The following is a 107020-nucleotide window of genomic DNA, read 5'->3' on the forward strand; positions in this document are numbered from 1 at the left end:
GTTTGACCGAAATGTTCCCGAGAGTCCAGATTTTGATGCGCAATTCTGGCCCACAGGTATTCGAGCGCGACATGCGGCTGTCCGGCGAGAGGGCGGCGTCACTCAGATGGCGGTGATGCGGCGGGTGGCGCGTTCGGCGGCGATCCGGCGTTCCATCGCGATCTGCTTGCCTGCCGGGTCTCCGCGCCCGCGACGCGAGCGACTCTTGATTGATCACAATGTGTAGCTATAGTACTACTGTCCGCATCGCATTCCTCATTGGAGGTCCCCCCGATGGATGCACGTCTGGATCGAATCAAGGCCGCGTTCGATGCTCTCGACACCAACTCCAACGGCTACCTGGAGGCGGACGACTTCGACAGGCTCGGGCACAGGATCATCGAGGCGCTGGACGTGGCGGAGAGCTCACCGAAGGCTCAGGCGCTCCACGCGAGCTGCCGGCGCTACTGGCAGGGCCTGGTCAGCGCCCTCGATCAGAACAATGACGGAAAGCTGAGCTGTGAGGAGTACGCCCGGTTCCACGAACCTGACGGGTACGAGGGGAACGTCCGGCCCTATGCGGAGGCGTTGACCGCGATATGCGATCGAGATGACGACGGCTTCGTCCAGCACGCCGACCTCGTGCGGGGGCTGGGGGCTGTGGGATTCCCCGTGGCGAACATCGAGGGTCTCTCCCGGGCGCTCGACCCACAAGGCACCGGCCAGGTCTCCAGGATCGAGTGGCGGACCGCCATCGAGGACTTCTTCCTCGCTAAGGGCAGCCACGCCGTCAGCGACACACTGGTCTGACACGCGTCCCCGGCGGCCGATGTCGAACCGGTGCCCGCACCGGCATCGGCTCGACGCATGTTCCCGTCTTACCTGACCGCCGCCTCACGGTTTGCGGATGAGTTCGCCGACCGCGAGGCGGGGCCCGGAGAGGAGAGCCCATGGCCGGCAACACCGGCGTGGAAGAAGGCGTCGGACGGACCGCCCTCATGGTCGCCGCAGCGCGGGCGATCGAGACCCACCGCCACGACGCCCTGGCGCGAGATGGCTACGCCGAGCACTTCGTGCGCGCGGCCCGGGCGTCCGCGGACTGGCCGGTGCGCCTCCAGCAGGTTCCGGACGGCGACGCCGATCCGTTTTGGGGCCGGTTCGCGCGCTACTTCGGCCTGCGGACGAGGGTCCTCGACGACTTCCTCCTGCGGCAGGTGCGCGCGGGGACCCGGCAGGTGGTACTCCTCGGGGCCGGCCTGGACACGCGTGCGTACCGGCTCGACTGGCCGCATGGCTGCACGGTCTTTGAAATCGACCAGGAGGACGTCCTCGCGTTCAAGGACCGCGTGCTCGACGGGCTGAGTGCCGTGCCGAAGGCGGAGCGCATCACGATCGGGGCCGATCTGCGCCTCGAATGGGCCAGGGAGCTGATCGACGCGGGCTTCGACCCGGCCGCACCGACCGCCTGGCTCGCCGAGGGGCTGCTGCTCTACCTTCCCCATGCCGCCGAACGCGCCCTCATCGAGGCGGTGGACGGGCTGAGCGCGGCGGGGAGCGCTCTGGCCTACGAGGTCAAACTCGGCACGGAGTCGGCGGCCGTCCGCGAAAGCCCGATCTACTCGGCGGCCAGGCGACGGATCGGTGTCGACCTTCTCGTCCTGTTCGGCGGCGAGCCGAGGCCCGACTCCGCCGGGGACCTGACCGCCCGGGGCTGGTCCACCTCGGTCCACACCGCGTTCGACTTCACCCGCCGCCACGGGCGCGGCCCGCACCCCGAGCCCGAGCGGCCCGACGCACTGGCCGCCAACCGGTGGGTGTTCGCAAGCAGACCCTAAAGCGTCCACTGATCCGGACACCGGGTGATGATCCTGATCCGCGTACACGCTGAGAGTCCTCTCAATCGGTCATGACATGTCCTCGAGAAGCTGGAAAACATGCTTGGCCACGTCGGTCTCCGTGTGCACGGGGTTCAGTCGTTCCCGTGGGATAGCGGTATAGTCGGTTCCCAGGTAACTGCCGGATCCGTGCAGCAAGATCTGTTCCTGAGATACGAGGCCGCGCTCGACGGCGTTGAGCACTCCAGTCAGACCCATGAGCAGAGACCATTCTCGTAATTGTGCCGGGTCGCTACCGAGGCCGGGATGACCAGACCGAACGAGAATGCAATCGATTTCTGCGTATCTTTCCAAGCATTCCTCTCGTGATACCACGATCCCGAATCCGCCCTGGTCACGGATGATGTCGGTCATGGCCTTCGCTGTCGCGGGCTGCCGGGTATAGAACGTACTGTCAATCCGCTGCTCCAGTGAATCCACTCGGAAGGGAAAGTACGGATCAGAATGCTGGATCCATGCGCGCAAGTCTTCACGCCACGTGTAGTTCGGAAAACTCGCTCGGGAAAAGCCCGCATCACGCGTGTGGAGGACCATTGCGGGCGTGCCGATGTGTTGGATCAAAAGGTAGGCGGCATGCGACCGTCCCAGATGAGCCTCGCCAAGGGCATGGCCGAGCAGGCCATACGCGCTGGACACCGCATGGGCGTGCAAGCGCCGCCCCTGAGAGTTCGCGCTTGTCTGTGGCCAGGCACGTTCGACGGCAAATGCGCGTGTCGCGTCGGCGAGCCGGTAATTGTCCAGGTCGAGCGTGAACCACACGCGGGTCCGCTGCCGTACCGTGGACGACTTCACGTGGGCCTTCTCTACGCTGCTCAGCGCAGCTGCCTTCACCGACTCAGCCGGTTCTCCGGAAGCCAGCGACAGAACCGGATTGGCAGAGCGCAGCTCCGGATCATCGTCCAATGCCGACGACCAAAGCTTCTCACGGGAGTCTTCCGGCACAACCGATACGAGACGCAGCGTGCGAGGGGTTGCCAGACCTAGAACGTAGGCTCTTAGAACGGCATCGCGCAGCGCCACCGCCTTGTTCGCGGAAGAGGGCGTCACCATGAGAACCGGGCCGCCGGTACGACGTGTGTGGTCGATTGCCCGCAACACGATGAGCAGGGATGCGAACGTCTTCGTCGTCCGAGTGGTTGGATTGCCGGTGAGATCCAGCATCCGCACGTCCTTACCGCCGACCTCGGCCAAAGGACGCAGGGCGATGGTCGGACTGGCGAGGAAGCGGCGCAGGCCATCGTCCAGCTCGGGGAGCACGAAAGACGGCCGGAACAGTGAGCTTCCGCCGGACCCGGACTCCATCGTTCGGGACAGCGCGGCCAGGCGGTCATAAAAGGTGACCAGGGGCGCGTCAACGACCACCGGGCGGTCAGCGGGTGAAGATCGCATTTGACTTTGTCCTCCGCTTCTTATGTGCTGCTGTTTCTCGTCGGTCGGCGGTAAGCAGAGCGCCATCGCCGTCCACCACCGTCGCGTGCTCACCTGTCGCGATCACCACACCTATCCTTTCTGATCGCCCTGCTCGGCATGCCGGCGTCGACCGGCCAGGGGTGGTCAAGCGCGACAAGGACGAAGGCCTTGAGCAAGGGCACGCAGGCGCTGCAGAAGGTGTCCCAGACGATCCCGAGAGGCCCGGTGTGGGCATCGGATGCGCGGCGCCGAGATACCAGATCCGGTCGCTGAACAGCCGGCCGCCCTCGGCGGTGACGGCACGGAGCAACACGGTCGTGTCGCCGATGATCGCCCGTCATGGGCCGTTCAGGCAGTCGAAAGGGCCCAGCGCTAGTAGTGGTCATGCCCCTTCGATCAGAGGAAGCGTGTGAACGATTACGTGGAAAGAAGACGACGCGCGAGGTGGCGGCGACCGCTCACGGCCGCCGTGCTGTCGCTGTCGGCATTGATCTCGACCGCCCAGATCGCCCATGCGGACGCCTCCGCCCCGGCGCTCTCCCTCGCCGAGGGCCAGGTCGTACGTGGACAGATCACGGTCTACGCCGGAGGCGCGCCCGAATCCCGGCTGAGCCTCGAACTGGACGGCACGGCCGTCACCGCGGAGCCGGCGTCGAGCCTGCCGGCCACGGTGCTGTTCGAGGCCGACGGCATCCAGAGCGGCTCGCAGCGGCTGCTGAACTCGGTCTGGGTCAACGGCGAGATGGTCACGCTCATAAACCGTGACTACTCCGGCTTCGCGACGGTCGCCGTACCGCTGCCGGCGGGCTCGCTGCACGATGGAGCCAACCGGGTGACGGTTCGCGCCGGCGACTCGGTCTCGCCGACCAGCCTGGCGAAGAACCATGACGACTTCACGATCCGCAACGTCCGGTTGCGCCTGCTCGACGGTACGGAGCTGAGGGACCCGGCCGTGCCCGCCGACCGGCACCTGTCGATCGGCGACGGTTACCCCGGCGGCAACGCCACCGAGGAGCAGGTCACAAGGAACTTCGGCATCGGCGTCCCAGCGGAGCGGCTGCGCGGCGTCTCCTATGACCTCGACACGCGCCCGCTCACGGACGGCCCGCACACCATGCGGGTCGTCGCGGGCGACGACGGCGGGCAGGCCCATCGCGACGTGACGTTCCGCGTCGACAACACCGCACCGCGGATCATCTCCACTTCGCCCGCGGCCGGCGAGCGCGTCAACGGCGGGGACGTCACCGTCCAGGTTAACGCAATCGACTCCGTGTCCGGCGTCGCGGGGGCGACCGCGGTGCTGGACGGCCGGGCCGTCCCGGTGCCCGACCGCTTCCCGGTGGAGAACATCCCGGCCGGGTCACACCAGCTCACGGTCACCGTCACCGACGCGGCCGGCAACGCCGACACCGAGACCATCCGGTTCAGTACCGTTGAGGTGCCCATCGCGCGCGGTGCCCGTGACAAGGGCCGCCAGGACCACGGCCCGGTCTCCGGCCCGGACGCGCCGGTGCTGGCCGCGGCGGGCGACGTCGCGTGTGCGGCCACCAGCCAGGTCACCCCCAAGACCTGCCACCAGGCCGGCACCGCCGCCCTGGTCCGGCAGCTCGAGCCGGACGCGGTCGCGATGCTCGCGGACGGGCAGTACGACGTCGGGACCCTGGAGGCGTTCAACTCCTCCTACGACAAGACGTGGGGGACGTTCAAGGACATCACGCACCCGGCCGTGGGCAACCACGAGTACGCGCAGGCGTACTACCCGGGGGCGAGGGCGGACGGCTACTTCGACTACTTCAACGGCGTGGGCGCGGCCGACGGCCCCGCCGGAGACCGGCAGCGCGGCTACTACTCCTACGATCTGGGCCGCTGGCACGTCGTCGCACTGAACGGCGAGTGCGGTGTCGTGTCGTGCGCGCCTGGCTCCGGGCAGTACCGCTGGCTGGAGCAGGACCTGCGGGCTCATCGCAACAAGTGCACGCTGGCGTACTGGCACAAGCCGCTGTTCTCCGCGCTCTATCCGAACCGGCCGGCCAACCCGGACACCAAGCCGCTCTGGCAAGTGGCCGAGCGCTACGGCGTCGACGTCGTGCTCAACGGCCACGACCACAGCTACCAGCGCTTCGACCCGCAGAACGCCGACGGCGCCGCCGACCCGGCCGGGCCGCGTCAGTTCACCGTCGGAACGGGCGGCGTCGGCTTCCACACCGACCTGTCCCCGACCGCGAACCTCGCCGTGGCGAACGCGGACACCTTCGGCGTGCTCAAGCTGACGCTGCGGCCCACGGGCTATGACTGGCGGTTCGTGCCCGAACCAGGCAACGGCAACGGCACATTCACCGACGCCGGCTCCGCCGCCTGCGGCCACCTCGCCCCTGGCCAGGCCCGGAAGTAGGCACCCGACCCCGCGGCAGATCGCGGCTTCGCGCCCGCGCGCCGTCGTGGTGCGCCGTACGGTCCCGCCCGGGCGGGAGCGGGACCGTACGACGTCATCACAAGTCCGGGCGGCTACCGCCGCCGCGCCTCCACGACCCGCTCACCAGGCTGCCAGCAGGAGATAGCTCGCCACTGCCGACCCGGCCAGCGCTGCGCCGTAGCAGAACAGGTTGATCGGCCTTCCGAGGTGCTTGAGCTGTAGCCCGTCGTACAGGGTGTAGCGGAACCGGTGAGCCCAGTGGAAGAGCGCCAGCACGCAGAGGCCGAGAAGAACGACGCGCGTGACGGGCTGGCCCAGTACGGCGGACAGGTGCGCATGGTCGGGCGGCGACACCCAGCCCAGCGGGAACGCGAGGCCGAAAAGGAGCAGCAGGGCCGGGATCAGCAGCGCCGACAGCACGCCGCCGGCGCTGAACAGTAGCCACAGGAACGGTTCCATCGGACGCCTGGCCATCGTTCACCCCAGGATCAGTGAAGCCACGAGCGCCGATGCGAGCACCCAGGCCACGAGATTGCCCGCGCCGACCACGGCTGCCGGCAGGCGCTTGCCGCGCAGCCGTACGACCATCGCGTGCGGCGCGAGCATGAACAACCAGGTGACGGCGTGGAGCACGATGAAGCACAGCGCGATCACGTTCAGCGAGAGCACCCCCGGTCCGGCGCTCCAGTCCAGGAACCGCCGGTAGTCGTCCGGCCCCTGAGCAACCGCATTCACCAGCAGCAGTAGGAAGACCACGAACCAGGCCACAAAAACGCTGCTCAGCTCGCGGAGTACGAACAGCAGATACGAGCGGCGTCGCAGCCACCAGAAGACGGGAATGTGAGGCCGGTACCACCTGGGATGGAACGGCGTGTACTCGATCTTCTCGCTCATCGTGCCCCCCGCGGCAGAAGGAGGGTCTTGAGGGACTCCATGGCGGCCGTGAACTTGTAGCGCTGGATGGCACCGGCGGGATCGACGTCCTTCGGGCAGACCGCGCTGCACTCGCCCACAAAGGTGCAGGCCCAGATGCCTTCGGCGGCCGAGAGGACATCCATCCGCTCCGAGGCGCCCTGGTCACGCGAGTCGAGGTTGTAGCGCTGGGCGAGAGCGATGGCCGCCGGGCCGAGGAACTCCTGGTCGAGCCCGTAAACGGGGCAGGCTGCGTAACAGAGCATGCAGTTGATGCACATGCTGAACCGCTCGTACTCCTCACGCTCCGCCGGCAACTGCGGATATTCATTTTCGGCCGGTGGTTCCTGCTCCGAGCGGATGAGCCAGGGCTTGATCTGCGGCAGCTTGCGCATGAAGTCGCCGATGTCCACAACGAGATCGCGCACAACCGGGAAGTTGGACAGCGGCTCGACGCGTATCGGGCCCGGCGCGTAGTCCTCCAGGAAGGTGGCACAGGTCAGCTTCGGCTCTCCGTTGACGGTCATGCCGCAGCTCCCGCAGACGCCCATCCGGCAGGACCAGCGGTATGAGAGCGTGCCGTCCAGGTGGTCCTTGATGTGGTTCAGGCCGTCGAGGATCGCCCACTCCTTGCGCAGCGGTATCTCGTACTCCTGCGCCGTCGGCTCGGTTTCGCTCTCCGGCCGGTAGCGGGTTACCCGCAGGGTGATGCGATCCGTCATGAGCGTTACCTCCCGTACACCCGCTCCCCCGGGGGCCACCGGGTGATCGTCACCGGCGGATACTCCACCCGCTGTGACCCGTCGGCGTCGCGGTGGACAAGCGAGTTGGCGAGGAACCTGTGGTCGTCGCGGGCCGGGAAGTCGACACGCTGGTGCGCTCCACGCGACTCCTCGCGCAGCAACGCACAGTGAACGATGATTTCGGCCACGTCCAGCATGAACGACAGCTCGAGAGCGGCGAGCAGCTCGGTGTTGAAGGTCCGGCTGCGGTCCTCGAGGCGGGCGGAGCGGAACCGCTCCTGAAGGACACTCAGCCTGTCGGCGGCCTTGGCCAGTGAGTCTCCCGAACGGTAGATCCCCGCGCCCTCCTCCATGGTCGCCCGCATCTCCTCGCGGATGGCCGAGATCGGTTCCTTCCCGTCGCGGTGGAACAGGTCGCGTTCCAGCCGCCGCCGCTCGTCCTCCACCTGCGCCTGTACGGCCGGCCGTACGGCGGTGCCGCCTTGCGCGCCCGAGGCGAACGAGGCGGCGGCTCGCCCGGCACGGGCACCGAACACGAGCAGTTCGGGCAGCGAGTTGGACCCGAGACGGTTCGCGCCGTTGATGCTGACACAGGCGGCCTCGCCGGCGGCGAACAAACCCTCCAGAGGAGTGGCACCGTGGATGTCGGTGTGGACCCCGCCCATCATGTAGTGAACGACCGGCCGCACCGGGATCAGCTCGTGGACCGGGTCGATGTTCTCGTAACTCCGGCAGAGCTCCCGTACGAAGGGAAGCCTGGCGTCGATGACCGTCTCTCCGAGGTGACGCAGGTCCAGGTGCACGACAGGCCCGTAGGGCGTGTCGAGGGTCCGGCCCTTCTCGATCTCCTTGACGAATGCCTGCGACAGGCGGTCACGCGGCCCCAGCTCCATGCTGCGCAGCACGGGTTTGGGTGAGGGCGTGCCGAGATCATAATCCTGCAGATACCGGTAGCCATCCTTGTTGATCAACCAGCCACCCTCGGCCCGAGCCGCCTCTGTGACAAGGATGCCCGTGAACGGCAGGCCGGTCGGATGGTACTGAACGAACTCCATGTCCTTGAGCGGAGCGCCCGCCCGGTAAGCCAGGCCCAAGCCGTCGCCGGTCTTAATGGCAGCATTGGTGGTGAAGGGGTAGATCTGGCCACACCCGCCCGTGCAGAGAATGACCGCCTTGGCGGTGATGGCCTCGATCCGGCCCGACATCAGCTCCACGGCGACGACGCCGACCACGCGGCCGTCGTCGACGAGCAACTTCATCACATACCACTCGTCGTAGCGGGCGATGCGCTCGTATTGCAGGGCGGTCTGGAACAGCGTGTGGAGCAGATGGAAGCCCGTCCTGTCCGCGGCGTACCACGTGCGCATCTTCTTCATTCCGCCGAACGGTCGTACGGCCACGCGTCCGTCCGGCTCGCGGCTCCACGGACAGCCCCAATGCTCCAGCCGGAGCAACTCCCCGGGTGCCTCCTTGACGAAGACCTCGACGGCGTCCTGAGCGCACAACCAATCCCCTCCTGAGATCGTGTCGTAGGCGTGCTCGTCGAGGCTGTCATCAGGCCGGATGACAGCCGCAGCCCCGCCCTCGGCCGAGACCGTGTGGCTACGCATCGGATACACCTTGGAGACGATCGCCACGCTCAGCCGCGCATCATCCTCCGCGACGGCGATCGCCGCGCGTAATCCCGCGCCACCGCCGCCCACGATCAGAACGTCATGCGAAAGCGTCATGGTCACGCAATCAACTCATGGGCGATATCGCCTTCGGCTCCGTGCGCCCGCTGTGGGCACACCCGTCAAGAGCCATGGTCCGCACCGAGCTCATCTCGGGCGACCTTTCCATCGTGCCGAACGGCTGTCACCTCGATGCTGCCGTCGTGATATTCATGACGGCTCCTGCGGCAGCCGCAGGAAAAGTACTCATCCCTGATGAGTAGGCCCTGCTCGTCATCGTCCACGTAGCGCTCGCCGTCCACGGTCTTCCCGCACGGCGCCTTCTCACCTATGAAACGGGTCCTCGTGCCAACCATCGTCCGCTCCCCCTGCAGACATCTGGGCACCATGAACAGCCGGGAACTCCCGGCTCCATACGTCGGGTGAACCGGAGCAACGACCCCGACCCGCACCACGAACGCATCTACACCCTCCAGCCTCTCACCCGACAGAGGCTGGGAAAAGACCCGCAATCAAGATCCCAACACTGGCCCGCGGCACACCCCAGAACACCTGATCGTGGTCGTGGCTGTCGATCACCTCACCGCGTTGAGAATCATTGGCGTGCGAGCAAGCGCAGCAGGGTCCGCGTACCGAAGCCGGTCGCCCCGTCACAGGACGCGTCCCCGGCCCAAGCCGGACCGGCGAAGTCGCAGTGCACCCAGGGGATATCGCGGGGGACGAACTCCCCCAGGAACAAGGCAGCGGTCAGCGCTCGGCCCGAGGACCGCAGCGGATGGTTGCGGACACCGGAGGCAGTACGCACCTGGTCGAGGTAACGCGGTGCCCACGGCAGCCGCCACATCGGCTCACCCGCCGCCGCCGACGCGGAGAGCAGCGCCTCGGCGGCCGAGTCGTCCGGGCTGATCACCGCGCCTATCTCAGGTCCGAGCGCGGTGACCGCCTGGTACGTCAAGGTAGCCATGTCGATCACAAGATCCGGCCGCTCCTCCACCGCCAGCGCCAACGCGTCGGCGAGCACCACTCGGCCCTCGAAGTCGGTGTCGAGAATCTGAATCTGCGTGCCGTCATAACTTGAAACGACATCGCCTGGACGGGCGGAGCCCGGCCCCGGCAGGTTCTCGGCGAAGGGCAGGATCGCGCGCACGGTGGCTCGCACGCCGAGGCGCCCGAGCACGGCCATGACGGCCAGCACGACGGCCGCGCCCGCGACGTCCGAGCGCATCGACTGCATGGCATCCGGCGACTTCAGCGACAACCCGCCGCTGTCGAATGTGATGCCTTTGCCCGCCAGGGTTATCGACGGTCCGTCGCCGGTGCCGTCGTAGCGCAGCTGCACCAGCCGCGGACCGTTCACCGAGCCGCAACCGATCGCGGTCAACCCGCCGAAACCTCGGTCGCGTAGCTCGATGTCGTCGAGAATCGAACACTGCAGCTCTGCGCGTACCGCGATGTCCCGGGCCCACAGCGCGGCTTGTCCGGGCGTGACCACATTGGCCGGAGCGCTGGTGAGCAGGCTCGCCAACCGAGACGCCTGCGCCGCGATGAGTCCTTCACGGGCGGCATCCGGCACGCTCCCGCCGAGGGTATCGAGTGTCAGGCGAACATTCCGGTCGGGCCGGATGCCGCTGACCAGGCCGTCGATCCAGGCGCGGACGTTGTCGGCGTCGCACTCGGGCAGCTCGATCAGCACGTCGCCGTCAGCGATGACCGCCCCGGCCGCCGTGCCCGCGACCCGCAGCGTCTCCGGAGTGGAATCAGCCGCGCACCCCAGCCCGACGAGCAGCGTGTCCCCGGCCACGGACAGTTCTCCGGGGGCCCCCGCGAAGGGCAGCCAACCCTGGGAGAACCCGGAGGCGTTCTCCGCGGTGACGCCACGCACCGTTCGCGTGGCCCTGCCCGACCCCAGCAACTGCACACTGCCGGTGCCAGAAGCAGCGGCCGCCACCGCGGCCTCGATCTCCGTGCGATGGTCGCGACCGCGTGCGGTTCCGGGCCCGGTCGGGGAGCCGGACGCAAACGGTTGTTCGCTCAGCGAGGCCATGGTCCTCCTTGCCGGAATTCGTGGGCGAAGTCTCCACCGCGGCGGTCGGTGACCCGCCGTGCGCCCCGCACGCGAGAGGGCACGGCGGCTATGCGCCGTGCACAGCGAGGGCTGCGACCCGACACCTAACTTTCGGGTACGTCTGCTGGATCGGAGATTGTCATGGCGAAGTACCGAGTGTCGATGGACATCGGGGGAACCTTCACCGACGTCGTCACCTACGACGACGATGCCGGCGTGTTCGCCGCGAGTAAGGCATCGACCACGCCGGATGACCTGAGCGAAGGCGTTATGGCGGGTCTGGATTCGGTCGTCGAATCACCCGGTGACATCAGCTTCCTGGTGCATGGCACCACCCAGGGTCTCAACGCCTTTCTCGAGCGGCGCGGCGTTCCCGTGCTGTTGCTGGGTACCGCCGGCGCCGAAGACACCTACCACATCGCGCGTGGGCCCCGAAAGCGCCTGTACGACCTGCACTACCGCAAGCCGACACCGCTGGTGCCGCGCCGCGACGTCGTCGGTATCGGCGGTCGGATCGCCGCCGACGGGACCGAACTGGTGCCCTTGGACGAACGGGCGGTGCGGAACGCGGCGATCACCGTCCGCGAGCGCGGCCTGGGCGCGATCGCGATCTCATTCCTGTTCAGCTTCAAGAATCCCGCTCATGAGCTGCGGGCTCGCGAGATCGTACTCGAAGAGCTCGGCGAGGACTTCACGGTCTCCCTGTCACATGAGGCGGCGAAGGAATGGCGCGAGTACGAGCGCACCTCCTCCGCGGTCGTCGAGAGCTACACCGGTCCGATTGTGCGCCGCTACCTGAACGATCTGGAGATCCGGCTACGTCACGGGGGGATGACCGTTCCGTTGCACGTCATGCAGTCCTCGGGAGGGATTCTCACCGCCGACTCGGCCCGGCGACGTCCGCTGCAGACGCTGCTTTCGGGACCGGTGGGCGGTGCGATGGCATGTGCCGAACTCTCGCAGGTCGTCAACCGTCCCAATCTGATCGGTGTCGACATGGGTGGGACGTCGTTCGACGTGTCCCTCATCGTCGACGGCGAGCCGGATGTGTCGGCCGAGGCGCAACTCGAGGGATTGCCGATGCTGATGAGTGTCGTCAACATCCACACGGTGGGCGCGGGCGGTGGCTCGGTCGCGTGGATGGAGGCCGGTGGCCTGCGAGTGGGGCCGCGCTCGGCCGGCGCACGACCTGGACCGGCCGCCTACGGCCGAGGCGGCATCGAGCCGACGGTCACGGACGCGAACCTGGTACTCGGGCGCATCGACCCCAACGGCTTCGCGGGAGGTCAAATGACTCTCGACACCGGCGCGGCGGCGGCCGCCGTGGCTGAACTCGCCGGCGAGTTCGGTCTCGATGTCATCGCCATGGCCGAGGGGATCTGCGATGTCGCGAACTCCAAGATGGCCCAGGCAATCCGAACGATCACGGTCTCGCGTGGCATCGAGCCGCGCGAGTCGAGCCTGGTCGCGTTCGGTGGCGCAGGTCCGATGCACGCTGTGTTCCTGGCCCAGGAACTCGGCATCGCGGAAACGATCGTGCCGCGCTTTCCCGGCGCTTTCTCCGCGTGGGGAATGCTCCAGACCCAGATCCGCAAGGACTTCACCGAACCGTACTTCTATCTGGACGCGGACCTCGACGGCCGGGACATGTCGGCGATGCTCCGCGGTTTGGAGAAGCACGGCCTGGCGACGCTGGCCGATGAGGGTGTGCAATCTCAGCACCGGACCGCCGCGCATGCGGTCGACATCCGATATGCCGCGCAGGAGTACACCCTGACGGTCCCGCTGACAGACGCGAAAGAGCCGTCGACGCCGGATTTCCTGGCCGTGATCGCCGAGCGATTCGCGGAGATGCACAAGAGTCGGTATGGGCATGCCAACCTCGGTGCCCCGATCGAGTTCGTCACGCTGCGCAGCACCGCGTTCGGCCATCTCGGCCGACCGGAGCCGCAGAGATGGCCGCGCGCCGAATCCCCGGAATTCCCGCACGACGTGCGGCAGGTCGTGTTCGGTGGCGCGGAACGCGACGCGGTGGTCGTGCGGCGCGACGACCTGTTCTCCGGACACCGTTTCGATGGTCCCGCCGTCATCGTCGAGGACACCGCCACCACCGTGGTACCGCCTGGGTATGAGCTGTCGGTCGACGAAATCGGATCTTTGATCATCCGAGTGAAGGAGCAGTCATGACAACCGCCGTCGGAATGGATCCGGTCACCGTCGAGATCATCCGTAATGCACTGAACGCGGCCGCCGACGACATGAACGCCACCCTCATCCGGTCGGCGTACACCCCGATCATCTATGAGTGCGGCGACTGCGTCGTCGCGTTGCTCGACGCCGAACACCAGGTGCTTGGTCAGTCCGCCGGTCTGCCGATCTTCCTGGGAAACCTCGAGACCTGCACCAAGGCGACCGAGGAGATGTTCGGTCGCGAGGTGTGGCAACCCGGGGATGTCTGGATTCTGAATGACAGTTACCTCGGCGGTACGCACCTGAACGACGTGACGATCTTCGGCCCGGTCTTCGTGGGCGACACGCTCGTCGGCTTCACCGCATCTCGCGCGCACTGGATCGATGTCGGTTCGAAGGACCCGGGCGGATCCATGGACTCGGTGACGATCTTCCAGGAGGGTCTGCGACTCGGCCCGCAGAAGCTCGTGGCGGGCGGTGCCGACCAGCGGTCGATCATGGACACCATCACCACCAACGTGCGGTTCCCGTATCCGACGACCGGCGACATGCACGCGATGATCGCCTGCATCACGATGGGTGAGAAGCGCCTGCAAGAGCTCGTCGAGCGGTTCGGACTGGAGACGCTCGAACGGGCGCGTGACGAGATATTCCGCCAGACCGAGATATTGGAGAGGCGGACGATCGGTGCGATACCCGACGGCGTCTATGTGGCCGAGGGCATGCTGGACAACGACGGCATCGACCTCGACACCCCCGTGCCCATCCGACTGAAGATCATCGTCGACGGCGAAGCCATCGACTTCGACGTGACAGAGTCGGCCGATCAAACGGTCGGCCCGGTGAACTGCGGTGTCTCACAGGCCGTGTCGGCGCTGCGGGTGGGCTACAAACTGCTGGTGAGCCCCGATCTGCCGGGCAACGGCGGGTCGTTCCGCACGATGACCACTCAGGTCCGCGAGGGTTCGGTGCTCGGTGCACGCTCACCGGCGGCATGCCAGTGGTATTTCTCGCACCTGGGCCTGCTCATCGACATGGTGGCGCGCGCCCTGGCTCCCGCGATGCCCGACCGGGTGGCCGGCGCCAGCCACGGTGACTCGATGATCGTGCTCACCTCGGGCACCGATCCGCGCTTCGACCGCGAATTCGTGAGCCTCGAGGCCACGGTCGGCGGCTGGGGGGCGTGGCATGGATCCGACGGTGAGAGCGCGTTGATCAACAATGTCAACGGCTCGCTGAAGGACATCCCGATCGAGGTGTTCGAGACCCGCTACCCGTGGCGTATCAACGAGTACCGCATCCGGCCCGACTCCGGAGGCTCGGGCAAGTGGCGCGGCGGCAACGGCGTCATCCGTGAGTACGAGGCACAGTGCGACTGTTCCCTGTCGCTGTGGTTCGAGCGCTCGCGGCAGCCTGCCTGGGGCCTGTTCGGAGGGGAGGACGCCACCGGACCTGAGGTGATCATCAACCCCGGGCGACCGGACGAACGGCGGATGTTGAAGGTCAACGGCACCAGGCTGAAGAAGGGTGACGTGGTGCGGTGCGCCACCGGCGGTGGCGGCGGATACGGCGACCCGATCGAACGCGTCGTGGCGGACGTGCGTGCCGATGTACTGGACCGCGACATCACGAAGGAGGCGGCACTGACCCGCTACGGCATCGGCGACGAGTAGTCACTGCGAGCGCTCGGCGCCAGGCGTCCGCCACAGCGCGCCGAGCGCGTAGCAGACCACATGCAGGGCGAGGCGCCGGCTTGGATCGTCGAAGACCAGGCCCAGCTCCTTCGCCCGGGCCACTCGCGAAAGCACCGTGTTCCGGTGCACACCGAGCCGCGCCGAGGCCTGGCTCAGCGAGCCGCCACAGTCGAGAACGGTCAGGACCGTCTCGACCAGTGACGAGCGGTCGCGTGCCGCCATCAGGTCGGCGAGACAGAAGTCCGCCACTTGCGCGATCTTGCCGACCGGCAACCAGGCGAGCGCCGCCTGGGCACCCACCTGATCGAACCAGGTCACCGATCCGGCGCCGCCTTCGCGGGCGACGTACGCGGCCAGGCGTGCCTCGACGACCGATCGCATCAGACCAGGGATACCGGCATGCGCACCCCCTACTCCCAGTACGAGAGCATGCGTTCGCGCGGTCGGGGTCATCGTGGTGATGCCGCGCCGCATCGCCGTGCCGCTGTCGGCATCGGCTGAGTTCTGCCACGAGATCCAGCCGTCGTCGTCTGCGACGATGGGCCAGTCCGGAAGGTGCCGCTGCCAGGTCGCCCGCAGCAACTGGGTGAGCTCGGGCGGCGGCTCACTGCCCGGGTCCTGTATCGGCGCGATCCAGACCGCCCTGTTGACCCCCTCGACCCGCCAACCGAGCTCGCTGCTCCACGACGTGCTCTCGGCTCCGTCGTACTGAACCGGCACGGCCCGGTCGGTGGCCGGTTCGCTGCCGAGCCGCCGGAGCATCTCGAACGCCGCCCGCTCCTGCGCGACCTGAGTCGAGGTGTCCATGCGGGCCTGTGCCCAAGCGGCCAGCAACGGCAGCCGCGCCAGCCGCAGCAGCGTGCCGACGTGGCCGCCGAGGTCAGCGGCCGGCGTCGGCACCGAGGCGACCAACTCCGCCCACGGTCGCTCGCCCGCCCCGTGCACCTGGACACGTACCTGCTCGTGGTCCGCACGTTCCCGAACGGCCGCTGCCCGCCCGGCCACGACGGAGCCACCGATCGTCAGCGCCACCGGCACATGTCCGAGTTCGGTGTTCAGCACGCCGAGCACACCGCGGATGCTCGACTGTTCGGCCAGCCGTTCTGCGCACAGCGCGACCCGGACCGCCCTGGCGCATTGCGGTGCACTGATCTGACCCGCAAGAGTCAGCGCGACGTCGACCGGGTCGTCGTCGATCACCAGCAGGGCGATGCCGAGCCGCTCGGCCAGCACGGCGCTGGACGAGCTCATCGCCGCCCGGGGCACGACGACGACGGAAGCGTTGCGCTCCCAGGCCGCGTGCAATGCGGCGGCGAGCGACCAGCCGCCCGCGGCGGCCTCGGCGTGCAGCACGACCACCGAGTGCGGAACGATATGCCCAAGGCGCTCGAACGTCTCCGCCAGCACCACCTGGTGTACGCGCCGGGACGGATCGGCCAGATGCACCGCCTCGGCGCGAGCCAGCGGTTCAACACGCAAGAGCTCGGCGAGGTCCAACGAGGCGGTGGAGGGACGGTTCCTCATCGCCGCCTCGGGTGGTCCAGCGGGATGCCGTGGGACGTCGGTCCGACCATGGCCAGGCCTTCGGCGGAATACCAGATGGCGTCGGCCGGCATGACCAGAACGTCCACCACGTCACCCGGCTCGAGGCTGTCGAGCGTCGCCAGTTCGCCCCGCAGGATGTCCACGAGGCAGACCAGATCCGGTGCGGCGGCCGCCAGCGCGCCGTCGGCGAACACGGCAACGATCTCGCTGCGCAGCTCAAGGCGGAACAGTCGCCCTTGACCGCCGATCTCATCGATGACCACACTCGACGGATGCGCGGGGATGGTGACGTCGCTGGGACGGCTGAGGTGTTCCAGCTCGACGATGCGTCCTCTGCCTATTCGCTGGCAACCGGTGACGGCGGCCAGCCTGGTGACCAGAACATCGGCACCCACAGGTTCCAGCAGCAGCCGGCCGACGTTGATCAGGCGCGAGACGGTACTCGGCAGTGCCGCGCGGCGAAGGTCGCCGGCCGTGCAGGGGTAGGAGGCCAGGGCCGCCCACCCTCCGAGCGTGTCGACGTTCGAGCGCAGCAGCGTGTCGGCGCGCGCTGAAGCACGCACCTCGATCGTGACCGTCTCGCCGGTGGGGCCCCGCACGACCAGCGGGGCGGGCGACAGGCCGGCCAGCGACATGGACGTGTGATGGATGAGCGCGAACGTCCGGCCCATGCCGTCGGCGTCCAGCAGCGGCACGTCGAGCTGCGACGCCGCGGCCAACGGGACGAGCGCGCTGATCGTCGCCGCGGCGAGCGGATACACCGCGCCGAAGCGCCGGTGCATGACGTGTTCCAGCTCCCGTACGGCCAGCACGAACTCGTCACCGGACGGAGGAAGGTCGGCCAGCGCCGCACCGGATCCGATCACGCACAGCGAGACGCAATGGACCTGCGGAGGCAGCGCATCGGGACGGACGAGCACGACCGGCCCATTGCGCTCGAGCAGATCCATGAGCCAGGACACCAGCGAGGCCTTACTCGCGTCCCCGACGGCCGGCGAATAGAACTTGGCGCCCTCGTACAGGGCGGGAATGTCGGCAGCAGTGATCGATTTCCCCGAACCGACGTATCCGATGCTCATGAGCCCGGCCGTGACCGGATGTCGAGGGCACCCGCGACGCGCACGCGTACCCGCACCGTGCCCGACGGGCTGTAGGGCATCGCAACGGTGGACATCTCTACTATGTCGGCGGTTCCGGGATTGGCACCGTTGGCTGTGACGATCGCGGTGGCCCTGGCCTGGGCGTCCCGGCGGATGCCCTCGAGCTCGTCGGTCGACTCGATGAAGGCGATCTCGTCCAGCCAGGCGGTGGGCCGGCTGACCGCGGCACCGATACAGATCAGCTCGTCCGGATCACGGTCGGCTTCCACCAGCGGGACGTCGCCGGACCGCCACGCCATCGGATCCGACGCATTCTGCACGCCGTCGGCACCGGTCAGCGCCGCTGTCGGCACCACCAGCTCCGTCCCCAGCCCGTGGAGTGCGTAGGGACGGACCGCCACCAGCAGATGACGTACGTCACCCACGACCCGTCCGGACGGGCGGTCGAGCAGCACGCGACAGTCGTCCACACCGGTCAGCGCCGCGGCGCCGAGCAGCTCTAACGCGTCGGCGGCGCCCAAGCCGAGTACGGGCAGCGTGCGCATCCGTGACGCGGTGACCCACCCGCCGTCACCCCGCCCCACATGCAGCGGCATACCGGGCGTCCACCGACGCACGGCGCTCTCGCAGGCATCGAGGATGTCCTCTGCGATGTCGCTCAGCGCGGAGTTCAACGCCACGGTCGCCTCGCGTGGTGCCAGCCCCAGGCCGCCGAAGTCGTACGCCACCGATATCCGCGCGTCGGGCAGGACGGCCTGGAGCCTGTCCGCCACCTCACGCTCGTGCCGGGGTTGCGCCTGCGATCCCGCCGCCACGACGGCGATGCACCGCGTACCGTCCCGCTCGATCTCGCGGCAGACCGCCTGCAGAGCCTGCCGGTCGAGCGGCCCCAGCTCCCGTCCGAAGAGATCGTGTCCGCCGGGAATGGTGAATCGACGGGTCACCAGCCGTTCGATGACCTCGGCCGGATGGCGCCCGAGCGCAAGATCAGTGGCCGCGCGTGGCCGGACACGGATCATCGCGACGGGGGAAAGCCCACCGGACGCCTGCAACACCGCCGCCAGGAGCAGCCGGCTGATGTCGATGGTCACACTGCGCGCCTGCGCCCGGTCGGCCGGCCGGATGCCGGACAGCAGCTCGCTCGGGTCGGAACCGGGGACCGAGACCGACCCGAGCACCGTGCGATGCCGGACGACCACCGCCTGGGACCGGTCCGGTCCCAGACTCATACCGACGTGTACCGGCACGTCAGCCCGGTTGGCCACCACTGAACACTACCTCGCGCGTTTGCGCAGGTAGCGATCGACTGTGACGGCCAAAAGGATCAAGCAGCCCTGCACCACCTGCTGGTACGTGGTGTTCCAGCCGAGCAGGTTGAAGCCGTTACCGATCAGCGTCAGCAACAGCGCGCCGACGACCCCGCGCCAGATCGCGCCCTCGCCGCCCAGGATGCTGGTGCCGCCGATGACGGCGGCCGCGATGGCCGACAGCTCCATGCCAGTGGCCATGCTGGACTGGGCCGAACCGGCGCGCGAAGCGAGGATGAGTCCGGCGAGCGCCGAGCAGATGCCGCTGACGACATAGGCGGCGACGTGGATCTGGCCGACGCGGATGCCGGACAATCTGGCCGCCTCGGCGTTGCCGCCGACCGCGTAGACGCGTCGGCCGAAGGTCGTCGCCGCGATCAGAACCGCGATCGCCGCCACCACGACGATGAACACGACCGTCGCGGAGGTCAGGTTGAACACCGAGGGCCAGGTCAGCACGCCAAAGTCCTCGGCCTGCTCGGCCAGCGGGTACGCGATCACGCCGGAGGTGACGACCACGGCCAGGCCGCGGTAGATGATGCTGGTGGCGAGTGTGGCGATGAACGAGTTGACGCCGCTGCGCACGACGATCGTTCCCGTGATCAGGCCCAGGATCGCGCCGGTGAGCACGGCCGCGGCGAAGCCGATCGGGACACCGAAGTGTTGCACCACCTGGACGCCGATGATCGCGGACAACGCGAGCGTGGCACTCGCGGTGAGGTCGAAGACACCGCTGATGATGCAGACGGTCGCACCGGCGGCGAGCAGCCCGACCACCGAACACTGGTCGAGCACGTTGACCAGATTGGAGGTGCTGAGGAACGTGCTGGTGCTCAGCGACAGCGCGACGACGATGACCACGAGCGCGACGAGGATCCCGTAGTCACGCAGCCTGCTCGCGCGCCGCACGCTGCTGGTGTGGCTGGTCGAGGTCTCTGCGACGGCTTCGACGGTCATGTGGTCTCTCCTACGTCTCCGAACGCCGCGGCGATGACGGCTTCCCTCGGCGCTCCCCGCGGGAACTCTCCGACGACGTGCCCGTGCCGGAGCACCAGCGCACGGTGGGAGAGTTCGAGCAGTTCTTCGATCTCCGACGAGACGACCACGACGGCCATCCCCTCTCTGGCCAGCTCGACGATGAGTTTGTGGATCTGGGTCTTCGCGGCCACATCCACACCGCGGGTGGGCTCATCGATGAGCAGCACCCGGGGCTTGCGGAGCAGCCACTTGGCGAACAGCGCCTTCTGCTGGTTGCCACCTGAGAGTGTCTGGATGGCCGCGTCCGTCTTGGCCGCGCGGATGTCGACCGCGCGGGACGCCGCGTCGACGGCCGAGCGCTCCGCGGCCGGCCGGACGAAGGGCCCGTACCGCCTGCCGCCGAGCGATGCCAGCGCCACGTTCTCGCGTACGGAACGGGCCATCACGAGCCCCTGCTCCTTGCGCGACTCGGGCACCAGGGCCAGGCCCGCCGCCATCGCCTTGCGGGGCGTGAGCTTGATCAAGGCCGTACCGTCCAGCTCCACGACGCCGTCGGTCGCGCGGTCGGCGCCGAACAGCAGCCGCAGGGTCTCACTCCGGCCGCTTCCCACCAGGCCGGCGATGCCCAGGATCTCCCCGGCCCGCACGGTCAGGTCGACGCCGCCGACCAGTCCCCGCCCGAGGCCCCGTGCCGCCAGCCGTACCGGTGCGTCCGCCGGGACCGGATCAGGTTCGGGGTACAGCACGTCGATCTGGCGGCCGACCATGTGCCGGACCAGCGTGGCCGGTGTGTGCAGCGCGGCGTCCTCCGTGATCACCAGCTGACCGTCGCGCAGCACGGTCACCCGCTCGGCGACCTTGAGCACCTCGTCGAGGAAGTGCGACACCAGGATGACGGTGGTGCCCCCGGCCGCCAGCCGCCGGATCAGCCCGAGCAGATTCTCCTTCTCGTGCTCGGTGAGCACCGCGGTCGGCTCGTCCATCGCCAGCACCTGTGCGCCACGGGCCAGCGACCGCAGGATCTCGACCTGCTGCTGCGTCCCGGTGGGGAGCCGGTCGACCCTGCGGTCCGGATCGACGTCGAAACCGGTGAACTCCAGGAGCCGGTCGAACCGCTCGCGGTCCTCGCGTGCTCGCCGGAACCCCAGGCGCTGTGACCAGCGGCCGAGGAACACGTTCTCCAGCACCGTCAGGGCGGGCACCAGCGCGCCCTCCTGCGAGATGAGGCTGATGCCATGCCGGATCGCGTCCCGCGGGCCATGGATCGCGGTGCGCTCTCCGTCGAAGGTGAGGGTGCCGTGATCGGCGCGGATGGCGCCGCCGAGGATCTTCAGCAGCGTGCTCTTGCCCGCGCCGTTCTCACCCACGAGGCTGTGGACCTCGCCGGGAGCGATGTCCAGATCCACATTTTGCAGAACCGAGACGCCGCTGTAGCTCTTGCCGACTCCGCGCAGCGAGATGGCGGGAGCTTTCGTGCTGGATCGTTGCATCCATCCTCCGGGGGGTTACGGATCCCCGGGAGGCGGCGCGGCCGCCACCCGGGACAACGCGTCAGTCCGAGTAGTCCGCCGTCTTGCCCTGCAGCGTCTGCTTGGTGCCGAGCGAGTCGTAGTCCGTGAGCGTGCGCGCGTCGGTCGCGGTGGGAACGTTCTGCCCGCGGGCCTTGGCCAGCCCGAGCTCGGCCGCCTTGGCGCCTTCGGCCTTCTCGGGGATGACGTACACCCCGTACCAGTCGCCGGTCTGCACCGCCTTGAAGGCCTGTGTCGAGCCTCCGTTCCCCACGAACTTGATCTTTTTGCCGGCGGCCAGCGGTGCCGCACCCTGGATGGCCTGCGACGAGCCGATCACCACGTTGACGTCCGGGTTCGCCTGAAGCACGTTCTGGAACGCCGCGCGGCCGGAGTCCGCGGTGTACCCGCCCACGACGCTCGCGACCACATCGGCGCCGCCCTTCTTGAGGGCCGCCACGGCCGCGTTCGTCCGCGCGGTGTCCAGCGGGTAGTTCTCGAAGCCCTGCAGGAAGGCCACCTTGCACGGGGTGGCGCCGGCCTCCTTGCACGCCCCGAGGCCGAGCGTCGCCATGCCCTCCCCGTTGATCGTCGGTGCGTCGACGATGCTGATCGTGCCCGGGATCTGTGCCTCCGTCGTGTCGTAGCGACCGCCGACCGGCGTGAACTCGATGACGACGGTGATCCCGGCGGCGACGGCCTGCTTGACCGCCGGAGCGATCGCGGTGCCGTCATTGGCCTGCACGATCGCGATGTCGTAGCGCTTGGAGGTGACTGCGTCCTGCAACTGGTTGACCTGCGTCGGCCCGTCGAAGTTGGGGTCGAGGAACGTCGCGGTGGCATTGTGCGACGCCGCGTACTCCTGGATACCCGCCCAGGTCGCCTGGGCAAAGGAGTTCGCCTTGGAGAAACCGAAAAAGCCGATGTTGAGCTTTTTGTCCGCGGCGACGGACTTGCTCGCGCCGACAGCCGAGCTGTCCGGCTTGCTGCATGACGTCATGCTCAACGTCAGGGCCGTGAGGGCCGTGGCGGCCCCCAAGAGTCGTAGCGGACGTGTCACGAAAGCTCCTCGGTTGTGGGTTGATCCGTTCTGTCGGAGATCACGGGCTCGTAGAGGCCGCCGATGACGGGCTCGCCGGGCTCGATGTCGAGCAGGGCGGTGAGTTCGCCCGAGATGGTGGCGCGCCACGGGTCGGCCACCCAGCGCCGGTAGGCGTCGGCGTCGTCCCAGTCGGCGATGACCAGGTGGGTGCCGGGGCCGCCGTCGGTGCACCGTAGGAGGGTCGCCGCTCGGCAGCCGGGGAATTGCACGGAGCGCTCCAGAATCCCGCGCTCGCGGTACAGGTCCTCGATCTCCTGCGCCCGGCCGGCCTTCGCCCGGAGAACGAGTACGCTCTGGATCACGCTTCCTCCCAGTATCTGCATCGTCGGGGTTCCGGAATGCTGACTGTGGGCCGCGCGGCGACGATGTGCTACGAGCACACGCTCCGCCGGAGGGTCTGTGCATCGTCATCCGCCCGTCCCATTCCGGTAACAGAGCGCGGCCGGATCTACGGCTCGCCCGGGGACGGGAGCGACTTCAGCGCGTCGCTCATTCGCACGTTCTGGTGCCCCATGCCCGGCGTAGTGTGACATTGTACTGATCGGCTGCCTATCGTGACGTCGCCCCTCCCGGGCGAGCCGGAGCGGGTCGCCGTCCGGGGTGCCATCGCCGCCCCGCCGGGGCGGACGCCACCGCAGGAGAGGAACCATGCTCGAGTTGTCGTCGATCGTGCTGCCCGACCGTCAGCCGCCGGCCGAGTTCATCGCCGATGTCCGTTCCGCCGAGGACTTCGGGGTGCGCACGGTGTGGACGTACGACCACCTGACGTGGCCACCGCTGCGGGACGGTCCATGGCACGCCGCGGTGCCGCTGCTGGCGGCCGCGGCCATGGCCACAGACCGGGTACGGCTCGGCACACAGGTCGCGACGCCGAACTTCCGGCACCCCGTCCCGTTCGCCAAGGAGCTGATGACGCTCGACCAGCTGAGCGCAGGACGGCTGGAGCTCGGTGTCGGAGCCGGTTCAGAGAGCGCCGACGCGGCGGTGCTCGGCGACCGGCCGCGGACCCGCCGCGAACGCACTGACCGGTTCGCCGAGTGGGTGGGGCTCCTCGATCATCTGCTCACCCATCCGGTGAGCACGGTGCGCGGCGAGCGGTACACCGCGATCGAGGCGCGCCAGATGCCCGGATGCGTGCAGCGACCTCGGGTGCCGTTCACCGTGGCAGCCGCGGGACCACGGGCGTTGCGGTTGGCCGCGCGCCATGGTCAGGCCTGGGTGACCTATGGCCCGTACGGCGCGCAGCGTGAGCCCGAGACCTGGTTCGCCGCGTTGGAGGACCAGCAGGCCGCTCTGCGCGACGCGCTCGCCGAGGCGCATCGCCCCGCCGGCGCCGTACGCCGCGTCGTCCAGCTCGCGCTCGACCTGCGATGGCCGTTCGAGAGCGCGGCCCGTTACCAGGACACGGTAGGCCGGCTGGCCGCCATCGGTTTCGACGAGATCACCGTCCACTGGTGCCGCCCCGGCGACGCGGGCGGTGTCCCGGCCGCCGCACTGGGCTTTCTCGCCGAGGCGCACGGCCGCTGACCGACCGCGGCGGGACGGTCAGCACACTGACGGCGCCACTTCGGTGTACCGACAGCACACTGACGGCGTCTCGCGGCGTGACACCGTGCTGCCACTCGTTCGGAGGGCAGTTATCACATGACCAACACCAGCCGTCTCGCCATCGATGTCGGCGGCACCTTCACCGACGTCGTCGAACTGGTGCCGGAGACCGGCGAGCTGCGGTTCGACAAGGTCCCCACCACCCCACGGTCACCGACGACCGGCGTGATGGACGCGTTCGGCGCGGCGACGGTGGGCATCGGTGACATCGCGATGTTCACGCACGGTACGACCCTGGGCCTGAACGCGCTGCTCACCCGGACCGGCGCTCGCACCGCGGTCATCGGCACCAAGGGCTTCCGCGACGTGTACCTGCTGGGGCGCACCGACCGGCGTACGAACTACGACATCACCTATTCCAAGCCCGCGCCGCTGCTCGAGCGCTACGACACCTTCGAAGTGCTCGAGCGCAGCCTGTTCGACGGCTCGGTGCACCGGCCGCTGGACCTCGAGGACGCCCGCCGGGTAGCCGCGGTCGTCGCCGAGCGCGGCTACCGGTCCGTCGCCGTCGCGTTCCTCCACTCGTACGCCAACCCCGCCCACGAGCTGCGGATGCGGGAGGTGCTCGCCGAGGTCGCCCCCGACGTCGCCGTCACGCTCTCGCACGAGCTGTCGCGCGAGTACCGCGAGTACGAGCGCACCAGCACCGCCGTGCTGGACGCCTACGTCAAGCCCATCGTGCGCCGCTACCTGCGCGCGCTGGAGGACGAGCTGGCCGCCGGCGGTTTCTCCGGACGGTTCCTCATGACCCGCTCGGGCGGCGGTTCGATGACCGCCGCCACCGCGCGCGAACAGCCGGTGAGCCTGATCCTGTCCGGTCCGGCCGGCGGCGTCATCGGGGCCGCCGCGCTGTCCGAACTCATCGGAGCGCCGAACCTCATCACCATCGACATGGGCGGCACGAGCCTGGACGCCTCACTCGTCCTGGACCACGAAGCGGTGCTGTACCAGGGTGCGGAGTTCGAGCAACTGCCGATCAACACGCCATCGCTGTACATCCACACCATCGGAGCCGGCGGAGGCTCCGTCGTGCACCTGGACGGAGCGGGTGCCCTGCAGGTCGGCCCGCAGAGTGCCGGCGCCGCTCCGGGGCCGGCGTCCTACGGGCGTGGCGGCACGATCCCCACCTTCACCGACGCCGCCCTGGCGATCGGCTACCTCGGGACCGAGACACCGCTCGGCGGCAAGCTGAGGCTGGACGCGGAACTCGCCGCGAAGGCACTCGAGCCGATCGCGGCCGAGCTGGGGATGGCGGTGCCCGCGCTGGCGCGCGGCGTCGTCCGGATCTCGACGACCAAGATCATGGGTGCCGTACGCGCGATCACCGTCGAGGTGGGCCGCGATCCGAAGGACTTCTCCCTGCTCTCCTTCGGCGGCGGCGGGGGGCTCGTCGCCGTCGACGTCGCGAGCGAACTCGGCATTCCCATCGTGATCGTCCCACCGGGGCAGGGGGCGTTCTCCGCCTTCGGCATGCTCATGGCAGATGTGCAGCACGACTTCTCGCGTACGTCGGTGTCCGCGCTGGCCGGCCTGGACCCGGCGCGGGTCGAGGCCGCCTACGCCGGCATGGAGGAGGAGGCCGAGGCGATGCTCGCCTCGGAGGGCTTCGACGCCGGCCGCCGCACGATGACCCGCAGTCTCGACGTCCGCTACGCCGGGCAGGAACATTCGGTGACCGTCGCGTTCCCGCAGCCCGGGCAGGACATGGTCGCCACCGTCGAGAAGACCTTCGCGGAACTACACGAGCGCCAGTACGGGCACACGATGACCGACCCGGTCGAAGTCACCACGTTGCGGCTGCGCGCCACCGGCTCGGTCGACCGGCCGACGCTGCCGGTACTCGCCGAACGGGTGTCGGGCTCGGCGCGACCGGACGGGACGAGGCCGGTCTACGTGTCCGCCGACCAGCCCGCCGTTCCCTATTCGCTGTACACCCGTGAGGCGTTGCTCGCCGGTGACGAGATCACGGGCCCGGCCGTCATCGCCGAGCACACCGCCACGACGGTCATCCACGCGGGCGATCACCTGAGCGTGGGCCGGCACGGCGAGCTTGTGATCCGAGTTGGCCACGACATCGAAGGAGGTGCCCGATGAGCGACGCGATCACCACGGAGATCATCCGGCATGGCCTGCTGGCCTCTGCCGAGGAGATGGCACGCAACCTGTGCCGGACGGCGTACAACACCGTCGTCTACGAGATTCATGACTACGGCATCGGCATTCACGACGCGGGCGGTGACGTCGTGGCCGACGCGCCGGGTATCGCGATCTTCACGCGCGGGAACGACCACGGGATCAAGAAGGCGGTGGAGTTCCTCGGGGTCGACGCCATGCGGCCGGGCGACGTGTTCGTGCTGAACTATCCCTACTGGTCGTCGGCGCACACGCTGGACCCGCTGGTGTTCGCACCGATCCATGTCGACGGTGAGCTCATCGGCTTCGCCTCGTGCCGGATCCATGTACTCGACCTCAAGCAGAAGGATCCGGGGTACGTCCTGGACTCCACGGACATGTACCAGGAGGGGCTGTTCTTCCCGGCCACCAGGCTGTACAGCGAGGGAGTGCAGAACGACGATTTCTTTAACATCGTCCGGTTCAACAGCCGTATGCCGGAACGCACGATCGGCGATCTGCAGGCGCAGGTCTCGGCGTGCGTGACCGGTGTCCGCCGCACCCAGGAGATCGCGGCCAAGTACGGGACCGCCACGCTGCTGGAGGCCATGGACGCCATCCACGACCACGGCGAGCAGTTGGCCCGGCTGGCGCTGGCCAAGCTGCCGAAGGGCACCTGGACGGCACACGACTTCGTCGACTCCGACGGCGTCGACGTCGATCGGCTGATCAAACTGCGGGTCACCGTGACCGTGACCGACGACGAGATGGTGATCGACTGGACCGGCAGCGAGCGTGACGTGCGGGGCCCCATCAACCTGCCCGTCGGGCAGACCGAGGCGTTGTGCAGCCTGATCTTCAAGGCGCTGACGACCCCGGATACGTCGGTCGTGGCCGGCAACTTCCGGCCGATGCGGGTGATCACCGAGCCGGGATCGGTGATGCACGCCGTTCCGCCGATGCCGACCTTCACCCTCTGGACCGGTCTGCTGGCCGGCGAGGTGGTGCTGAAGGCGCTCGCACAAGGCATGCCGGAGTTGGTGCCGGCCTGTTCCGGAGGTGATGTCTGCTCGATGATGGGCCTGGGTGTCAACCCCAGGAACGGCGAATCATGGCTGGAGGCGACGAACGAGGCGGTCGGGTTCGGCGCCCACGCCGACGGCGATGGCGCGGATGGCATCATGCACCTGTCGGAGCCGGGCTGCCGGAACAACCCCGTCGAGGTGCTCGAGACCAAATCGCCCATGTTCATCGAGTCCTACGGCTACCGGCCCGACACCGGCGGCGCCGGCCGCAACCGGGGCGGGGTCGGTGTGAGCCGCTCGTACCGGTTCACGGCTCCGTCCACCGGCATCTGCCTGGTCTACAAGACCAAGACCAAGCCGTGGTCCATCGACGGCGGAGGCGTCGGCGACAACAACCACATCGTGCTCAACCCGGGCACCGAGCGTGAGATCGTGCAGGGCGGCAGCTACAACAAACTGGAAGCAGGCGATGTGCTGGTCAACAACACCGGTGGCGGCGGCGGTTACGGCGACCCGTTCGAGCGAGAGCCTGAACGAGTGGCCCACGACGTCCGCAACGGATTCGTATCCGTCGAAGCGGCCGCACGGGACTACGGCGTGGTCGTCGACGCGGTGACCTTCGGCTACGACGCCGCCGCGACCGAGCGGCTGAGGCGTGCGGAGCCGGTCGCATGACCGGCTCGACACGGCCGACGCTGTCGATCGTCAACGGCCTCGTGTTCGACGGCGTGTCCGAGGAGCTGATCGACGGCGCCGTGCACGTGGCCGACGGCCGGATCGTCGAGGTCGGTGGCGCCCCGTGCCCCGCCGACCGGGTGATCGACGCTCGTGGCGGAACGGTGCTCCCAGGGCTCATCGACGCGCACTTCCACGCCTACGGCATATCCCTGGATCTGCTCGCCATCGAGGCCAGGCCGCTCAGCTTCGTCGCGTTGTCCGGTGCGCGCCGGCTCGCCGCCGCACTGGCCCGCGGCTTCACCACCGTGCGGGACGTGGCCGGTGGCGATCCGGGGCTGGCGAGGGCGATCGGCGAGGGCCTCATCCCATCGCCGCGCTACCTCTACACCGGGCCCGCGCTCAGCCAGACCGGCGGGCACGGCGATCCGCGCGGGGCCGACAGCGATCTCTGCGGTTGCCACGAGTTCGTCAACGAGGTCGTCGACGGGGTGGACGACCTGCGTCGTGCCGTGCGCGACCGGTTCCGGCGAGGCGCGCACGCGATCAAGATCATGACATCGGGCGGCGTCGTTTCCCTGACCGACCCGATCCGCATTCCCCAGTACTCGGTCGAGGAGGTACGGGCCGTCACCGAGGAGGCGCGCCGTCGTGGCAGCTACGTGGCCGCGCACGCCTACTCCCCCGAGGCGATCCGGCACTCCGTCGAGAACGGCGTACGCAGCATCGAGCACGGCAACCTGCTCGATGCCGAGACCGCCGCGCTGATGGCCGAGCACGACGCCTTCCTGGTCCCCACGCTGGCCACGTATGACGCCATGGACCGCCGCGGCGCCGAACTCGGGATGGCTCCGGTGTCCCAGGCCAAGAACCGCGAGGTGCTGGACTCCGGACGCAAGGCGGTCGAACTCGCCCGTGCCGCGGGCGTCCGCGTCGGCTTCGGCACCGACCTGATGGGCGTCCTCGAGGACGAGCAGCTGAACGGCCTGCGAATCCAGGTCGAGGTCGAGGGACCGCTGCGTACCCTGCGTTCGGCCACGTCGGTGAACGCCGACCTGCTGAACCGCGACGACCTGGGCCGGGTCCAGGTCGGTTGTGCAGCCGATCTCCTCATCGTGCAGGGCGATCCGTTCACCGATCCGTCACTGCTGTGGGGCTCACCCGACCGGCGCACCGTGGTGCAGGCAGGCGAACCGCTCTGAACCATTCGTCGCCGTAGTGAGTGTCGCCCGCGCCGTGTTCACGTGCTGGGTGTCACGGCGTACGGTCCTTCGGTGAACCGTCGCAGCCCCGGGCCTCGGCACCCACAGGCCGAGCCGGCCTCCCCTGCTCCGACAGCGAATCCTGCTCATGACCACACACCGTCACCACCGAAATCGTGCCAGAGCCAAAATCCGGACAGTCCCAAGGCAGGTCATATCTGATCGAGCGGGATGGCCGGGTCCGCGAGCCTCGTGCGGTCGGCGGGAGCGGCCGCATGGATCAGTGCCTTGATCTGGTCGGTGACGTCCCAGATGTTGACGTTCATTCCGGCCGTGACCCTGCCGTCGTTGAGCCAGAAGGCGATGAACTCGCGGGTGGCGAGGTCGCCTCGGATGACGACGTCGTCGTTGTGACCGGGAGGGGTGTAGCCGGTGTACTCCATGCCCAGGTCGTACTGGTCGGTGTAGAAGAAGGGCAGCAGATCGTAGGCGGCATCCCGGCCCAGCATGGCGCGAGCGGCGACGGCGGGTTGGTTGAGGGCGTTGGCCCAGTGTTCGACCCGAATATGCGCGCCCAGCAGCGGGTGGTAGGCGTTGGCGATGTCGCCGGCGGCGAAGATGTCGGGGTCTGAGGTGCGCAGATCGGCGCCGACCTGAACACCATTGTCGACCGTCAGCCCGGCGGCGGCCGCAAGGTCGGTGTTGGGGGTCGCCCCGATGCCCACGAGGACGGCGTCGGCATCGACCGCTGAGCCGTCGGCCAGCCGCACGCCCGCGTCGGTGACTTCTCTGACCTGTACGCCCAGCCGCAGGTCGACACCGTGACTGCGGTGCAGGTCGGCGAAGACGGCAGAGACCTCGAAGCCGAGGACGCGCAGCAGCGGCTGCCGCTCGGCCTCCAGCACGCTCACCTCAACACCGGCGGCGCGGGCCGCGGCCGCGACCTCCAGACCGATCCAGCCGCCGCCGATGATCGCGATCCTGCGGGCGGTGGACAGGGTGGCCTTGATGCGCTCGCAGTCGTCCACGGTGCGCAGGTAGAGCACGCCGTCCCGGTCCGCGCCCGGAACGGTCAGCCGGCGCGGTGTGGCCCCGGTGGCCAGCAGGAGTTTGTCGTAGCCGAGCCGGTCACCATCGGACAGCGTGACCTGGTGGGCGGCACGGTCGATACCGGTGACGGAGATGCCCGAGCGCAGCTCGATGTCGTGCGCCCGATACCAGGAGGCGTCGTGGACGAAGATCTTCTCCCTGTCGGACCTGCCCTGCAGGTATTCCTTGGACAGTGGCGGCCGTTCGTAGGGCAGATGGGTCTCCTGGCCGACCAGGACGACGCGACCGTTGAAGCCCTCCGTGCGGAGGCCTTCAGCGGTCTTGGCCGCGGCAAGGCCGCCGCCGGCGATCACAAAGGTGGTTGGCGCGGGCATCAAATCAGGCTCCTGTCGGGTCGGTGGCCGCGGTGCCGAGTTCGACGCAGCATGCGCCGGGCCGCGGTGCCAGGGTGGCGTTGAGGGTGACGGCGCCGAGTCCGCCGAGGTATCCGGCGATGAAGGCGTGGTTGATCCCGCAGACCAGATCGGGGGCCTTGGCCGCCAGTGGGTGGAAAGGGCAGTTCCGCAACCGCATCAGGGTCGGGGTGGCGCGTGCCGGTTCGAAGCCGTGGCGTTCCAGCATCCGCCCCGCGCAGGTCAGAGCCCGCTCGGCGCCGAGCCGTCCTGGCCTGAGCTCGTTCCGGTCGGCCGTGCCAAGGCCGCGGCCGCGATCGGAGGCGACCCGGAGGGCGGCCTCCTCACCGCTCTCTCCCGGGCCCTGCCCACGGACGGCCTCCAGCAGGATGTCGGCGAGCAGGCCGTGCTCGCGCTGCGGAATGCTGACCTGGACGTTCAGCTCGGTGGGCGCGTACACCTTGGGTGCGCGTCCCACCCTGCGCAGGCCATCCGGCTGGGCGTATCCGGCGGACAGCAACCCCACCGCGACCAGCTTGTCCAGATGGAAGGCCGCGAGCTTACGGGAGATCCCCACACTCTGTGCCGCCTCGTCCCGCGTCACCGGACCGCCGGACCTCCGGATGAAGTCGTACATCCGGTGCCGCAGACCGTCGCTGAGCGCCGCGACGGCTTCAAGCGTGGAGGCATCCTGGGTCACACACTTGAGATTAACACCAATGCTCATGGGTGAAACAGTGGTGCCTGGCTCACGATCCTCGTTAATTGACGTTTATCTAAGATATAACTAACGTTTATTGGTGCAATAGGCGACGGTACGGTCGCAGTGTCGGGTCCGCTCCATCGGGCCGCAGAGCCGGTGGGAGTGCTCGCCCGGTCCGTACGGCCACCCGCCGCATCCGATCCTGGCAACAGTGGTGCGTCGCGCGCCACGGAAGAGGGAGATGATGGGCATCGCCACCCGCCTTACCCGGCTCCTCACCACGCCCGCAGGCGTGGTCATCGAGGCCGACCACACCTGTATGACCCTGCGCGGCGTGCAGGCTCCGGGATCCCGCACCGTCACCTCCACACTGCTGGGGATTCTCCGCGACGAATCCCTCCCACGCGGCGAGTTCTTCGCCCGCACCGGCTCCTGAGAGGACCAGGCATCACGATCATGGAAATCTGGATCAATCCCCGCTGCTCCAAATGCCGCTCCGCGCTCACGATCCTGGACGCCGAGAACGCCGAGTACACCGTGCGCCGCTACCTGGAGAACCCTCCGACGGAGGGCGAGATCCGGGACGTGCTGACCAGGCTCGGCCTCGAACCCTGGGATATCGCCCGGACCGGTGAGGCCACGGCCAAGGAGCTCGGCATGGCCGCCTGGCCCCGCGATCCCGGCGAGCGGGAACGCTGGATAAGGGCGCTGGCCGAGGAGCCGATCCTGATCCAGCGCCCCATCATCACGTCCGACGACGGGACCGCAGTGATCGGGCGCTCCGAACAGGCCGTACGGTCGGCGCTCCCCGGTGCCCCGGAGGGCAAGCGATGATCAGCCGGCTGAGACAACTCGTTGGGCGTATATCCCCTGGCGAGACTGCGGAGCCGGGCTACCCGCCTTCGGCGTGAAGGTTCCCCGTCGCCTGGACGACGGGGAACCTTCACGCCGAACACCATTCACGTGTGGAGCGCTACGAACGCTCCCCCGGCCGGTCGACGACGGCGGTTTCGAGGGCGTACTCGGCGTGGACGACCTCGCCGGCGCTGGCCTTGAAGCTGCTGTTCCACGTCATCTTCTCCTCGTGGTCACGGATGGCGACGTCGCGTATGCCGAGGTAGCGGTACGTGCCCGGCTCGAGAAGCAGTTCCGTGCGCAGCCAGCCCTCACCGCTGGTACGGGTGACGGCGATGGCGCTGCGGCCGATCGCATCGCGGCCCTGCTGATTGACCTGCACGCCTGGGATCGACGCCAGCACCCGGTACAGGGCGGCCTGGTGCTTGGACGGCACCGCCAGGGCGTCCCGGAAGATGCCGGACGCCTCGCCGAACGCGCGCTCGTCCGGTCCCTGACTGGCGGGCCGGGAGGAGGCATCACGGTAGATCCGTTCCCGCAGCGCCTGCGGGTCGGTGGGCAGCGAGTCGAGGTAGTCGTAGAACTGCTCGGGTGTCCGGTTATTGGCGTCGGCCGGCCCCGGAGTCAGCTTCCCGTCCTGGAGCAGATTCATCGCGCCACTGTCGAACCGCCACCACTCTTCCTGCTTTTCCAGGTGGGTGGGGCTGTCCTCCTCGTTTCCCTCGTCCACCGGGATCAGCAATGCCCGGTAGATCCACTGGCCCGGCCGGGGACGGCGAACCGGCCGTTCCTCGACCGTTCTGGCCGCCCGCTCGAGGAACGCCGCGGCATTCACATATCCATCCGCGGGCAGTACGACCTTCGGACCGCTGGGCTGCTGCGAGTCCACGCCGCCGTCTCTGGTCGCCAGGACTCCCGTGGCGACCACGGCGGCCAGCGCGCCCGCGAGGGCCATCCGGCCGGCGGTGCGCGGCAGGCTCGGCAGCCACGCCGGCCTGCGGCTCCGGGTCGTCAGGCGCTTGCGGAGTTCCCGCAGCGTCGCCTCCGACGGCGTCGGCGCCTCGGCGCGCAGCTCTCGCACGAACGTCATCTCATCCATTGCAGGACTCCTCGCTGATCTCGGTGGGGTCTACTCCGCCCAGCGCCTCTCGTACCTTTCTGCGGGCCCGATGCAGACGTGAGCGCACGGTTCCGACCGGGATGCCCAGCGCGTCGGCGACCCCCTCGTAGGTGAGGTCGGCCCACGCGACGAGCAGCAGCACGTCCCGGTCTCCGGCCGACAGGCCGGCCAGCGCGTCGGCTAGCTCGCGCTGCACGCCCTCCGCGGTCACCCGGGCGTCCACGCGGTCGGCGTACGACTCCGCCACCCGATCCACACCGGCGCGAGCGAGGGTGCGGTAAAGCCGTTTCTCCGCGCGCCGGTGCTTGCCGATCAGATTGCTGGCGATGCCGTACAGCCACGGTCGAGCGTCGGCCCGGGTGACGTCGTAGCGTTTCCGTCCCCGGAACGCGAGGAGAAACGTTTCCGCGACGACGTCGTCGGCGGTGGACACGCCCAGCCGACGGGTCACATACCGGTGCATCTCCGAGGCGTGCCGGTCGAACAGTGCCGCGAACCTCTCGTGCTCGTGCTCATGCCACGACTGCTCGATCAGAACTGCGTCGGCCACGATTTCCGGTGGGTCGGCGCGCAGTGGGGGGGCGGTCACATCCAGCTCCGTTCCAGTCGGCGTTCTCTGGTGTCAGCCAAGGCGCGTGACACGGTCACCCCTACTAACCCGAAGCCCCCCGAACAGTTCACGGGAATCCGAGCGACCGGAAGAATCCGTCCTTCGTTGAGTCGTGGCGTGTCGGGGCTCACGGGCAGCTGGAAACCCCGACACGCCACGAGTCGACGTCTTGGGCATGTCATGATCGGCGGCATGTTGACACGAATCAGGCTTGTGGTCGGGCTGGCACTTGCAGTCACGGGTGTGGCGCTGTGGGCGGTAGCGGTGACCGTCTTGGTGCCGGCCGCGCAGAAAGGCGACGCTGCGGCGATGGCCGGGCCCGACACCGTTTTGGACCCGGACACCATGGGTGTGCTGGCCGCGTGGGTGCACGATCTGCGATGGGCCGCCATCGTCGTGGTAGCCTGCGGGCTCGCACTGACCGCGCGCGGGTCCGCTGTCTGGAAGCCGGCCGTCCCTGCCGTGTGCGGGATGGCGCTGGTCATCGCCGATGGTGCGTTCGACGCGGCAGACGCGACGGGCTGGGGTGCTGCAGCCATCGCCTGCGGCGTGGCGCTCGCGATCGTCAGCACCGCGGTGGCCGTGCTACGTGCGCGCGAATCGATGGACCGCCCACGCTGGCCCCTGATCTATGGGATTGTCGCCGCCTGGTGTTCGCCGCTGCTGCTCACCAATCTCCACGACGAGGAGTCTCCCGTCGTGCCGGCGGGGCTGCCGGCCGGTGTAGGGGTGGCGCAGGCCCTGCTGGTGTTCGCGGCTTTCGCCTGCGCCGCCTTCTCCGTGTCACACATCCCACCCCGCGCTGTGCCCGCAGCGGCCGGGTTCGCCGCCGTTCTCGGCGCGGCGGGGATACTCTCCGGGGGAAACGCGGCTGTCCTGTCGGCGACACTGCTCGGCGGGCCGCTCATCGCCGTTGTTGTTCTCCTCACCGGCCCGCCCCGATCCGTGCGTCGGTACCTCACGTTCGTCGCCATTGCAACGGTCGCCTACCCCTTTCTGGTCTCCGCATCGTTGATCGTGGGTGTGGGCCCGGCGTGGGCCGCCCTGGCGCTCTCCGGCGACTCCTACTTGGCCGAGGGGGTAGGAGTGGCGATGCCAGGTGGAATTCTCGCTGGCGCGGTTGCCGGTGTCCTCACCGTGCGGGCGAGGGCTCGCCGACCTGTAGTTGCCGTGTCCACGGGAATGGACAGCCATCTCATCACCGACGGTGATGCCGCTCGCTGACCTCGTGGCGCGGCGCAGGCGCGGTTCGGTCCGCGTTCAGCGCCGCGGAAGCTCCAGTGGGGATCACAAAGCGCGCTGTGGGCACGGTCACAGCGGCACTAGGGGTCGCGTGCACCTGGCTGATCGGAGCGCTCACCCTTTCGGCACTGGCGGCTGTGGTGCTGCCGGCCACGTTCGTCTTCCACCTGAGCTCCAAGGAAGGCGCCGCGCTCCTGAGTGATGACTTCTGGACCGGGTCAAGGACGGAGCGGTCATCATCGGCGTGGTCCTCTCCGCCGTGGTGTGCCCGTGAACAGGGCAGGCGCAAGAGCCCGCCGAGGAGTCGTACGGGCTAACGGCGATGTGCACCGACGACCAGGGCACGCATTTCTACCTGGGCCGCCTCTGAGCCCCGATCCGCCGATCGGCTTCTGAGGTGATTTGGTGTGCGTCCTTCCGGTCGTTGAGCATTAGGGCTTCATGATCCGCTGGTGCTGACCCATTTCTCGGTCGGCTTCGTAGTTGTCCTTGCCGCCCAGCCAGTAGTTCCAGATCCGCGCCGAGTGCGGAATCTCTCGCCGGAGATTGACGGAAGGAGGATCAGCCGGCGTACCACCCGGCTCAAAGAGACCAGCGGTATCGTTGCTCATGAAGGCTTCCTGGTAGTAGGCCAATACCTCTTTGCCTGCGGAAATTTTAGATCATTACTGAACAGGACGCCTCTCGAAAGACCACAGCGACCCGGTCATCAGATCCGCACCGCCGCCGTACTCCCGCGAAACGCATACGGAAGGTCGCCCTAATCGGTGGGCCGGGAATCCACCTGTCGATAGGCGAACGAATGGACCGGCACATCCAGGCCGGAGCCGTTGCACGTGCTCGCGGAACAGATTTCCCGCGCTGATGACCTCCAAGCGGGCGGCACCTGACAATGCGCTGACACGCGGCTGGCGCCTCTCGGAACACGCCGAAAGGCACCAGCCACTCCGCACGGACTGCCGTCACATCCCGGAGACCAGGGCGCGATCGGCCGGCTGCGCTGTGGTTCAGGTCATCAGCCGCTCACGCCGTAGTCGGAGGCGATGCCCGTCAGTCCAGAGGCGTAGCCTTGGCCGACCGCACGGAACTTCCACTCCGCGCCATTGCGATACAGCTCGCCGAACACCATGGCGGTCTCGGTGGAGGCATCCTCGGTCAGGTCATAGCGGGCGATCTCGTTGCCGTCTGCCTGGTTGACCACTCGGATGAAGGCATTGCGGACCTGCCCGAAGTTCTGCCCGCGCTTGTCGCCCTCGTAGATGGACACCGGAAAAACGATCTTCACTCCCTCCGCCGGGACAGCGTCAAGATTGACCTTGATCTGCTCGTCGTCGCCCTCCCCCTCACCGGTGAGGTTGTCCCCGGTGTGCTCGACCGCCCCCTCCGGGCTCTTGAGGTTGTTGAAGTACACGAAGTGCTGGCCGGACAAGACCTTGCCCGCCTCGGAGACCAGCAGGGCGCTGGCGTCGAGATCGAAGTCGCTGCCGGTGGTGGTACGTACATCCCAGCCCAGGCCCACCACCAGGGCGCTCAGTCCGGGTGCTTCCTTGGTCAGTGAGACGTTGCCGCCCTTGGTAAGACTTACTCCCACGGAGGACCTCCAGTTGTCGAGAGTGCATTCCGTCACACCACGTTGGTGAACGTAGGCACCTTCACCGACCCAGCGGCATCTGAGTGGCGCCGGGCCGGTGAGGGACCAAACTATTACAACCGTAGTAGATGATCTTACGCGCGATGCAGTGTTTCCCCGGACCCGCAAGGGTCGCCCTTCGCTCCTGCCCGGGTTCTCGCGAGATCTCGCTACTACTGATGTAATAGCATTGGAAAATCACGGTAGGCGGGATGGCTAGGTGATCTTCAAACACATGGTGGGCTGTCGGGTACGGGGAGGTTCGGTTGGTTCAAGCCACGAAAAGGGATCGGATCCGGTACTGGTTCGACAACACGATGTCGCGAGGCACCTCAGCATTGATCGGCTGGCTCGGCTTGGCGTCAGGCGTACTGATCATGATCATCGCCACCGCAGCCGTGGCGATCGCACCGCAGGATTCCGCAGATAACGGGCACTGGGCGGGAGTGCTGTGGCGAAGCCTGCTGCGGACACTGGATCCGGGCACCATGGGCGGCGACGAGGGCACCGCCCCTTTCCTAGGGCTGATGCTGACCGCCACCATCGGTGGGATCTTCATCGTCAGCGCACTGATCGGCGTACTCACCACCGGCCTGGAAGGCAAGATCACCGAACTGAGGAAGGGGCGGTCGCGGATCGTCGAACGCGGCCACACCCTCGTGCTGGGCTGGTCCGATCAGGTCTTCACCGTCATCTCAGAGCTGGCCGAGGCCAATCAAAGCGAACGCCGCTCCTGCGTGGCGATCCTGGCCGACCGGGACAAAGTCGACATGGAAGACGCGATCCGGGCCAGCGTCGGCGACACGGGGCGCACCCGGGTGGTGTGCCGGCGTGGCAACCCTTTGAAGGTCGCCGATCTAGAACTGGTCAGCCCCGGCACCGCCCGGTCGATCATGGTGGTGTCGCCGGATGTCGATGATCCTGACACCCACGTCATCAAAGTCCTGCTCTCGCTGGGCGCTCGAACCTGGGACGACGAGCGTCCGCACGTTGTCGCGGCCGTTCAGAACTCAGGCAACCTCCCCGCCGCCCGCCTGGCCGGGGGGCCGGCCGCGCACGTCATCGACGCCGACGACATCGCCATCCGCCTCATCGTGCAGTCCCACCGCCAATCCGGCCTGTCCACCGTCTGCACCGACCTGCTGGACTACGAGGGCCACGAGATCTACATGCGCCCGGAGCCCACATTGGCAGGGGTCACCTTTGGCAGGGCACTCGACGCCTACGAACTCGGCATCCCCATCGGGCTCCGCCACCAGGACGGGTCCATAGCGATCAACCCCGCCATGGACACCATCATCAACGCCGACGACGAAATCATCATGCTGGCCGAGGACGACCTGCTCATCCGGCTCGCCGACACCCCACCGGCGATCATCGAATCCGCGATCGCCACCGCCGCTCCACACACCCCCAAACCCGAGCGCACCCTGCTCATCGGCTGGAACCACCGAGCACCAAAGATCATCAACCTGCTGGACGAGTTCGTCCAATCCGGGTCGACCCTGACCATCGCCACCCAACACGAAGATCCCCGCAACGCACTGAAACCACCGGTCAACCTGACAGTGCACGTCACCGGATGTGATCCAACCGACCGTGCCCAGCTCGAAGCACTCGACGTAGGGTCCTACCAGCACATCATCGTGCTCGCCGACAACGACCTCGACCCCTACCATGCCGACGCCCGAACCCTGGTCACCCTGCTGCACCTACGAGACATGGAGGAACGCCTCGGCGACCCCTATTCAATCGTGAGCGAGATCAACGACGACGCCAACCGAGAGGTCGCTCAGGTAACCAAGGCCGACGACTTCGTTGTCAGCAACAAACTGATCAGTCTGATGCTCACACAGCTCAGCGAGAACCGGCACCTGCACGAGGTGTTCGTCAATCTACTCGACCCCTCCGGCTCGGAGATCTATCTCAAACCCGCATCCGACTACCTGTGGCCCGACGCTGCCGCGAACTTCGCCACGGTGATCGAAGCCGCCCGGCGCCGCGGTGAGACGGCCATCGGATATCGGCTCCGCGACCAATTCCACCAACCCCCCGACTACGGCGTCGTCCTCAACCCCTGCAAAGCCGGGCTCCTCAGGCTGACCTCGCAGGACCGCGTCATCGTGCTCGCCGAGAGCTGACCTCATGTCATCTGGTCAGTCGGCGGTGGCCGGACGAGCCGAACTCATGCCCGGCACCGTAGCCGGACTCGTCCGTGTCCGCGACGCGCTCACCGCGACCCACACCGCCAACCCGCACTGACGCCGTCATGGATCAGCCGATCTTCACAGCGTCCCTGCTCGCCGCCGGGTCGGTGCTGGCCGTTGTCGCGCAGTGGCGCGGCTGGCGGCCGTCGCTGCGCACCGCACTCGCGGTCGGGATCGGGCTGCGCCTGGTGCTGCTGGTCACCGCCGCGAATGACTCCTGGCAGCCGGTCGACTTCGTCCTTAGCTTCAAGCCCGCGGGCGAGGCGGTCCTGGCAGGTCAGGACCCAGTGCTGGCCACGGAAGGCGCCTGGCATTTCCTGCCGATGATCCCCTACCTGTATGCCGCCGGACTGGCGGTGGGGCTGCCATGGGAGATCGCCGGACGGCTGGTCACGGTGGCCGCCGATGTGGTTTTGATCGTGTTGGTCGGGCGGCTCGCCGGCGCGTCCAGGGAACTGAGCCGGTTTCAGTACGCCTGCAACCCGATCGCTTTGATGGTGTCGGTGATCCACTCGCAGGTTGAGCCTGTGGCTCTGGTGTTCCTGGTGGCCGCCTATCTGTGCGCACGTTCGAGCCGAGGTATCGCCGCCGGTGCGCTGCTGGGATTGGCGTTGTCGGCAAAGAGCTGGCCGGTCATCGTGCTGCCGGTGGTCTTGGCCATGCTGCCCACGTGGCGGCACCGATGTCAGGGCCTGGTGGCAGCCGGAGCGGTGCCGCTGATGTTCCTGCTCACCCTGCCGCTGATCGTGAACGTCTCCTGGGCCCGCTTGATGGATATAGCCGGGTACCTGGGTGGAGTCCGTCCGATCGTCGGCGAATGGGGCTGGACCGCGTGGATGACCGGAGGCAACTGGGAACTGGCACCGGCCCCGGCCAAGATCGGCCAGATCGTCCTCTACATAACCCTGGCGGTAGTGGCCTGGGCGTGGCGGCGCGCCGACCCTGTGGACCAGACCGCGGCCATGCTCCTGGCGTTCATGATCGTCACGCCGCGGATGGCCGCGCAGTACCTGCTGTGGTTCGTCCCATTCCTCATCGCCCGGCCTACCCGATGGAGCGGGCCGGCCATGGCGGCGGCAGCGACATGGGCCGGGCTCGGTTACATCTTCCTGACCCAATTCGACTACATCGGCTGGGCGCGCCACCATTCGTGGTGGGCGATGAGTTCGGCCGCCGTCATCCCGCTCCTGGCCCTGGCCATGCCCTGGGCCCGACGCCGACCCTCACGGCCTACTGTGACGCAAAGCCCGCCGCAACCTGAACTCGCCGCTGTCACCTGACCCATGCCCGCCTGGTCGAGCCGGCCGTGCCCCACGGATCCGCACCATGAGGACAGAGCTCGGCTAGGTCAGGGCGCAAGATCGTCAGCCACCCGGGCGCGGGCGGCCATTTCATGTTCATAGCTGCCGCGCAGCGCCTGGATATCGGCGCGCAGGGCGGCGAGCTCGGCGAGCATGACCGCGTTGGTGTCCTGCCCGAGGTCGGCGTCCGACCTTTCCGTCCCCTCCCCCTGCTGGGCTTCGTCCTCCTCCATCGCACGCACGACCACGGCGATGAACAGGTTCAGCACAACGAAGGTACAGATCAAGATGAAGACCACGAAGAAGATCCACGATGAGGGGTGTTCCTCCATCACCGCGCGAGCGACCTCCGACCACGCCTCACCCGTCATGACCTGAAACAGGGTGAACAGTGAAGCTCCAAGGTCGCCGAAGTATTCGGGATGGGTCGCGCCGTACAGCTTGGTGGCCATCACCGCCGCCACGTACAGCACCAGTCCCAGCAGGGCGGCAATGGAGGCCATACCGGGCATCGCGCTCAGCAGCGCCGACACCACCCGGCGCAGGCTCGGTACCACCGAGATCAGCCGTAGGGCCCGCAGGATCCGCAAAGCCCGCAGCACGGACAAGGTTCCGGAGTGCGGGGCGAGGGAGATGCCGACGATGACGGCATCGAAGATGTTCCACGGGTCGCGGACGAACCTGAGCCGATGGACATACGCCTTGGCCAGCAGCTCGACCACGAAGACGTACAACGCCACTCGGTCAATGACATGCAGCACGCCGCCGTACCGCTCCATCATCGCCGGAGAGGTCTCCAAGCCCAACGTGACAGCGTTGACCACGATCACCATGGTGACCAGCTGCTGAGTGCGGCGCGATTCCACCACAGTGCGAATGCGCGCACGCCGGGTCATCCCGTGCTCCCGGCCGCGGCTCGACGTCCCGCCGCGCCGATGATCATCGTGATATCCGCACGGTGCAACGTGCGAGCCCTACGGTGACGACGACCACGACGCGCCTGCGCCGATCCCACTGAGGCACCTCCACGGCATGTGAGCAGCCGGCGAACCCGCCGCTGCTACTACTAGCGTAGTAGTATTGGGTGGAAAATCACGGCAGATGGAAGGATCTTGTAGCGTTCAAACGCGTGAGGGTGCGTTCGGAGTGGACGGCCCCATCGGCGGACACCGTCCTGACATCGGCACGCTGCCGACCGAGTGAGTACCTGTAGGCGACGTTCAGATCGCGGCGGCGGACTATGACGTCGAAGTTCAGCGCGTGACGCTGATCGCTGCGCAGGGTTGGCGCCACAACCTCATCGCTTGCCGCACCACACGACATGAAAGGGCATCGGAAACCTCCCTTCCATCGCAGCAAACTAAGCGACGACGGAACCATGAAATCGCACGCTCGGCCGTGGGCGTCGCGCGGACGGCATTCCCCTACAGCACACCGATGCGCTGACCCGACATTGCTATCGGAATGAGCCATTAGCGCAGAATTAACCCGGCGCTCAGCTGCTGCAGAGATCAACGACTACGACATCTGTAGCAGGTCGGTTAGACTTCTGATGCAACGTCAACGATGAGGAGGCCTCCCTGATGGCCCTATGGAACAAGCTTCGGGATTCCACCCAGAACATGCAGACCCAGCTGATGGCGAAGAAGAACGATCTGAAGAGCGGCGCGTTCCGCGACGCGAGCATGGCGATGTGCGCACTCGTCGCCGCGGCGGACGGATCGGTCGACCCGTCCGAACGGCAACGGACGGCATCCCTCATCGCCACCAACGAAGTACTGCAGAACTTCCCCGCCGACGACCTGCAACGCCGCTTCAACGACTACCTGGCCAAGCTCACCACCGACTTCGACTTCGGCAAGGTCAGCATCCTGCAGGACATCGGCAAAGCGAAGAAGAAGCCGGCCGAAGCCCGCGCCGTCATCCAGATCGGCATCATCATCGGCGGCGCCGACGGCAACTTCGACGACGCCGAGAAAGCCGTCGTACGGGAGGCCTGCCACGCCGTCGGCCTGTCCCCCACCGAATTCGACCTCTGAACCTCTCGCGCTTTACCGCCGGCGGGGGCTGCCGCCGGCGGTATAGCGCCGCAAGACCCGGCAGTCGCCGAACTCGCCAAAGAGCTCGCAATCCAGTTCCTGCGGACCGGATGAGGGTGCTGGCTGCCGTGCCACTGCCGACTGTCCGAGAAGAAGCGCGATAACCCAGTAACGCGCGAGCGGACCTATGTACACGCCGATCGCATACCCGCCAATGCCGATGTGGTGCCGGGCAAGACGCGGGCGGAGTACCAGAACATCCCCCTCCCCGCACGCCCGATCGTTTGTCCTCCCCTATTACGACCTCCTATCGCCGGCAGGCCGAGCACGCCCTGTCGTACTTGAGAGTGACGGACGAGGTGTGCTCTTGCGGGTGATGTGGCCGACCCCGGTGGATTCCTAGTGTCCTTGGCGACCGGCTTGGCCAGCGCTGGGGATGGGACGGCACATGATCGAGGCGATGGATCTCACGAAGAGTTATGGCGGCAGGCCGGCGGTGGACAGGCTGTCGTTCCGTGTACGGCCGGGAGCCGTGACGGGATTCCTCGGGCCCAATGGGGCCGGCAAGTCGACCACCATGCGATTGATCCTCGGTCTGGATGCGCCGACCGGCGGGCGGGTGATGATCAACGGCCGCCCCTACGGTGCGCTGCCGGCGCCGCTGCGAGAGGTCGGGGCCCTCTTGGACGCCAAGGCGGTGCACAGCGGGCGTTCGGCCTACCACCACCTGCTGTGGCTGGCGCGTAGCAATGGGCTGGCCCGCCGCCGGGTGGACGAGGTGCTGGAGCGGGTCGGCCTGGCCTCGGTCGCGCGCAAGCGAACCAGGGGGTTCTCGCTCGGGATGGGTCAACGCCTCGGCCTGGCCGCGGCATTGCTGGGTGACCCCGGAATCCTGATCCTGGACGAGCCGGTGAACGGGCTCGACACCGAGGGCATTCGGTGGATCCGCACCCTGCTGAAGGGCCTGGCCGCCGAGGGCCGGACGGTGCTGCTGTCCAGTCACCTGATGAGCGAGATGGAACTGACCGCTGACCACCTCATCGTGATCGGCCGGGGCAGGCTGCTGGCCGACACCACCATGCGGGACTTCATCGATCGCAACTCACGGGCGGTGACTCTCGTACGAACCCCGGACACCGCCCGGCTCCGGACGGCGTTGGAGGAGCGGGGCGCCCTGGTCCATCCGCATGAGGCGGGGGCGTGGCTGGTGAGCGGTCTCACCGCGGCCACGATCGGCAAGATCGCGACCGAGCAGCGGATCGAACTGCACGAACTGGCTCCGCGGACGTCCTCCCTCGAGGAGGTCTACACACAGATGACCGAAGCCGCGGTCGAATACCGGGCCTCAGGCGAGGGATCCGTACCGCGGATCCGGGCGGAGACGATGAGCTGATGACCACTGTCGCGACGAAGGACCGGGTGGGATTCGGGAACGTGCTGGCGGCGGAGTGGACCAAAGCCTGGACCGTCAGGTCAACGATGTGGACCCCGATGGTGATGATGGTGCTGATCACGGGTTTCGCCGTGTTCGTCGGGGCCACCAGGAGCCTCCAGCCTGACGACACCATCCTGGGCGGCAGCCTCACCGGCGCGGTGACGGCACAGATCGCCGCCAGTGTGTTCGGCGTGCTGGTGGTCTCGGGAGAGTTCGGCTCCGGAACGATCCGTGCCACCTTCGCCGCCACCCCGCGCAGGGGGGCCGTACTGGCAGCCAAGGCGGTGGTGGTCGCGGTGGTGATGTTCACAACCGCATTGATCGGCAGTGTCGTGGCATACCAGATCGGCACGGAGATGCTCACCGGTGAGGGGTACGCCTCCGGTGACGCGTTCCCCGCAGTGCTGGGCATTGCCGTGTGCTGTGCCGCGGTGGGCCTGCTCGGCCTGGCGCTCGGTGCCGTGCTGCGACACTCGGCCGCAGCCATCACCACCATGATCGGCGTCCTGCTGCTGCCGTCGCTGTTCGGGCCGCTGTTCGGGGACCTGCAGCGCTGGGTGGCGGGCGCCTCGCCGATGGCGGCGCTGGAAAAGCTGACGCAGACCTCGGACGCGAGCCCGGACACGGTCGGCAGTCTCGGTGCGTGGCCGTCGCTGTCGCTGGTCTGCGTCTACAGCGCGACTGCGCTGGTGCTGACCGCCTGGCTGGTGCGGCGCAGGGACACCTGACGGTTTGTACAACGGCGAATGGCCGGCGGCGTTTAGAGCAGATGGTTCATAGGAAGGTCAGCCCCAGGACGTGGTCGAGCTGCCAGGCGGCCGAGGCCAGGAGGCCGGTTCCCAGACCGGCGCCGGCGAGGATGACCGGCCCGGTGATGGTGTTCTTGTCGGGGGCCGTGGCCAGCAGCGCCTGCACGCGCTGGACGACGCCGGAGTCGGTGAAGGCCGGGAAGGGCAGCGCGGCCGGTTCGGGCGAGGAGCGGGCCAGGGCGACTTGGGCGATTGTGTGAGCGACCAGGGTGCGGTCGCCGACCGCTTCGGCGGCGTCTTCGTCGGCCCAGCGCTCTAGGGCAAAGCGCAGGCGCGTGTTCAAGCTCCGCAAAAGTGGGAGGGTGCCTGCGGCCAGCGCGCCGAGCGCGAGGTAGCGGTGGTGGCGATGACGCAGGTGAGATGCCTCGTGCTGGAACACCACCTGCAGTTGCGTCCCGTCCAGCATGCGCAGGAGGCCGCGGGAGACCAGGACCTCTCCACCGCGGCCCGGGACGGCGAGCGCCAGGGGGACGTCGGACTCCACGACCTCTTGGGAGGTACGCCGAGCATCTCGGACCTCAGCGGCCCAGCGGCTCGACAGCCTGGTGGCGGTGAGGACGCTCAGACATGTCAGCGCGATGGCCGGAATGCCCAGGCCGGCGGGCACGGGCTGGTCGTCGCCGAACAGCGCCCATTCGGGCAGCTGTCCGGCAGCCCGGGGGAACAGCGTCGCGGCATAGTTGACGGTGATGAAGACCAGCGTTCCGATGGTGGCGACGACCGTGGTGGCCGCGACGGTGGCCAGCAGGCGCGCCGACCAGGCCGGGTGCAGCGGCAGCTGCGCCACGCCCAAGACGACGCCGAGGGCGAGCGTTAGCCCCGCGGGCAGAAACGTCAGCCAGATCACGCGGTTTCTCCAGGCTGGGACTGGGGTTTGTCCAGGACGGCGCGCAGGGCGTCTTCCTCGTCGGTGGTGAGGTTCTGCACGAACCGGCTCAGCACGCTGGAGGGGTCGCTGGCATGGCGCAGGTGATCGCGCATGCGGTCGGCCACCAGCCGGGACTCATCCACAGCCAGCCGGTACAGGAAGTGGCGGCCGTGACGCTCCCGCGTGACCAGATGCTTGGCGTGCAGCCGGAACAAAATGGTGTTGATGGTGGTGTAGGCGGGATCGCCTGGGATGCGGTCTCGCAACCCGGCAGTGCTGATCGGGCCGTCGGCGGCGGCGAGCGCGGCCAATACCTCGGCCTCCAACTGCCCCAATGGTCGTCGTGACATCGGTTGCACCCACCCCCTCACCTCCAGGACACCGCGTGTCCTGCGGGCAGCCTAACGGCGCGCGGCTGCTGGTGGCCCACCGACGGCGGCGTCAATCCCCCTGAACAGCAACGGACCGCATCACTGATCGCCACCAACTACGCGGGCGGGACGCTCGCAGCGCAAGATGTCGGGCTCGATGTAGATCAGGCGAGCGATCGGCACTGCGGCGCGAATTCGCGCCTCAGCGCCGTTGATGGCATGAGCGACCTCAATCGCGCTGTCCTCCCGATCGATGGCGATCTTGGCAGCCACCAGCAGCTCATCCGGCCCCAGGTGCATGGTTCGCATATGGATCACGGCGTCGACGCCATCACCGGCTACGATCGCCCGCTCGATCGCGCGGACATGCTCCTCGCTGGCGGACTCGCCGATCAGCAGGCTCTTGACCTCGGTGGCCAGCACGATCGCGATTGTCACCAGCAGCACGCCGATCGCCGCGGTGCCGATACCGTCCCAGACCCCGTTGCCGGTCGCCAGCGCCAGCCCCACGCCGGCGAGCGCGAACACCAGACCGGCCAGCGCGCCGGTGTCCTCCAGCAAAATCACCGGCAGCTCGGGCGACTTGGAACGACGCACGAACTGCACCCAGCCCGCCGAGCCGCGCACCGCGTTGGACTCCTTCACCGCCGTGCGCAGCGCCACCGACTCCAGCGCGATCGCCACCAGCAGCACCACGATCGGCACCCAATGCCACTCAGTGATCGCGTGCGGATCGCTGATCTTGTGCCACGCCTCATACAGCGCGAACAGCCCTCCGACGCTGAACAGCACGATCGAGACGATGAAGGCGTAGATGTAGCGCTCCCGCCCGTACCCGAACGGATGCTCGGACGTCGCGCGCCGCTGCGCCCGCTTCCCGCCCACCAACAGCAACGCCTGGTTACTGGAATCGGCCACCGAATGGATCGCCTCGGCAAGCATCGACGAGGACCCCGTCAGAGCGAACGCCACGAACTTGGTGACCGCGATCCCCAGATTCGCCACCAACGCCGTGACGACCGCTTTCGTACTGCCCTCCGCAGCCATGCCTCTCCCCTCGTTCCTCTGCGCTCGCCACCACGACCGTACTACGACACTTGTAGCAGAATGCTGAAGTCGATGCGGAACCACCCCCGGGCAGCCGAAGTCGGGCGGACCACTCGGCTCAGCTCAACACCAAGAGCAAGACCAGGACCTCGCGGCATCGCCCCGGCCTGCCCGGTACGGACGATCGTCAGCCCAGTGCGTCTCCGTCGAGCACGGTGCGCAGGAGCTGTTCCTCATCAGGGTTGAGGGACCGGACGAACTGGTTCAGTGCGTGACAAGGATCGCTGGCATAGCGCAGGTGATCACACATCCGGTCAGCCACCAGGCGCGGCTCATCCACCACCGTCCGGTAGGCGAAGTGCCGTCCCCGGCGCGCTCGGGACACGAACTGCTTGCCGTGCAGCCGGGACAACACAGTGTTGACGGTGGTGTAGGCAGGATGGCCTGACAGCCGGGCCTGCACGTCAGCGGGCGACAACTCCCCTTGAGCACTGGCCAGCACCGCCAGCACCTCGGCTTCCAGTTGCCCGAGCGGTCGTCGAACCACAGATGAAGTCTTCATGAACCCAAAACATGCCGCCGCGGTCGGGCCCCAACCATAACCGCCGCATGCCCTACTCCGAAATGCTCGGCCGGCGCTCATGCGTCCGCACAGACGCACCCAGGTACGGATCGACTGCGCGGAGGGCTCGAACTCTGACGCGTTCGCGGTCCTCAGGTGCGATGCCGGGGCCGTGGCGAACACCACCAGACGATCAAGTTCGCCGGCCGCGGGCCTGCGCGGCGGCACGGCTCCCCGCGTTCGCGGGCCCCTTCTTAGAATGTAGATGGCGGCTCCACATCTATTAGGCTGACCGTCTCTTCCCGCTGGATTCCTGGAGGCCCGCACCATGGCCGCATCGTCAGAGGAGTCGCCGGCCGACGCCGTCGACGACAAGATCTCCGGCGTCCGCGAGGTGAAATCGGCCGCGCGTACGCTGGAGCTGCTCGAGCTCCTGGCCTCCCGGCAGAATCGTCCGGCGCGGTTGCGTGAGTTGACCGAGGCGCTCAACGTTCCGCGGAGCAGCCTGTACGCCCTGCTCCGCACGCTGACCAAGCACGGTTGGGTGCGCACCGACGCCTCGGGGACCATGTACGGGATCGGCATCCGGGCGCTGCTGGTCGGCACCAGTTACCTCGACACCGACCAGCATCTTCGGATCGTCAAACCGGTGCTCGACGAGCTCGGTGAGAAGCTGGATGAGACCTTCCACTTCGGCCGCCTGGACGGCTTCGACGTCGTCTATCTCGCGACCCGGGAGTCCAGCCAGTACCTGCGGCCGTACAGCAGGGTGGGGCGCCGGCTTCCGGCGTACAGCACCGCGCTCGGCAAGGCGCTGCTCGCCGAGCACGGCGGCGAGCAGCTCGACCACCACCTGCCGGCCGAGACGACCGCGTTCACGCCGCACACCATCACCGACCGTGCGGCGCTGGTGGCCGATCTGGACCAGACCCGCGCCCGTGGTTACTCCATCGACAGGCAGGAGAGCAGCCTCGGGCTGCACTGCTTTGGTCTCGCGCTGCGGTACGCGACTCCGGCCCGCGATGCGATCAGCTGTTCGGTGCCGCTGGCACGCCTCAACGCCGAACTCGAGGCCGAGATCCTGGCCACGATGCGCCAAGCACGTGAGCAGATCGAACGGTCCGCTCCGCCGATCGGTGACGACTCCTGGGTGTGAACGAGACGCTGTCTACACATGTGAACTACGTCTGCTAATGTAGCGGCACGTTCCTTGGTGATGTGAGGTGTGCCGTAATGCCCGAAGCAGTCGCCCTTCCCGTGACCGACTCCCAACGGCAACGCGTCACCGGTGTCACCGTCACGCCGGTCGCCTTCAAGGACCTTCCCCTGCTGAACACGGTGGGCGTGCACGAGCCGTACGCGCTGCGCGCCATCGTCGAGGTCCGCACCGAGGACGGGCTGATCGGCCTCGGCGAGACGTACGCCGACGCCGACCATCTCGCCCGCCTGCGCCTCGCCGCCGACGAGATCATCGGGACCGACGTCTGGGACGTCAACGAGCTCGCCCGCCGCATCCGCGTCGTCCTCGCCGGCGGGCCCGGCACCGGTGATCACGGGATGGCCGGGATGGTCACCGGCACCAGCACCGCGGACGCGATCCTGTCCCCCTTCGAGGTCGCCTTCCTGGACATCCAGGGACAGGCCACCGGCCTGCCGGTCAGCACGCTGCTCGGCGGTGCCGTCCGCGACACCGTCGACTACTCGGGCTATCTCTTCTACAAGTGGGCGGCCCACCCCGGCCACGAGCCGGACCGCTGGGGCGCCGCGCTCGACCCCGACGGCATCGTCGCCCAGGCCCGGCGGATGGTGACCGAGTACGGCTTCTCAGCGCTCAAGCTCAAAGGCGGGGTCTTTCCACCCGACGAGGAGATCGAGGCGATCCACGCGCTGCGTCGCGCCTTCCCCGAGCATCCGCTGCGGCTGGACCCGAACGGCGCCTGGACCGTCGAGACCTCGATCCGGGTCGGGCAGGAACTCGACGGCGTGGTGGAGTATCTCGAGGATCCGACCCCGGGCGTGGAGGGGATGGCCGAGGTCGCCCGCAAGGTTCCGATGCCGCTGGCCACCAACATGTGCGTGGTGAGCTTCGCCGGCATCGAACCGGCCGTACGGCGGGACGCCGTCGGCGTCGTGCTCTCGGACCACCACTTCTGGGGCGGTCTCGGCCGGTCCCGGTTGCTCGCCGGGATCTGCGACACGTTCGGGCTCGGGGTGTCGATGCACTCGAACTCCCACCTCGGCATCAGCCTCGCCGCCATGACCCATCTGGCCGCGGCGACGCCCAATCTCACCTACGCCTGCGACACGCACTGGCCGTGGAAGGACCCCGGTGAGGACGTCATCGCCCCGGGCGCGCTCACCTTCTCCGACGGTGCCGTCGCGGTGCCGACCACGCCCGGGCTCGGGGTCACGCTCGACCGGGACATGCTCGGCCGGCTGCACGAGCAGTACCTCGAATGCGGGCTACGCAGCCGCGACGACACCGGCTACATGCGCGGCATCGACCCCTCGTACGAGCTGCTGAGCCCACGCTGGTGACCGCAGGATGAAAATCGTGGTCACTGACCCCATCATCAGCCGCTTCGCGACGATCCTCCGCTCCGGCGGCCACGACCCGCTGATGGCCGCCGACCGGCCGGACGAGGAGGTCGTGACCACGCTGCGCGACGCCGACGTGATGGTGTGCTCGCGGATGACCGAGCCGATGGCGCGCGCCGGGACCGGGCTCAGGCTGGTGCAGGTGACCGGCGCCGGTTATGAGCGCATACCGCTCGACGCACTCGCACCGCGCACGGCCGTGGCCAACACCTCCCACCACGGGCGGGCCATCGCCGAGCACGTCATCATGACCGTCTTGATGCTGTCGCGGCGGGTGCTGCGGACCGACCGGCTGCTGCGGCAGGGCGTGTGGGAGTCCGTCGCCGTCGATCCGGACCTGACCCTCGGCGATTCCGTCGCGGGCCGCACCGTCGGGCTGCTCGGCCTCGGCGAGATCGGCGGGCAGGTGGCCCGGCTGGCGGCCGCGATGGGCATGCGGGTGCAGGCGGCACGGCGCGACCCCGGCTCACCGCTGGAGCCGGGCCTGGAACTCGACCGTGTCGTCTCCATGGGAGAGCTGCCCGCGCTGCTCGCCACGTCGGATGTGGTCGTCGTGACGGTGCCGCTGAACCCGCACACCCGCGGCCTGATCGGTGCCGCGGAGCTGCGTCGAATGCGGCGTTCGGCCTTGCTGGTCAACGTCTCACGTGGCCCGGTCGTCGACGAGCGAGCGCTGTACGACGCGCTCGCCGACGGACAGATCGCCGGAGCCGCGATCGACGTGTGGTGGCCGACCGACGGGGTGAACCGCAGTGGCGCCACCCTGCCGTTCGCCGAGCTGGACAACGTCGTGCTGACCCCGCACAACTCCGGGCACACGAGGGAGACGTTCGAGAGCCGCGCCCGCGACATCGCCGCCAACCTCACAGCACTGGAGACCGGCCGCCCACTTCGCAACGTCGTCCGCGCCGCCGCAGGCGCCTGAGCCGCCGGTGGTCTCCAGGCCGCCCGAACAACCCGGCGAGCCCAAGGCCGCATGACCGATCCGAGTTTTCGGGCCCGCGTACGCCATGTCCCTCGCCGAAGAGCACCTTCGGCGAGGGACGGGAAGAGCTCCCTCTGTCCCAATGTCACATTTCCGGCCTTCTGGGCGTCTTAGTGCTAAGGGCGCCTCGGTCAGAGGCGGTCAGGCAGGGGGAGAAACGACGATGGGGGCCCAGAGGTCACGGACGGCGGCAGCCGTGCCGAAGCGGTGGTCGCGGTCCGTACGCGCGGATCAGTGGTCGTTCCTGTTCGGGGAGATCGCACTGTACGCGTTCGGGGTGCTGGTCGCCACGGGTGCCTACCTGACCGTGTTCTTCGACCCGGACATGACGCTGGTCGCCTACGACGGCTCGTACGTTCCGCTGCGCGGTGTTCCGGTCAGCAGAGCGTACGAGTCGACGCTTGAGATCAGCTTCGACGTGCGCGGCGGGCTGCTGATGCGGCAGATCCACCACTGGGCGGCGCTGGTCTTCATCGCCGCGGTCTGCCTCCAGCTCGTCCGGATGTTCTTCACCGGCGCGTTCCGCCGGCCGAGGGGGCCGAACTGGCTGGTCTGGGTGATCCTGCTCGTACTGGGCATGGCGGCGGGCGTGACGGGCACGATCCTGCCGGACGACATGCTGTCGGGCGGAAGCCTCGGGCTGATCCAGGGGGTGGTCCAGTCGATCCCGGTGGTCGGTACCCGCCTGACGTTCTGGCTGTTCGGTGCAGACTTCCCCGGCGACGCGATCATTCCCCGGTTCTACTGGCTGCACGTGCTGCTCCTACCGGCGGGCATGGCCGGCCTGCTCGCCTTCCGCCGTCGACTGCTCCGGCGGCACGGTCACTCCCGCTTTCTCGGCCCGGCGGACTCGGCGCGCACCGTCCGGGCGCGCACTGTGCACCCCGGACGGGCGCTGTTCTTCGCCACCTGCGGAGTGCTCGCTCTTCTCGGCACGGTCGCGCAGATCAACCCGATCTGGCTGTACGGGCCGTACCGGCCGGGGGCGATCAGCGCGGGAGCGGTACCCGGCTGGTACATGGGCTTCCTGGACGGCGCGGTCCGGATCATGCCGAACTGGGAGTTCGACGTGGCCGGTCATCCGCTCACGCTGGCGGTGCTGGTGCCCGCGCTCCTCGTCCCCGGCGCCTTCTTCACCGTTCTGGCGGGCTACCCGGCGCTCGAACGCAGGTTCACCGGCGACCGGGATCTCCACCACGTCCTCGACCGCCCGCGCGACGCGGCGACCCGTACGGCGGTGGGCGCGGCCGGGATCACCTTCTACGGGCTGCTGTGGGCCGCGGCCTCGAACGACCAGATCGCCTACCACTTCCACCTGTCCCTCTACACCGTCACCTGGTTCTTCCGGGTGGCCGTCTTCGCCGGACCCGTGCTCGCGTACACCCTCACCCGACGGATCTGCCTCGGCCTCACGTACCGGGAACAGGAGGCGGCGGAGCACGGGCGCCAGACCGGGCGGATCGTGATGAGCCCGAACGGCGGCTTCACCGAGGTCACCGAGCCGGTGGCCGTCGCCTCGGCACCGGGCCCCCGTGTGGGGATCGGTTGGTCGCGTCTTACCCGGTGATGGGTTGGCGGTCGAGGGGCAGCCGGCGGCCCCCGGGATTCCGGAGGCCGCTTGGGCTGCCGACCCGTTCAGAAGACCGATACGCCGTCGCGGACCAGCTTCCAGTTCTCCACGTGGAAGGTGGAGGGGTCGATGGTCTTGGCCGCGGAGGCGTACGCGACGATCGCCTCCCGGATCGCCACCTGGGCGTTGTAGACGACCGGGGCGGTGGCGATGTGGGGGAAGCCGCCACCGCCGGACTGGCGGTAGTTGTTGACCGCGACCACGAACTGCTGGTCGTCGGTGACCGCCGCGCCGTCGTAGGCGAGGTTGCGGATCCGTGCGCCCTCGGCCTGGGCAAGGTCGATGTCGTAGGCGATGCCGGAGAACTGGTCGAAGTTGTAGTCGGGACGGTTCTTGGCGTTGGTCCACGATGCCGGATCGACCGGGGCGTCCGCGGCGACCTGCTTGAAGTACTGCGCCGAGTACTCCAGGTACGCCTTGATCTGCGAGCCGGTCAGGACGCTGGCCAGCAGCGTGTTGTCGTAGATGTAGAGCCCGGCGATGTCCCTGATCGTGACCTCACCGGCCGGAAAGGTCGCGGCGCGGTTGAACGGCGCGGCGATCGACAGGACCGGCAGGGACGCGTGGGCGGTCCCGGCGATGGCCTCCTTGACCTTCGCGATCTGCACCAGGTGGATGTAGTCGAGGATCGCGGTGTCCTTCCAGCATGACTCCGCCGCGGACATCGCCTCGGTGGAGGTGGCCACGTTCTGGTTGACGTACGCGACCACCGTGTCGTGCTGCTTCTTGACCACCGCGACGAGCTTCGGGTCGTCTTCCACCGTGTTCGTGTTCACCGTCGTGGCGGACTTGCCGGTGACCTTCCAGCGGCCGCGGTCCCGGGTCAGCGTGAGGTCGAAGACGGAGAGTCTCTGGCCCCAGCACTTGGGCTCGCTCATCACCACGGTGTCGCCGGTGATCTCGTTGGTGACGAACCGCTCGGCGACGTCCCTGTGCGCGTGGCCGAACAGGATGGCGTCGATCCCGGGGACCTGCTGGGCCACCATGGCCGATGCGTTCTCCACCGGGATGTCGCCGGTGTAGGAGGACAGGCCGCTGTCACCGGCGTGCGCACTGACGACCACGACATCGGCGCCTTCGGCACGGATGGCCGGAACCCACTTCTTGGCGGTCTCGACCAGGTCCAGGAAGTCCAGCTTGCCGGAGACATTGGCCTTGTCCCAGATGGCGGAACCCGGGTTGGTCAGGCCGAGCAGGCCGACCCTGATCGGCGGATGCCCCGGAACGTCCATCTTCTTGATGATGTACGGGCGGAACGCCGGCCGGTCGCTGCCCGCGTGCACGGCGTTGGCGGCCAGAACCGCGGCGTCCATCTGACGGATCCACGTGTTCAGGAACGGGATGCCGTAGTTGAACTCGTGGTTGCCCAATGCCACGGCGTCGTAGCCGATGGCGTTCATCTGCGCCGCTATCGGGTGGATCCGGCCGGACTTCGTGATCGGCTCCACCGTGGCGTAGTAGAACGCCAGCGGGGTGCCCTGGATGGTGTCGCCCGCGTCGAACAGCAGAGTGCGCTCCCGCCCGCGGTCGGCGCGGACCTGGTTCACCAGGCTGGACACCCGCGCCAGGCCGACCACGTTCCCGGCGCTGTCGCTGAACTCGGCGTCCTGGTAGTAGTCCCAGTTGACCGCATTGCTGTGGATGTCGGAGGTGCCCATGACGGTGATGGTCACCGAGTGGCCGGCACCGGCCGGGGCGGTCGCCGCCTCGGCCGAGCGGGGCCAGCCCGCGAGGGCGAGCGCGCTCGCGGCGGTCAACCCGCCCAGTGCCTGCCTGCGGCTGATGCCCGGACTCTCCGTGGCCTCATCCGGAACACGGCAGGAACACCACCGAGGCGCTGGACCGGACCGGTTCCCGTGATTGTGCATGACGAACGCTTTCCTTCCGGAGGTAACGAGATGCCAGGTTAGAGGCCTTATGCCGGATTCATACCGGTGAGATCTTGCCATCCCGGCACCCGATCGTTGGCACTCCGCGGTCTTGCGATCGCGTTAACAACGGATGGCCCCCGCGACGCCGACCAGTCGCGGCGACCACGACGACAAGCTGCGCGCGGCGTTCCGCGAGCGCGCGATCACCTGCCGAGCAGGTCGCGGATCGCCTGGAGTACGGCGTCGGGACGGCGGAAGGTGATGGTGACGTGTCCGGCGTCGTCGATGAGACGGTTCTCGCCGCGCGAAACCGATTCGGCCAGCGCCGTATAGAGCCGCCGCTTGCCTTCGATCTCCTCGTGCAGCAGCGACTCGGGCGTGCCGTGGGACACCGCCCTCTTGAATGAGTCGATCCCCACGGCGGTGAGGACGATCAGTGGCACGTCGGGCATCCCCGCCTGCCGGAGCTCGTCGTTGAGCCGATCGACGTTGCTCGCCTCTTGGGCGCCGGCCTTCAGCCCTTCAAGGCTCACGTGGTATTCGATGAGCGGCTCGCGGATCTCCGCCGGCCAGTCCGCCATCTCCTGCGCGAACATGCCGCGGTAGAGCTGGATGAGTTCGTCGGGCAACTCGTCGGGGAGCGCCTGGTCGGGGTCCCATGCGTTCCAGATCTCGACCAGTTGCTGAGGCATGTATGCGTTGTAGTCCTCGTGTGCGGGGTCAAGCAGGAGCAGACCCGCCACCTCGTCGGGGAAACGCTGTGCATAGTGGCGTGCATAGAAGCCACCGAGAGAATGACCGACCAGCAGGTAGGGAGCGGGCACACCGGCGGTGTGCAACAGCTCTCGCAGCTCGTCGGTCACCTCTGCGGAGCTGCGCGGCAACCGAGCACGGTCACTCCACCCCGTTCCGGCCCGGTCGTAGAGCACGCTCGTGGTGAACTCGGCGGCTCGCTCCTGGACGTTCAGGTAATCCAGACCGACCGTGCCACCCCCGGCCAGGAACACCACCGCCGGGCTCCCGCTGCCCGATCGGTGCAGCAGCAACCGCCGACCCCCCACGTCGTGGTATCGCCCCAGCGGCGGCGCGCCCTCGGTCGTCGTCTTCGATCGGGCCTCGGACGGTCGGCGTTGCATCGCTGGCTCCCTCGCTGTCGGCGCCGGCTCGGCGTGGACGAGCGCACACCCGTTCGGGCTGCCCCCATCACCACGCCACCAGCATGTCCTTTTCCAATTTTTGGAACGGTACCAGATGTGGGATCGTAGTCTGGTGGACACCCTTGATCTGCTCCTGCACCCCGTCCGGCTGCGCATCGTGCACGCCATGTCCGGCGGACGCACACGCACCACGTCCGACCTGTGCGCTGACCTGCCCGATGTCCCCAAGACCACCGTGTACCGGCACGTCGGTCTGCTGGCCGAGGCAGGAGCGCTGGAAGTCGTCGACGAACAGCGCGTGCACGGCGCCGTCGAACGCCACTACCGGCTACGCCGCGAGCAGGCGGGGATCGACGCTGACGCGGCAGCGTCGATGTCCCTGAACGACCACCGTCACGGGTTCGCCGCGGCCATGGCCGCCCTGCTCGCCGAGTTCAACGCCTACCTCGACCGAGAGCACGCCGACCCGACCGCCGACTCGGTGTCCTACCGGCAGTTCCCGCTCTGGCTCAACCAGGACGAACTCGCCGAACTGATCAGCGAGATAAGCAGCGCCGTCTTGTCCAGGATGGGCAACGAAGCCACACCGGACCGCACCGCTCATCTGCTCAGCACGATCCTGTTTCCGACCGAGGAACCAGCGCGGCACAGGACGGACGAGCAGGCCGACCACCACCAGTGAGCCCGAGCCCGTCAGACTCGGTCGAAGCCGCCGAGCCTGTTCGGCGGACGCCGCGGCTGCCGGCGCGACGACATGAACTCGTCGGCATGGCGAACGTCGAGCACCTCAAGATCGGGGCCAGATGCGCGGTCGGCGACATGAGCGGGCATTCGTGGATACCGTCGCCGTTGGCATGGCAGCGGTCGGCCGCCTTACCGGGCAGTGGTGAGGGTTGCTCTAGAGCATCGATCGCCTGTCCACGCCCAGATGGATCCGCACCTGCGCGTACGGGACCTTCCCGGCCGGTGGACCTCCTTCCGGCCGCAGGGGACTGACGGGAGTTCAGGAACCAGCTGACCATTCGATCAGCGGAGGCCGGACCGCCGCGCACAACGGATGGCCGCGCGCATCGGTCAACCCCAACCGGGCCACCAACAGCCCGCTGCTCACCGCGGCGTCCAGGACGTCCGGGCCGATGGCGTCGAACCACAGTTTCGCCCGCCGGAACATTTCGAACAGTCCGCCGTCGTCTACGGTCCCCCACGACAGGTAGACGAACCGGCTACCCGGACGGCCCTGTACGTGGTGGCCGCGAAGATCCCACCCCGTCTCGGTTGCGGTGGCGGTGACCTCCAGCTCCCATGTTGCGGAGGGGGCGTCGCCGGGGTGCAGGTCGAGAAGCTCGGTACGGCGGTCACGTCGCTGCACGCCGACGTGAATGTTGCGGTAGCCAGGAAAGCCGGGCGCTTGCCCGCACTCTCGTCCGGGCAGCTGCGACGCTTCGATACGAATCAGCACACCATCATCCTGCCGCGTGCGAGTCAGGTCCGATCCCGCGCGAGATCGAGGGAGTGCACAGATCGGGGAGCCGGCGTCGGTGTGATCCGGCCGCGGCTGCGCGTGACGCGGCTGAGGGGATCACAGTGATCCGCTCAGCATGGACGGGGTTTCGGCACTTGGATGGTCCCGGCTGCGTGCAATGCAAAGGACGGGATGATCGAATTCGTGTGGTCAGAGGGACCTGTGACGGCGGGCTTGGAGGTTCGGCAGGTTCACGGCTGGCCGGTGGATGAACAAGCACGGACCTTGATCCGAGATCGGTTCTACGAGCGGAAGTTCCTGCTCGCCGGGGCGGAGTTGAGGCGTCTGACGCCGATTGGAGCGCAGCGCTTGTCCGGGAGGCCGAGGACGAGAGCCAGGTCCGCCTCGACCCCGGTAGCGTGCGGTATCTCGGGCATCAGGTCGTCACCGGCGATCCGGCCGCGTCGGCACCCTCTGGTGGATGGTCGGCTGGGCGTACGGGACGACTGGCCAGGATCTACGGACGGGTGGGCGGGAGGCCGTACCTGGCCGGAGGGTCGGTGGGCAGGCCGATCGGGATGATGTGTATCTCGGGGCGGTACTGGTCCTCGTCGTCGGTGGTCAGCAGGTTGATCGCCAGCCAGCGGCTGTCGGGGGACCACTGGAGGTCCAGCGGCTCCGTGCGACCGGGTCTGGGGCCGATCCCCCGGCGAGTGACGACCTGATGGTCGCCGACCCGTCTGATGGACACCGCGCGCTCCCAGTGCTCACTCAAGATCGCCAGGTAGTCCCCGCAGGAGCTGACCCCCAGCGCCTCGACCTCCAGTCCGTCGTTGTCGATCGTCGCGACGGTGCGGCCGTCGGAGGGGTCCAACGCGAAGATGGTCGCGCCGCGGGCGGCGAACATCAGCCTCTCGTCGGCGGTGAAGGCCACCGACCGGCGGGTGTCCACACCGCCCTCCGATTCCGGATCACCGACCGGAAGCGTCCGCTCGGCGCCGACATCATCGTGGACCGTGATGAAGGTGCCATAGTCAAGGTCGACCCGGTGGCGGCCGGTGGCCGAACGAACCACGCCCACCTGGGTGGGCGCCTGAACCCGGGTCCCCGACACCACATCGTAGGAGAGTTGCGCAAGAGCGTCCTTCAAATAGTCGCGGAGGGTGATCACGTGCCGTCCGGGCACCCACATCAGCATCGGTGAGGAGTAGCCCTCCGGATGGACACGCAGGAGTTCGTGCCAATCGGTGGCGTCGACGACCACCAGCTCACCCTCCTCGCTGCAGGCGGCCAGGTAGCGGCCATCATCGGAGAACGCCAGCCGGTGGTCCTCTCCGTCCTCGAACAGGGCCAGGACGGCGGACGTGGTGCGCAGGCCGGGAACGTCCGCACCCTTGCCGGGACGGATCTGGTCGGCGCGGGTGGGGTAGCTGGCGGTGCTCCAGTAGGCACCGGGTTGGAGGTGCTCGATCCAGCGTGGATCGGTTACCACCACGTCATAGTCGGCGGACATGAAGCGGTCCTCACGGAGTAGGCGCCCCTTGCGGGTCCTGCCGGAGAACTCGGGCAACTGCTCGTAGTCGTCATCGGTGAAGGGGTGGTTGCGGGTCGCGACCCGCTCGACGCGCTCGACGAACCATCGGGTGTTGGCGTCCACCCAGTCCTCATCGTGGATCTCGTCCCACGTGACCAGATCGCCCATCTGCGTCCCCTGCTGCGCGGTGTCGGTCAACAGGCGGAGGAAGAAGCTCGGATCGTTGGGCAGATCAGCGTAGGGGACGTCGGTGTCGTAGTACACGACGATGGCGCGCAGCCGCACGTACCTGCGTGGCACATCGAGAGCGAGCACCCGGACGTCATAAAGGTCGTCGGTCATGGTGATCTCTCCTGAGGAAGGGAGACGGGCACAGCGAACCATCAAGATCGCACATGCCGCCGACAAGAGCCGCGATGATCACGCCACCTGCCTTGGCAAGGGCGCTAGGAGAAGGAAGAACGGCCTCATTGAACGGAGCAGTCTGCCCGCTCCGACCGTTACGCTCCCGCGCGTCGCCCGGGGGTCAGTTTTCGCCGACACCGAAGGCGTACGCCGCTTGAGCTAGGCGGATGTGATCCTACGGAAGAGCTACACCCTTAATAGATGACCGAGTCAGGACCGGAGAACGACCGCCTGCGATCTAGTCGGCGGGCAGTCCCCACCCACTTGCGATTGTGGTCACGTAGTCCCCTCATCGGCAGAGTCGGACGGCGTGCGCTGGCGAGCCCTGCCAGCCGTTGTACTCGACGGCGAGCACGGCGCCGCCGATGTCCAGCACCGCGGCCCACGGATCGATCGACTGCCGGCGCATCAGGTCCTCGTTGATGGCCCGCATCGACTCCGGTCGGGCCGGTCCGCTCCGAAGGCGCTCAGCACGTCCGCGACGTCCGCCCCGGTCACCACCGTGACCGTCGCGGCCTCGGCCAGCGTGCTGCGGCCGCGTGGGCTCCGACCACCGTCGATCGCCTTGCCCCACGCCCGGGTGGAGACACGGACTGACAATGGAGGCGAACCGGTCGAGCGACACCCGCATTAGAGTCGGGTAATGGTCACCTTTCGGGTCGACGATGTCGCGCCAGCCGCCAAGTCGCTGCCTACGTTGCCGCTCGGCGACCAGTTCTCAGGAGCGCTGGTGGTCGGCGGCGACCCGTCCTTGCCGGTCCTCGAAACGGACGGGGTGCATCCGCTTCTCAGTGCCGTTGGGCGGGCGTTCGCCGACCACCGCCCGCTCGTGCTCTCCCCAGACGCAGTGTGGCTGACCATCATGCAGGGCCTCGCCCAGCACGTACGCCTACACGCCGAGGAACTGCGCCCGCGGCTGGTGAGCCATGCCGGCCGGAAGCGGCTCACGGTGGTCGTCGACGGACCGATGCCACAGGATGCCGACTCGTGGCAGAGCGCCGTTGAGTTGTTCAGCAAGCTGCTCCTCGCCGAGATCAACCATGCCGACGTATTCGAATGCGACTTTTCCACCAGCACCGACGTTGAGCGGGTGGCCGGACGGATCGTGCTACTCGACGCGTACTCACCGTACTTCGCGCTGTGGATGATGTTCGTCTGCGGCATCCCGTCGATCACATTGACCGGTACGGTCGAGGACTGGCAGAAGATCCGCACGCGGGTGGAGACGATCGCCGCGTTCGGCTTGGAGACCTGGTGCCGGTCGCTCGCCCCGATCGCCGACCAGTTCGTCCGAGCCGCGGCGGGTGATGTGGACACCGCGTTCTGGCGGCGTATCTACAGTCCGACCGACGCCTACGGCGGCGAGGTGATAACCGGCTGGGCCGCGCGGCTCTATCCGTACCTGACCGGTGACGGCGAGGTCGACAGGCCCAATCCGCTGCTGGAGTTGCCGATCGATGAGCCGCGCGACGTGACCGTCGATGATGACATGTCCTATCGGGGTCCGGGCATCCGTAGCGACAGCGTGCCGGTCACCTTGTCGCGGGTGACCGTAAACGTCAACGACCGAGTCGGACGTGACAACCGGGTCGTGGCCCTGCACGCCGGCCTGGTCGGCGTCGCCCAGGACGAAGATGGCGCGCTACGGCCGGTCGCCGGCTGGTACTTGGCGCCGGCGACGGTCGAGATCGACGACGTGATCGACCGGATCGTGCGCGACCATGACACCACCCCGCCGCAGCCCCATCCCTTGTTCTTCGCGTCCGCTGATCTCATGGCCATCTACCGCCGCATCGGCTCCGCGACGCTGTTCGACGGCGCCTGGCGGTTGCGGCCGATCGCCGACCACCGCCGGGTACCGCGCGGCGGAGACCTTTGTTCGATCGAAACGATCATCGACCTCGCCGACGGCAGAAGCGTCGGCGCGGCCATTGACTTCACCACGCAGACATTCCACTGGGTCGTCTGCCGCATCGAGAAGGTCGTCGCCGAACGTCCGGATACGCCGACCAGTGGATTCCGGCTGGTCGACGAGCCCGCAGACGTCCCGGTGTACGGCACCTCGCTCGCACTGCTGCTCAATGCCGCCCTGGACTCCGGCGGCGATATCTCCCACCTGGAAACCGGCCGGCTCGACCAACTCAACGGAGGAGTGCTGGAAATCTGGCTGAAGCACGACCAAGGTGCCCTGCTGGCGGTGGTGAGCAACGGAATCCGAGCTCTCATGAGTCCACCCCACGCGGCAAATGAGGACGTTCAGCCGAGCGATCTCCGGAGGCGTCTGCAGGTATTGGCGGCAAGACCCTATGTTCGCGGCGTCAAGGAGCCGCCGGCGGCGGGTGGGGCAGCGGGTGGGCTCCTTCTGGGCGTAGACCGTCGAAGATGATGGCGAGGTATCGCTGCCACAGGTCGGGCGAGGCATCCGGCACGTAGCTGGTGACGTAGTTCGGCGCGCACATCAGCAGGATGACGTCCGCGCCGGTGACGTCGACCCGCACCACGCCGTGCTCGCGGGCTCGGTCGACCAGCGCATGCACGGTGTGGAACATCTGCGCGCGGGCCCTGGTGACCTCTGCGGGCAGCTCGCCGGCGTCCTGCAGGAACGACAGGTCGCGTTGTTGTCGCTGATGCGCGGCGACGGTGAGGAACTCCAGCAGTGCTGCGCCTGGATCCGCCGCTTTGAGAAGCCTTTCGCCGACCGCGTTGAGCGCGTCGATTCGGTCGAGGACGATCGCGGCGAGCAGGTGATCCTTCGTGGCGAAGTGGCGGAACACCGTGCCCTTCCCGACACCGGCCCGGCGGGCGATGTCGGCGACCGAGGCGTCCAGACCCCGCTCCGCGAACTCCTCTGCGGCCGCCGCCAGCAGCAGCCGCCGGTTGCGGGCGGCGTCGGCACGCAATGGACGCGTGGAGGTCACGTCGCCACCCTAGCAAGTTGACCGCCCGGTCCGTTTATCGCTACCTTCAACACGCATAACATGACCAGGCGGTCCGTTTTCTGGAGGAACACATGAAGGCAGTCGTTGCGACCGGATACGGACCACCAGAGGAGTACACGGTGGCCGACGTGCCGGCGCCCCGGCCCGGTCCAGGGCAGATCCAGGTCCGGATCGCCGCCGCCTCGATCAACCCGGCCGACGTCCGATTGCCCAGCGGCGATTTCCGCGACGTCGTGCCGCTGGAGTTTCCGCACGTGCCCGGCAACGACTTCGCCGGCACGGTCAGCGAGGTCGGCGCTGGCGTGACGGCCTACCAGGTGGGCGACGAGATCTTCGGCATGGCCGTGCCGCGGGCGCTGCGCGCGATGGCCGGTGCGACCCGACCGTCGCTGAGCACCGGCTCGCTGGCCGCGTACGCGGTCTTCGAGGCCGACACTCCGTTTCTGGCGCACCGCCCGGCCGGCCTGGACATCGAACAGGCGGCGGCACTGCCCACTATCGGCCTGACCGCACGGGCGCTGATGGCCACCGCCAAGGTGCAGCCCGATGAAACCGTCCTGGTCGTCGGTGCCACGGGCGGTGTGGGTACCGCGGTGATCCCGCTCCTCGGCGGTACAAACGCGCGGGTGATCGCCACCGCGACCGCCGCTGATGCCGACATCCTGCGAGCTCTCGGCGCGGACGAGACCATCGGGTACGCGGAATCTGAGTACCCCTCCGACGTCGACGTCGCGTTCAATCTGACGCTGCCGAGCGACCATCTTGCCGGTGTTGCAAGTGCCATCCGCCCAGGTGGACGCCTCCTCACGATCACCTACCCCGTACCGCAGCAGGAGTGGATCGGACGCGATGACGTCGGTCTTCATTTCGTGCTGGACATGGACGGCACATTCGGCGGGATACGCGAGGTCGGTGAACTGGCGATCCGCAGCGAGCTGCGGGCCACGATCGGCCGCCGCTACACCCTCGACGAGGGCGTTCAAGCATGCGTCGACTTCGTCCGCCTGCACACGACCGGCAAACTGGTCGTCACGATGTAAACACACTGTCATCGGCATTCTTGGAAGTTCAGAGATAGCCGAGCTGGACGTGCGCTGTTACGACCACGCCGTACTTCGGACAAGCCATTTCCCGAACCCGCCATCACACAGCCTACGACCGCCCTCAGCACGGCACCTTGACACAGAGGGGAGCCAGAAGAGTGCGTCTCACCGTCTGGGGATCAGGCGGGCAGGGAGGCGAGCCAGCCGGTCAGGATCTCGTTGACCTCCTCGCGGCGCTCCTGCTGAATCCAGTGGCCGCAGCCGTCGAGTATGTGTGACGCGACCAGGCCTGGCAGGGTGGCGGGGTATGCATTGATGGCGTCTGCCATCCAGGTGGTGGAGGCGTCCTGTGCGCCGCCGATGAACAGGGACGGCTGGGTGATGGGGGAGCCGTCGAAGTCGGCGAGGTCTTCCCAGTCCCGGTCCATGTTCCGGTAGCGGTTGAGCGCCCCGCTCATGCCGGTCCGCTCGAACTCTGCGGCGTAGACGTCCAGGTCGTCCTCACTGAGCCAGGCGGGCAGCCGACCGGTGGGGAACCGGTCGCGCAGCGTCCCGCCCCGGGACGCGAAGTGTGGGTCCGGGCCGTCGGCGGGCGGCATGGTGTCGGCGGACAGGGCGGCGTAGAAGCCGGCGAGCCAGCCGCGGACGTCCGGTTCGATCTCGGCCTCGGCCCGGCCGGGCTCTTGAAAGCGGCTGACGTAGAACTCCTCCTCTCCGCCCATTTTCGCGAAGACCTCGCTGGGCCGTGGCCCGCCGCGTGGGGCGTAGGGCACGCTCAGCAGCCCGACCGCGCGGAAGACATCGGGCCTGACGAGGGCGGAGTTGGCGGCGATGGTCGCGCCCCAGTCGTGGCCCACGATCACGGCCGTTTGCTCGCCCAGGGCGTGCACCACGGCGACGTTGTCCTCGACCAGCTCCAGCATCCGGTACGCGGCTGCGCCCTCCGGCTTGGAGGAGCGGCCATAGCCACGAACGTCGACGGCGACGGCCCGGTAGCCGGCCGCGGCCAGTACCGGCAGCTGGTGGCGCCAGGAGTACCAGGACTCAGGGAACCCGTGCACCAGCAGTACCAGCGGCCCGGAGCCCTGCTCCACCGAATGGATGCGGCCAGCGGAAGACAAGACCAGACGATGCGTGGTCTCCGTGACCGGAGCGGGCTGCGACATCAATCCTCCAGAGTTTTCGATCCTTGCGCATCGAGTGCACACCACTGGCCGGTACCAGGTCGGCCCACCGGCTGGCGGTTCATTGCATGAATCATCCGGGAGACGATGCGGCCGCCGTGAATGGGTTTGCCACTTCGGCAAACCGCCCTGGGAGACCATGTCTCACTGCTCTCGCGGCCGCCGCGGACGGCGGCGTCTCCAGGAGCAGCATTCGCTCTTCGGCAGAGTCGGATGGCGTGGGCCGGTGAGCGGGCAACGCTCGATCAATGCACTCGATCTTGGTTCAGGTGGCAGTAAAGATCACTGCGCGTTCCGCTGCGGCGGCTCGATCGTAGAACGCCTGAACATCGACGAAGTTGTCCCAGGTGTACTCGAAATCCCCGCCGTCGTGCGCGCCGTCGTAGCCAGGGTCATCGATAGCGTCGAAACGGCGGCGCAGCCATATCCGGTCTGCACCCCGCAGGGCGCCGGCCACATCCCCCACCTCCGCGGCGCTGACGTATACGACGTAGTAGTCATCGTGCAGGTGCCGCCCACCGAGCACCGCGTGCGACAGCGGATACACGCCACCGTCTGGGTCGAGCGTGCCATCGGTCAAGCAGCGGTGGATGGCGTCCCAGGCCTTGTCGGTGTCGACCTTCAACGCGTCGTCGTCCCAAGACTCCTCGATTTCTTCGAGAAGTTCGGCCACCGTGTCGCCGTCGTCGTCTGCCGCTAGCAGCGAGCGCTCCTGCTCCGATGTGATGGCGAAGTGCACCCCCAACATGCCGGCAATCGTACGGGTGCAGTGGGAGTTTCAGGAAAGATCATGCCGCCGTGCCGCCACGTTCACACCGGAGCGGTCGCCCACCGCACGAAGACGCACGACCTCGGCACGACCGGATGTCCCGACCGCTCAGCGGCATGAGCGGATGCCTGCGTATCAGTCCGGCTTCACCCCGACGGGCACATGCCCTCCCGCACCTAACGTTCGCGTGTCATCGACCTCGCCCGGATCGGGCCCAGCCGCCGTCGGCTGTGGATCCACGGCAACTGCCGTTCGCGAACTCGCCCGCTTCCGTCCGTTCGCGGATGCGGTCGACGTTGGACGGAACCTGATCGCGGTCTCAGCCAGGGGCAGCTGAGGCACTGGGGGTGGTTGGACTGTCGCCGGCTCGATCCAGCCACTCGGCCAGCAGGGCGCGCTCGGCGTCGGTGAGCATTGTCAGCTTCGGTGCGACGGCCCGGAATGCGACAGCGGCCGCGGCCGCGCTGTCCGCGGGAAGCGTCGGCACGTCGGTGAGGATCGATCGCATCACCGCCTCGTACATCGCGTCCGCAAGGTCGAGGTCCCGGTGCTCCGGCAGGGTGGAGAGCAAGGTGAGCACGGCGCCGGTGCCGGCGGCGTGGACGAGTTCGACGGCGCGCCTTTCTGGGACCCGAAGCCGGCCGATTGCGGCGACGCGGTGCACCCGGGCGCGCAGAACCTCTAGGCCGGCGGCCGCCGCCGGTGAACGAGCCCCGCGGCTGGGGTCGGTGAGGAGACCGAACAGCGCTGCGTTGGCAAGACCGAAGCCAATATGCGTGTCCCACCCCGCCCGAAGATCTGCAACTGGGTCGCTGCTGTCCTCGGCGAGGGTCTTCCCTGCGACGTAGGTGGCGAAGACGTGTTCGGCAACGGCGTCGAGCAGCGCGTCCTTGTCCTCGAAGAACCGATAGATGGTCGGCGCCTGCATGCCGGCCGCCTGCGCGACCGCACGGGTCGTGACCGCGCTTGCGCCCTGCTCACGCAGGAGCTGCGCCGCGCACTCCACGATGTTCGCTCGCGTGTTGTGCCTGCTGGCGCTATCCCGCCGAGCCTCTGCCATGCTTCCAATGATAACGCACTCTTGCTATCCCTGTTGCTAACATTGATATCATCCTTATCATTCCAGCGTTAGCACGAGAGGGTAAACGTGATCATCATTACCGGCGGTACCGGCCGGCTCGGCTCCCAGATCGTTGATCGGCTGCTCGATCGCGTCTCGGCGGACCGGGTCGGCGTGAGCGTCCGCGGCACCGACCGCGCTGGCGACCTGGCCGCACGCGGGGTACGCGTGCGCCGCGGCGACTTCACCGACCCCAACTCCCTCGCCGATGCGTTCGAGGGTGCGACGCAGGTGCTCATCGTCTCAACGGACCAGACCGGCGAGACAGCGGTCGCCCAGCACATCGCGGCGATCGACGCCGCTCGCGATGCCGGCGCCAAGCGCATCCTCTACACCAGCCACCAGGGCGCCGCCGAGGATTCGGTCTTCGCGCCGATGCCCGACCATGCCGCAACCGAGCGCTACCTGTCGAAGACCGGCACACCCTTCACGGCGCTCCGGAACGGGTTCTACGCCAGCACCGTCCGGCACCTACTCGGCCGGGCGCTCGAGACCGGCGAGCTCGTCGCGCCAGCCGATGGGCCCGTATCCTGGACCACGCACGCCGACCTCGCCGAGGCGGCAGCGATCATTCTCGCCGACGAGGGCCGGTTCGATGGCCCGACCCCGCCACTGACCGCGCCGGACGCGCTCGACCTTGCGGATATCGCCAGCATCGTCACCGAACTCACCGGACGCACCATCCGCCGCGTCGTCGCCGACGACGCGGCGTGGACGGCCACAATGATCGGACACGGTGTACCCGCGGATCAAGCGAACATGCTGCTCGGCATGTTCCACGCAGCACGCCGCGGGGAGTTCTCCACCACCGGACCGGAGCTCGAGAATCTCCTCCAGCGCGCAGCCACGCCGGTCCGTTCTATGTTGAAGGGACTCGCCACCCAGCCATGAATTCTCCTCCTTCCCGATGTGGCCGCCCTATGGGGCGGCCACATCGCACTCACCTCGGCAGAGTCGGATGGCGTGGGTCGGCGAGCGGGCAACGCTCGACCAGCGGCAGATGAGTGTCCCCCGACAGCCTGACGCGCTTTCGGTAGTCGATTGGCGTGTCGAGCGGGTCAGAGATCGGTGATGCTGCCGTCGTCGGCGAAGGCCTCCACCGCGGCTAGGAACTCCTCGAGGAAGTCGCGTAGGTCTTCGCCGACGACCGTGATGCCGCGTTCGGTGCCGTGATAGATGCCGACCTCGTAGACGGCCTCCTGCAACCGGTAGACCGGGCCGCCGTCCGTGGTTGCCAAGGCGTAGAGGTCGCCGCCTCCGTTGCTGCCGAAGACCACGATGTCGACGTCCTCCGCAAACGGCTCACCGATGCGGTCGGCACGCCCGTCGTCGTGATACAGGTTGCCGATCACACTGTCCGGCGGGTGCAGAAAGTAGCCGTTGGTGATGTCCGGCAACGACAGCGGCCCGACAAATCGGTACAGGGCAAAAAGCTCATCCGGTACCCACGGCATGCGCCCGTGCAGCGCGGCCAGTTCCGCCGCGGAGGACGGCGAGCCAACACTATGATCACCCGCCTCGAACGGGTACGTCGACACGACGTCCCTCAGCGCCCGCACGACGGCCGCCTCGACCTGCGCCGCCCAACCAGTCAGCCACTCCTCGTTCAACACCAAATGCCGCCTCATCCACTCGTCCGCTTCTCGTCGATCATCCCCAGCCGCCCTATCGCGGCATGAGAGTGAATTTCGGGGGGTGCGGTGCGCCGAGTCGGACTTGGTCTTGTGCTGCAGGTCCTGTGCTCTCAGAACGGGCACCGGTTCAGGGTGAGCCTGACCCGGTTCCGCCGACCGTTGTCATGGCCATGCTCGCTCGGTGCGGCGCCATCGCTGTGGGGTTATGCCGTAGCGGTTGCGGAAGCGACGGACGAGGTAGGTGGCGTCGCGCAGGCCGGTTCGGGCGGCCACGGCGTCGAGCGATAGGTCGGTCTCGCGCAGCATTCGCCGGACCTCGGTCATGCGCCGTTCGGTGATCCATTCGAGCAGGGGGCGGCCGGTGCGCCGGCGGAGCACGGTCGTGAGGTGTCCCGGGGTGTAGCCGAGAGCGCGGGCGACATCCGCGGCGGAGATCGGTTCGCGGAACGTCGCCTCGATCTCGGCGAAGACCCGCTCGACGAGTGGGTCCGGCGTGCCCGGAGCGGAGGGTGCCAGTCGCGCGGCCGCAACCAGGAGCCGGGTGAGCATGGCGGCGACGGCCTCGCGGGCCCCGAGACGGCCAGGGTCGGTGAGTTCCTCGGCCAGGTCCGCTAGCCACGCCGACCAGTTCGCCTGGTCGGGTTCGGCGACCCGACCGTGCCCCGCGCTGGAGGCAAACAAGGCGAGTAGGGGATGGTGCGTCCAGGTCAGTGGGGAGACCGAGGCCAGGGCGGGGACGGCGTCCGGTGTGAACGCGACCGACCACGCGCGGCTGCGGGCGAGCTTGGCGACGGTCGCGACGCCGATGACCTGCCCGGGCGACACAGCGTGGACCTCGCCGGCGCGCAGCGGCCGTTCGGCGCCGTCGATGGTGAACGAGCCCGTGCCTTCCTCAACGTAGACCAGGACGAGGAAGTCGTGGGCGTGCCGGTGGTTCGGCGGGAGGCTGGCGTGGGCGGCTTCGGTGTCGAAGCGGGTCACCGAGACAGGAGGCAGGCCGGGGCGCTGCTGGTAGCGGTAGACCGGCGTCCCGTCGAGGCGTACCGTGCGCAGCCTCGACGGGGACACCGGCGAGTCATCGACCGAAGAATGTCCCATGGTTTCCAATTTAAGTCCTGCTCGGTAACCGCAGAATGTCCAAGACTGAGGGGTGACGACACCAGGTCTGTCACGGGCCACCGAGTCAGACCCGCCACCGAGTGCACAGGGGCATCCATGGCAGCTTCGACACACGTACGCATCCTCGACCAGCGAACCCCGGAGGAGCGCGACCGCCCGTTCCTGCCGGGCGCGGGCAAGACCTGGCTCCTCCCGTTCTACGACGCCTTCACCCGGGTGGCCGGCGTCCGCGCACTGCACGAGCGTGCAGTCGAGCTCGCCGGCATCGAGCCCGGCCAGGCGGTGGCCGACGTCGGCTGCGGCACGGCCAACCTGTCGTTCGCCGTGCTCGCGGCCCAGCCGGGCGCGCGGGTGACCGGCCTCGACCCCGACAAAGACGCCCTGCGCAGGGCCGCGCGCAAGGCGCGCCGCCGCGGCGTCGCTCTTACCCTCGTTCAGGGATATGCCGACCGGATCCCCGCCGAGGACGCCTCGCTCGACCATGTGGTCTCGTCGTTGGCCCTGCACCACGTCGATGACGACGGCCGGATCGCGTTCGCGCGCGACGCGCTGCGTGCCCTTCGGCCCGGAGGGAGAGTCACCGTCGTCGACTTCGGCGACCCAGCGTCCAACGTCGAGGACGCCGGCCACCCCACGCACGGCCATGGCCACGGCCTTGCCCATGCCCTCCAGCACCTGCCCCGCCTCATCCGCTCCCGCGTGGCGCACAGCCCAGTCGTGGCCCGCAACCATGGCGACGGCATCGTCGCGCTGCTGGCCGAGGCCGGGTTTGGCGACGCCCGAGAGGTCGCGCACGCCGACCACAGGTTCGGCCGGGTCACGTTCGTGCAGGCGACCCGCCCCTGAGCTGAAAACCTGACGGGGGTTGTCGACAGACCCAACCACGCCACGCAATGGCAACAGCTCCAATGCCGCAGGCCGGTAGCCGCGACCAGCATCCGCTCATCGACAAGAGCGCGCGACCTGCGGCAGAAGAGGATGCCGCTCGAGGCTCATGGCAGGTCGGGGTCGGGGTGCTCGGCATGATATTGGGCGGCCGCGGTGTCGGCGATCAGCGAGTTGTCGGCGAGCCACTCGACGGCCCGGCGGTGGGCACGCGCGTCACGAAAGACGTACCAGGCAGGCAGCAGGTGCGGATACTCCTGGTGCAGTTCGTCTTTGAAGCGGCGGAAGGCGCCCTTGCCCTGGATAGCCCCTTGTCAGTCTGCGCCCGGCGTCCTCGAGGTCAAGGCTGCTTAGATCAAGCACCGGCCCACCGTAGCCCGAACAAGTTCACATCTCGCGGCAGATGAGGTAGTTGCGCCTGCGGTGGCGATGTCTAGAGTCTGCGTCGTGACTGACACTGGAGCCGACGTCGACAAGCGCGTTGCCGAGGCGTGGGCGCGGATCGAGGCTGGCCTGAGTCGCGTCCTGCCGGCTTCCCTACGGCAGCTCAATGCGCAGGCCGCGGTACAGGCAATCGATGCGGTGGAGGCCGCCTTGGCCGTGCAGCTGCCGCAGGATTTCCGCGTCAGTCTCCGCATTCACAACGGAACCGACCTCGGCCCGACACTGCCGCCCCCTGAGCCCAGCCCGGTACCGCTGACTTACCTCTGCGACACCAACGAGATCATCGAGATGACCCGGATGTGGCGCGACAACTATCATCCGGAGCCGGACTGGGACGATCCTCAGGTCTGGGCATACCTGGTTGATACGGAGATGCTCTGGCTGAACGGGCCGGTGCGACCGATCATCGGTTCGCCGGGCGCAGTGGTCGTGGGCGACATGAATGGCGACGTGCAGTGGCTGCTCGACTTTGATCCGGCACCGGGTGGAACGCCCGGACAGGTGGTTCGGGTTGATGTCGAATGCGCCTCATGGGACGTGCTGGCTCCGTCCTGGACGCAACTGCTTGTCCGCTACGCCGAAGATCTGGAACTGTACGCGGCTGATCCTGATAACTCGACTCTAGAGATCGATCACCTCGGACCGGCCTGCGAATGGGGCAGCACGCCGACGGACTCTTGGGGGATGCGTCCCGCATGGCTCCAGGACGTTCAACCTCGCAGTCCATACCCGTCATGATGGCCCCCTGCACAGCTGTCCTCACGGCCGAGTGCGCCGCCCACCGCCTACATGATCCTGAAGAAGCGAATGCCCTGTCATCGGCATGAGCGGATGTCGAATGGTCACCGTGCTCGCTGGAGGATCATGATGAGTACGCCCTCGCCGACCGTGATCGACTCGGTCAGCTTCCACGCCGACTTGTCCGACGTCTCCCCGAACAGGCGCCTCCCGGTGCCGAGGAGGACCGGGAACGTCATGAGGTGGAGCTCGTCGACGAGGTCGTGCTCGAGCAGTCCCTGCACGAGCTGGATGCTGCCGGCGACCGAGATGTCGCCGTCCACCTCGTCCTTGAGCCGGGTCACCTCCTCGACCAGGGCGCCGGAGAGCACGCGCGTGTTGTTCCACTCGGGGTCGGTGAGCATGCGCGAGACAACGTACTTCGGCATTCCGTTGTACTTGTCGGCGAGCTCGCCCTCGTACTGTGGCCAAGCCGCGGCGAATCCCTCGTAGGTCCGGCGGCCGAGGAGCAACGCCTCGGCGCCGAGCGCCTCGTCGACCTTGAACTGCTCGCCCTCCTTGCCACGGTCGAACTCGAAGCTCCAGTTCGAATACTTGAAGTCCTCCCCACCGGGCGCCTGCACGACGCCGTCGAGCGAGATGAACTCGGTGACCACGATCCTTCCCATGTCTTCACCCTCCTCGACTCTCTAGTGGGCGTGGGCGTGGGCGAAGTCGCGCAGCGCGGCGGCGAGCACGCCGGCGGGGGCGCTGTGCTGCTCGCCCTCGACGGCCCGCAGGGTCGCGGTCGGCAGCAGCTCGGCGAGCGCCTGGGCGGCCGTGATGATGAATGGGTACGTCCCGGTGCCGTGCATCACGAGCGTGGGCACGGTGACGGCGGCCCAGCGATCACGGGGCAGCTGGGCACCCGACATTGTGGTCCCCATGATCCGGCCGTCGTAGGCGATCGTCGGCGCGACGGCCTCCATGATCGGCCAGAACTCGCTCTGCCGGATGCCACCGACGGCCTCGGCGGGCAAGCCGACCGCGGCGGTCATGAACAGCTCCGCGGCGTCCCCGGGGCGACCGTCCGCCACGGCGGCGTCGAGGCGCTCCACGTAGTCCGCAGGCAACGGCGGGCGACTGTCGTCGACGACGAACGGCGGCTCGAACAGCGCGAGCCGCGTGATCGGCAGACCGGCCGCCGCGGCGTCGAGCGCGAGGACCGCGCCGGACGACCAGCCGAACACGGTCGCCGGCGCGCCCGCGACCTCAATGAGCGCGGCAAGGTCCTCGATCTCGCGCTCCACGGCGTACGGCGCGGTGTCGGTGCTCTCGCCGCGTCCGCGACGGTCGTAGGCGTAGGTCCGGAACTCCTCGCTCAGCAGCCGTCCGACCTCCTCGTTCGTCGGATTGATGGCGGGATAGGCGGTCGCGCCGTCGATGATGATGAGCGGCTCGCCCTCGCCCCACGCGGTGAATGCGATCACTGTGCCGTCGGCGGACACGCCGGCCGCGCTGACGTTCTCGGTCATCTGGATTGCCCTTCTTGGTGACGATGCGGGATCTCTCCCGCTGCGGCGCAGTGCCGCGTCGCAGTCAGGCTAGGAATCGGCGGCAGCGCCGGTCTTGTACAGAAGCGACAGGGGCTGCTCGGTCGCATCCTGTCGACACAGCTCGGTCGCGGTGCGGCCGATGAAGCGCGTCAGCGAGCGGGCGAGGTGCGGCTGGTCGTAGTAGCCGAGCCGGTTGACGACCTCAAGCGATGCGACGCCATCGCCGAGCAGGATCGCGGCCTGCCGGGCGCGTTCGATCTGCCGGATGCCCCCCTGCGTGAGCCCGGTCGCCGCGGCGACGCGGCGCTGCACCGACCTCGTCCCGACATCCGGCATCCCGCCGGCCACGACGTCGTCGACTAGCGGGTCGCGTACGACGACGCCCTCCCGCACAAGCCGGACGACGAACTGCTCCGCGCTCTCGAAGCCGGGGATGAGCCACTCGTCACCGCCCAGCACGAACCTCGTCGCGGTCGCGTGCGGGCTCTCCCATGCGGAGTCGACAAGGCGCGCAGGAGGCAGGTGCGGCATCGAGGTGCCGTGCGCGAACGTGATGCCGAAGGACTCCGACCCGTCGGGCACGTCGACGCTCGAGGCCGTGGTCTCCGGACCCCGTACGGCGGCGTGCACGCGGCCCTCGTGCGCCCAGAACACCAGCTCCCAGTTCGACGTCGCGATCGAGGTCATCCGCGCGACCCCGGACGCGCGGCTACGCCACACGCGGTGGACGTAGGGCGAGTCCGACGGCCGGTCCTCGTTCTCCAGCGGCATCCCATCCCCCGATGACATGAGCGGCCGGTCTCGCACTGCCCCGCGTCACCCGGTCCAAGCCGCGGGCCGCCTGCGAGGTGGCACCCGGAGGCGGGATCCACCGAGGCCGGCGACAGCAAACCGACCTCGACATTGTGCCGCAACGCGCATCTGTGGCCGGCGGCAGGTCCTGCTCTCGACCACCACCTGTCATTTCGCCGTCATCGCGACCGACCTACACGGCTACGGGGCCAGCGGGCATTACTCGACCAGCGGCATGAGCGGATGGTCAGCGACAGCGGCTCCGGGCTCGGTGCGGTGCGGCGACGAACTCCCTGAGAATGGCGGCGCTCTCGACGACGTTCGAGCCGGCTTGCTGAAGAGGGTGAAGAACTTCGCGTTCCGCGACTGCATCCGCAGGCCCGTGGGAGATCCTCCTGGGCCGACGGTACCGGCGTACGCGACGCGCCGCGCTTCCCGAGGAGGTTGCCCGTCCACAGCGGGCAATAGAGGAAAGGGAGTACCTTCTCCTTTCCACTCTCAACGTATAGCGCACCAGCCGCAGTGCCACCTGAGCCCGCCGAAGCACTTCCGCCCGGACGCCCACATCGCCTGGGCCGCAACCATCGACGAACCCGCCGACACCGCCGCGCTCACGCTGCGAGAAGCGCTCTCCGGCTGGTGCGGCACGCCCCTGAAAACGAGGTCCCCGTCATCGATCAGCCATCCTGGGCAGACGTGGATTTCAAATCAGGTCACAGACAGCACCAGCAATAGAGCCGTTCGTTGGCCTGCTGGGCGCGGCGGGCCAAGGCTACGAACGCCTCGACGATGTCCAAAGCGAGTGTCGCGTCCATGTGGCCGTCGAACTCCTCGATCCGCGCCCACTGGTCGGCGATCGACGGGAGTGCGTAGTCATCAACGTTGGCGAACGCATCGCGGACCCGATCGTTCAACTCTTCCAGCCATGGACCGGTCGTCCATGGGGAGTCTTCTGGAAGTCGGTCGGCCTCTTCGACCGAGGCAGGCTTGGTCTCCTCCGGAGGCCATACCATGACGGTGGCGACCAGATCGACGCTCCATGGGACATTGAGGATCAGCGCGAGCAGCTTGCCCAGGATGACTGTGGAGTCGATTCCCTTGGCGTCCAGGGCGTCGATATCAGTGTCGACGGTGGTCGGACCGTGTGGAATGCCATCGCCCTCATCGAGAAGCTGCAGTGCCACCTGGCCGTCCGATGCCCGGAAGTAATCGAACAGCACACCCATGATGCCGGCCTCCTGCAGACTGCAGAGCAGATCGAAGTAGGTCGAATCCTACCTACAACTTGGCGCAAGCAGACCGCGCCGCACGCCGTGCAGCCGAGACCGCCCGCGAAATGAGGTCGCTTTTTACGCACCGCGGCATGTGAGTGCGTCTTTAGCGTTCGCGAACGAGCTTGATGTCGGCCACCGACGGTCACGTGGATGACTGCGGCTGACCGCTCCGAATCGCACGCTGAATCGCGCGCCGCGCCGCTGTTTCAGTGCCGATGATTCACGATGTTGATTACGTTGCCGTCTGGTGCTCGGACGAAGAACCGGCGCACGCCCCATTGTTCTGTAGTTATCGAGTGCACGATCTCGTAGCCGAGTTTCTGAGCTTCTTCATAAGCACCTTCGACGTCATCCGTGTGGACGGAAATGACCGAGTCTTCGGGTGCGGTTGCGTCGCGCGTTACGAGCTGGACGTTCGCCTGCGGCGTTGCCCCTCAGGCAGGCCGGGACGAGAGAACCGATCTCGTCCCGGCTCGCCAGTGAGTCATGTCAGCAGCGGGTACCAGCCGTCGCGATAGCGGACGCCGTCACGTCGGAGCCGCACCTCGTCGTGCCAGGTCCCGGGGACTGGTTCGGTGCGGACCAGTTCGGGTCGATCCACTACGATGCACACGTCCTCGCCGGGCCACCACCAGCCGCAGGAGCGTGCCAGCGCGGCCCAGTGGCCGAGGTGGTCGAGTTCGTCCGGCCCGTAGTGGGCCAGTCCGAGCCGATGCAGGGCGTCGTAGTATGCGACCCACGCCGCGTCCTGCTGCCCGTACCAACACACAGGTACGGGCCCGCCGGCGGCCAGCGTGTTGTGGATGGGCATGCGGAATCCGTGGGCCAGGCTCCGGTGCAGTGCGGTGCGGATGCCTTGGTGCAGCACGACACCCAGGGGAACGCCGGCGTCGAGTGCCTTCAGCGGTGGCAGTTCGGGCGAGGGTTCGTTGTGTTTGCCCTTCCGCGCCGCGGACAGTTCGGGGTCGAGGTGGGAGACACCGGCGCTGAGTGCGCCGCGCAGCTGGGACGCGACCATGGCCAGATCACTGGCCAGTGGCGGTTTCCCCCGCGGGCGAGGATCCCGGATCCTCGCGTAAAGCTGGTCGAGGGTGGGCAACCCGGCGACAAGCGGGATCGCCTGATCCGGAGAATCGACCCATTCGAACCGGGGCTTCGGGCGAGACATCCTCGCGTAGATAAGGGTCAGGCTGTGTTCGGCGGTCCGCCGGTCGGCCGGCTGCGTGGACAGTCCGTGGTCAAGCCACTCCTGTCGGATCTTGAAAGCTTCCTGCCACCGGTCGTAAGCGCTCTTGCCACGGACGGTCACAACAGCCTTGGCGGCGTCATGGCGCCGCACGGGCGCGATCAACGCGCGTGGGCGTTGCCGCCCTTTCGGTAGGAGATCATGCCCCGATGATGGCCTGAACTCCACTGTGTGCGCAACCACCCGACCCATCCCCGCCCGAACCGCCGCCGAACCAGGCACTCAAATGCCCAAGACCTACTCAACCGGGCCAGGGCGCACGGTCTGCGGCATGAGAGTGCGTTGCGTTGCAGATATTCCCAGACCGCCGACTCCAGAGCCTACGGGGTCTTCAGCCCGGGCCGGCCCTACCGTCGCGATCGGGGTTCAGGAGGTTGGAGGGGGCCAGTCGATGTTCCCTTCGATCATGCGGTGAGCGAAGTTCCGGGCCTCGTCGAGATACGTGACGTGGTGCGCGGCGCGCTCGGTGCGGAAGTCGCGGTCGGTGCGTTCGCTTTCCCATTCGGGGTCGTCGGGCTTGTCGAGCTCGTCCCTGTCGAGGTGAGTGAGAAAGGCGACTAGCTCAGGGCGTGTGGTGCTTGCTGATGCGATGTCCTCCCGGACGTGGGCGGGGAATCCGCTGGAGTACCGGGCGCCGTGGTATTCGTCGACGATGCCGAGGAATATCGCGTCGAGGCTGGGAAATGACGCCTGGTCGACAACCTCGGCCGGCAGTGGTGTGCCGTACTTTCGCGTGCTGGCATTCCAGCAGTCCTGTTCCAGATCGAGTTCGAGCAGTAGCTGGGCTGCTTGGGGTGTGGCCAGTTCGATCAGGCCGTCGTCCCCGATGACGTTGTCGTGCAGGTTCAGTTCCCAGAGCTGCGGCAGCACCGCCCACGAGGCGAGCGCTCGCGCGCCACGCGACCCAACGCTGTTGTAAGCCAACGAGATGCCGCGGAGGTAGGGCGCGGAGGTCGTTGCTGCGAGGGCTTCGATGTCGTCGTCGTCGAGACCGCACTCAGTGATGTTCAGAGTTCGCAGTGTGCGCCAGATCGGGGCGTTCTCAAGCGCTGGGGGCCAGCTGCCTACTGGATTGTGTGACAGGTCGAGGGTGTTGAGCTTCTGTAGCCGCTCGGATTTCATCAGCGCAACGAGGCCGTCCACTCCGAGTCCGGTGGCAGTCATGTTCAGGTATATCAGCTTTGTGGCGTTATGCGACGAAGCCCACGCCTCGGCGCCGGCGTCGCCGACTGGTTGGACTTCGGGGCGCGCGTAGTACGGTGAGCCACCTTCGCGGCCGCTCAGGTCGAGGTACTCCAGTGCGGGCATCCGGACGTCGGTCGCCAGCTGCCGCGACCCCATAATGCCGAGATGGTTGCGGCTCAGATCAAGGTAACGCAGGCACGGAAAGGCGCCGGCGGCAACGAATGCTCCGGCCGTCATGTCCGTGGCGACGAGATCCGCGAGCATCAACTTCTCGATGTGGTTGTGGTCGATGCCCCCGAGAACGCCCGCAATGGTCACGTCGCCAACCGGGAGCAGTTCGAGAGTCAGCTCGGTTAGCTGACGCAGCACGCCGCTGGTGACGATGGCGTCCACGCCGCGCGCACCGAGCCCCTCCCGACCGAGCCCCATAACAGTGCCCCGCACCGTGAGGCTGCTCAGGTTCGCGAGATCGGCGCGCGCGAAGAATGCCTCGCATGCGTTGTCGTCCTGCTCGATGACGTTGCCGAAGTACGGCTCCCACAGCGGCTGGCGTCCGTTCCTGCCGCAGCGGAACCCGATCGCCAGGCGGTCGAGCTGGGCGAGTTCCTCGCAGTCGGCAAGGTCTTGCGCTTCCTCGGTGTCGCACACGAGTACATCGGCGGAGCGCAGGCCCGGCACAAGTCCAGAACGCATCAAGTGGACCAGATCGGGCGCCCGCAGACCCGCGTGCCGCAGCCGCCACGGCCGCCCTGCGACCGGGCGGAACGGCGGCTTCCCGAAATGCCACATGTCCTCTCGAACGCTCACCAGATTCAGTGTTTCGAGCCGCGTGATGGCAGAGGTACTGGCGAGCTTCGCGACCAACTCCTCATCATCATCGGTGAGGCCGCAGGCCTCGAGCGACCGCAGGCTGTCCCAGTGGTCCATGGTCTCGACCAGTGCCGTGAGTTGATCGCCCGCGAACCAGCCGAGGTCGAGGTGGGTTACGCCGCGCACTTCAGACCGAGCGCGTGGATCCGGCAAAGCGGCATCGAGCATGCCGTCACGTACTGACTTCAGCGTCAGTGACCGGACGAGCCGCCACGCTGGCTTCGAGTAACCGGCGTCCAGCGCAGCAAGCCAGGACCACGGCGCCTCGCGCTCCACATCAGGCCACGAAGCGAGTCGCTCATCGCAAAACGAGACAAGATTCTTAGGGCTGCCCGCGCGGCCTAGAGCAGCGCAGAGAGCACGGAACGCAACCTTGCTCGGCGGGCCACCAAGTATCCGCTCAACCTCGGCATCGTAGTCGATCACACCCGAAACCTACTGCCTGTCGAGGGCCGGCCGGCAGAACGGTCCGGCCTCCGACCGTCCTGAACGCGGGAGAGACGTGCGGCACCGCCGGCATGCGCCGAACTCTTCGAACCACGTCATACACCGACACTGCGCTCAGCCGCCCGCCGTGACCAGACCACAACAGCAAGAACCAAACGCGGCGGATGAGTGCACCTGATCTTGGTTCAGGTGGCAGTAAAGATCACTGCGCGTTCCGCTGCGGCGGCTCGATCGTAGAACGCCTGAACATCGACGAAGTTGTCCCAGGTGTACTCGAAATCCCCGCCGTCGTGCGCGCCGTCGTAGCCAGGGTCATCGATAGCGTCGAAACGGCGGCGTAGCCATATCCGGTCTGCACCCCGCAGGGCGCCGGCCACATCCCGCACCTCCGCGGCGCTGACGTATACGACGTAGTAGTCATCGTGCAGGTGCCGCCCACCGAGCACCGCGTGCGACAGCGGATACACGCCACCGTCTGGGTCGAGCGTGCCATCGGTCAAGCAGCGGTGGATGGCGTCCCAGGCCTTGTCGGTGTCGACCTTCAACGCGTCGTCGTCCCAAGACTCCTCGATTTCTTCGAGAAGTTCGGCCACCGTGTCGCCGTCGCCGTCTGCCGCTAGCAGCGAGCGCTCCTGCTCCGATGTGATGGCGAAGTGCACCCCCAACATGCCGGCAATCGTACGGGTGCAGTGGGAGTTTCAGGAAAGATCATGCCGCCGTGCCGCCACATTCACACCGGAGCGGTCGCCCACCGCACGAAGACACACGACTTTCGGCACGAGAGGGCTTCCGAGCTCAAGATCCGCCCTATCGCGCCACTCGCAGCAGATCCGGACACCGCAAGTGGCTGATTCGTCGTCTGGAGACCAGGAAACATGCAGGTGATCAAGCTCGTCCCTGACCCGAAATCCCATCACGGTTTCAGGCCGGCTCGTCCACCAGCGGCTCGACCCAGGCGGCGTGCACGAACTCCGAGGTAAAGCTCACGCCGTCTGATTCTCCCATGGTCAGCTTGACGGTCGCGGCGATCAGGTGCTGTCCCGCGGGCACGATGGCGACTGTTCCCCGCACCCGCTTCCCATGGTGGATGCGATACCGCAGCCCCTCGATTTCCACCACGCCGCACTCGGTACCGGGTCGGTCCAGGGAAGTGGACTCTACCGCCACCGCCCAGCCGGCCTTCATCGCCTTGTGCACCCAGACATCGAACGCGCGCTGTCGGCCGTCGCGCTCGCCCACCCGCGCGATGATCTCAACCGGGTCGGTCCGGGTGTCCATCATCGTCCTCCGGTGAGATACGCCTACCGAAAAGGAGACACCCTAGCCCGTCGCCAGATCCGCGGGCCGCTGACGTCGGCATGGTCTTGTCGCCCACTTGGCGAATACGTGCTCGTCACAGCCCGGCCGCTCGCCGGCCGCGGGGTGGGCAGCACGCTACTCGCACACGCCAGCGGTGAGGCGCAACGTCTGGGCGTTGGTCTCCTGCGGGTCGATTGCTACGCCGGTGGTGACGGCCGTCTGGTCGACTACTACCGCCGTAACGGTTTCACCCTGGTCGGGACGTCGTGCAGCTGGTCTCGACCCGTCAGTCACTTTGAGGCGACCGCTCTGGCCACGGGGCCGCGCCAAGTGCCGCGGGGAAATCCGAGCGCGATCCGTCAGCGACGCCGGCGGGCGTTGAGCCGGGCGGCCTGGCGCGTCAGGTGGTCGCGCTCGGCGAGGTTGGGTGCCTTTTGGGCCGCCTCGGCGTACAGCCGTGCCGCCGTCGCCAGGTCGCCGTCGCGCTCGTGGAGGTACGCCGCCACCGCGGCGTGGCGGGGCAGTGAGTCGTCCAGCGCCGCGAGCGCCGCCAGGCCGGCGCGCGGTCCGTCGGCCTCGCCGACGGCCACCGCGCGGTTGAGCCGGACGACCGGGCTGTCGGTCAGGCGCGCGAGCTCGTCGTACCACTCGACGATCTGCACCCAGTCAGTCTCCTCGGCGGTGGGCGCGTCAGCGTGGAGTGCCGCGATGGCGGCCTGGGCCTGGAACTCGCCCAGCCGGTCGCGGGCAAGGGCCGCCTGCAGGATCTCGACGCCCTCGGTGATCGACTCCGTTTCCCACCGGCCGCGGTCCTGCTCGGCGAGCGGCACCAGGCTGCCGTCGGGCGCGGTCCGGGCGGCGCGCCGGGCGTGGTGGAGTAGCATGAGAGCGAGCAGCCCCGCCACCTCGGGGTGGTCGATCGCCGCCGCGAGCCGCCGGGTGAGCCGGATGGCCTCGGCGGCGAGGTCGACGTCGCCGGAGTAGCCCTCGTTGAAGACCAAGTAGAGGACGCGCAGCACGGTGGCGACGTCGCCGGGCTGGTCGAACCGCACGCCGGAAACAGTGCGCTTGGCCCGGCTGATGCGCTGCGCCATGGTCGCCTCGGGCACCAGGTAGGCCTGGGCGATCTGGCGGGTGGTCAGCCCGCCGACGGCGCGCAGCGTGAGCGCGACCGCGGACGACGGCGTCAGCGACGGGTGGGCGCACAGGAAATAGAGCTGGAGCGTTTCGTCCACCGCGGGCGCGGGCCCGGGCGCCGGCTCCTCCTCGACGAGGTCCTCACGCCTGCGGCGGGCGGCGTCCACCCGGGTCGCGTCGAGGAACCGGCGCCAGGCCACGGTGACCAGCCAGCCTTTCGGGTCCCGCGGCGGGTCGGCCGGCCAGACGCGGACCGCCTCGACCAGCGCGTCCTGCACGGCGTCCTCGGCCGCCGCGAAGTCGGCTCCGCGGCGGACGAGGATCCCGAGCACGCTCGGCGTGAGGCTCCGGAGCAGGACCTCGTTCACCTCAGAGGTCACTCCGTGATGGTGGGCTGCGCGGCTAGGAACGGGCGCACCTCGAGCCACTCGTGGATCGGCTCCCCGCCCGCCCCAGGGGCGGCCGACAGGTCCCCGGCCAGCTCGATGGCGCGCTCGTAGCTGTCGACGTCGATCACCATCCAGCCGGCGATGAGGTCCTTGGTCTCGGCGAATGGGCCGTCGGTGACCGGCGGGCGACCCTCGCCGCCGTACTGGACGAACATCCCCTCGGGGGCGAGCGCCTGACCGTCGACGAACTCGCCGGTCCCCTCGAGCCGGGCCGCGAAGTCGTGCATGTACTGCACGTGGGCCGAGATCTCCTCCGGCGTCCACTGTTCCATGGGCACGTCGTTGACCGGAGCCGGGGCGCCGCGGTAGTGCTTGAGCAGCAAATACTTGGCCATCGTGTTTCTCCTCGGTGCTGGTGCGACCCATTGTGGTCGCGTTCATTGCAGGGACGGAGCCAGTCATGAATTCTCGACATCGCCGTCCGAATCTTTTTGGGTCTCGCAGATGAGCCTGGGTGAGTCGTCTCGCGGTGTCCGGGTCCACGCCGTGGCGCGAAGGCGAGACGGAGCGAGGCCTTCCAAGATCAGCGACCAAGCAACTGAATCGAGAGAAGGCCTCGCGTGCGTCACTGTACGTGTGGTCCTGTCGCATCGTGGTGCGCTCGGACCGATGAGTTGTTCGGCGCGGAGGGCATGCACATCCTCGACGTCACCTGCGATCCCGACGTTGGCGGCGGGCCTGTGTCAGGTGGCGCGGCGTGGCCAGAAGTTCTCGGCGAAGAGGCGGGCTACCAGCTCGCCTCTGCTGGATACCCGGACCTTCCCGAAGATCGTCTTGATGTGGTCGCGGACGGTGTGCGGGGAGATGAACAGCCGGCCGGCAATCTCCCCGGTGGTCATGCCCAGCGCGATCAGCTGGGTGATCTCCAGTTCACGCGGCGACAGCTCGTACGCCTCGGCGACGATGACCGCCACGTCGGACGTGGCGGCGGGCTCGATGACCAGGACGATCGGGCCGGCCGAACCGCCGAGGCCGCTCAGGCTGGAGGCGTGGCACACCAGCCACCGCCCGTCGACAGTGCGGATACGCACGCGTGCGGCCCGCCCCTCGGAGACGGACCCGGCGGCGACTGCCCGCGACACGGCGACGGGCCCAGGAGCAGCCGCCCGCGTTCCACGACCCGCCTCCGCAGCCACCACCTGCGTCGCCGTGCCGACCTCCGTCCGTGTCCCGTGGGCAGGGACGGAGGCGCGGGCCTGAAGGGCCGCGGTGACGATCCAGATGGGCAGGCGTACCCCCAGCGCGGTGCTCGCGTACGGACCGTCCGGGAGTTGCGCCAGATAGTGACGGGCCTCCTCGTTGATCGACGTCGCCCTGCCCGACGGGTCGAACAGCACAAGCCCGGGCCCGGGAGCATCCGGTGCCGGCTGCACTTCCGCGCGCCGGGCGAAGGACCGCAGGCGGGCGGCCAGCGGCACGGACAGGCTGGCGACGAACTCCAGCTCCTCCGCCCCGAACGGTGCACGCCCCTTGTCGCGGAAGAGGCTGACCACCCCCACGGCCGCCGGCCCGTGCGCAGGACCGCGCGCAGTTCCTCGTTCTCCCCCTGCCAGGGGCGGCGACGCCCGGACCGTACGCTGGCGGCGGGCACCGCGGCGCGGGCCAGGTCACGGAAGGGGGTGGCGCTCTCCCCCAGGATCTCGCTCTCCCAATAGGCCGCGCAGTGCTCGCCGCCGCCGAGGTTCTCCACCCGCATCGGCGCGGTGACCAGTCCCGTCTCGGGGTCGGTGGCCGACCACACCGCCGCGTCGAACGCCACGACCCGCCGTAGCCGCGCCGATGTGACGGCGAACAGCTCGTCGGCATGTTCCGCCCGTTCGGCTGAAGACAGCACTTCGGTGCGGCGCCGCCGTACTGCAGAAGGAGAAGGCACGCTCCTACCCTGCCTGTTCGACGGCCGCCACGCGCACCCCCCAGATGAGGGATTGGCCAGGTCCGCGGCGGCGGCCAGCCTCTCCCCCATGAGAATCGGAATCGTTGGAGGCGGGGCAGCCGCTGTCGCCCTGCTCGACTCCCTTGCCCAGCTGGACGCGCTGCCGGGCACCGTCACCGTGTTCGAGCCGTCCACGCATCTGTGGGGCGGCCGGCCGTACGGACCAGATCTTGAGGTCGTGCTGGTGAACTCGCCGCCCGTGATCATGTCGATCCGCCACGGGGACCAGAGGCACTACGCACGCTGGCTCGGCGAGCGGGCGGCCGCGCACCTCGACGAGCGCCTCGGTGAGCCGCTGGTCCCGCGCGCGCTCTACGGCGAATACCTGCGGCAGGCCGCCGAGGAGGCCGCCGCCCGGCTGCCGGTGGACGTCCAGCACGGTCGGGTCACCGGAGTTGAGCGGCGCGGCGGCGAGGTGGTGCTGCGTACGGCGGACGGCCACGGGCAGGCCGTGGACCGCGTGGTGCTGTGCGTCGGCAGCGGGACTCCGCGCGACCACTTCGGCTTGGCGGGCACACCCGGGTACGTTGCAGACCCCTACCCGCTCGCGCGCACCCTGCCGGGCGTGCCGCGGGAGAGTGCGGTCGCGGTGATCGGCAGCGGGCTGACGGCGGTCGACGTGGTCGTCTCCCTCGCGGCCGTGGGACATACGGGCCCGATCAGCCTTTTGTCGCGTAGCGGCGTCCTTCCCCACGTGTGGCAGCGGCCCGTCAGGTACGAGCCCCGGCACCTGACGGCCGCCAACCTGCGCGGCGCCCGCACGACCGGGGACCTGGCCGGCCTGATGCGTGCGGAGCTGGACGGCCTGGGCGAGGACTTCGACGCCTTCGCCGCCGACCTGCTGGCGACTCCCGCGGAAGATCCGGTCGTACGGCTGCGCCGCCAGATCGCCGCGATCGACGCCCCGGATCTGGGGCGCCGGATCCTGCAGCAGGCGGCGCACACGCTCGGCCCGCTCGCCTGGAGCCTGCTGACGGACCGCGCCCAGCTGGCCGGGGAGCATTACCGCACGGCCGTCAGCGTCAGCTCGCCGATGGTTCCGGTGAACGCCGTCCAGTTCGACCGCCTGCTGGAGCGCGGGCAGCTCACCCTCGTCCGCGACCTGCGCACGGTCGAGCCGTCGAGCCCGGGCTTCCGCATCCGGGCCGCGGGCGGCAGCCTGCGCGCCGACGTCGTGGTCAACGCCGTCAACCCGCCGCCGCACTCGGTGCCTCCGGCGGCTGCGCCCCTGGTCGCGTCGCTGCTGTCCACGGGCCTGGCGACTGCGAACCCGGCGGGTGGCCTGGACGTGCCCTCCGGCGCTCCCCTGCACGTCGTGGGCGATCTCGCGGCGGGCGGGACCTTCGTGACGTCCAGCATCCCGGCGATCGCCGCCCGCGCCGCCGCCACCGCCCAAGCCCTCCTCAGCGACTAGATCACAGGGCGTCCGTCAGCGGCGAGTGGGACGCCGAACCCCCCACCGCCCGCACTCGATGAACCGCGAGAGATTGCGTCAGGGAGAGCATCTGGTCTGGCTCGTAGCCCCGCACCCCGCCAAACGGGCGACCGAAGTTGATCCCGGCCAGCGGGGCTGATCTCGGCCCACAACATCCGATACGCAGCAGATGAGGTTGCTTGGTCCTAGCCTGTCCCGATTTGCGGTGGCGCAGGTTGAGTCGGTGTGAGAGGCACGCCGACGAGAGCGGGCCCGTCGCCCTGGACCGTCTACGTCGTAAGGGCATGCCGTTTACCGGGTGAACAAATCGGTCCGTTGTGCGACGAATTCCTCGATCGTCTGTGCCGGTTGCCCGGTGATCAGCTCGACAGTGCGGGTCGAGCGGTCGTACCGGTTCTGACGATGCAGACGGGCCATGGTGGCGATGTGCTCTTCGAGATGCGGCTCTAGTCCGGAACGGGAGAGGACCTGCTCGACCCACCTGTCCAACGGGACGTCCACATAGGACACGGGCCTGCCCAGCGCCCGGGCGTATTCCTCGGCGACGCCGGTCATCTCCTGGGACCGCGGGCCGGTCAGTTCATGGACCCGCCCGACATGCGAACGTGGATCTTCCAAAACCGTGGCGACGACCCGCGCGACATCATCGGCCGCGACCGGTGAAGTGCGGCCGGTTCCAAAGGGGAGCCGGATTGTTCCGCTGTCCGCGATGGATCGCGCAGCGAGTGTCGTGAACAACGGGTTGTCCAAGAAGATTGTCGGGCGAATGTGCACAACCGGCAACGCGGACCAGTCGAGTACCTGCTCGGACAGCCAGTGCAACCGCTGCTGATGTGACTCCTCGGTGCTCACCGCGTCCATCTGTGACACCGTCATCTGCGAGATGGCGACCAGCGCATCGATGGTGCCGACCGCGCGGGCCACGGTCGCGACGGTGGCCGCAGCCTCCAAGTAGGACAGTGACACGCTCATACTGAAGAACATCCGACGGGTACCGTCGAGGGCCTGCGCCACGTCGGAGGGCCGCGTGAGATCACCGACGACCACCTGCGCGCCCAGCGCACGCAGGGCGTCCGCGCGGTCGTCGTCGTGGTGCACCACCGCCCGTACGGCCAGACCACGCTCGCGCAGCAACTTCACGACGGTACGTCCCACGCCTCCAACGCCCCCACCGGCACCGGTCACGAGGACCGGACCGTCCTCAGCCACACTTCACCTCCCCACCCTGACCAGGGTAGACGCCATGCTGCCCGCTGCTTCCCTCGTCATGGTCCGCTCATCGCCATGAGCGGACGTCCACGGTCTTCACGACCGATGGCTCAGTGGCCCGAAAGGCGGGATCCGACCCTTCAGCGCGACCCGGTGCCGGTGGCGACCTCCAGCGGGAAGTGGCAGGCCGCCTGCTGGGAGGTGTCGCCGGCAAGCGGCCCTGGCGGCACGTGCTCCGCGCAGTGGTCGCGCGCCTGCCAGCAGCGGGTGCGGAACCGGCACCCGGACGGCGGGTCGAGCGGTGAGGGCACCTCGCCCTCGAGCAGGATCCGCTGCTCGCGCTCACGTCCCGACACGTCGAGCACGGGTGCGGCCGAGAGCAGCGCCGCGGTGTACGGATGCTTCGGGTGCTCGAAGATCTCCTCGGTCGGCCCGGTCTCGACGATCTTGCCCAGGTACATCACGGCCACCCTGTCGGCGACGTGCCGGACGACCGACAGGTCGTGCGAGATGAACAGGTAAGAGACCCCGAGGTCTCGCTGCAGCTTGTCCAGCAGGTTGAGCACCTGCGCCTGTACGGACAGGTCGAGCGCCGAGACCGGCTCGTCACAGATGATCATCTCGGGGTTCAGCGCCAGCGCCCGCGCGATCCCGAGACGCTGCCGCTGCCCACCCGAGAACTCCTGCGGATAGCGGGAGGCGTCGCCCGCCCGCAGCCCGACCAGGTCGAGCAACTCGCGGACGCGGGCCGGCCGCTTCCCGCGCGGGACCACGTCACCGTGCGTCCGCCACGGCTCGCCGATGATGGCCTCGGCGGTCATCCGCGGGTTCAGCGACGCGAACGGGTCCTGGAAGACCATCTGCACCCGCCGCCGCCAGGCCAGCAGCTCTTTGCCGGACAGGCCGAACGGGTCCACGTCGTCGAAGCGCATCGTGCCCTCGTCCGGCCGCTCCAGCATCAGCAGCACGCGGGCGAGCGTCGACTTCCCGCAGCCGGACTCCCCCACCAGGCCGAGCGTCTCTGCCCGCCCGAGGGTCAGGTCGACGCCGTCGAGCGCGCGAAGCCGGCTGTGACCGGCCGCGTTCTTCGGCACCCGGAAGGTCTTGCTCAGGTCGCGGACCTCGAGCATCGGTGGGCCGGTCCGCTCGGCGCCCGCGCCGGGCGCCGTCATGGTCGTCTCAGGCATGGGCCAGCTCCTCCGAGAAGTGACATGCGGCACTGTGGTCCGAGCCCGCCTCGGCGTCCACCACGGTCAGCCGCGGGCGCTCGGTCCGGCAGCGGTCGCGCACCATCGGGCAGCGGTCCTGGTACACGCAGCCGCCGGGAATGGAGTGCAGGTCCGGCGGGCTGCCCTTGATCGACTGGAGGCCGGTGCCACGACCGACCCGCTCTGGCATCGACTCGAGGAGCCCCTTGGTGTACGGATGCCGAGGCTCGGCGAAGACCTCTTTCACCGGGCCCGCCTCGACGACGCGACCGGCGTACATCACCACCACGTGGTCGGCCTGCTCGGCGACGACAGCGAGATCGTGGGTGATGAGCACGACCGCCATGTCACGTTCGGCACGCAGTTCGCGCAGAAGCTCCATGATCTGGGACTGGATCGTGACATCGAGCGCCGTGGTCGGCTCGTCGGCGAGCAGGACGCTCGGGTCCAGCGCCACCGCCATGGCGATCAGCAGCCGCTGCCGCATGCCGCCGGAGAACTGGTGCGGATACGCCGACATCCGGGCCCCGGCGTCGGGAATGCCGACGCGTTCCATCAGCTCCATGGCCCGTTTGCGGGCCGCACGGCGGGACAGCCCGCGATGGATGCGGAAGGGCTCGGCCAGCTGTGCGCCGACGGTCTGCACTGGATTGAGAGCGGTGAGCGCGTCCTGGAAGACGATCGATATCCCGGGGCCGGCGAGCCGCCGCCGGGCGGCGCGGTCCAGGGTCAGCAGGTCCGTGCCGTCGAGCCGGACGGCGCCATCGGAGACGTGGGCCACCGGGTCGAGCAGCCCGACGATCGCCTGCGCGGTCATGCTCTTGCCACAGCCGGACTCGCCGAGCAGGGCGAGGGTCTGGCCGGACCGTACGGAGAAGCCGACCCCGTCCACGGCGCGAGCGGTACCGGCCGGCGTGCGAATGTCCACGGACAGACCTTCGACGTCGAGCGCGACGGTAGAGGTGGAGCTCACTGGTGCACCTCCTGGAGGGCGGACCGGGTGCCGCGGCGTCCGCGCGGGAGCGCCAGCCGCCATCGCTGGGCGGGATCGGTGGCCAGCCGGAACCAGGCGGCGAGGACGGTGGCCGAGACCGTGGTGATGACGATGGCCAGGCCGGGGAAGACAGCGGTCCACCAGGCCGACTGCAGGTACTGCCGACCCTGGGCGACCATCAGCCCCCAGCTCACATCGGGGGCCTGGATGCCGATGCCGAGGAAGCTCAGGGAGGACTCCGAGAGCATCACGAAACAGAAGTCGAGCGTCGCGACGGTGAGCAGCGTCGGCGCGACCACCGGCGTGACATGCCGGACGATGATGGCGCCGCTCTTGGTACCGAAGGTGCGTGCCGCGTCGACGAAGAGCCGGCTGCGCAGCTCCGCCGACTCTGCCCTCGCGGTCCGCAGGTAGACGGGGATGCGCGCGATCGACAGGATCAGCACGATGTTGGCGACCCGCGGGGAGAAGATGTAGAGCACGACGACGGCGAGCAGCAGCGAGGGGAAGCTGAGGATGATGTCGGCGATCCGCATCGAGACGTTCTCGCGCCAGCCCCGGTGGTAGCCCGCCCACATCCCCCAGGCTCCGCCGACGACCAGTGAGATGAGCACCGCCGGGATCGCCACCGAGAGGGTGGTGCCGCCGGCGACGATCAGGCGGGCGAGCACGCTGCGGCCCAGCGCGTCGCTGCCGAGCACGAACTGCCAGCCGTTCTCGAAGTGCAGTGGCGGGGTGTTGACCGCCCGCAGGTTCTGCTCGGTGTCCATGTCACCGATCAGCACCCGGCCGAGTGTCGAGGCCAGGAACACCCCCAGCAGCACCAGGGCGGCGACGGTCGCGGCCGGGTCCCGCAGGAGCAACCGCCACCACCGGGCCCGGTGTACAGAGCGCGGCTCCCCCGCGGGCGCCGGGTCGCCCTGGCCGGTGACATGGTCGTCGACGGTCACGGTCATGGGTGCTCCGTTCGTCATTCCGGGTTTCCTCATGCCGGGACCACCTGTCGTACGCGCGCGTCGAGCAGTGCGTGACAGAGGTCGATGAGGATGTTGAGGGCGAAGATCGTCACTGCCGTCACCAGGACCGCCGCCTGCAGCACCGCGAAGTCGCGTTGCAGGATCGAGTCGATCATCAGTTTCCCGATGCCCGGCCAACCGAAGATGGTCTCGACCACGACGGCACCGTTGACCAGGCCGACGGTGAGGTCGCCGGCCACCGTGAGCACGGGGGGCGCGGCGTTGCGCAGCGCGTGCCCGAAGACCACCCGCGGCTCACTGGCGCCCTTGCTGCGCGCGACCTTGACGTAGGGCGCGGACAGCGCGGTGACCATCGATCCGCGCACGACCTGGACCAGCACACCGAACGGCCTGATCAGCAGGGTGATGACCGGCAGCACCCAGACCTCCGGGCCACCGACGACACCCGAGGTGGGCAGCCAGCCCAGCGTCACCGCGAAGATGAGCACACCCATGATCGCGAACCAGAAGTCCGGCATGCTGCCCGCGGTCATCGACAACAGGCTGGCAATCCTGTCTGCGACGGAGTTCGGCCGGTACGCCGCCCAGCTGCCGATCACGATGGCGCCGACGATGGCGAGCAGCATCGTCGTTCCGGCGAGCTGCAGTGTCGCGGGGAACGCCCGCAACGCCATGCCCGCCGCGGACTGGCCGGTCCGCAGCGACTCACCGAAGTCGAAGGTGAACACGTTGCCGAGGTAGTCGAGGAGCTGGGAGAGCACGGGCCTGTCGAAGCCGTTGCGGGCGAGGAACTCCGTCCGCATCTCGGGCGTCGCGCTCAGCGGCAGGTAGAGCTTGGCCGGATCACCGGTGAGCCGGGCGAGGCAGAACACGCCTAGGACCACGACGACCAGCGGGATCGCGCTGGAGACGATGCGTCGGCGCACGAAGGTCGGCATTCTGTCACCTCACTTGGCCGGTCGGACGTCGGCGAGCCGGAGCTCGTCACCGGTCGCCGGGTTCGGCTGGTATCGGATGTTCGGCGACATGCCGAGCAGCCCTCGCATGTGCGCGAGGTGCGCGTACTCCACGACGTGGTCGTTCTCGTAGCGGAGCACGCCGGCGAATGCCTGCTGGCGCTTCGCCCCGGTCATCTGGCCCGCCTTGTCGATCATGTCGTCGAGCTCCGGTGCGCCGAACCAGCTCTGCGGACCGTCGCTGGCGATGTACTGGCTGGTGGTGAAGGCGGCGTCACCTGCCTGGTTGCCGTGCTGGATCAGCAGCAGCACCGGGCCGGCGCCCTTGACGAAGGGACGCAGCTGGTACTCCAGCTGCGCGGCGGTGTCGAGCATCTTGATCTTCACGTTGAGCCCGACCTCGCTGAGGGCGTTCTGCATCGCCTCGACGATCTCGGCCACCCTGGGGAACTGCTCGTTGCGGCCGATGAGCGTGATCTGCTGGTCCACGGGAACCCCGTCGGCCCGCGCCTGCGCGATGAGCGTCTTCGCCTTGGCCGGATCGTACGGCCACGGCCTGATCGCCGGATCGTGGCCGACGACGCCGGGCGGCACCAGCTGACCGGCCGGCTGGCCGAGGTTGAGCAGGAGCGACTGCACGATGCCCTGCTTGTCGAGGGCGTAGTTGACCGCCTGCCGGACCCGGATGTCGTTGAGCGGGGGCTCCGTGCCGTCCATCCGCAGCGCGGTGGTCTCGTTATTGGCGTACGGCACCGCCAGGTCGCCCGCGCCGTCCTCGGGGCCGAGCCCGGTGGCGAGATCGGCCTCACCGCTGGTGATCATCGCGGCGCGGATGGTGCTCTCGGCCCGCCAGGAGTAACGCACGGCGGGGTAGGACGGTTTGGCGCCCCAGTAGTCGTCGTTGCGGTCCAGCTGCAGGCTGATGCCGGGATCCCATTTGGCGATGCGGTACGGCCCGGTGCCGATCGGCTCGCGCACCTTGGCCTGAGTGTTCGTGCCGGTCGGCACGATCTCGAGAAAGGAGAGCCGCAGCGGCAGGATGGGGTCGGGCTCGGTGGTGGTGACGGTGAGCGTGGACTTGTCGGGCACGTCGACGCTCAGCTTGCTGTCGGCGAACACGTACCCGTCGACGTTGCAGCCGAGCTTCGAGCCGACCGCGCGTTCGATCGTGAAGGCGACGTCGTCGGCGTCGAACGCCGTGCCATCCTGGAACCGCACGCCCTCGCGCATCTTGAAGGTCCAGGTGGTGGGCCCGCCGGCCTTCCACTCGGTCGCGAGCAGCGGTTTCAGCGCTCCGGATGTCGGGTCGCGTTCGATCAGCGGCTCGGTGACGTTCGACCGTACGACGACGCCGGTCGAGGTCAGCGAGGACTCGCAGGGTTCCAGCGTGGGCGGCTCCTGCGGCAGCACGATCCGCAGCGCGCCCTTGGCGCCACCGGTCAGTGAGTCACTGTTGGCCACCGTGCATCCGCCGGAGGCCACCAGGCCGGCGAGCGTCACGAGGCAGACGATGCCGCTGCGCGGCGAGGGCCGCGCGGTTCGGCAATGGGAAGTGCGCATGATCTCTCCGGGGCAGGGCTTGTCGAGAGCGCAAGTGATGGACGCGGCTGCGGGGGGTGGGCGCGGCCGGAGAAGAGCACCTTCCTGCGGACGGGTCGTCTACGAAGATGGAACTCGTCTCTATGCGTAGACGGACCTTAAGTGGCCGGTCTGCCGCCGTCAAGCATCGAGATCAGGTCGCCGCGGCCGCCGGCCGTCAGTGACCGACCAGCCGGAACAGGGCGTGCAGGGCCGGGTCCTCGTTCGCGGTGCGCCAGACGCAATGCGCCTCGACGATGTCGGGCGGCAGGTCGGTGACATCGAGGAACGCCAGGTTGGCGAGCCGCAGGGCCGAGGCCGACCGGGGCACCAGTGCGACGCCGAGCCCAGCGTCCACGAGCGCCAGCAGGCTGTGCACCTGTCCGATCTGCTGCACGTAACGCGGCACCACGCCCGCATCGCGGAAGACCGTGATGACCAGCTCGTGAAAGTACCGCGCCTCCACCGTGGAGTACGTCACGACGTCGTGCTCGGCGATGTCGGCGAGCCGGGGCGTACGGCCGAGTCCTGCCAGAGGGTGGTCGCGCGGCGCGGCGAGGACCAGCGACTCGGTGTGCACCAGCCGCGCGCTCAACACGTCCGAGCGGGGCACGCCGCGGGCCAGGCCGACGTCGATCTCCCCCGCCAACAATGCGTCGAGCTGCTCTCGGGTCACCATCTCGGTCAGCACCAGGTCGACGCCCGGCAGATGCTCGGCGGCGGCGGAGATCCACTGGCCGAGCACGGTCAGCGCCGACACGGCGGTGAAGCCGATCCGCACCGAGCCCATCGTGCCTTGCGCGCTGCGGCGGGCCACCAGCGGAGCCGACTCCGCGAGCCTGAGCAGACGCCGCGCCTCGGCGAGGAAGGCCCGGCCGGCGGGCGTCAGGGTGACGCCGTGCGAGGTCCGTTCGAACAGCGTGACGCCTACCGCGCGCTCGAGCTTCTGCACCTGCCGGCTGAGCGGAGGCTGGGTCATCCGCAGCCGGTCTGCCGCTCGCCCGAAGTGCCGCTCCTCGGCGACGGCGACGAAGCCGCGGAGCTGATCGAGCGTGTACGCGATACCCCTCCCGCCCTCTTCCGGTGGCGTACGGCCACCGTCACTACTCACCATGCAGGGAAGGTATCACCACATGCCACTTTCGTCTTGGACAGGCATAAGTCCAGCACCTAGCCTGACAGCCAGCCGTTATCGAGAACCGCCGACCTCTCCATGAGCCCTTCGACCCCCTGGAGCCAGAGCAGATGGCACGTGTCACCCATGAGGATCTGAAAGCCGTTCTCGGCAATGGGCTGCTGGCCTTCCCCGTGACTCACATGGCGTCCGACCTCGGCTTCGACGAGCCGGCCTACCGCGACCACGTCGCCAGGCTCGGCGGGTACCCGGCCTCGGGAATGTTCGCTGCCGGCGGCACCGGGGAGTTCTTCTCCCTGACCCCCGGCGAGGTCGGACAGGTGGTGCGCGCGGCGGTCGCCGCGACGGCCGACGGCATCCCGGTCGTGGCACCGGCCGGCTACGGCACCGCGCTGGCGACCGAGATGGCCCGGGACGCCGAGGCCGCGGGCGCGGACGCACTGCTCCTGCTGCCGCCGTACCTCACCGAGGCGAGCCAGGACGGCCTCGTCGCGCACGTCGAGGCGGTGTGCGCGGCGACCTCACTCGGCGTGATCGTCTACCACCGGGCCAACGCCGCCTTCACCGTTCGGTCCGTGGCCAGGTTGACCGAGAGCTGCCCCAACCTGATCGGCTTCAAGGACGGCATCGGTGACATCGAGCTCATGACCCGGCTGTACGCCACCCTCGGAGAACGGTTGCTGTACGTAGGCGGGCTGCCCACCGCCGAGGTTTACGCGCTCCCCTATCTCGAGCTCGGCGTCACGACGTACTCCTCTGCCCTGTTCAACTTCATCCCCGAGTTCGCCGTCGGGTTCTACGACGCGGTGCGCGCCCGGGACCGGTCGGCGGTCTACGCCAAGCTCAACGAGTTCGTCCTGCCGTACCTCGAGATCCGCAACCGGCGCCCGGGATATGCGGTGTCCATCGTCAAGGCCGGGATGACCGCGACCGGCCGGCCCGCCGGCCCGGTCCGGCCGCCCCTCACCGACCTCACCGGACGCGAGCTCACCGAGCTGACCGAGCTGATCAAGAAGGTGGCCCGTTGACCGCCGAAGGCGCCCTCACCGGTGCGCTGCTGATCGGCGCCGCCGACGTACCCGGGTCCGCGGGCGAGTTCCGGGCGGTCGACCCGCGCACCGGTGCGCGACTCGAGCCCGCCTACGGGGAGGCCGGACCCGACGAGGTCCGCCGTGCGACCGAGCTGGCTCAGCAGGCGTTCGCCGGCTACCGGCAGACCGATCTGGAGACCCGGGCCGCCTTTCTGGAGAGCGTCGCCGACCGCATCGACGCGCTCGGCGACGTACTCGTGGAACGCGTGCGGGCCGAGACCGGGATCCCACGGGCCCGCGTCGAGGGCGAACGCGCTCGGACCACCGGCCAGCTGCGGTTGTTCGCCGCGGTGGTCCGCGACGGGGACTGGCTCGGCGCGCGGATCGATCCGGCGATCGCGGACCGCCGGCCGCAGGCGCGGCCCGACCTGCGCCAGCGCATGATTCCCCTCGGGCCGGTCGCGGTGTTCGGCGCGAGCAACTTCCCACTGGCCTTCTCGGTCGCGGGTGGCGACACCGCCTCGGCGCTGGCCGCCGGTGCTCCCGTCGTGGTGAAGGGGCACCCGGCGCACCCGGGCACCGCCGAGCTCGTCGGCCGGGCACTCCGTGCCGCCGTCGAAGAGCACGGCCTGCCCGAAGGGACCTTCTCCCTTCTGCAGGGTGCCGGTCACTCGATCGGCACCGCCCTGGTGACGGATCCGCGTATCAAGGCGGTCGGCTTCACCGGTTCACGAAGCGGCGGCCTCGCGCTCGTCGCGGCGGCGGCCGGCCGGCCGGAGCCGATTCCGGTCTACGCGGAGATGTCCAGCGTCAACCCGGTCTTCGTGCTCCCGGATGCACTGCGACGGCAGGGTTCCGAACTGGGCACCGCGTTCGTCGCCTCGCTCACCACCGGGGCCGGCCAGCTGTGCACCAGCCCCGGTCTGGTGTTCGCACTCGGCGCCGACGGCGTCGAATCCTTCCTCGACGCGGCCGCGGCCGCGGTGGCCACGGCGCCGAGCGCGCCAATGCTGACCAGCGGCATCCAGGCCGCCTACACCGCCGGAGTCGAACGGCTGGCGGCCACCGAGCGGGTGCGTACCCTGGCCCGCGGTCTCGGCGACCCCGCGATCGGCGCTCCCGGCCGGCCCGCGCTCTTCGTCACGGACGGGGACACCTTCCTCGCTCACCCCGCACTGCACGACGAGGTCTTCGGCGCCGCGTCACTCGTCGTCCGGGTCCGCGACACGGCTCAGCTGCACGAGATCGTCGACCGGCTCGAAGGCCAGCTGACCGCTACCGTGCACGCCGCGCCGGCCGACGTCGGCGCGGCGCGCGAGCTGCTCCCACGACTCGAACTGATCGCCGGCCGGGTGGTCTTCAACGGCTGGCCGACCGGCGTCGAGGTGGGCCATGCGGTGGTGCACGGCGGCCCCTTCCCGGCCACCTCGGCACCGGCCACCACGTCGGTGGGAACCCGGGCGATCGAACGTTTCCTGCGCCCGGTGAGCTACCAGGCCCTGCCCGCGGAGCTGGTCCCGGACGAACTGGCCGACGGCAATCCACTCGGCATCAGGCGCCTGGTCGACGGCGTCCCGGACCGCCACTGAGATGGCCGGCTCACCGATCGTCACCGATCTCCAGGTAGTACCGGTCGCCGGCCGGGACAGCATGCTGCTGAACCTCAGCGGCGCCCACGCACCGTACTTCACCCGCAACGTCGTCCTGCTCACCGACTCCGACGGCCGTGTCGGCGTCGGCGAGGTCCCCGGCGGAGAGAAGATCACTCGTGCCCTCGAAGAGTCGAGGTCCCTGCTCGTCGGCCGGCGGGTCGCGACGTACAACACGGTGCTGGAGTCGGTGCGGCGGCGCTTCGCGCACCATGACGCGGCCGGACGGGGCGCGCAGACCTTCGACCTCCGCACGACCGTGCACGTCGTGACCGCCTTCGAATGCGCTCTGCTCGACCTCCTCGGGCAGTACCTCGAGGTGCCGGTCGTGGAACTGCTCGGAACGGGCCGCCGGCGGGACCGGGTCCCCGTGCTCGGCTACCTGTTCTTCATCGGCGACCGCCGGCGCACCGATCTGGCCTACCGGGCCGGCGAGGACGACGACGACTGGCTCCGGCTGCGCGACGAGGAGGCGCTGACGCCGGACGCGGTGGTGGCACTCGCCGAGGCGGCACAAGCCCGGTACGGCTTCGCTGACTTCAAGCTGAAAGGCGGCGTGCTGCCCGGGCCGCGCGAGGCCGAGGCCGTGACCGCGCTCGCGCGGCGCTTCCCGGCGGCGCGCGTCACCCTGGACCCGAACGGAGCCTGGTCACTGGCCGAGGCGATCCGGCTCGGCCGCGACCTGGGGGACGTCCTGGCGTACGCCGAGGACCCGTGCGGTGCCGAGAACGGATTCTCCGCCCGGGAGACGATGGCCGAATTCAGGCGAGCCACCGGTCTGCGCACCGCCACGAACATGGTGGCCACCGACTGGCGCGAGCTCGGGCACGCCGTCACGGCGGGCGCCGTCGACATCCCCCTCGCGGACCCGCACTTCTGGACGATGGGCGGCTCCGTGCGGGTCGCGCAGCTGTGCGACGCATGGGGGCTCACTTGGGGCTCGCACTCCAACAGTCACTTCGACATCTCCCTGGCGATGTTCACCCACGTCGCCGCCGCGGCACCCGGCGACATCACCGCCATCGACACCCACTGGATCTGGCAGGACGGCCAGCGCCTGACCACTGCCCCACTCGATATCGTCGACGGCCACCTGCCGGTACCGTCCGCGCCCGGCCTAGGCATCGAGATCGACCTCGACCGGCTCGACTCGGCGCACCGGCTTTACCTGACCGAGGGCCTGGGCGGCCGGGACGACGCCACCGCCATGCGGTACCTCATCCCCGGCTGGACCTTCGACCCGAAGCGCCCCGCACTCGACCGGCACTGAGCATCAGGAGACGAGCATGGTGGACGAACCGACGACCGGCCGGGCACCCGCCCCCTCCCGGGTTCTGCAGGTCGGCCCGTTGCAGCCGTCCCTGGACCGCAGGGTGCGCGAGCACTATGACTCCGTCCGGCTCGACGAACAGCCCGACCCGACCGGATTCCTGACACTGCATGGCGCCGACTTCGTCACCGCGGTGACCACGTCGCGGATCGGGGTGAGCGATGAGCTGATGGCGGCCCTGCCCCGGCTTCGAGCGATCGTGAACTTCGGCGTGGGCTATGACACCACGAACATCGCGATGGCCACCGCACGCGGCATCCAAGTCAGCAACACCCCGGATGTACTGACCGACTGCGTCGCCGACGCCGCGGTCGGAGCGCTGATCAACGTGATGCGCCGGTTCGCCGCCGCCGACCGGTACGTACGCCGGGGCGACTGGACGCTCGGTGGCTACCCGCTCGCCAGGAAGGTCAGCGGCAGCCGGATCGGCATCCTCGGCCTCGGCCGGATCGGCCGCGCGATCGCGCGCCGGTTGGAGGCCTTCGGCACGCAGATCCGCTACCACACCCGATCCATCGTCGACGACGTCCCCTACGACCATGTCGACTCCGCCGAGAAGCTCGCCGCCTGGTGTGACGTGCTCGTGGTCGCGACCTCGGGCGGCCCCGGGACCCGCGGACTCGTATCGGAAGCGGTGCTCACCGCGCTCGGCCCGGACGGCTACCTCGTGAACATCGCACGGGGCAGCGTGGTGGACGAGCCGGCGCTGGTCGACGCGCTCGTCACCGATCGGCTCGCGGGCGCCGCGCTCGACGTGTTCGCCGACGAGCCCAACGTGCCCCCCGCACTACTCGACCTGGACAAGGTCCTCCTACTGCCGCACATCGCGAGCGCGACGCGCGAGACACGCGAGGCAATGGGCGACCTCGCCTTCCGTAACCTCTGGCAGTTCATGGCAGACGGCACGCTGCTCACCCCGGTTCCGGCACAAGAACCGCGCGGGACACCACGCTGATCGTCGTCGTCCACCGGATGACCAGATCACCGCAGCGCATCGCGGCCGCTCCCCCGCACGATCGCGCGATTATCCGTCCAACCCGACGATCGACCGCACCGCTCCGACAGGCCCTGGGACGTCCAGGTCGGCCGGCAAGGGCCGACCTGGACGTCATGATCAGACGAGGATGATCAGACGAGGTCGAACCGGTCGAGGTTCATCACCTTGTCCCACGCCGCGACGAAGTCGTTCACGAACTTCTCCTTCGCGTCATCGCTCGCGTAGACCTCCGCGAGCGCGCGCAGCTCGGAGTTCGACCCGAAGACGAGGTCGGCACGGCTGCCGGTCCACTTGACCTCGCCCGTGGCGGCGTCGCGACCCTCGAACGCGTTCGCGTCCTCGGACGTCGCCTTCCATGTCGTGCCCAGGTCGAGCAGGTTGACGAAGAAGTCGTTGGTCAGAGACCCGGGGGTCGTGGTGAGGACGCCGAGCGGCGACTGCTGGTGGTTCGCGCCCAGGACACGGAGGCCACCGACGAGGACCGTCATCTCGGGGGCGCTCAGGGTCAGCAGGTTCGCCCGGTCGATCAGCAGGTACTCGGCCGGCAGCCGGTTGCCCTTCCCGAGGTAGTTGCGGAACCCGTCGGCGGTCGGCTCGAGAGCGGCGAACGACTCCTCGTCGGTCTGCTCCTGCGACGCGTCCGCGCGGCCCGGCGTGAAGGGGACCTCGACGTCGAAGCCGGCGTCCTTGGCTGCCCGCTCGACGGCCGCACCACCGGCGAGCACGATCAGGTCGGCGAGCGAGATCCGCTTGCCGCCGGTCTGAGCGGCGTTGAAGGCCTCCTGGATTCCCTCCAGGGTGCGCAGCACCGTCGCCAGCTGGTCGGGGTCGTTGACCTCCCACCCGCTCTGCGGCTCGAGGCGAATGCGCGCACCGTTGGCGCCGCCGCGCTTGTCGCTGCCACGGAACGACGAGGCCGAGGCCCACGCGGTGGACACGAGCTGGGACACCGACAGGCCAGAGGCGAGGATCCGGCCCTTGAGGGAGGCGATGTCCTCAGCACCGATGAGCTCGTGCGTCACCGCGGGGAGGGGGTCCTGCCACAGCAGCGTCTCGGCCGGGACCTCCGGGCCGAGGTAGCGCACGATCGGGCCCATGTCGCGGTGGGTCAGCTTGAACCACGCCCGGGCGAAGGCGTCCGCGAACTCGTCGGGGTTCTCGAAGAAGCGCCGCGAGATCTGCTCGTAGACCGGGTCGATGCGGAGCGCGAGGTCGGTCGTCAGCATCGTCGGGGCGTGGCTCTTCGACGGGTCGTGGGCATCGGGGACGGTACCCGCCCCCGCGCCGTCCTTCGGCCTCCACTGGTTCGCGCCGGCGGGGCTCTTGAACAGCTCCCACTCGTAGCCGAACAGGATCTCGAAGAAGCTGTTGTCCCACGTCACCGGGGTGGTCGTCCAAATCCCCTCGAGACCACTGGTGATCGCGTCGCCGCCCTTGCCGGTGCCGTAGGAGTTCTTCCAGCCGAAGCCCTGCTCCTCGATCGAGGCGGCCTCGGGATCGGGGCCGACGTGGTCCGACGGGCCCGCACCGTGGGTCTTGCCGAAGGTGTGACCGCCCGCGATCAGGGCGACCGTCTCCTCGTCGTTCATCGCCATCCGGCGGAACGTCTCACGGATGTCGCGGGCCGCGGCGAGCGGGTCCGGGTTGCCGTTCGGGCCCTCCGGGTTGACGTAGATGAGGCCCATCTGGACCGCGGCGAGGGGGTTCTCGAGCTCCCGGTCACCGGTGTAGCGCTCGTCGTCGAGCCAGGTGGACTCGGGACCCCAGTAGACGTCCTCGTCGGGCTCCCAGACGTCCTCACGACCGCCGGCGAAGCCGAAGGTCTTGAAGCCCATCGACTCCAGGGCGACGTTGCCGGCGAGGATCATGAGGTCGGCCCACGAGAGCTTCTGACCGTACTTCTTCTTGACCGGCCACAGCAGGCGGCGAGCCTTGTCGAGGTTCCCGTTGTCCGGCCAGCTGTTGAGGGGGGCGAAGCGCTGCTGGCCGGCCCCGGCGCCGCCGCGGCCGTCGCTGATCCGGTACGTGCCCGCGCTGTGCCACGCCATCCGGATCATGAACGGGCCGTAGTTGCCGAAGTCGGCCGGCCACCAGTCCTGTGAGGTCGTCAGCACCTCCGCGACGTCCTGCTTCACCGCCGCGAGGTCAAGGGTCTTGAACGCCTCGGCGTAGCTGAACTCCTCGCCGAGGGGGTCGGCCACGGCGGGGTTCTTGGCGAGGACCTTCAGGTTGAGCCGCTCCGGCCACCACTGGCGGTTTCCGCCGCCCTGAGTCGGGTGCGGGGCGCGCCCGTGCGCGACCGGGCAGCCACCCTCGCCCTCCGACTTCGCGTCTACGACGATTGCATCATGGTTCTCAGACATGGGCATCTTTCTGTTCTAGGCGGATCACGGTGCTCAGGAACTGCTGGCGGTGGAACAGCCGGGGCACAGGCCCCAGTAGATGACGTCGGCCTCGTCGACCGAGAAGCCGTGGTCGTCCGACGCGGTCAGGCAGGGCGCCTCGCCGACCGCGCAGTCGACGTCGGCGACGACACCGCACGACCGGCACACGACGTGGTGGTGGTTGTCCCCGACGCGTCCCTCGAACCGGGCCGGGCTGCCGGCCGGTTCGATGCGGCGTACGAGTCCCGCCGCGGCGAGCGCGTGGAGGGCCTCGTACACGGCTTGGAGGGAGATATGGCCTACGCGATCGCGCACCCCGGAGGCGATCGCCTCGACGCCGAGGTGGTCACCGTCCCGTACGGTCTCGAGCAGCGCGACGCGGGCGGCCGTCACCCGCAGGCCGGCACCGCGCAGTTCCTCGGCGGTGGTCGGAGTCTGGGATGCGGTCATGGCCCAAACCTACCTTCATAAACGCGAACGATCCAAGACAATGAACAATCCAAGTCTACGTGCCGCGTCAGGCGACCTTCCCCCCGTAGTGGCATGGCGCGCCGTCCGGATGGTGGTCTTGGGGCGCGCCACGGTCAGGCCGTCTTGGTGGCAGAACGAGTACGCGTACGCGAGATCGAAGATGAAGAGGGGCCGTGGCTGCTGCGGATCATCCGCAGAGGCACTGGGTCGGTGGTGACCTCGCGGAGGGCGCAGATGGTCCTACTGTCCGCGCAGGGCATGCCGGAGGTGGATTCGCACGCACACATCCGCCGGACCGCCGCCGGCCACGTTCAGAAGTAGAGGGAGCTGTAGTCCACCGAGGGCCACGTGGTGATCCCGTTGGCCACGCCGTAAAGGAGAGGGTCGATGTCGCCGAAGTCGGGCTCGCTGTCGGTTTCTTGGCGGCGGTTGAAGAAGGCGGCGTAGGCGACCCCGTCGTACCTCCTGCAAAGGTACGTGTGGGTCCCGGCCAGGCCGCCGCTGTGCCAGGTGTTGAGCCCGCCGTTGTTCTCCCGGACGTACCAGCCGGCGCCGTACCACGACCCGGAGGGGAAGGTTCCCCACTCGGGTCTGGCGAAGGCCCGTGAGATCGACCGGGCGTCCAGCAGGTTCGTGGTCGCCGGCAGATCGAAGACGCGCTCGAACCTGACGAGGTCCATGGCCGTGGCCACCCAGCCGCCGCTGGCGTCCTTGTTGGCCATGTTGAACCCTCCGTACGGGTACGGAACGATCTTGGCGGACTCGTCGAGCACCGTCCTGGTGGTGAACACCGACTCGTAGGGCACCTCGCCCGGCGTCTCGGCCTTCAGGGTGCGTCCCAGCCGCATGCGCGTGATCTTGAGCGGGGTGAGCAGCCTGCTGGTGACGTACGACCCGTAGCTCTGCCCGGTGACCTCCTCGATCACCCGCCCGAGCAGCAGGTAGCCATAGTTGCAGTACGCGTGTCTGGAGCCGGGCGTGAAGTCGAGCGGCAGGCTCGTCATATAGGTCATCATGTCGGCGTTGTCGTTCGGCAGCCCCGTGCCGAGGGCGTCGGCGATCTTGTGCTCGATGGTGCCCGGATCGTCGGAGATCTCCCGATCCCACCCGCCGGTGTGCTGTAGCAGCCGCCAGATGGTCACGTTCGACAACCGCGCGTCGGCCTTCTTGCCCGTCATGGGCTTCAGATCGAGCAGGCTGGTGACCGGGGTGCCGAGATTCAGCCTCCCCTCCTGCGCCAGCCGCAGGATCGCGGTCGCCGTGATGTGCTTGCTGAGGCTCGCGATCCTGAACAGACTCGTCGGCGTCACAGCCGGCACGGGTTTCGCGGGCGTCGACAACGTGTAGGCGCGGGTGAAGACCAACTTGCCCCCGCGAGCGACCGCCAACTGCCCCGCGGTGATCCCGCGCTCATACATGTACTTCTTCATCGTGGTGTCGAAATTCACCAACGCGGAAGGCACATTCCCCCTGGCGACCACGGCCTCCCACGGCTCCGCCGCCGCCGACGCGGGCCGTGCGGCCGCCACCCCGATCGGCGCCACCAGGGCGGCCTTGAGCACATCTCGTCGATTCAGCACATGAGCCTCGATCAATGGGTATGTCCGGCGTGGGATTAGTTGGAGGAGAGATCGATACCGCCATCTGTGATGGCGCTGCACACTGGTTGACCGTCCGCCCATCGCCCGGCATGGCAAGCACGTTGTCGCGCCAAGCCGGCCTGCCGAGAGACTGGGTGCGATGAACCCCGGCCGCGGATATCCGGGCCGCGCGGGTGAGCCGGCTGCACGAGCCCGAGCGCCAACCACAAGACCGGCAACGCGACGAACTGTGCCGGGTCTCGGAGTTCACGACTTGCAGGATTGTTCAATTTGGTAAACTCGCAACCTGCGGACGGTTAGATAGGTCAGCCGGATCGGTAGCGGCCAGTGTGTCCAGCACGGCCCTGAATGAGGAGGCGAGCGCGTGGGGCGCGGTCGAGCCAAGGCCAAGCAGACGAAGGTCGCTCGCAAGCTGAAGTACAGCAGCGGCGGAACTGATCTCGACCGGCTCCGAAAGGAGTTGGGCGCAGGTGTCTCGGTGGCCGACGACGCCTCCGACACCCCTGGCGCCGGGGCCCACGAGGCCCGTGACGGCGGAGACGCTGGTGAGAGTGCGTGAGTGATCTCAGTGCTGATCCTTGGTGGCGGATGCGTCAGCTGGGTAATGGCCGCCGATGAGATTGGCGTGTCGGGTCTAGGCGTACGACGTGGCGTAGCTCCAGAGCCTGACTTCCGAGCGCGACGTCAAAGCGACGCCCGCAGAGCCTTGGGCTGCCGGATCGAGGGCTGAGCCATGCCTGTTCCGCTGCATCAGGCCAAGGCCGAGCTGTTCAAGACGCTTGGTCACCCTGTGCGCATCCGGGTGCTGGAGCTGTTGTGCGACGGGCCCATGCCGGTCCGGGACCTGCTGGCCGCGATCGAGGTAGAGGCGTCCAATCTGTCCCAGCAGCTGGCGGTGCTGCGCCGGGCAGGCATCGTGACCGCCCGGCGTGAGGGATCGACGGTGATGTACGAACTTGCCGGCGGGGACGTGTCGGATCTGATGCGGGCCGCACGGCGGATCCTCACCCAGCTGCTCACCGGCCAGCGCGATCTCCTGACCGAATTGCAGGAAGCAGACCAGATCTGATGACCCAAGGGTTCATGAGGCGATTGAACGCTGCTCGGATTCGGGCGCTGCTGCCCAGCAGGACCGACCTGGAGGCGATGGGACGCCAGCCCCGCCGGGAAGCCGGGCTCACCGTCGCGGTCATAGCGCTACCACTCGCCCTGGGGTTCGGTGTCTCCTCGGGGATGGGAGCCTGGTGACGGCCTGGAGGGCGTGCACTACCTCCGCACCCTGGAGGACGCCCTCACCCTGCGCAAACGGCTGACATCGCAGGCCGGCGACAAAGATGTAGAGTTGACTATTGGTCTATTGAAATGATAGGGACGCTTGGCAGCGTGATGTGATGGCGTGAGCCGCGTTCGCTCACCTGACGCGCGCCCCACCGAGGAGCAAGTCCCAGTCGAGGAGACAGCTTCGTGGCGAGACCGCATCAGCGGCATGCCCTGGAGGCGGCTCGGCGAACGATCGGCCTCGTCACCAGATGACGTGCACCTGCGCGAAATACGATCATGGTATGAGGGAGTGCGCTTCCAGACATGTCCCTTTCCGCACTGCACATCCGGTTACGCCCGCAGTCGATCCGCGGGCAGGTGACCGCCCTGGTGACCCTCATGGCGGTGCTCTTCCTCGTCCCCGCCGGAATAGCCGCAGGCGTGGCCGCGCACCAGGCGCTGAACAGCAACACCTGGCGGCACATCAGGCAGGAGGCCGAATTCACCGCGGCGCAGGTTCGCCGCGGGCGGCTGATCAGCCCGATCGTGCCGCGGGCCGGTGGCGTGGATCTGATCCAGGTCGTGGCTCCCGGCAACCGCATCATCGGGTTCTCCCTTGCAGCTCGAGGGATGCCGCCGATGACCAGGGTGTGGCCTCCCCCAGACGACCCGCAGCAGGACGTGCAGACCTGCGCGCAACCCGGGCCGGGCTGCCTGCGCATCTCCGCCCTCCGCGTCCGCTCCGCCCCTGACTCCCCCGTGGTCTACGCAGGCCGGCACGTCCCGGCCCTATCGTCGACGGGGATCTTCGATGCGATCTTCGTGACTCAAATCACCGCACTGGTCGTCCTCATCAGCTGGGGGACCTGGAGGGTCACCGGCCGGGCGCTTCGACCGGTAGGGGTCGTCGGCGCGGAGCTGGCCGCCATCAACGGCGACGACCTCAGCCGCCGCGTTCCCGAACCGGCCGGCGGAAACGAGATCACCCGATTCACCGCAACCGTCAACAGCATGCTGGGACGACTCGAGCGAACGCTCAACCAACAGCGGCAGTTCGCCTCTGACGCCTCACATGAACTGCGTACACCCCTGGCCGGGCTCCGCGCCCAACTCGAGGAGGCACAACTCCACCCCGATCAGACCGACCTTGAAGCCCTTCTGCAGCATGCGCTCAAAGGCGTCGACCGGCTCGAGTTCATCATCACCGACCTCCTGCTCCTAGCACGGGTCGAGGCGAACAGGCCCCAGGCACTGCAAACACTCAACCTGGCAGAACTGGTCGAAACGGAGATCTCCCACCGCGTCGACCCCCACGTCGTGGAGCTCCACCTCGACCCTACGGTGACCATCCACGCAGTCCGCCCCCAGATACACCGGGCTCTCGCCAACCTGCTCGACAACGCCCAACGCCACGCACGACACGCCGTGTGCGTGGAGGTCCACCACAGCGGAGACCACGCCGAGCTCACCGTCAACGACGACGGAGAGGGCATCGCCGAAGCCGACCGCGAACGCATCTTCCAACGCTTCACCCGCCTGGACACCGCCCGAAGCCGCGACCACGGAGGCACCGGCCTCGGCCTCACCATCGCCCGTGACATCGCCCACGCCCACCATGGAACCCTCCGCATCGAAGACTCCCCCACCGGCGGCGCACAGTTCGTCCTGCGCCTCCCCCTGCAAACCCCCGACCCACCCGCCGACCTGTGAATCCGTTGGCCTACCGACTGCGCCGACGCGTCTGACCCACCGCACGGGCCCGGCAAGCCGGCAGCCTGCCTGTAGGTCCCCAGACACCCTTCCTCTCATGGAACGCGTGGTGCCCTGAGCACCCGTGGACGGGAGGTGCGATCACCTGGCCCAGCAGCGGTTTAGCGGCATGCGCCCAACTACCGCTGCCGGATCTTGCAGTTTTTCCCGCGTTTGCATATGCCGTACTGGAAGATGATCTCGCGGCCTGAATTGTTGGATGATTTATTCTGCAGCCCCTTGTTCTTGGTCGGGCTGTTCGCGGTAACACTGTTCGCACGGCCGGAAACACTCGAGTCGTTGCAGTCGACATCATTGTCTCCTTTGCCGACCACGGCATTTCTCGTGACGCCGGGCCGCGACACCTGCGCCGCCTGTGCGGTCCCCTGCATCAGCACACCCGCCACCAGGACCGTCGAACAGGCAGCGAAACCAAAGCGGGCGACGCAGCCGACCTCACTCGAAACACCATTCACCTCGAAGACCACCCCTCTGCCGCTCATTGATCATCGGTGGATGGGCCGAATCTCGACAGCTTCATCCGCACCACACATAGACGGCATGAGATCTCATACCCACACGCCCCACACTGATCACCGCACCGAAAATTCGAACAAAAGAATTGACGCCTCTTTACGTTCTTGATCTAGCGAGCGGGCCCTGGACCGCTCAGGTCGGACCGGCAGGCACATCCGGAAGCGGGCATCACCCGACCGGGCGGCCACCCGTACAAGCAAGATCGCGATGGCTGATAGAGCCCGGTATCGCATGGGCCGTTGACGCCCAAGCGGCTCACCCGACCGAACGCGAGCCGCCGCAGAACAGAACCCGACCATTCGGCAATCATACGGCTACGTTGAGTTAGGGAATCTTGATCGCAGGCAGGCGCCCGGCCTCGCCAGAACGCATCAGGAGACCTCATGCACGATGTGCATGCCGGCCGGTCAGGGGTGGGACGATCCGGCTTTCCGGAGCGGAGCCGACCACGCATCAGTTGCGCCTACGTTTGACACTCTCGGTTCGGGCGGGCCGCCGAAAGGCTGTTCCTCATTCAGCCGGCAGATCCGCGCCTTGGAACAGCTGACGTTTCTCGCGATCCAGCGCCCACGGCAACGCCGACCCGGGCACCAGGTCCTTGCCGGTCAGATCGATGCCCTCCAGCGCCTCGCCGACCGAGGCGTCGTCGAGCAGACAGGTCACGACCAGCGTGTCCCGTGACGTGTACGACGAGGTCCCGCCGCGTGTCGAGTACGCGCTGACCGAGCCTGGTGTCGCCCTCGGAATCGCACTCCAGCCCCTCGGCCTGTGGGGACGGGAGCACGTCCTCGGACACGCTGGCTGAAGGTCCTGCGTACCGCGTTGGAGCAGGCGCCGGGGGTTCGTATGGAGTGTGCGGACGGCCCCATCTGGATCGTGGAGTCGGAGTCCATGTAGCCGCGTCGCGGTTGTCTATCGCTGAGGTCTGCGAATGGTTCACCAGCCAGATGACGCGGTCGAGGTGTTCCATGCGGTGTGGGCCGCGGACGGCCAGGACTGCGTCGGTCATGCTCCGCCGCCGTCACGTGGCGGTTCCGGGCCCGTGACGACCACCCCGAACAGGTGCGGCGCGCTACGTACCGCCGGCGGCCGGATCGTCCATCTGCCGTAGCCTGAAAGTAGATCGCATCAGGTCATCGGCTGAAGCGGGATACCAATGGGTGATTTGAAGCCTACGGCGGAGCTGCATCTTCGCATGGTCGGTCACGCCGCGGATTGGACAATGCTCCTGCATGGTGAGCCGCCGAGCGAAGATCTATTGGCGTCGTGGATGCAAGAAGGCATGGTCGCCAAGCTCCTGGTCGCCGAACAAGGCAGCAACGAGCCCTACACCCTGCTGGTGAACTTCGCCCTGGTCATCTCCGCGCGGGTTTCGACACCCTTGGGCGGGCGGGGTGTGCGTTTCTGACCCAACGCGCCAACGGCATCTGGAAGCAGTCCTTAGAGCCCTACGAGCTC

The 107020-nt window shown here is 68.2% G+C and carries 99 protein-coding genes; 39 read left to right on the forward strand and 60 right to left on the reverse strand.

Annotated elements, in window-relative coordinates:
• Positions 1-273: 273 nt before the first annotated feature.
• On the forward strand, positions 274-789 hold the full coding sequence (locus HKK74_RS27520; RefSeq protein ID WP_187246276.1) for an EF-hand domain-containing protein: 516 nt from the start codon (positions 274-276) through the stop codon (positions 787-789).
• Between the two features lie 140 nt (positions 790-929).
• Positions 930-1814, forward strand: coding sequence for a class I SAM-dependent methyltransferase (locus HKK74_RS27525; RefSeq protein WP_187246277.1), 885 nt, complete (start codon positions 930-932; stop codon positions 1812-1814).
• Positions 1815-1883: 69 nt separating this feature from the next.
• Here the strand turns inward: HKK74_RS27525 and HKK74_RS27530 are convergent, their stop codons facing one another.
• Positions 1884-3263, reverse strand: a complete 1380-nt coding sequence (locus HKK74_RS27530; protein ID WP_187246278.1) for a DUF6002 family protein — start codon at positions 3261-3263, stop codon at positions 1884-1886.
• 430 nt (positions 3264-3693) lie between these two features.
• On the opposite strand from HKK74_RS27530, the gene HKK74_RS41590 reads away from it, so the two are divergent.
• A complete protein-coding gene (locus HKK74_RS41590) occupies positions 3694-5676 on the forward strand; it encodes a metallophosphoesterase (protein WP_187246279.1) in 1983 nt (660 codons plus the stop codon).
• Positions 5677-5817: 141 nt separating this feature from the next.
• Here HKK74_RS41590 and frdD read toward each other — a convergent pair whose 3' ends face one another.
• The 4 genes from frdD to frdA are packed head-to-tail and all read right to left on the reverse strand — an operon-like array spanning position 5818 to position 9082.
• Positions 5818-6171 (reverse strand): fumarate reductase subunit FrdD, encoded by a 354-nt coding sequence (gene frdD / locus HKK74_RS27540; RefSeq protein WP_187246280.1) that lies wholly within the window; start codon positions 6169-6171, stop codon positions 5818-5820.
• A gap of 3 nt (positions 6172-6174) precedes the next feature.
• Positions 6175-6591: a fumarate reductase subunit C gene (locus HKK74_RS27545; protein WP_187246281.1), complete on the reverse strand. Its 417-nt coding sequence runs from the start codon at positions 6589-6591 to the stop codon at positions 6175-6177.
• Positions 6588-7331 (reverse strand): succinate dehydrogenase/fumarate reductase iron-sulfur subunit, encoded by a 744-nt coding sequence (locus HKK74_RS27550; protein ID WP_187246282.1) that lies wholly within the window; start codon positions 7329-7331, stop codon positions 6588-6590. Before HKK74_RS27550 ends, HKK74_RS27545 begins: the two co-directional genes overlap by 4 nt.
• A 5-nt stretch (positions 7332-7336) precedes the next feature.
• Complete coding sequence (gene frdA, locus HKK74_RS27555) at positions 7337-9082, reverse strand: fumarate reductase (quinol) flavoprotein subunit (protein WP_187246358.1); 1746 nt, start codon at positions 9080-9082, stop codon at positions 7337-7339.
• A gap of 17 nt (positions 9083-9099) precedes the next feature.
• On the opposite strand from frdA, the gene HKK74_RS27560 reads away from it, so the two are divergent.
• On the forward strand, positions 9100-9288 hold the full coding sequence (locus HKK74_RS27560; RefSeq protein WP_187246283.1) for a hypothetical protein: 189 nt from the start codon (positions 9100-9102) through the stop codon (positions 9286-9288).
• 332 nt (positions 9289-9620) lie between these two features.
• Here the strand turns inward: HKK74_RS27560 and HKK74_RS27565 are convergent, their stop codons facing one another.
• Entirely contained in the window at positions 9621-11069 is a 1449-nt protein-coding gene (locus HKK74_RS27565; RefSeq protein ID WP_187246284.1) for a M17 family metallopeptidase, read from the reverse strand.
• Positions 11070-11231: 162 nt separating this feature from the next.
• Between HKK74_RS27565 and HKK74_RS27570 the strand changes: the two genes are divergently transcribed.
• Both HKK74_RS27570 and HKK74_RS27575 read left to right on the forward strand, forming a co-directional pair.
• Complete coding sequence (locus HKK74_RS27570) at positions 11232-13277, forward strand: hydantoinase/oxoprolinase family protein (RefSeq protein ID WP_187246285.1); 2046 nt, start codon at positions 11232-11234, stop codon at positions 13275-13277.
• Positions 13274-14953 (forward strand): hydantoinase B/oxoprolinase family protein, encoded by a 1680-nt coding sequence (locus HKK74_RS27575; RefSeq protein ID WP_187246286.1) that lies wholly within the window; start codon positions 13274-13276, stop codon positions 14951-14953. The genes HKK74_RS27570 and HKK74_RS27575 overlap by 4 nt, the downstream gene beginning before the upstream one ends.
• On the opposite strand, the gene HKK74_RS27580 is transcribed toward HKK74_RS27575, so the two are convergent.
• The 7 genes from HKK74_RS27580 to HKK74_RS27610 form a co-directional block, all read right to left on the reverse strand.
• Positions 14954-16498 (reverse strand): PucR family transcriptional regulator, encoded by a 1545-nt coding sequence (locus tag HKK74_RS27580; RefSeq protein WP_187246287.1) that lies wholly within the window; start codon positions 16496-16498, stop codon positions 14954-14956.
• Positions 16495-17598, reverse strand: coding sequence for an S-methyl thiohydantoin desulfurase family protein (locus HKK74_RS27585; RefSeq protein ID WP_187246288.1), 1104 nt, complete (start codon positions 17596-17598; stop codon positions 16495-16497). The genes HKK74_RS27580 and HKK74_RS27585 overlap by 4 nt, the downstream gene beginning before the upstream one ends.
• Positions 17595-18884 (reverse strand): hydantoinase/oxoprolinase N-terminal domain-containing protein, encoded by a 1290-nt coding sequence (locus tag HKK74_RS27590; RefSeq protein WP_187246289.1) that lies wholly within the window; start codon positions 18882-18884, stop codon positions 17595-17597. The genes HKK74_RS27585 and HKK74_RS27590 overlap by 4 nt, the downstream gene beginning before the upstream one ends.
• A 9-nt stretch (positions 18885-18893) precedes the next feature.
• Entirely contained in the window at positions 18894-19883 is a 990-nt protein-coding gene (locus tag HKK74_RS27595; protein ID WP_187246290.1) for an ABC transporter permease, read from the reverse strand.
• Positions 19880-21394, reverse strand: a complete 1515-nt coding sequence (locus HKK74_RS27600; RefSeq protein ID WP_187246291.1) for a sugar ABC transporter ATP-binding protein — start codon at positions 21392-21394, stop codon at positions 19880-19882. Before HKK74_RS27600 ends, HKK74_RS27595 begins: the two co-directional genes overlap by 4 nt.
• 61 nt (positions 21395-21455) lie before the next feature.
• Positions 21456-22472, reverse strand: coding sequence for a sugar ABC transporter substrate-binding protein (locus tag HKK74_RS27605; RefSeq protein WP_312881834.1), 1017 nt, complete (start codon positions 22470-22472; stop codon positions 21456-21458).
• Positions 22469-22816, reverse strand: a complete 348-nt coding sequence (locus HKK74_RS27610) for an antibiotic biosynthesis monooxygenase family protein (RefSeq protein ID WP_187246292.1) — start codon at positions 22814-22816, stop codon at positions 22469-22471. Before HKK74_RS27610 ends, HKK74_RS27605 begins: the two co-directional genes overlap by 4 nt.
• 346 nt (positions 22817-23162) lie before the next feature.
• Here HKK74_RS27610 and HKK74_RS27615 point away from each other — a divergent pair, with 346 nt between their 5' ends.
• The 4 genes from HKK74_RS27615 (at position 23163) to HKK74_RS27630 (ending at position 29136) form a co-directional block, all read left to right on the forward strand.
• Complete coding sequence (locus tag HKK74_RS27615; RefSeq protein ID WP_187246293.1) at positions 23163-24041, forward strand: LLM class flavin-dependent oxidoreductase; 879 nt, start codon at positions 23163-23165, stop codon at positions 24039-24041.
• Positions 24042-24158: 117 nt separating this feature from the next.
• Positions 24159-26216 carry a hydantoinase/oxoprolinase family protein gene (locus HKK74_RS27620; RefSeq protein WP_187246294.1) on the forward strand — a complete coding sequence of 686 codons (2058 nt, stop codon included), beginning with the start codon at positions 24159-24161 and terminating at the stop codon, positions 26214-26216.
• Entirely contained in the window at positions 26213-27934 is a 1722-nt protein-coding gene (locus HKK74_RS27625; protein ID WP_187246295.1) for a hydantoinase B/oxoprolinase family protein, read from the forward strand. Before HKK74_RS27620 ends, HKK74_RS27625 begins: the two co-directional genes overlap by 4 nt.
• Positions 27931-29136 carry a metal-dependent hydrolase family protein gene (locus HKK74_RS27630; protein ID WP_187246296.1) on the forward strand — a complete coding sequence of 402 codons (1206 nt, stop codon included), beginning with the start codon at positions 27931-27933 and terminating at the stop codon, positions 29134-29136. The genes HKK74_RS27625 and HKK74_RS27630 overlap by 4 nt, the downstream gene beginning before the upstream one ends.
• A 212-nt stretch (positions 29137-29348) precedes the next feature.
• Here HKK74_RS27630 and HKK74_RS27635 read toward each other — a convergent pair whose 3' ends face one another.
• Positions 29349-30560: an NAD(P)/FAD-dependent oxidoreductase gene (locus HKK74_RS27635; RefSeq protein WP_187246297.1), complete on the reverse strand. Its 1212-nt coding sequence runs from the start codon at positions 30558-30560 to the stop codon at positions 29349-29351.
• A 4-nt stretch (positions 30561-30564) separates the two neighbouring features.
• Positions 30565-31278, reverse strand: coding sequence for a helix-turn-helix transcriptional regulator (locus HKK74_RS27640; RefSeq protein ID WP_222722804.1), 714 nt, complete (start codon positions 31276-31278; stop codon positions 30565-30567).
• A gap of 244 nt (positions 31279-31522) precedes the next feature.
• Here HKK74_RS27640 and HKK74_RS27645 point away from each other — a divergent pair, with 244 nt between their 5' ends.
• Together HKK74_RS27645 and HKK74_RS27650 are read left to right on the forward strand one after the other, a co-directional pair.
• Positions 31523-31717 carry a GTP cyclohydrolase I gene (locus tag HKK74_RS27645; RefSeq protein ID WP_187246299.1) on the forward strand — a complete coding sequence of 65 codons (195 nt, stop codon included), beginning with the start codon at positions 31523-31525 and terminating at the stop codon, positions 31715-31717.
• 20 nt (positions 31718-31737) lie between these two features.
• Positions 31738-32115 (forward strand): arsenate reductase family protein, encoded by a 378-nt coding sequence (locus HKK74_RS27650; RefSeq protein ID WP_187246300.1) that lies wholly within the window; start codon positions 31738-31740, stop codon positions 32113-32115.
• Positions 32116-32254: 139 nt separating this feature from the next.
• On the opposite strand, the gene HKK74_RS27655 is transcribed toward HKK74_RS27650, so the two are convergent.
• The gene (locus HKK74_RS27655) at positions 32255-33235 is read right to left on the reverse strand and encodes a CU044_5270 family protein (RefSeq protein WP_187246301.1); all 981 of its coding nucleotides are present in this window, start codon (positions 33233-33235) and stop codon (positions 32255-32257) included.
• A complete protein-coding gene (locus HKK74_RS27660) occupies positions 33228-33845 on the reverse strand; it encodes an RNA polymerase sigma factor (RefSeq protein ID WP_312881835.1) in 618 nt (205 codons plus the stop codon). The genes HKK74_RS27655 and HKK74_RS27660 overlap by 8 nt, the downstream gene beginning before the upstream one ends.
• A 201-nt stretch (positions 33846-34046) precedes the next feature.
• Between HKK74_RS27660 and HKK74_RS27665 the strand changes: the two genes are divergently transcribed.
• The gene (locus HKK74_RS27665) at positions 34047-35090 is read left to right on the forward strand and encodes a hypothetical protein (RefSeq protein WP_187246302.1); all 1044 of its coding nucleotides are present in this window, start codon (positions 34047-34049) and stop codon (positions 35088-35090) included.
• 449 nt (positions 35091-35539) lie between these two features.
• On the opposite strand, the gene HKK74_RS39290 is transcribed toward HKK74_RS27665, so the two are convergent.
• On the reverse strand, positions 35540-35719 hold the full coding sequence (locus HKK74_RS39290) for an SAM-dependent methyltransferase (RefSeq protein WP_376771563.1): 180 nt from the start codon (positions 35717-35719) through the stop codon (positions 35540-35542).
• Positions 35720-36123: 404 nt separating this feature from the next.
• The gene (locus tag HKK74_RS27675) at positions 36124-36699 is read right to left on the reverse strand and encodes a TerD family protein (protein WP_187246303.1); all 576 of its coding nucleotides are present in this window, start codon (positions 36697-36699) and stop codon (positions 36124-36126) included.
• A 305-nt stretch (positions 36700-37004) separates the two neighbouring features.
• On the opposite strand from HKK74_RS27675, the gene HKK74_RS27680 reads away from it, so the two are divergent.
• Positions 37005-38879: a CASTOR/POLLUX-related putative ion channel gene (locus tag HKK74_RS27680; RefSeq protein WP_312881836.1), complete on the forward strand. Its 1875-nt coding sequence runs from the start codon at positions 37005-37007 to the stop codon at positions 38877-38879.
• Positions 38880-39007: 128 nt separating this feature from the next.
• The gene (locus tag HKK74_RS27685) at positions 39008-40225 is read left to right on the forward strand and encodes a glycosyltransferase 87 family protein (protein ID WP_187246304.1); all 1218 of its coding nucleotides are present in this window, start codon (positions 39008-39010) and stop codon (positions 40223-40225) included.
• Between the two features lie 68 nt (positions 40226-40293).
• Here the strand turns inward: HKK74_RS27685 and HKK74_RS27690 are convergent, their stop codons facing one another.
• Positions 40294-41142, reverse strand: coding sequence for an ion transporter (locus HKK74_RS27690; RefSeq protein ID WP_187246305.1), 849 nt, complete (start codon positions 41140-41142; stop codon positions 40294-40296).
• Between the two features lie 687 nt (positions 41143-41829).
• Here HKK74_RS27690 and HKK74_RS27695 point away from each other — a divergent pair.
• From HKK74_RS27695 to HKK74_RS27705, 3 genes are all read left to right on the forward strand, one after another.
• Positions 41830-42285 (forward strand): tellurite resistance TerB family protein, encoded by a 456-nt coding sequence (locus HKK74_RS27695; protein WP_187246306.1) that lies wholly within the window; start codon positions 41830-41832, stop codon positions 42283-42285.
• Between the two features lie 448 nt (positions 42286-42733).
• On the forward strand, positions 42734-43678 hold the full coding sequence (locus HKK74_RS27700; RefSeq protein ID WP_187246307.1) for an ABC transporter ATP-binding protein: 945 nt from the start codon (positions 42734-42736) through the stop codon (positions 43676-43678).
• A complete protein-coding gene (locus tag HKK74_RS27705; protein ID WP_187246308.1) occupies positions 43678-44448 on the forward strand; it encodes an ABC transporter permease in 771 nt (256 codons plus the stop codon). The genes HKK74_RS27700 and HKK74_RS27705 overlap by 1 nt, the downstream gene beginning before the upstream one ends.
• A gap of 46 nt (positions 44449-44494) precedes the next feature.
• Here HKK74_RS27705 and HKK74_RS27710 read toward each other — a convergent pair whose 3' ends face one another.
• From HKK74_RS27710 to HKK74_RS27725, 4 genes are all read right to left on the reverse strand, one after another.
• Positions 44495-45376, reverse strand: a complete 882-nt coding sequence (locus HKK74_RS27710) for a M56 family metallopeptidase (protein WP_187246309.1) — start codon at positions 45374-45376, stop codon at positions 44495-44497.
• Positions 45373-45723 (reverse strand): BlaI/MecI/CopY family transcriptional regulator, encoded by a 351-nt coding sequence (locus HKK74_RS27715; protein WP_376771564.1) that lies wholly within the window; start codon positions 45721-45723, stop codon positions 45373-45375. Before HKK74_RS27715 ends, HKK74_RS27710 begins: the two co-directional genes overlap by 4 nt.
• Positions 45724-45867: 144 nt before the next feature.
• Positions 45868-46815, reverse strand: coding sequence for a cation diffusion facilitator family transporter (locus HKK74_RS27720; protein ID WP_187246310.1), 948 nt, complete (start codon positions 46813-46815; stop codon positions 45868-45870).
• A gap of 187 nt (positions 46816-47002) precedes the next feature.
• The gene (locus HKK74_RS27725) at positions 47003-47377 is read right to left on the reverse strand and encodes a BlaI/MecI/CopY family transcriptional regulator (protein ID WP_222722806.1); all 375 of its coding nucleotides are present in this window, start codon (positions 47375-47377) and stop codon (positions 47003-47005) included.
• A gap of 328 nt (positions 47378-47705) precedes the next feature.
• Between HKK74_RS27725 and HKK74_RS27730 the strand changes: the two genes are divergently transcribed.
• The 4 genes from HKK74_RS27730 to qcrB all read left to right on the forward strand — a co-directional run bounded on the left by HKK74_RS27730 (position 47706) and on the right by qcrB (position 52527).
• Positions 47706-48533, forward strand: a complete 828-nt coding sequence (locus tag HKK74_RS27730) for an IclR family transcriptional regulator (protein WP_187246312.1) — start codon at positions 47706-47708, stop codon at positions 48531-48533.
• A gap of 77 nt (positions 48534-48610) precedes the next feature.
• Complete coding sequence (locus tag HKK74_RS27735) at positions 48611-49915, forward strand: glucarate dehydratase family protein (protein ID WP_187246313.1); 1305 nt, start codon at positions 48611-48613, stop codon at positions 49913-49915.
• A gap of 16 nt (positions 49916-49931) precedes the next feature.
• Positions 49932-50900, forward strand: a complete 969-nt coding sequence (locus HKK74_RS27740; protein WP_222722807.1) for a 2-hydroxyacid dehydrogenase — start codon at positions 49932-49934, stop codon at positions 50898-50900.
• Between the two features lie 223 nt (positions 50901-51123).
• Positions 51124-52527: a cytochrome bc1 complex cytochrome b subunit gene (qcrB, locus tag HKK74_RS27745; protein ID WP_187246315.1), complete on the forward strand. Its 1404-nt coding sequence runs from the start codon at positions 51124-51126 to the stop codon at positions 52525-52527.
• A 68-nt stretch (positions 52528-52595) separates the two neighbouring features.
• On the opposite strand, the gene HKK74_RS27750 is transcribed toward qcrB, so the two are convergent.
• Both HKK74_RS27750 and HKK74_RS27755 read right to left on the reverse strand, forming a co-directional pair.
• A complete protein-coding gene (locus HKK74_RS27750) occupies positions 52596-54347 on the reverse strand; it encodes a bifunctional metallophosphatase/5'-nucleotidase (RefSeq protein ID WP_246492040.1) in 1752 nt (583 codons plus the stop codon).
• 317 nt (positions 54348-54664) lie between these two features.
• Positions 54665-55597 carry an alpha/beta fold hydrolase gene (locus tag HKK74_RS27755; protein ID WP_187246317.1) on the reverse strand — a complete coding sequence of 311 codons (933 nt, stop codon included), beginning with the start codon at positions 55595-55597 and terminating at the stop codon, positions 54665-54667.
• 133 nt (positions 55598-55730) lie between these two features.
• On the opposite strand from HKK74_RS27755, the gene HKK74_RS27760 reads away from it, so the two are divergent.
• On the forward strand, positions 55731-56300 hold the full coding sequence (locus tag HKK74_RS27760) for a helix-turn-helix domain-containing protein (RefSeq protein WP_187246318.1): 570 nt from the start codon (positions 55731-55733) through the stop codon (positions 56298-56300).
• 321 nt (positions 56301-56621) lie between these two features.
• On the opposite strand, the gene HKK74_RS27765 is transcribed toward HKK74_RS27760, so the two are convergent.
• The 3 genes from HKK74_RS27765 to HKK74_RS27775 form a co-directional block, all read right to left on the reverse strand.
• Positions 56622-57077 (reverse strand): DUF5990 family protein, encoded by a 456-nt coding sequence (locus HKK74_RS27765; protein WP_187246319.1) that lies wholly within the window; start codon positions 57075-57077, stop codon positions 56622-56624.
• A 520-nt stretch (positions 57078-57597) separates the two neighbouring features.
• Complete coding sequence (locus HKK74_RS27770; protein WP_187246320.1) at positions 57598-58956, reverse strand: WD40 repeat domain-containing protein; 1359 nt, start codon at positions 58954-58956, stop codon at positions 57598-57600.
• 352 nt (positions 58957-59308) lie between these two features.
• A complete protein-coding gene (locus HKK74_RS27775) occupies positions 59309-59452 on the reverse strand; it encodes a hypothetical protein (protein WP_187246321.1) in 144 nt (47 codons plus the stop codon).
• Between the two features lie 210 nt (positions 59453-59662).
• On the opposite strand from HKK74_RS27775, the gene HKK74_RS27780 reads away from it, so the two are divergent.
• Entirely contained in the window at positions 59663-61405 is a 1743-nt protein-coding gene (locus HKK74_RS27780; protein WP_187246322.1) for a DUF4419 domain-containing protein, read from the forward strand.
• Here the strand turns inward: HKK74_RS27780 and HKK74_RS27785 are convergent.
• A complete protein-coding gene (locus HKK74_RS27785; RefSeq protein WP_187246323.1) occupies positions 61338-61937 on the reverse strand; it encodes a TetR/AcrR family transcriptional regulator in 600 nt (199 codons plus the stop codon). The genes HKK74_RS27780 and HKK74_RS27785 overlap by 68 nt on opposite strands.
• A 92-nt stretch (positions 61938-62029) precedes the next feature.
• Between HKK74_RS27785 and HKK74_RS27790 the strand changes: the two genes are divergently transcribed.
• Complete coding sequence (locus tag HKK74_RS27790) at positions 62030-62998, forward strand: NADP-dependent oxidoreductase (RefSeq protein ID WP_187246324.1); 969 nt, start codon at positions 62030-62032, stop codon at positions 62996-62998.
• A 182-nt stretch (positions 62999-63180) separates the two neighbouring features.
• Here the strand turns inward: HKK74_RS27790 and HKK74_RS27795 are convergent, their stop codons facing one another.
• The 3 genes from HKK74_RS27795 to HKK74_RS27805 all read right to left on the reverse strand — a co-directional run bounded on the left by HKK74_RS27795 (position 63181) and on the right by HKK74_RS27805 (position 66014).
• Positions 63181-64122: an alpha/beta hydrolase gene (locus HKK74_RS27795; RefSeq protein ID WP_246492041.1), complete on the reverse strand. Its 942-nt coding sequence runs from the start codon at positions 64120-64122 to the stop codon at positions 63181-63183.
• Between the two features lie 328 nt (positions 64123-64450).
• On the reverse strand, positions 64451-64924 hold the full coding sequence (locus tag HKK74_RS27800; RefSeq protein WP_187246326.1) for a YfbM family protein: 474 nt from the start codon (positions 64922-64924) through the stop codon (positions 64451-64453).
• A gap of 349 nt (positions 64925-65273) precedes the next feature.
• Positions 65274-66014, reverse strand: coding sequence for a TetR/AcrR family transcriptional regulator (locus HKK74_RS27805; protein WP_187246327.1), 741 nt, complete (start codon positions 66012-66014; stop codon positions 65274-65276).
• 87 nt (positions 66015-66101) lie between these two features.
• On the opposite strand from HKK74_RS27805, the gene HKK74_RS27810 reads away from it, so the two are divergent.
• A complete protein-coding gene (locus HKK74_RS27810) occupies positions 66102-66965 on the forward strand; it encodes an NmrA family NAD(P)-binding protein (RefSeq protein WP_187246328.1) in 864 nt (287 codons plus the stop codon).
• 167 nt (positions 66966-67132) lie between these two features.
• Here the strand turns inward: HKK74_RS27810 and HKK74_RS27815 are convergent, their stop codons facing one another.
• Positions 67133-67687 (reverse strand): SMI1/KNR4 family protein, encoded by a 555-nt coding sequence (locus HKK74_RS27815; RefSeq protein WP_187246329.1) that lies wholly within the window; start codon positions 67685-67687, stop codon positions 67133-67135.
• A 183-nt stretch (positions 67688-67870) separates the two neighbouring features.
• Positions 67871-68806, reverse strand: coding sequence for an AraC family transcriptional regulator (locus HKK74_RS27820; RefSeq protein WP_187246330.1), 936 nt, complete (start codon positions 68804-68806; stop codon positions 67871-67873).
• A 117-nt stretch (positions 68807-68923) separates the two neighbouring features.
• Between HKK74_RS27820 and HKK74_RS27825 the strand changes: the two genes are divergently transcribed.
• Positions 68924-69673, forward strand: coding sequence for a class I SAM-dependent methyltransferase (locus HKK74_RS27825; protein ID WP_187246331.1), 750 nt, complete (start codon positions 68924-68926; stop codon positions 69671-69673).
• Positions 69674-69819: 146 nt separating this feature from the next.
• On the opposite strand, the gene HKK74_RS42000 is transcribed toward HKK74_RS27825, so the two are convergent.
• The gene (locus HKK74_RS42000; RefSeq protein ID WP_187246363.1) at positions 69820-70017 is read right to left on the reverse strand and encodes a UPF0158 family protein; all 198 of its coding nucleotides are present in this window, start codon (positions 70015-70017) and stop codon (positions 69820-69822) included.
• Positions 70018-70159: 142 nt separating this feature from the next.
• Here HKK74_RS42000 and HKK74_RS27835 point away from each other — a divergent pair, with 142 nt between their 5' ends.
• Positions 70160-70894, forward strand: a complete 735-nt coding sequence (locus tag HKK74_RS27835) for an SMI1/KNR4 family protein (RefSeq protein ID WP_187246332.1) — start codon at positions 70160-70162, stop codon at positions 70892-70894.
• 104 nt (positions 70895-70998) lie between these two features.
• Here the strand turns inward: HKK74_RS27835 and HKK74_RS27840 are convergent, their stop codons facing one another.
• The 12 genes from HKK74_RS27840 to HKK74_RS41600 all read right to left on the reverse strand — a co-directional run bounded on the left by HKK74_RS27840 (position 70999) and on the right by HKK74_RS41600 (position 82627).
• The gene (locus HKK74_RS27840) at positions 70999-71562 is read right to left on the reverse strand and encodes a dihydrofolate reductase family protein (protein ID WP_187246333.1); all 564 of its coding nucleotides are present in this window, start codon (positions 71560-71562) and stop codon (positions 70999-71001) included.
• A gap of 21 nt (positions 71563-71583) precedes the next feature.
• Positions 71584-72408, reverse strand: a complete 825-nt coding sequence (locus HKK74_RS27845; protein WP_187246334.1) for an alpha/beta fold hydrolase — start codon at positions 72406-72408, stop codon at positions 71584-71586.
• Between the two features lie 69 nt (positions 72409-72477).
• A complete protein-coding gene (locus HKK74_RS27850; protein WP_222722809.1) occupies positions 72478-73218 on the reverse strand; it encodes a helix-turn-helix domain-containing protein in 741 nt (246 codons plus the stop codon).
• Positions 73219-73934: 716 nt separating this feature from the next.
• A complete protein-coding gene (locus HKK74_RS27855) occupies positions 73935-74447 on the reverse strand; it encodes a hypothetical protein (protein WP_187246335.1) in 513 nt (170 codons plus the stop codon).
• A 254-nt stretch (positions 74448-74701) separates the two neighbouring features.
• Positions 74702-74863 (reverse strand): VOC family protein, encoded by a 162-nt coding sequence (locus HKK74_RS39295; protein WP_312881848.1) that lies wholly within the window; start codon positions 74861-74863, stop codon positions 74702-74704.
• Between the two features lie 116 nt (positions 74864-74979).
• The gene (locus HKK74_RS39300) at positions 74980-75513 is read right to left on the reverse strand and encodes a DUF6745 domain-containing protein (RefSeq protein WP_222722810.1); all 534 of its coding nucleotides are present in this window, start codon (positions 75511-75513) and stop codon (positions 74980-74982) included.
• A gap of 594 nt (positions 75514-76107) precedes the next feature.
• Positions 76108-78222 (reverse strand): leucine-rich repeat domain-containing protein, encoded by a 2115-nt coding sequence (locus HKK74_RS41595; protein WP_187246336.1) that lies wholly within the window; start codon positions 78220-78222, stop codon positions 76108-76110.
• Between the two features lie 206 nt (positions 78223-78428).
• Positions 78429-78911: a YfbM family protein gene (locus HKK74_RS27875; protein ID WP_187246337.1), complete on the reverse strand. Its 483-nt coding sequence runs from the start codon at positions 78909-78911 to the stop codon at positions 78429-78431.
• A 253-nt stretch (positions 78912-79164) separates the two neighbouring features.
• Positions 79165-79521: a hypothetical protein gene (locus tag HKK74_RS27880; protein WP_187246366.1), complete on the reverse strand. Its 357-nt coding sequence runs from the start codon at positions 79519-79521 to the stop codon at positions 79165-79167.
• Between the two features lie 380 nt (positions 79522-79901).
• Entirely contained in the window at positions 79902-81047 is a 1146-nt protein-coding gene (locus tag HKK74_RS27885; protein WP_187246367.1) for an RNA polymerase sigma factor, read from the reverse strand.
• Between the two features lie 8 nt (positions 81048-81055).
• On the reverse strand, positions 81056-81463 hold the full coding sequence (locus HKK74_RS27890) for a YciI family protein (protein WP_187246338.1): 408 nt from the start codon (positions 81461-81463) through the stop codon (positions 81056-81058).
• A gap of 348 nt (positions 81464-81811) precedes the next feature.
• Positions 81812-82627 (reverse strand): LuxR C-terminal-related transcriptional regulator, encoded by an 816-nt coding sequence (locus HKK74_RS41600; RefSeq protein ID WP_312881841.1) that lies wholly within the window; start codon positions 82625-82627, stop codon positions 81812-81814.
• Positions 82628-83089: 462 nt separating this feature from the next.
• Here HKK74_RS41600 and HKK74_RS27900 point away from each other — a divergent pair, with 462 nt between their 5' ends.
• Positions 83090-84475, forward strand: coding sequence for an FAD/NAD(P)-binding protein (locus HKK74_RS27900; protein WP_187246339.1), 1386 nt, complete (start codon positions 83090-83092; stop codon positions 84473-84475).
• Positions 84476-84787: 312 nt separating this feature from the next.
• Here the strand turns inward: HKK74_RS27900 and HKK74_RS27905 are convergent, their stop codons facing one another.
• From HKK74_RS27905 to HKK74_RS27935, 7 genes are all read right to left on the reverse strand, one after another.
• Positions 84788-85705 (reverse strand): NAD(P)H-binding protein, encoded by a 918-nt coding sequence (locus HKK74_RS27905; protein ID WP_187246340.1) that lies wholly within the window; start codon positions 85703-85705, stop codon positions 84788-84790.
• Positions 85706-85845: 140 nt separating this feature from the next.
• On the reverse strand, positions 85846-86892 hold the full coding sequence (locus HKK74_RS27910; RefSeq protein ID WP_246492043.1) for an ABC transporter ATP-binding protein: 1047 nt from the start codon (positions 86890-86892) through the stop codon (positions 85846-85848).
• Positions 86885-87886 carry an ABC transporter ATP-binding protein gene (locus HKK74_RS27915; RefSeq protein ID WP_312881843.1) on the reverse strand — a complete coding sequence of 334 codons (1002 nt, stop codon included), beginning with the start codon at positions 87884-87886 and terminating at the stop codon, positions 86885-86887. The genes HKK74_RS27910 and HKK74_RS27915 overlap by 8 nt, the downstream gene beginning before the upstream one ends.
• The gene (locus HKK74_RS27920; protein ID WP_187246342.1) at positions 87883-88863 is read right to left on the reverse strand and encodes an ABC transporter permease; all 981 of its coding nucleotides are present in this window, start codon (positions 88861-88863) and stop codon (positions 87883-87885) included. The genes HKK74_RS27915 and HKK74_RS27920 overlap by 4 nt, the downstream gene beginning before the upstream one ends.
• A gap of 29 nt (positions 88864-88892) precedes the next feature.
• On the reverse strand, positions 88893-89822 hold the full coding sequence (locus HKK74_RS27925) for an ABC transporter permease (RefSeq protein WP_187246343.1): 930 nt from the start codon (positions 89820-89822) through the stop codon (positions 88893-88895).
• Positions 89823-89831: 9 nt separating this feature from the next.
• Positions 89832-91400: an ABC transporter substrate-binding protein gene (locus HKK74_RS27930; protein ID WP_187246344.1), complete on the reverse strand. Its 1569-nt coding sequence runs from the start codon at positions 91398-91400 to the stop codon at positions 89832-89834.
• A gap of 196 nt (positions 91401-91596) precedes the next feature.
• Complete coding sequence (locus tag HKK74_RS27935; RefSeq protein WP_187246345.1) at positions 91597-92532, reverse strand: LysR family transcriptional regulator; 936 nt, start codon at positions 92530-92532, stop codon at positions 91597-91599.
• A gap of 131 nt (positions 92533-92663) precedes the next feature.
• Here HKK74_RS27935 and kdgD point away from each other — a divergent pair, with 131 nt between their 5' ends.
• The 4 genes from kdgD to HKK74_RS27955 are packed head-to-tail and all read left to right on the forward strand — an operon-like array spanning position 92664 to position 97518.
• Positions 92664-93581, forward strand: coding sequence for a 5-dehydro-4-deoxyglucarate dehydratase (kdgD, locus tag HKK74_RS27940; protein WP_187246346.1), 918 nt, complete (start codon positions 92664-92666; stop codon positions 93579-93581).
• Entirely contained in the window at positions 93578-95173 is a 1596-nt protein-coding gene (locus tag HKK74_RS27945) for an aldehyde dehydrogenase (NADP(+)) (RefSeq protein WP_187246347.1), read from the forward strand. The genes kdgD and HKK74_RS27945 overlap by 4 nt, the downstream gene beginning before the upstream one ends.
• A 1-nt stretch (position 95174) precedes the next feature.
• A complete protein-coding gene (locus HKK74_RS27950; RefSeq protein ID WP_187246348.1) occupies positions 95175-96503 on the forward strand; it encodes an enolase C-terminal domain-like protein in 1329 nt (442 codons plus the stop codon).
• Positions 96504-96519: 16 nt separating this feature from the next.
• Positions 96520-97518 carry a 2-hydroxyacid dehydrogenase gene (locus tag HKK74_RS27955; RefSeq protein ID WP_187246349.1) on the forward strand — a complete coding sequence of 333 codons (999 nt, stop codon included), beginning with the start codon at positions 96520-96522 and terminating at the stop codon, positions 97516-97518.
• A gap of 173 nt (positions 97519-97691) precedes the next feature.
• Here HKK74_RS27955 and katG read toward each other — a convergent pair whose 3' ends face one another.
• The 3 genes from katG to HKK74_RS27970 all read right to left on the reverse strand — a co-directional run bounded on the left by katG (position 97692) and on the right by HKK74_RS27970 (position 101995).
• Positions 97692-99923: a catalase/peroxidase HPI gene (gene katG, locus HKK74_RS27960; protein ID WP_187246350.1), complete on the reverse strand. Its 2232-nt coding sequence runs from the start codon at positions 99921-99923 to the stop codon at positions 97692-97694.
• 33 nt (positions 99924-99956) lie between these two features.
• Positions 99957-100394 (reverse strand): Fur family transcriptional regulator, encoded by a 438-nt coding sequence (locus tag HKK74_RS27965; protein WP_187246351.1) that lies wholly within the window; start codon positions 100392-100394, stop codon positions 99957-99959.
• Positions 100395-100726: 332 nt separating this feature from the next.
• Positions 100727-101995 carry a serine hydrolase domain-containing protein gene (locus tag HKK74_RS27970; protein ID WP_312881846.1) on the reverse strand — a complete coding sequence of 423 codons (1269 nt, stop codon included), beginning with the start codon at positions 101993-101995 and terminating at the stop codon, positions 100727-100729.
• A gap of 385 nt (positions 101996-102380) precedes the next feature.
• On the opposite strand from HKK74_RS27970, the gene HKK74_RS41055 reads away from it, so the two are divergent.
• From HKK74_RS41055 to HKK74_RS27990, 4 genes are all read left to right on the forward strand, one after another.
• Entirely contained in the window at positions 102381-102575 is a 195-nt protein-coding gene (locus HKK74_RS41055; RefSeq protein WP_187246353.1) for a DUF3073 domain-containing protein, read from the forward strand.
• A gap of 174 nt (positions 102576-102749) precedes the next feature.
• The gene (locus HKK74_RS27980; RefSeq protein ID WP_187246354.1) at positions 102750-103085 is read left to right on the forward strand and encodes an ArsR/SmtB family transcription factor; all 336 of its coding nucleotides are present in this window, start codon (positions 102750-102752) and stop codon (positions 103083-103085) included.
• 14 nt (positions 103086-103099) lie between these two features.
• Positions 103100-103264 carry a hypothetical protein gene (locus tag HKK74_RS27985; protein WP_187246370.1) on the forward strand — a complete coding sequence of 55 codons (165 nt, stop codon included), beginning with the start codon at positions 103100-103102 and terminating at the stop codon, positions 103262-103264.
• A gap of 336 nt (positions 103265-103600) precedes the next feature.
• The gene (locus HKK74_RS27990; protein ID WP_222722813.1) at positions 103601-104986 is read left to right on the forward strand and encodes a sensor histidine kinase; all 1386 of its coding nucleotides are present in this window, start codon (positions 103601-103603) and stop codon (positions 104984-104986) included.
• 179 nt (positions 104987-105165) lie between these two features.
• On the opposite strand, the gene HKK74_RS27995 is transcribed toward HKK74_RS27990, so the two are convergent.
• Together HKK74_RS27995 and HKK74_RS28000 are read right to left on the reverse strand one after the other, a co-directional pair.
• Positions 105166-105528 (reverse strand): hypothetical protein, encoded by a 363-nt coding sequence (locus HKK74_RS27995; RefSeq protein WP_187246355.1) that lies wholly within the window; start codon positions 105526-105528, stop codon positions 105166-105168.
• Positions 105529-106072: 544 nt separating this feature from the next.
• Positions 106073-106225 carry a hypothetical protein gene (locus HKK74_RS28000; RefSeq protein WP_187246371.1) on the reverse strand — a complete coding sequence of 51 codons (153 nt, stop codon included), beginning with the start codon at positions 106223-106225 and terminating at the stop codon, positions 106073-106075.
• 7 nt (positions 106226-106232) lie between these two features.
• On the opposite strand from HKK74_RS28000, the gene HKK74_RS28005 reads away from it, so the two are divergent.
• Positions 106233-106367 (forward strand): winged helix-turn-helix transcriptional regulator, encoded by a 135-nt coding sequence (locus HKK74_RS28005; protein WP_312881847.1) that lies wholly within the window; start codon positions 106233-106235, stop codon positions 106365-106367.
• 351 nt (positions 106368-106718) lie between these two features.
• A complete protein-coding gene (locus tag HKK74_RS28010) occupies positions 106719-106970 on the forward strand; it encodes a hypothetical protein (RefSeq protein WP_187246357.1) in 252 nt (83 codons plus the stop codon).
• Positions 106971-107020: the final 50 nt, after the last annotated feature.

The organism is Actinomadura alba (assembly GCF_014323705.1).
In the GTDB taxonomy this organism is placed as follows: domain Bacteria; phylum Actinomycetota; class Actinomycetes; order Streptosporangiales; family Streptosporangiaceae; genus Actinomadura_C; species Actinomadura_C alba.

What these genes read in the sequence shown, in the direction of transcription:
- HKK74_RS27790 (WP_187246324.1), top strand. Translation starts at nt 62,030, where the DNA reads ATGAAGGCAGTCGTTGCGACCGGATACGGACCACCAGAGGAGTACACG.
- HKK74_RS27980 (WP_187246354.1), top strand. Translation starts at nt 102,750, where the DNA reads ATGCCTGTTCCGCTGCATCAGGCCAAGGCCGAGCTGTTCAAGACGCTT.
- HKK74_RS27845 (WP_187246334.1), bottom strand. Translation starts at nt 72,408, where the DNA reads ATGACCGAGAACGTCAGCGCGGCCGGCGTGTCCGCCGACGGCACAGTG.
- HKK74_RS27580 (WP_187246287.1), bottom strand. Translation starts at nt 16,498, where the DNA reads ATGAGGAACCGTCCCTCCACCGCCTCGTTGGACCTCGCCGAGCTCTTG.
- HKK74_RS27645 (WP_187246299.1), top strand. Translation starts at nt 31,523, where the DNA reads ATGATGGGCATCGCCACCCGCCTTACCCGGCTCCTCACCACGCCCGCA.
- HKK74_RS27925 (WP_187246343.1), bottom strand. Translation starts at nt 89,822, where the DNA reads ATGCCGACCTTCGTGCGCCGACGCATCGTCTCCAGCGCGATCCCGCTG.
- HKK74_RS27755 (WP_187246317.1), bottom strand. Translation starts at nt 55,597, where the DNA reads ATGCAACGCCGACCGTCCGAGGCCCGATCGAAGACGACGACCGAGGGC.
- HKK74_RS28010 (WP_187246357.1), top strand. Translation starts at nt 106,719, where the DNA reads ATGGGTGATTTGAAGCCTACGGCGGAGCTGCATCTTCGCATGGTCGGT.
- HKK74_RS27620 (WP_187246294.1), top strand. Translation starts at nt 24,159, where the DNA reads ATGACCAACACCAGCCGTCTCGCCATCGATGTCGGCGGCACCTTCACC.
- HKK74_RS27875 (WP_187246337.1), bottom strand. Translation starts at nt 78,911, where the DNA reads ATGTTGGGGGTGCACTTCGCCATCACATCGGAGCAGGAGCGCTCGCTG.
- HKK74_RS27635 (WP_187246297.1), bottom strand. Translation starts at nt 30,560, where the DNA reads ATGCCCGCGCCAACCACCTTTGTGATCGCCGGCGGCGGCCTTGCCGCG.
- HKK74_RS39300 (WP_222722810.1), bottom strand. Translation starts at nt 75,513, where the DNA reads ATGGTCGCGTCCCAGCTGCGCGGCGCACTCAGCGCCGGTGTCTCCCAC.
- HKK74_RS27850 (WP_222722809.1), bottom strand. Translation starts at nt 73,218, where the DNA reads ATGTCATCGGGGGATGGGATGCCGCTGGAGAACGAGGACCGGCCGTCG.
- HKK74_RS27930 (WP_187246344.1), bottom strand. Translation starts at nt 91,400, where the DNA reads ATGCGCACTTCCCATTGCCGAACCGCGCGGCCCTCGCCGCGCAGCGGC.
- HKK74_RS27965 (WP_187246351.1), bottom strand. Translation starts at nt 100,394, where the DNA reads ATGACCGCATCCCAGACTCCGACCACCGCCGAGGAACTGCGCGGTGCC.
- HKK74_RS27570 (WP_187246285.1), top strand. Translation starts at nt 11,232, where the DNA reads ATGGCGAAGTACCGAGTGTCGATGGACATCGGGGGAACCTTCACCGAC.
- HKK74_RS27820 (WP_187246330.1), bottom strand. Translation starts at nt 68,806, where the DNA reads ATGGGACATTCTTCGGTCGATGACTCGCCGGTGTCCCCGTCGAGGCTG.
- HKK74_RS27615 (WP_187246293.1), top strand. Translation starts at nt 23,163, where the DNA reads ATGCTCGAGTTGTCGTCGATCGTGCTGCCCGACCGTCAGCCGCCGGCC.
- HKK74_RS27990 (WP_222722813.1), top strand. Translation starts at nt 103,601, where the DNA reads ATGTCCCTTTCCGCACTGCACATCCGGTTACGCCCGCAGTCGATCCGC.
- HKK74_RS27730 (WP_187246312.1), top strand. Translation starts at nt 47,706, where the DNA reads ATGGCCGCATCGTCAGAGGAGTCGCCGGCCGACGCCGTCGACGACAAG.
- frdD (WP_187246280.1), bottom strand. Translation starts at nt 6,171, where the DNA reads ATGGCCAGGCGTCCGATGGAACCGTTCCTGTGGCTACTGTTCAGCGCC.
- HKK74_RS27650 (WP_187246300.1), top strand. Translation starts at nt 31,738, where the DNA reads ATGGAAATCTGGATCAATCCCCGCTGCTCCAAATGCCGCTCCGCGCTC.
- HKK74_RS27985 (WP_187246370.1), top strand. Translation starts at nt 103,100, where the DNA reads ATGAGGCGATTGAACGCTGCTCGGATTCGGGCGCTGCTGCCCAGCAGG.
- HKK74_RS27920 (WP_187246342.1), bottom strand. Translation starts at nt 88,863, where the DNA reads ATGACCGTGACCGTCGACGACCATGTCACCGGCCAGGGCGACCCGGCG.
- HKK74_RS27520 (WP_187246276.1), top strand. Translation starts at nt 274, where the DNA reads ATGGATGCACGTCTGGATCGAATCAAGGCCGCGTTCGATGCTCTCGAC.
- HKK74_RS27575 (WP_187246286.1), top strand. Translation starts at nt 13,274, where the DNA reads ATGACAACCGCCGTCGGAATGGATCCGGTCACCGTCGAGATCATCCGT.
- HKK74_RS27545 (WP_187246281.1), bottom strand. Translation starts at nt 6,591, where the DNA reads ATGAGCGAGAAGATCGAGTACACGCCGTTCCATCCCAGGTGGTACCGG.
- HKK74_RS27725 (WP_222722806.1), bottom strand. Translation starts at nt 47,377, where the DNA reads ATGAAGACTTCATCTGTGGTTCGACGACCGCTCGGGCAACTGGAAGCC.
- HKK74_RS27600 (WP_187246291.1), bottom strand. Translation starts at nt 21,394, where the DNA reads ATGCAACGATCCAGCACGAAAGCTCCCGCCATCTCGCTGCGCGGAGTC.
- HKK74_RS27665 (WP_187246302.1), top strand. Translation starts at nt 34,047, where the DNA reads ATGATCGGCGGCATGTTGACACGAATCAGGCTTGTGGTCGGGCTGGCA.
- HKK74_RS27530 (WP_187246278.1), bottom strand. Translation starts at nt 3,263, where the DNA reads ATGCGATCTTCACCCGCTGACCGCCCGGTGGTCGTTGACGCGCCCCTG.
- HKK74_RS27550 (WP_187246282.1), bottom strand. Translation starts at nt 7,331, where the DNA reads ATGACGGATCGCATCACCCTGCGGGTAACCCGCTACCGGCCGGAGAGC.
- HKK74_RS27880 (WP_187246366.1), bottom strand. Translation starts at nt 79,521, where the DNA reads ATGGACACCCGGACCGACCCGGTTGAGATCATCGCGCGGGTGGGCGAG.
- HKK74_RS27630 (WP_187246296.1), top strand. Translation starts at nt 27,931, where the DNA reads ATGACCGGCTCGACACGGCCGACGCTGTCGATCGTCAACGGCCTCGTG.
- HKK74_RS27695 (WP_187246306.1), top strand. Translation starts at nt 41,830, where the DNA reads ATGGCCCTATGGAACAAGCTTCGGGATTCCACCCAGAACATGCAGACC.
- HKK74_RS39290 (WP_376771563.1), bottom strand. Translation starts at nt 35,719, where the DNA reads ATGAGCAACGATACCGCTGGTCTCTTTGAGCCGGGTGGTACGCCGGCT.
- HKK74_RS27825 (WP_187246331.1), top strand. Translation starts at nt 68,924, where the DNA reads ATGGCAGCTTCGACACACGTACGCATCCTCGACCAGCGAACCCCGGAG.
- HKK74_RS27700 (WP_187246307.1), top strand. Translation starts at nt 42,734, where the DNA reads ATGATCGAGGCGATGGATCTCACGAAGAGTTATGGCGGCAGGCCGGCG.
- HKK74_RS27775 (WP_187246321.1), bottom strand. Translation starts at nt 59,452, where the DNA reads ATGCGGGCCATCAACGAGGACCTGATGCGCCGGCAGTCGATCGATCCG.
- HKK74_RS27780 (WP_187246322.1), top strand. Translation starts at nt 59,663, where the DNA reads ATGGTCACCTTTCGGGTCGACGATGTCGCGCCAGCCGCCAAGTCGCTG.
- qcrB (WP_187246315.1), top strand. Translation starts at nt 51,124, where the DNA reads ATGGGGGCCCAGAGGTCACGGACGGCGGCAGCCGTGCCGAAGCGGTGG.
- HKK74_RS27565 (WP_187246284.1), bottom strand. Translation starts at nt 11,069, where the DNA reads ATGGCCTCGCTGAGCGAACAACCGTTTGCGTCCGGCTCCCCGACCGGG.
- HKK74_RS27595 (WP_187246290.1), bottom strand. Translation starts at nt 19,883, where the DNA reads ATGACCGTCGAAGCCGTCGCAGAGACCTCGACCAGCCACACCAGCAGC.
- HKK74_RS27625 (WP_187246295.1), top strand. Translation starts at nt 26,213, where the DNA reads ATGAGCGACGCGATCACCACGGAGATCATCCGGCATGGCCTGCTGGCC.
- HKK74_RS27560 (WP_187246283.1), top strand. Translation starts at nt 9,100, where the DNA reads ATGGGCGATATCGCCTTCGGCTCCGTGCGCCCGCTGTGGGCACACCCG.
- HKK74_RS27805 (WP_187246327.1), bottom strand. Translation starts at nt 66,014, where the DNA reads ATGGCAGAGGCTCGGCGGGATAGCGCCAGCAGGCACAACACGCGAGCG.
- HKK74_RS27735 (WP_187246313.1), top strand. Translation starts at nt 48,611, where the DNA reads ATGCCCGAAGCAGTCGCCCTTCCCGTGACCGACTCCCAACGGCAACGC.
- HKK74_RS27705 (WP_187246308.1), top strand. Translation starts at nt 43,678, where the DNA reads ATGACCACTGTCGCGACGAAGGACCGGGTGGGATTCGGGAACGTGCTG.
- HKK74_RS27690 (WP_187246305.1), bottom strand. Translation starts at nt 41,142, where the DNA reads ATGACCCGGCGTGCGCGCATTCGCACTGTGGTGGAATCGCGCCGCACT.
- HKK74_RS27995 (WP_187246355.1), bottom strand. Translation starts at nt 105,528, where the DNA reads ATGAGCGGCAGAGGGGTGGTCTTCGAGGTGAATGGTGTTTCGAGTGAG.
- frdA (WP_187246358.1), bottom strand. Translation starts at nt 9,082, where the DNA reads ATGACGCTTTCGCATGACGTTCTGATCGTGGGCGGCGGTGGCGCGGGA.
- kdgD (WP_187246346.1), top strand. Translation starts at nt 92,664, where the DNA reads ATGGCACGTGTCACCCATGAGGATCTGAAAGCCGTTCTCGGCAATGGG.
- HKK74_RS27840 (WP_187246333.1), bottom strand. Translation starts at nt 71,562, where the DNA reads ATGGGAAGGATCGTGGTCACCGAGTTCATCTCGCTCGACGGCGTCGTG.
- HKK74_RS27910 (WP_246492043.1), bottom strand. Translation starts at nt 86,892, where the DNA reads ATGCCTGAGACGACCATGACGGCGCCCGGCGCGGGCGCCGAGCGGACC.
- HKK74_RS27955 (WP_187246349.1), top strand. Translation starts at nt 96,520, where the DNA reads ATGGTGGACGAACCGACGACCGGCCGGGCACCCGCCCCCTCCCGGGTT.
- HKK74_RS27525 (WP_187246277.1), top strand. Translation starts at nt 930, where the DNA reads ATGGCCGGCAACACCGGCGTGGAAGAAGGCGTCGGACGGACCGCCCTC.
- HKK74_RS27655 (WP_187246301.1), bottom strand. Translation starts at nt 33,235, where the DNA reads ATGGATGAGATGACGTTCGTGCGAGAGCTGCGCGCCGAGGCGCCGACG.
- HKK74_RS27585 (WP_187246288.1), bottom strand. Translation starts at nt 17,598, where the DNA reads ATGAGCATCGGATACGTCGGTTCGGGGAAATCGATCACTGCTGCCGAC.
- HKK74_RS27935 (WP_187246345.1), bottom strand. Translation starts at nt 92,532, where the DNA reads ATGGTGAGTAGTGACGGTGGCCGTACGCCACCGGAAGAGGGCGGGAGG.
- HKK74_RS27720 (WP_187246310.1), bottom strand. Translation starts at nt 46,815, where the DNA reads ATGGCTGCGGAGGGCAGTACGAAAGCGGTCGTCACGGCGTTGGTGGCG.
- HKK74_RS27770 (WP_187246320.1), bottom strand. Translation starts at nt 58,956, where the DNA reads ATGACCGACGACCTTTATGACGTCCGGGTGCTCGCTCTCGATGTGCCA.
- HKK74_RS27685 (WP_187246304.1), top strand. Translation starts at nt 39,008, where the DNA reads ATGGATCAGCCGATCTTCACAGCGTCCCTGCTCGCCGCCGGGTCGGTG.
- HKK74_RS27855 (WP_187246335.1), bottom strand. Translation starts at nt 74,447, where the DNA reads ATGGGTGTGCTGTTCGATTACTTCCGGGCATCGGACGGCCAGGTGGCA.
- katG (WP_187246350.1), bottom strand. Translation starts at nt 99,923, where the DNA reads ATGTCTGAGAACCATGATGCAATCGTCGTAGACGCGAAGTCGGAGGGC.
- HKK74_RS27890 (WP_187246338.1), bottom strand. Translation starts at nt 81,463, where the DNA reads ATGGCCAAGTATTTGCTGCTCAAGCACTACCGCGGCGCCCCGGCTCCG.
- HKK74_RS27950 (WP_187246348.1), top strand. Translation starts at nt 95,175, where the DNA reads ATGGCCGGCTCACCGATCGTCACCGATCTCCAGGTAGTACCGGTCGCC.
- HKK74_RS27900 (WP_187246339.1), top strand. Translation starts at nt 83,090, where the DNA reads ATGAGAATCGGAATCGTTGGAGGCGGGGCAGCCGCTGTCGCCCTGCTC.